This window comes from Janthinobacterium sp. SUN100 (assembly GCF_030397705.1).
Classification (GTDB): Bacteria; Pseudomonadota; Gammaproteobacteria; order Burkholderiales; family Burkholderiaceae_D; genus Janthinobacterium; species Janthinobacterium kumbetense.
On sequence record NZ_JAPUBU010000007.1, the window covers coordinates 171,978 to 258,391 of the forward strand.

Here is an 86,414-nt window from a genome sequence, read left to right on the forward strand (position 1 = left end):
GCGCTGGGCGAACAGCGCCAGCACGACGAACTGACGAGCTACCCTGTCGCCTTCGAACAATCGTGGCTGCATGAAGAGCTGCACGTGGCGCGCAACGTCAAGCCATGGCTGTCGAAAGGCCTGTACCTGGGCAGCCTGATGACGGGCATCGACCAGCTGATCTTCCGCGGCAAGGCGCCGTGGACCCTGCACCACTCGCATGGCGACCACGAATGCCTGAAACCGGCCGCCCAGTCGAAGAAGATCGTGTATCCGAAACCGGATGGCAAGTTGACCTTCGACAAGATGTCGTCCGTGTTCATTTCGAACACGAATCACGCGGAAGACCAGCCGATCCACCTGACGCTGAAGAACGCCAGCGTGCCCGTCGACGTCAACCTGGCCACGTATGCGGGTCCGGAAGCGCGTTACTGTCCCGCCGGCGTGTACGAGTTCGTGAAGAACGACGACGGCGCCGAACGCCTGCAGATCAATGCACAGAACTGCGTGCACTGTAAAACCTGCGACATCAAGGATCCGACGCAAAATATCGTGTGGGTGACACCGGAAGGCGGCGGCGGGCCAAACTATCCGAATATGTAATACCCCGGGCATGGCGACCACGTCGCCAGCTGGCAGGAAGACAGCGCCCTACCCCATGGTAGCGCGCTGTTTTTTTATTAAAAACATCATATTCTCCCATGCTTTGACCAGCCAGCAACAGCAAGTTTGCATTGCGACAGCATTCCTGGATAAATTCCACCTGGAAAGTTTCTCAGAAGCACTTCCACCAGTTACAATTCCCTTTGCTAAATATTTCAACTGCCGCCAGCCCATGAACGCAAACGCCATTCCCGCAGTGCCCCTCGACGCCGAATTACAGCAGGCAATCACCGAACACCAGGCTGGCCGTTATGCCGAGGCGGAGGAACTTTATCAGGCGATTTTGCAGGCGCAGCCGTATCACGCCATTGCCAACCACAATATGGGCTTGCTGGCGGGACAGGTCGGGCAATACCAGGCCGGCTTGCCGTATCTGCACAAGGCGCTGTCCGTCAACCCCGATGAAGGCCAGTTCTGGCTGTCGTATGCGGATGGCTTGCTCAAGGCCGGCGAACGCGAACAGGCGCTGGAGATCGTCACGGCGGCCATCGCGCGCGGCCTCGACAACGAACAATCGCAGGGCTTGCGCAGCCGCATCGAAACGGCTATCGCAAGCACGCCGACGGCGCAGGAAACGCAACACGTCATTGAGCTGTATCAAGCCGGCCGCCATGCCGAACTGGAAGTGGCCAGCCACGCCCTGACGCAGCGCTACCCGGAATCGGACTTTGCCTGGAGCGTGCTGGGCACCGCCCTGCAATTACAGGGCAAGGATGCCTTCGAAGCCCTGCACAAAACCGCGCAACTGGCGCCCAACGATGCCGAAGCGCATGGCAACCTGGGCACCGCGTGGCAGGAACGGGGCATGTACGACCAGGCGATCGACAGCTATACGCGGGCGCTGGAACTGAATCCGGACTTTGTCGAGGCGCATGGCAACCTGGCAGCGGCGCTGCAGGCGCAAGGCAAGCTGGAGCAGGCCGAACAGGCATACCGGCAAGCACTGGCGCTGCGTCCCGATTACGCCAAGGGCCATTTCAATCTCGGCAATACTTTGCAAGCGATGCAGCGCGGCGCCGAAGCCGTCGGCTGCTATCAGCGTGCGCTGGCCTTGCTGCCGGGCGACGCGGACATCTATCTGAACCTGGGCAACGCCCAGCAAGAGCTGCAGCAATGGCAAGCAGCGATCGTCAGCTACCGCGCCGTGCTGCAACTGGCACCGCACACCACGGCGGCGCATGCCAACCTGGCCGCGGCGCTGCACGGGGCCGAAGACTATGCGGGCGCCGTGGCCAGCTACCGGCGCGCCATCGCATTGCATGCCGGCGACGCCAAGCTACACAACAACCTGGGACGCGCCCTTCAGTCGCTGGACCAGGCGGAGGAAGCCATCGCTGCGTATGAACAGGCGATCGCGTTCGATGGCGATTTCACCCAGGCGCTGAGCAATCTGGGGTTGCTTCAATGCAAACAAAAAAATTATGCGGCGGCACTCGAGCACTGTGCTCGCGTACTGCAACTGCAGCCCGGCGATGCACAAGCCTGCATCCAGCTTGCCATCGTCCATGGCGCTGCCGAGGACAAGGATAATGCGCTGAAGTATTTCCAACAAGCCATCGAGTTGGCGCCCGACAGCACCGAGACACACAGGCAACTGGCGGACTACTACAGCACCATCAAGCGTTTTGATGCAGCCGTTGCCGCCTACAGCCGCGTGCTGGAACTGGATCCCGACAATAGCGAAGCGCATAACCATGTCGGCGTCGCGCTACAGGAGCTGAGGCGCTACGATGAAGCCTGTGCGGCCTATGCGCGGGCGCTCGAGCTGGACCCGGAAAACACGTCGGCGCTGTGCAACCGGGGCTCGGTGCACCAGGCTCAGCAGCAACTGGAGCAAGCCAGGCAGTCATACCTGGCAGCCCTCGACATCGACCCGCAATTCGCACGCGGTCACTTTGCATTGGGCAATTGCTATGTGCTCATGAACGATAGACTGAATGCGCTGGAATGCTATGAACGGGCGCTGGAGCTCCAGCCCGACTATCGCGACGCCTACGTCAATATCAGTGCCACCTTGAGCAATATCGGTCGCATAGACGAAGCCCTTGCGGTCTGCCGCAAGGGTCTGGCGCTCTGCCCGCTATGGGAGACCCTGTTCAGCAACTACCTGTTCCTGCTGTCGCATAGCGCCGACATCGGTGCCGAGACGCTGTTTGCCGAACACCGGCGCTTCAGCGACACGTTTGAAAAGCACATCGCCGAGACGCGCCGCGGGCATGAGAATACCCGCGATCCGCTACGCACGCTGAAAGTCGGCTTTGTCTCGGGCGACCTGCATAACCATCCGATACCGCACTTCCTCATTCCCATACTGGAAAACCTCGTTGATGGCGTCAAGCTGTCGCTGCATGCCTACCATAACAATGCGCAAAACGACGACGTTACGCAACGCCTGCGCGAACTCATTCCCCACTGGCGCCAGGTGGAGCACCTGTCCGACCCGGACCTGGCGCAACTGATCCGCGACGATCGCATCGACATCCTGATCGACCTGTCCGGCCACACGGGCAAGAACCGCCTGCTGATGTTTGCCGCCAAGCCAGCGCCGCTCCAGGCGAGCTGGATCGGCTATCCGCTTACCACGGGCCTGGAAGCGATGGATTACTATCTGAGCGATCCATTCTTTTCGCCGCCCGGCAAATTCGACAGCCAGTTCACTGAAAAACTGCTGCTGCTGCCTGCCTGCGCACCGTTCCTGCCATCGCAATATGCGCCCGGCATCGAACCCGCGCCCGCACTGAGCAATGGATACATCACCTTCGGCAGCTTCAATCGTTTGAGTAAAATCAACCGGCAGGTGATCGCGCGCTGGTCCAGGCTGCTGCGCGCACTGCCCGATTCCCGCATGCTGCTCGCCGCCATGCCCACGTCGGCGGCGCCGGCGCAGCTGAGGGACTGGTTCGACGAAGAAGGCATTGCGCCGGAGCGGCTCACCTTCGAAGGGCGCACGGGCATGACCCAATTCATGGCCATGCACCACCGCGTCGACCTGTGCCTCGACACCTTCCCGTATGGCGGCGGCACGACCACCTTCCACGCGCTGTGGATGGGCGTGCCGACGCTCACCGTGGCAGGGCCGACGTTGCCCAGCTGCGCCGGCACGTCCATCCTGCGCCAGGTCGAGCTGGAAGAGTTCATCGCCACCGATGACGACGATTTCGTGCGCAAGGGCGTGGCCATCGCGGCCAATCCCATGCTGCTGGGCGCGCACCGCCTCAGCGTGCGGCACCGCCTGGAACGTTCGACCATGGGCAAGCCGAAACTGATCGCTGAAGGATTCGAGAACGCCATGCGCATCGCCTGGCAACGCTGGTGCGATGGTTTGCCACCAGTGTCGTTCGAAGCCCCCGTGGCCGTGCCCAACCCGCCGATCGGATTATGATGAGCGATCAACAAAACAAGCCGATCTATGTGACCCAGCCCCTGCTGCCACCGCTGGAAGACTTCCTGCCGTATCTGCAGACGATCTGGGACAACAAGATCCTGACCAATGGCGGCCCCTTCCATCAGCAGCTGGAAAAAGCGCTGTGCGACTACCTGGGCGTCAAGCATATCTGCCTGTTCGCCAATGGCACGCTGGCATTGATGACGGCCTTGCAGGCGCTGCGCATCAACGGTGAAGTCATCACGACGCCGTACTCGTTTGTCGCCACCGCTCATTCGCTGCTGTGGAATAACATCAAGCCCGTGTTTGCCGACATCGAGCCGCACAGCCTGAACCTCGATCCGGGCAAAATCGAGGCGGCCATCACGCCACAGACCACCGCCATCATGCCCGTGCATTGCTATGGCCGGCCATGCGATATCGAAGCCATCGAGAAAATCGCCGACAACTACAACCTGAAGGTGATCTACGATGCGGCGCATGCGTTCGGCGTACGCCACCGGGGCGGCAGCGTGCTCAATCACGGCGACCTGTCCGTCATCAGCTTTCATGCCACCAAGATCTTCAACACCTTCGAAGGCGGCGCCATCGTCTGCCCTGACGCCAAGACCAAGCAGCGCATCGACCACCTGAAAAACTTCGGCTTCGTCGATGAAGTCACGGTCGTGGCCGCCGGCATCAATGGCAAGATGAGCGAGATCAATGCCGCCTTCGGCTTGCTGCAGCTCAAGGGCATCGACGGCGCGCGCCAGAAGCGCAAGGCCATCGATGCGCATTATCGCCAGCAGCTGGCCGGCATCGATGGCATCACCTGCCTGGAGCAAGGCGCAGGCGAGGCGGCCAACCACGCCTATTTCCCGATCTTGGTCGGCCCCGATTACCCGCTGTCGCGCGATGCCCTGTTCCAGCTGCTGCGCGACCAGGAAATCTACGCGCGCCGCTACTTTTACCCGCTGATCAGCGACTTTCCGATGTACCGCGGGATGCCGTCTGCAGCGCATGGCAACCTGCCAGTGGCGCGACTGGCAGCATCGCAAGTGATCTGCCTGCCGATCTATCCGGACCTGGAGATGGCAAGCGTGGATGCAATTATTGCCATGATCGCCGCCCCCGCACGGAAACCAGAACTGATACGGAACATCGCCTGATGAACATTTCCACCGAAACCAATTTTTCCGGTGTGACGGAAAACCATCCGTGGTCGGCCCAATTCACGGTACTGGGCTACGACGATGGCGCGATCAGCACCTTGCCCCACCAATTTTTCCGCGACTGGCTGGACCAGGAACCGACAAGCGGGCACTTCTACATCGGACGCGGCTCCGGTTTTGGCGTCGGTTCGCTGGTGAAATACGACAACGGGCGGCAAAGCCTGTGCGTGGGACGGTACGTGGCCGGTGGTTCGCGCCTGCGCTTCCTGCTCAATGGCCAGCACGAGATGCGCACGATCTCGACATACATGCTGTCGATCCTCGGCGGCGGCTTGAAAAATGCGCCACAGCCACAGTATGCCGACACGGTGATCAAGAACGATGTCTGGATCGGCGACGAAGTGATGGTGCTGGGCGGCAGCGTGATCGAAAACGGCTGCGTCATCGGCGCCCGTTCGCTGTTGCCACCGAATTTCCGCTCGGAACCCTATGGAATTTATGCAGGCTCGCCGGCGCGCCTGATACGCTACCGCTTCACGGAAAAAGTGCGCGCCGCGCTGCTGGAACTTGCCTGGTGGGAAATGCCACTGACCTGGGTACGCGACAACAATGCCATGTTCCTGGAGGATATGTGCACGGACGAGGCAAAGGCCCTGCTGATCATCGAGATCCTGAAAAACAGCCGCCAGCAATGGGAACAAGCGCACGGCCAGGCATCCGCCTGAAGATAGCCAGCTTCGCCCTTCCATCCTGACGCCACCGACACCTGACCCAAGGCCCCGCATGCAGAACCACGCCCAACTTACTGCCATCGCCTATCACCTGCCGCCGGCCACCTTGACCAACGACGCCCTGGCGCAGGAATTGGGTGAATGGTCGGCGCAAAAGATTTTCGACAAGACCGGCATCGCCGAGCGGCATATCGCCGCGGCCGATGAAACGGCCAGCGACCTGGCCTTCCATGCGGCAGAAAAGCTGTTCAGCGAACATGCCATCGAGCGCGACGGCATCGACTTCCTGATCCTGTGCACGCAGGCGCCCGACCATTTGCTGCCCAGCAGCGCCTGCGTCCTGCAGCAGCGCCTTCGCCTGCCCACCTCGTGCGGCGCGCTGGACATCAACCTCGGCTGCTCTGGCTACGTGTATGCGCTGGCGATGGCCAAGGGCCTGATCGAAGCCGGCATCCGCAAGCAGGTGCTGATCCTGACGGCCGATACGTATTCCAAGTTTATCAATCCGCGCGACCGCAGCGTGCGCACGCTATTTGGCGATGCGGCGGCGGCCAGCCTGGTGTCCGGCGGCGCAGCGCAGCAGGGATTGGGGCCTTTCGTGCTGGGCACGGACGGCAGCGGCGCGAAGAATCTGATCGTCCCGGCCGGCGCCATGCGCCTGCCGCGCAGCGCGGCCACGGCGGTGGAAAGCGAAGATGCCTCGGGCAACTGGCGCAGCCAGGATGACCTGTTCATGGACGGCGCCGAGATCGTCCAGTTCACACTGGGCGCGGTGCCGCGTACAATGCAGGAGTTGCTCGACGCCGCAGGAAAGACGCTGGACGATATCGACCACGTGATCTTCCATCAGGCAAATAAATTCATGCTCGACGCCTTGCGCCGCAAGATCCGTATTCCAGAAGCCAAATTCGTGATTGAAATCGATACCGTCGGCAACACCGTCTCCTCGACCATACCGATTGCCATCGCGCGGGCGCGCCAGTCGGGCCGCATCCGTCCTGGCGACACCGCCCTGCTGCTGGGCTTTGGCGTCGGCTATTCGTGGGCCGGCACCTTGGCGCAGCTATAGCGCTGCCAGGCCATCCATGGCTCCCCCCCCTGCTCACTGACCAGTTACTTATTCCGAAAGAAATGATTATGCAAGAATTTTTCAACGGCATGGCCGACATCCTGGAAATCGACGCCGACAAGATCGGTCCGCAGCTGAACCTGGGCGACTACGCCTGGGATTCGCTGGCCATCATTTCCACCATCGCGCTGGTCGATGACCTGTTCGACCAGATGCTCGATGGCCAGGCTCTGGCGCAGTGCGTCACCCTGGCCGACGTACTGGCATTGATCACCGTCAAGGCCTGAACATGTCCAGCCTGCGCCTCGCTTCGGGCTTGCCGTTTACCTCCGCACACCTGGCCCTGCGCGGCGTCGTCTGCGCCTTGCCGCGCACGGAAATTCATAATGCCGCGTTCGAGGAGCGCTTTGGCGCCGCCGGCGTGGCCGACGTGAGCAAGATGATCGGCGTGCAGTCGCGCCGACGCGCGCCGAAAGGACAAACCACGGCCGACCTGTGCCAGGCGGCGGCGGAAGCCCTGCTGGCAGACCTGGGCTGGGAACGCGACAGTGTCGATGCGCTGATTTTCATCTCGCAGACACCCGACTATGTGCTGCCGGCCACGGCATGCGCGCTACACGGCCGCTTGGGCCTGCACAAGGCTTGCGTGGCGTTCGACGTCAACCTGGGTTGCTCCGCCTACGCCTACGGCCTGTGGCTGGCATCGAAAATGCTCGACGGCCAGGCCATCGGGCGCGTGCTGCTGCTGGTGGGCGACACCATCAGCAAGACGGTCGACGACAGCGACCGCGCCACGGCGCTGCTGTTTGGCGACGCGGGCACGGCCAGCGCGCTGGAATTCGACCCCGCGGCGGCGGCCAGCCACTTCATCCTGGGCAGCGACGGCAGCGGCGAGCGCCACCTGATGATGGCCGCCAGCGCCTGCCGCCCCTACCTGGGCGACGATGCGCGCCTGGCGCAGCGCGATGCGGCCAAGCTGTACATGGATGGCGGCGAAATCTTCAATTTCACGCTGAAGAACATCCCGCCGCTGGTGGCCGACCTGCTGCATTTTTCCGGACGCGACGCGGAACAGATCGATGCTTTCCTGTTCCACCAGGCCAATACCTTCATGCTCAAGCACATCATCAAGAAAACCAAGCTGCCGCCCGAGCGGGCGCCCATCAACATGGACCGCTACGGCAATACCTCGAGCGCCTCGATTCCATTGCTGATCTGCACCAGCCTTGGAGAGCAGGCGCACGGCAAGAACGTGGCCATGTTCGGCTTCGGCGTCGGCTATTCCTGGTCGGCCGCCATGCTGCATCTCGGCTCGCTGCGCGTCAACCGCCTGATAGAAATCTGATCCCATGATATTTACTTCCGACATGCTCGCTGGCCAGCGCATTCTTGTCACCGGCGCCTCGTCCGGCATCGGCCGCGATACGGCACTGCTGCTGGCGCGCTGTGGCGCCCAGTTGCTGATCACGGGCCGCGATGCGCAGCGCCTGGCGCAAACCTTGCAGGCGCTGCCCGGCGACGGCCACCTGGCTGAAACGCTGACGCTCGATGGCGGCGACCACCTCGTCGACTTCATGAAACGGGTCAGTGCAGACCGGCCCTTTTCCGGCCTCTTCCACGCCGCAGGCGTGGAACTGCTGCGTCCCGTCAAGCTATCGAAATCACAACAGTTTGACGACGTCTTCGAGTCCAGCGTGAAAACCGCACTGGCATTGGGCCGCGCGGCCGCGCTGCGCGGCGTGATGCGCGATGGCGCGGCGCTGCTGTTCATGTCCTCGGTGGCAGGTCAGAGCGGCCAATCCGGCATGAGTGTCTATTCGGCGGCCAAAGCCGCTATTGACGGCCTGGTGCGCGCGCTGGCCGTGGAACTGGCGTCACGCGCGATGCGCGTCAACAGCATTGCCGCCGGCGCCGTCGCCACTGAAATGCATGCGCGCCTGACGCGCGGCCTGCCCGACGAAGCGATGCAAGCCTACCAGCAGCGCCATCCCCTGGGCTTCGGCAGCAGCGACGATATCGCGCAGACGGCGGCCTTCCTGCTGTCGCCGGCGGGACGCTGGGTCAGCGGCGCCACCTGGGCCGTCGACGGCGGCTACCTGGCACGCTGAAGCGGCACCCCACCCGCCTCATCACTTACTGGAAACCGCATGAAAAACATCATCGTCGTCGGCGCCGGCCGCTTTGCCCGTGAACTGCTGTGCTGGCTGGAAGACAGTCTCGATCCCGCCAGCGAGCGCATCGCCGGTTTGCTGGACGACACCTTGCCGGCCATGCCCGCGCTGGACGCCGACTATGCCTACCCCGTGCTCGGCAGCATCAGCGCCTATCAGCCGGCCCCCAGCGACGCGCTGCTGCTGGCGATCGGCGCGCCGCAAGCCAAGCTGCGCATCGCCGAGGAACTGGCGGCGCGCGGCGCACGCTTCCACACGCTGGTCCACCCAAGCGCCATCGTGGCGCGCACGGCCCGCCTAGGCCAGGGCGCCGTCGTCTGTCCATTCGCCCTCGTATCGGCAGGCAGCGACGTCGGCGACTTCGTCACCATCAACAGCTATTCCAGCATCGGCCATGACGCCGTGCTCGGCAAGGGCTGCACGCTCAGCTCCCACGTCGACATCACGGGCGCCGTGCGCCTAGGTGCGGCCGTGATGGTGGGTTCGGGCGCCTCCGTCCTGCCGCGCGTCGCCGTCGGCGAGCGCGCCACCGTCGGCGCAGGAGCCGTGGTGATGCGCCGCGTCGCCGATGGCGCCACCGTATATGCCCAACCGGCCAAGACCTTATGATTTCCTTGCAACAAGCACAACAACTGCGCGACGGCTTCTGGCACCTGCTGTGCCATCGCAGCGAACTGCCGTCCAGCGGCGACTATCTGAAGATGGAATGGCTGGGCGAAGAAGTGGTCGTGTATAACGACCAGGGCAATCTGCTTGCCTTCGACAATCTGTGCCCGCACCGCGGCACGCGCTTTTTCACGGAAACGCACGGCAACGCGCCGCTGGCCTGCCCCTACCACGGCTGGTCGTACCGGGCCGGCGCCATGCATATCCCGTGCCGCGAACGCTATGCGCAAGCCGACCTGGACAACGCAAAGCTGCACACGCTGCAACTGGACTGGTGCGCCGACTTCCTGTTCGCCGCGCCCGCCCCACGCATGACGCTGGACGAGCAGCTGGGCGACACCTACGCGCTGCTGGCCGATATTTCCTTCAACATCGCGGGCCGCAGCGACGTGAACGCCTATGCCTACGAGTGCGACTGGCGCATCGCGCTGGAAAACGCGCTGGAACCGCTGCACGTGCCTTTCGTCCACCCGGAATCATTGGCTGAATTGCAACTCGGCGATGGTAGCAACCACTTTACGCCGTGGACTTCCGTGTGGCAGGCGGAACTGGGCAACGCGTCCATGGCAAAAAAATTGCGCTCCATCAAGCGCCTGTTCCAGCTGGACCAGCAATACGAAGGCTATCAGAGCCTGTACCTGTTTCCATTTACCATGCTCTCGTCGACCTATTCGTATTCCTATTCGCTGCAACACTTCTTCCCGTCCGCGCAGCCGTGGCGCACGCACTTTTCCAGCCGCCTGCTCAATGGCGCCGCCAGTGCATCCAGTGCGGCCGCGCTGCAAGGCTTTTTCGATTCCAGCGCGCGCATGAACCGCCAGGTATTTGAGGAGGATCATGCCATCTGCAAACGCATCGCCAAAGATGCAGCCGACACCCCCCGCTTTGGCATACTGTCCAGCGACGAAGAGAAAATTGCCCACTTCCGCGCTTGTCTGCTTGCCGCCGGCCACTAGGCCGCAGTACAGGGGGGCATGCCCCCTTGCTGTGGCAAGGCCGGAAAACAATTCAAAATTTTTCCTCAAAGCATTTAATTAAGGTGGCGGCGCGGTCGTCTTGTACTGGTAGGAGCAGCTAAAAGTCGCTCCTCACCGCAACCACCCAATTAGGAATGACACCATGCTGAGCCTTCACACCAACGCTGCCTCCCTGTCGGCACAAAATTCGATCACCAACACCCAGTCCAAACTGTCGACTTCGATGACGCGCCTGTCCACCGGCTTCCGCATCAACTCGGCCATGGACGACGCTGCCGGCCTGCAAATCGCCACCCGCCTGAAAGCGCAAACCAGCGGCATGACCGTTGCGATGAACAACACGCAAAACAGCACCTCGTTGCTGCAAACGGCTGAAGGTGCATTCGCCGAAGTGACCAACATGCTGGTGCGCATGAAAGACTTGGCCACCCAGGCAGCCGATGCCTCGTCGACCGCCAACGACAAGACCGCCATGCAAGCTGAATACAATGCACTGGGCCAGGAACTGTACAACGTCATGACCAACACCACGTTCGGCGGCACCAAGCTGCTGGGCAACGGTGCAGCCGGCAATGGCACGCTGTCGGGTTCGATGACGTTCCAGATCGGCGCCAGCTCGACGGAAAAAATGAGCTTTGACGTCTCCGCCAATCTGAGCACGCTGAATACGGCACTGGTCGGCTTGAGCACGAACTTCTCGTCGGCAGGAACGACGACTTCCTCGGAACTGACGACTTCCGCCAACACCACCATCGGCCTGCTGGCTGATGCCATCGACAGCGTCAGCACCGTGCGTTCGGCACTGGGCGCGACGGCTAACCGCCTGGACCACGTCAACACCAACTTGTCGAACATCGCCACCAACACCAAAGCCGCTACCGGCCGCATCATGGACACCGACTTCGCCACCGAAAGCTCGAACATGACGTCGTCGCAAATGCTGCTGCAAGCTGGCACCGCGATGCTGAAACAAAGCAACAGCATGTCCTCGATGGTCATGTCCCTGCTGCAATAATATGGACCTGGCCGCCTGCGGCCATTCCATCGAAGCCAGACTCCGGTCTGGCTTTTTTTTCGTGCGCACCTGGCGCAAGCATACCGCGGCACGTGCCGAGCAGGCGGGCGAAGCAACAAATACGATTTATTTTAAGAAATTTCCTTAAAGCATTTAATTAAGGTGGCGGCACGGTCGTCTTGTACTGATAGGAGCAGATAAATCGTCGCTCCTCACCGCAACCACCCAATTAGGAATGACACCATGCTGAGCCTTCACACCAACGCTGCCTCCCTGTCGGCACAAAATTCGATCACGAATACCCAGTCCAAACTGTCGACTTCGATGACGCGCCTGTCCACCGGCTTCCGCATCAACTCGGCCATGGACGACGCTGCCGGCCTGCAAATCGCCACCCGCCTGAAAGCGCAAACCAGCGGCATGACCGTTGCGATGAACAACACGCAAAACAGCACCTCGCTGCTGCAAACGGCTGAAGGCGCATTCGCCGAAGTGACCAACATGCTGGTGCGCATGAAAGACCTGGCCACCCAGGCAGCCGATGCCTCGTCGACCGCCAACGACAAGACCGCCATGCAAGCTGAATACAATGCACTGGGCCAGGAACTGTACAACGTCATGACCAACACCACGTTCGGCGGCACCAAGCTGCTGGGCGATGGCACCGCCGGCTCGGGCGCCACCCTGTCGGCGTCGATGACGTTCCAGATCGGCGCCAGCTCGACAGAGAAAATGAGTTTCGACGTTTCCAGCAACCTGACCTCGCTGAACGCAGCCTTGACCGGCCTGAGCACAAACTTCGCCGCAGCCGCATCGACCGGCGCTAGCGAACTGACCAGCACCGCCAACGCCACCATCGGCAAGCTTGCCGCCGCCATCGACAGCGTCAGCACCGTGCGTTCGGCACTGGGCGCGACGGCTAACCGTCTGGACCACGTCAACACCAACTTGTCGAACATCGCCACCAACACCAAAGCCGCTACCGGCCGCATCATGGACACCGACTTCGCTACCGAAAGCTCGAACATGACGTCGTCGCAAATGCTGCTGCAAGCTGGCACCGCGATGCTGAAACAAAGCAACAGCATGTCCTCGATGGTCATGTCCCTGCTGCAATAATATGGACCTGGCCGCCCGCGGCCACTCCATCGAAGCCAGACTCCGGTCTGGCTTTTTTTTCGCCTGCCATACCCTGCGTTTCCAGCATGTTGAACTAAATTGCCATCGCGTTTAACGATGTTGCCGGCATAGTCGCCTATACAAGGTAGAACACCGAACAATCGTCCACTGGAGCCGCCGCGTGCTGAGCATTCATACCAATACTGCCGCACTGTCAGCCCAGCGGGCCATGGGCTGGGCACAGCAAATGCTGTCGACGTCGATGACGCGCCTCTCCACCGGCTTTCGCATCAATTCGGCCATGGATGACGCAGCCGGCTTGCAGATCGCCACCAGGCTGAGCGCCCAGACCAGCGGCATGGCAGTGGCCATGCGCAATACGCAAAACAGTACTTCCCTGCTGCAAACGGCCGAAGGCGCATTTGGCGAAGTCACCGCCATGCTGGTGCGCATGAAGGACCTGGCCACCCAGGCAGCGGACGCCTCGTCCAACCAGAAGGACCGCGACGCCATGCAGGGCGAATACGATGCGCTGGGCGCCGAGCTGTACAACGTGATGACGAACACCCGCTATGGCGGCACTTTATTGCTGGGCAACGGCAGCGCCGGCCAAGGCACCTTGTCGCAAGCGATGACGTTCCAGATCGGCGCCACCGGCAGCGAGACCATGCAATTCAACGTGGCGGGCGACATGGGCGCGCTCAATACGGCGCTGCAGACGATCTCGGCCAATTTCGCGCCAGGTGCCACGGCCGGCAGCGAATTTGCCAGCAACGGCAGCGCCAACGGCATGATCGACCTGCTGGCGGCGGCCGTCGACAAGGTCGGCAGCCTTCGCTCGGCGCTGGGCGCCACGGCGAACCGGCTCGGGCACATCTACAATAACCTGTCCAACATGGTCACCAATACCAAGGCGGCCATCGGCCGCATCATGGATGTCGACTATGCGGCGGAAAGCGCCAACATGACGTCGGCGCAAATGCTGCTGCAGGCCAGCACGGCCATGCTCAAGCAAAGCCAGAGCATGAGCAAGCTGATTCTTTCTTTACTACAATAGTTACCGGCAGGGCGCGATGGCGGATCTGATTAATATGGACCAGCAGGAAGCAGTGGCATGGCGATAGACCGCATTTCATCGGGCAACCCGGTTCCCCTGATTACCCAGCGTTTCGACGTCAGCCCCGCCACGCCGATGGTGCCGGGCGTGGTTCAGCCGCTGGTGCCCATCGGCCCCTACATGGCGCCCGCGCCCGACGCCGGCACCCTGCCCGCCCAGCTGCAACAGCAGGGACAGGACAGCGTGGCGTCCCTCATCAAGCCGAATGCCGATGGGACGGGCGGCGCCCTACCGCGCGACAGCAGCGCCATGCAAGTCAATCAACTGTTCTTCACGCGCCAGCTGGTCTGGCAGCCGCCCGACGCCGCGCAGCTGGCCGCCTCGTGGCGCGTGATGGTCAAGACGTATGGCGAGCAATATGCTGCCTTGCAGGAACAGGCGCGCGGCCAGCACGTGCCGGGCAACCTGTTCATGGCCGAGCAGCAACCAGCCCTGCTGCGCGAAGGCGCCCGCCCCCCACTGACGGTCGATAGCGAAGCGTGGCGCTTCGCCGTGTATGGCTGGGGCGGCCAGCGCCTGCTGCTGCGCGTGCTGGCCAGCGACGAGGAAGACGATGCAACGCCCAAGCGGCGCGGCAAGGTGGCGCTGCGCGTGGAACTGATCATCATCGGCATCGGCCGGGTGGTGATCCAGATGGAACCGTCCGGCGACGGCGTGCTGCTGGAGCTGGCCGCCGACGAGGAAGCCGCATTGCGCCATGTGCGCCTGGCCCTGCCCGAGATCGCCGATGCCGTGCGGCGCGCCGGCCTGCGCGTGGTGCGCTGCCGCCTGAACCGCCAGCTGCATGCGCAGCGCGTGCACGGCAATTACCCGATGCAGGCGGGCGCCGCCTCGCTGTCGCTGGCCCTGTTCCGCGCCATGGCCGAAGTGGCGCTGCTGCTGACGCAGCCGGAAGCGGAAGCGGCGGCCGATCCCGATGCGCCCGCAGCCCCCGCGGACGCGGCCGAAGAGGAAACCATCATCGTCTCGAAGGAAGTGGCGGCGCCGCTCGGTTACGACTATGGCGACGACGAAGAAACGGCGCAAGGCCGCACCGTGCTGCTGCTGGCCGACGGCCAGGAGCACGACCTGCTGCCGCCCATCGACGAGCAGGATTGACGCAACAGAATTGATACAGCATAAAAAAACGGCGCCCGCAGCGCCGTTTTTCTTTTCATGCCAGCGTTTTATCCCACCGTGCCGATGATGCTCACTTCGCGGTTTTCCGGGATTTCGTTGTACGACAGCACATGCAGGCCCGGCGCGAACAGGCGCGCATAGCGGGCCAGCAGCGGACGGATCTGCGGCAGCACCAGCAACAGCGGCGGCGTGGCCTGCTGCTTCATCTGCTCGCGCGCCACCGGCATGTTCACTTGCAGCTGCGACAGCAGGTGCGGATCGATCGGATAGTTATCCAAAGTCACCTTGCCCGCCTGGCGCGCCTGGTTCAGCGAACCGAGCAACATGTTTTCCAGTTCGCCGCCCAGGTTAAACGCCTGCATTTCCATCTTCTGGCCGAACAGGCCGCTGACGATCTGGCGCCGCAGCGCGCAGCGCACCTCGGCCGCCAGCAGGATCGGGTCCTTGGTCGTTTCCGAACTGTCGAGCAAGGTGGTAGCGATGGGCACGATATCCTTCAGTGACACATTTTCCGCCAGCAAGACGCGGAACACGCGCAGCAGCTGCGTGTGCGTGAGCGCCTTGTCCAGCGCGCCGGCGAGCTTGGGCGACAGGGCCGTCAGGCGTTCCATCATGTTCGAGACGTCTTCGTGGCGGAACAGTTCCGGCAAGTATTCGCGCACCATTTTCGACAAGTGCGTGGCGATCACGCTGGGCGCCTCGATGACCTGGTAGCCGAGACCCAGCGCATGCGCCTTCTCGCCCGGCTCGATCCACGTGACGGGCATGCCGTAGGCCGGCTCGATGCCGGGGATGCCGTCGAGCTGGCCATACACGTTCGGCGACGGGATCGCCATCAGGCGGTCGGCCTGCACTTCCGCCTGCGCCACCACGGTGCCCGACAGCACGATCGCGTATTGCGACGGCTTCAGGGCCAGGTCGTCGCGCACGCCGATATTCGGCAACAGCAAGCCCATCGCTTCGGACAGGCTCTGGCGCACGCCCTTGACGCGCTTGTTCAACGGTTCGCCTTGCGTTTTATCAACCATGCCGACCAGTTTATAGCCTAGCATCACCATCATCGGCTGCACGGCAGGCAGTTGCTGCCACTCCAGCTCGGCCGGGCGCTCCTCGCGCAAGGCTGCCTCGATGGCCGCCATGCCGGCCGCGTCGGGCCCCTTCACGCGCTTCGTCAAACGCCAGGCCACGAAGGCCAGCACGGCCGCAAACGTCATGAACATGAACCATGGCATGCCTGGAATCAGGGCCAGCGCCACCATCATGCCGGCCGCGCTGTAAATCACCGTCGGCGACGTCAGCACCTGGCCTGCCACCTGCTGTTCGAAGTCGCCCGAATCGCTGATGCGGGTGACCAGGATGGCGGCCGCGGCCGACAGCAGCAGCGCCGGAATCTGCGCCACCAGGCCATCGCCGATGGTCAGCAGTGCGTACTGGCGGAAAGCGTCGCCGAACGACAGGTCGTGCATCAGCGAGCCGATGGCCACGCCGCCCACCATGTTGATGATCAAAATCAGGATACTGGCAACGGCGTCGCCGCGCACGAACTTCGACGCGCCGTCCATGGCGCCGTAAAAATCCGCTTCGGCGGCCACGTCCTTGCGGCGGATCTGGGCTTTTTCTTGGTTGATCAGGCCGGCGTTCAGGTCGGCATCGATGGCCATCTGCTTGCCCGGCAAGGCATCGAGGGTAAAGCGCGCGGACACTTCGGAAATACGCTCGGCGCCCTTGGTGACGACGGCGAAGTTGATAATCATCAAGATCACGAAGACCACGATACCGACGACGAAGTTGCCGCCGATCACGACGTTACCAAACGCCTCGATCACCTTACCGGCCGCATCCGCGCCCGTGTGGCCGTGCAGCAGCACCACGCGCGTCGATGCCACGTTCAGTGTCAGCCTGAGCATGGTGGTGGCCAGGATCACCGTCGGGAAGACGGAGAAATCGAGCGGCCGCTTGGCCGACACGCTGACGAGGATGACGATCAGTGCCAGCACGATATTGAAAGTGAACAAGATATCGAGCAGCACCGGCGGCAGCGGCAGGATGATCATTGCCAGGATCACCAGCAGGAACAGCGGCGTGGCGAACTTGTGGCGGCGCATTTCGGCAACCAACCGGTTCAGGAAATTCATGAAGGTACTACCTCGCTCAAATGAGATGGCACGACCACCTCGGTGGGAAATGGGGGCTGGGCAGCGCGCTGCCCAGAACGGAATGCTTTCAGCTGCAGGATGTAGTTGAGCACCTGCGACACGGCCTGGTACAGCTGTACGGGAATCTGCTGCTGCACCTGGCTGGTGTTGTAGATGGCGCGCGCCAGCGGCGGCAACTCCAGCGTTTCAATATCGTGTTCCTTCGCCACTTGCCGGATATACAGCGCCATCTCGTCGACGCCCTTGGCAACGACAAACGGCGCCTCGGCGCGGTCCTGGTCATACTTCAATGCAACGGCGTAATGCTCGGGATTGACGATCACCACGTCGGCGTCGGGCACGGTCTTGCGCACGCTGCGCCGGCCGATCTGCTGCTGCAGCTGGCGGATGCGCTGGCGCACTTCAGGACGCCCTTCGCTGCTTTTATGTTCTTCCTTGACATCCTGCTTGCTCATGCGCTGGTTGCGGGCAAAGAAGAACGCCTGCGCCGGCACGTCGATGATGGCAAACAGGACAAAGACGGAAATGAGCGCCATCAAGCCGTCGAGCATCAGCGCCGAGCCGTCGAGCATGGCCTGCTGCAGGGGCCGGTGTTGCAAATCCACATATTGCGTCAGGCTGGAGCGGCTCACATGCACGAGCACCATGCCCAGCACGGCGGCCTTGGCGATGGACAGGCCGAATTCAAAAGCATGCTTGGGCGCAAACAGACGGCCCAGGTTCTTGGCCGGGCTCAGGCGCTCCATCTTCGGCATCCAGTTCTTCGTGCTGATGACCCAGCCGCCAGGGATCAAGGAGCCGAGCACAACGAACAGGGGCACGCAAAACAGCGGCACGATCATCTTGATCAGCAAGCCCACCGACGTCGTAAACGCCATCGACATGGCATTTTCCAGCGCGCCCTTGCTGTCGAGCGGCATGAAAGCCATGGCGAACAGCTCGCGAAAGCTCAGCAGATAGCTTGGCAGCAGGTAAATGAAGACCTTCATGCTGATCAGGATGCCCAGCGCCGTCGACAGGTCGCGCGAACGCACCACCTGCCCTTCCTGGCGCGATTTCTTCAGCTTTTGCTGTGACGCCTTTTCTGTCTTGTCGCCCGTGCTGCTATCCGCCATGGACCACACCTTTCCGCACGAGCCCTGCAAGCGTAGCGAGCAAGTTCAATGCCGGGTTGAGTAGCGCAGCTGTACGGAGGTACAGCGAGCAACAGATGCCCGGAAGTGAACTGCGCAGTAGCTTGTTGGCACGTGCGCTATCCATGGGCCACCCGCATCTGTTCGGCGATCATTTCCAGCACGCGATTCGTCATGGCGATGTAGTGCTCGGGGATAAAGCGCACGATCTGCCCCAGCATCAGCAGGCCGAACACGGTGATCATGGAAAAACCCAGCGAAAACAGGTTCAGCGACGGCGCCACCCGGTTCAGGAAGCCAAAGCCCAGCTGCACCACCATGGTGGAAAAGACGATGGGCAAGGCCAGCAGCATGGCGGCGGCGAAAATCCACGCCACGTTATACGCCACCGTCTGCAGCAGCAGCGGCCCGTAGCCCTGCCCCACGGGCCAGGCCGTGAAACTGGCGCCGATCACGCCCGTCAGCACGAGGTGGCCGTCGATGGCGAAAAACACGATCATGCACATGATGGTGAGCATCCCCGTGATCACGTCCGACGAGGTGCCATTGAGCGGGTCGTTCATGACGGCCATGGAAAAGCCCACCTGGCTCGACACCAGGTAACCGAGCACCGACATGACGGACATGGCGAAGTGGAAGGCCAGGCCGAGGACGAAGCCGATGATGGCCTGCTCCAGGGTGGCGACGGCGGCGTGCAGGGAAAACGGATCGATCTTCAGCAAGTCCTGCGAGATGCCCGACGCCTGCATCACGGGCAGCATCAGGATCGCCAGCACCAGCGACAGCAGCACCCGCACGGGGACGGGCACCATGGCGTCGCCGATCACGGGCGAGGCGCTGAGCATGGCCAGGATGCGGCAGAACGGCCACCACACGGCCAGCAGAAACGGCAGCACCTGATTGAAAATCTGATCCATGGCGCGCGGCGCTATCCGACCAGGGTGGCGGCGCGCTGAAAAATGGACACGCAATAATCCATCAGGTAACCGGCCATCCAGCGGCCGGCCAGGATCAGGGCCAGCAGGGTGACCAGCAGGCGCGGCAGGAAACTCATGGTCTGTTCATTGATCGAGGTGGCCGCCTGCACCAGCGCGACCAGCAAGCCCATGAGCAAACCGGGCACGACCAGGATCACCACCAGCAGCATCACAACGTGCAGCGCTTCGATGATCAGGTCGACGGCGACTTCAGGGGTAAACATGGATCAATAGCCCTGTATGCTGGTAACAAGCGTGTTGACGGTCAGGGTCCAGCCGTCGACGAGCACGAACAGCAGCAGCTTGAACGGCAGCGAAATCACCAGCGGCGAGAGCATCATCATGCCCATGGCCATCAGCACGGACGCCACCACCAGATCGATGATGAGGAACGGTATGAACAGCATGCACCCGATCTGGAACGCCGTCTTGAGTTCGGACAACACAAACGCGGCCAGCTTGACCGTGAAACTGTGGTCTTGCGGGCGCATGGTCGACGGTTCGCCGGCCAGGTGCGCGATCTGCGCCAGCGCGGCCTTGCTCGTCTGCGCCAGCATGAAGCGCGAAATCGGCACTTCGGCGATCTTCAGCGCTTCCTGCATGCCGATCTGGTCGCGGTCGTACGGCACGAACGCTTCCTTCCACACCTGGTCGCCGATGGGGCGCATGACCAGCAGGGTGAGGATCAGCGCGATGCCCGTGACGATGCGGTTGGGCAAGCCCTGCTGCAGGCCCAGGGCCTGGCGCAGCAGGGACAGCACGATGACGAAGCGGGTAAAGCTGGTCATCATCATGACCATCACGGGCAGCAGCCCGAGCAGGGTCATGACGACGAGGATCTGCATCTTCACCGACAGGTCGGTCTTCGCGCCCGGCACCACGCCGGACAGCAGGTCCTGCGCGCCAGCGGCGTTGCAGCACAGCATCAGAACGGGAACAGCCAGCGCGGCAGCCAGCGCGCCGCGGCGCCGGCTCAAGCCAGGTACCGCCAGCTTCATGCTGTCATCAGGTCGAGATTGAGGCCGTCGAGGTCGATGACTTTCAGGCCATAGTTCTCGCCGGCCACCACCACTTCGGCACGGCCGATCGGCGTGCCGTTGACCTTGATCACCAGCGGTTCGCCGGCCAGCATGTCGAGTTCGATCACGCTTTCCGGGCCGATGGCCATCAATTCTTCCAGCGAAATGCGGGCCGAACCCACTTCCAGGGTCAGGGTGACGGGAATCTTGCGCATCATCTGCGGAATGTCGCGCCGCGCGCGGCCGCTGGCCACGTCGGACACGTCGCCCTGGTCGATGATCATGTCATCGCCCAGGTCTTCCAGCAGGGTTTCGCTCTGGTTGGTATCGGTCATATTCATATTATTCGACATCTTCAAAGGAGGTTAAACAGAGCTTGCCCTTGTGTTCGGAAACAGCAGCTGTAAAGAGACGGGAGTCGTCGAGCATGACGTCGGTGCGGCTGAGGCTAACGGGAATCACGTCGCCCACGCGCAAGTCGAACAAGGCGCCCAGCTGCACCTGTTTGCTGACGAGCCGGCCTTCCAGGGTCACTTGCAGGCGCGACGCGAGCGGACGCACGCTGCCGCGCAAGGCTTTCTTCGCCTGCGCGCGCTCGGGCAGCAAGCCGCGCAGCACGTCGGCCATCAGGCGCTTGTCCAGCGAGAACCAGAACTGGCCGCTCTGCCCCGCCTCGACGTCGCTGAGCGCCACCGTGACGATCCAGCTGCCACGTGCCGGATGCACGCCCGACTGTGCGGCGACCTCGGCACTGGTGTCGATGTCGCTGCTTTTGCCCAGGGTTTGCAGGTTCTTGTGGACGCGGGAGAACAAACTGTTCACCAACTGTTGTCCAAGCACCACAGCGAGGCGCTCTTCCGTAGCCGTCACGCGCACCTGCGCCGGATCGGGCAGCGCGCCCTTGGCGCCGGCACTACCATAGCGATAGTTCAGCACGCTCAAGAGTATCTGCCGTTCGAGGGCAAAGCCCGTCTGGCTGGCCGGCGTGGAGAAACTCAGCCAGCGGTTCACGCTGTCCTCGTTTTCCACGCGCGACAAGGTCACGGCATCGATCTGGAAATTCCCCCAGTAGCGGCGACTCATCGGCTGGCGCAGGGCCACGGCCAGGTCGTCGCGCAGCTGGGCGCCGAATACATGCAGCAAATGGACAGGACGTCCAAGCAGACAGGAATCGAGGACTTGATGGCGCACAGTTTGATCTGTCTTGGTAAGGATTGTCATGTAGTGGTCATGTCGGTATTGCGGTGGCAGAACAAATTATACGGATCGCCCGAAATTAAATACAGCATCATCTTGACCTGGCGTACCGGTCTGCAAGCAAACGATTGCGCATCGTATCGCATGCAGGATGACTACGGTGCTGAACAATACATGAAAAAGCTAAATATTGCCATGTATCAATATTCCTTGAGGCAATCCTCTCTTTACTTTATAGTTGCCGCGAGGTAAGCTTATAGCGACAAAATATAGATTTGCAGTGCGCCATTCCGCTTACCTGATTCCGGTTTTCATGGCAGTTTCCAGTTCCGCTTATTGCCACCAGAAGAAACTTTTATCAGATAATTATTAGTTGTCATGGCCATGTGAATCACGTCGGCGCAGGTCTGCCGGGTTTGTTTGAATCTGCTTGAGCGGATGGTGTGGCAACTGATAAAACTGATGGGCCCTGTAAGCGGGCCGGGCAAGATGGCGCGGGATGTCATGCCTGCCGGAATGGCAACACCAGTAATTTCTGATTGATACGTCACCGCATATTGAAAGTAGAGGGCACGATGAGCAACGAACTCGCAGGTCTGATCAAGGCCGATCTGGCAGCACTGAGCAATGACGCGCACGCCCTGGGCGCCAGCATCGCGCCCGCCGCCCAGTTCGGCGCGCCGGAACAATCCGGCTTCTCCTTTGCGCAAAGCATGAAAGACGCCATCGGCAAGGTCAACGGCGATGACCGCATGGCGGCGCAGAAAATGAGCGACGTCGACAGCGGCAAGAGCGACGACATGGTCGGCGCCATGCTGGCCAGCCAGGAAGCGAGCCTGTCCTTCTCCATGTTGATGCAAGTGCGCAACAAGGTCATGGGCGCCGTCGACGAACTCATCAAACTGCCTCTGTAATCTTCACGTCCTGATCCACGCCCAGCCTCCCAGCGAAAGTTACCCCAAGTGATTACCCCCATGAAGTCCGCATTTGCGCGCTGGCGCCTTGGTGCCCAGCCCGCCATCCCGCCCGCCCTGCTGAAAAACCTGGTTCCCATCGTCGTGCTGGCCATCGGCATCACCGCCATGGTGACCATGTATGCCTGGCGCGACCAGGCCAACTACAAGCCGGTGTTTGGCGCGCGCGAAAAAGTGGCCGTGACGGACATGATGGCCACGCTGGACGCCGAACACATCCCCTACCGCCTGCATCCGGACAGCGGCCAGGTGCTGGTGCCCGACGCCATGCTGGGCAAGGTGCGCATGCTGCTCGCCTCGAAAGGCGTGACGGCGCAGCTGCCGGCCGGCCTGGAGCTGATGGACAAGAATGACCCGCTGGGCGTATCGCAATTCGTGCAGGACGTGCGCTTCCGCCGCGGCCTGGAAGGCGAACTGGCGCAAAGCATCATGACGATGGACGCGATCGCTTCGGCGCGCGTCCATCTGTCGATTGCGAAATCGACATCGTTCGTCGCCAGCGACGGCGACAAATCGTCCGCCTCGATCGTCGTGGCGCTGAAACCGGGCCGCACCCTGGCGCCGGAACAGATCGCCGCCGTCATCAACATGGTGGCCGGCAGCGTCGCCAGCCTGGCGCCCACGCGCGTGAGCCTGGTCGACCAGGGCGGCAACCTGCTGTCCTCGCACGTCGACCTGACGGACGGCTTCGACGCCTCGGCCGCCGGCAATGAAGGCGCGAAACGTTTCCAGGATGAAATCCGCCGCAACGTCACGGGCTTGCTGGGCCCCGTCATCGGCGAAGACAACTTCAAGCTCAGCGTGACGGCCGCCGTGAACAACGACCGCGTGGACGAAACGCTGGAAAAATACGGCGAAGCCCCGAAAGTAACGAGCGAAGCGATGCGCGAAGAGCAGGAACGCAACCGCACCGTGGCCGGCATTCCCGGCAGTCTGTCAAACCGTCCGCCAGCGGCTGCCGTGCCGGCACCGGCCGACGCCGCCGGCGCCGCACCCGCCGACGGCGCGCCGAAGCCGTCCGACGACGGCACGGCCCGCAAGAACGCCACCACGCGCCAGTACGCCTACGACCGCAGCATCACGCAGATCAAGCGCAGCCGTGGCCGCCTGGAAAAACTCAGCGTCGCCGTGGTCCTCAACAGCGCCGCCGCACCGAACCCGAAAACGGGCTGGACTCCTGCCGAACTGGGCAATATTGAAAAAATGCTCAACAGCGGCCTGGGCATCAACGCCCAGCGCGGCGACAGCCTGAGCCTGACGGCGCTGGCCTTCCCCGCCAAGCCGCCCGTGGCGCAGTGGTGGGAAGAGCGCGATACCGTCGTCGATTTCAGCAGCTGGCTGCTGTACGCACTGGGCGCCATCCTCGGCTACTTCCTGATCCTGCGTCCGCTGCTGCGCCTGCTGACCACGCGCCTGGCGCCGCCAGCACTGAAACAGCTCGACCCTGCCCTGGCGCTGGGTGGCAGCGCCGCCGCCGGCGCCAACGGCGCGGCCGTTGCCGGCGCGCCAGCCCTGGGCGTGAATGGCACACCGCTGGCGCTCGAAGGCGAAGCCGCCGGCGGCAGCATGCCGGTCGTGCCGCTGCTGGAAAACTATGACTTGCCGCCACCTGGCTCGGCGGTCGACGTGATGGTCGACCACCTGAAAGTGCTGGCTGAAAAAGAACCCGAGCGTGTCGCCGAAGTCGTCAAACAATGGATGCAGAAAAATGGCCGAACTCAACAACAATAATCCCTCCGACGGCGCCGAATACGAAAGCGCCAGCCTGAACCCCGTGGAACAGGCTGCCATCGTGCTGCTGAGCATAGGCGAAGAACAGGCGGCCAACGTGCTGCGCTGCCTGTCGCGCGAAGAATTGCTGGAAGTCACGCAAGTGATGTCGCGCATGAGCGGCATCAAGGTCGAGTCCGTGAAAACGGCGATGCAGACCTTCTTCGACGACTACCGCCAGCAAAGCGGCGTGCACGGCGCCTCGCGCAGCTACCTGAAGCGTTCGCTGGACATGGCGCTGGGCAGCGATATCGCAAATAGCGTGCTGAACAACATTTACGGCGATGCGATCCGCCCCAAGATGGCGCGCCTGCAGTGGGCTTCGCCAAAATGGCTGGCCGAATACATCGTCAATGAACACGTGCAGATGCAAGCCGTGTTCCTGGCCTTCCTGCCGCCCGCGCTGGCCGGCCAGATCCTCGACGCCCTGCCCGTCGAAGGCCGCGACCTGGTCTTGCTGAACCTGGCGCGCCTGGACGAGATCGACCGCGACCTGCTGGTCGAGCTCGACGAACTGGTGGGCCGCTGCCTGGGCACGCTCGACACGCAAAGCACCAGCGTGGAAGGCATCCGCCAGGCGGCCGAGATTCTCAACCGCATGCCCGGCAACCGCGCCGCGCTGGTCGAACTGCTGCGCGCGCACGACCCGGAAGTGGTGTCGGAAATCGAACTGAGCATGTACGACTTCCTGATCCTGGCCACGCAGAGCGATGTCACGCTCACGCGCATCCTGGAAGACGTGCCGATGGAACAGTGGGCCATCGCCCTCAAGGGCGCGGAACCGTCGATCCGCGACGCCGTGCTGAAAACCATGCCGCGCCGCCAGGCACAGAGCTTCGAAGACATGATGCGCCGTTCCGGCCCCGTGCCTTTGAGCCGTATCGAACAAACGCGCCAGGAAATCATGGCCACCGTCAAGGGCCTCGCCGATGCGGGCGAGATCGAAGTGCAACTGTTTGCTGAAGCGGTGATCGAATGAAACACTTCCGCTCGTATCGTTTCCCGCCCCTGTCGCAATTCATCGCCGCCGGTCAGCGTGCCTCCAACGAGGACACGGACGGCCAGTGGCAGGCGTCCGTCTCGGAAGGCTTCGAGCAGGGCCAGCGCGACGGCTACGAAGTGGGCCTGGTGCAAGGCCAGCAGGACGGCTACGACACCGGACGCAACGACGGCATGGCGCAGGGCCGCGAAGAAGGCCGCAACGAAACCCTGGTGGCGCTGGACCGCCTGGCGCGCCCCGTCGACGCCATCCTGCGCGACCTGAAAAAAGTGCGCGCCGACTACCGCGAAGCGCAGCGCAAGGAAGTGGTCGACCTGGTGGCCAAGGTGGCGCGCCAGGTGATCCGCGCGGAACTGGCGCTGCAGCCGGTGCAATTGCTGGCCCTGGTCGACGAGACCCTGGCCTCGATGCCGCCCACGCGCGAAGAAATCGACGTCTTCCTCAATCCGGAAGAACTCAAACGCATCAGCGAACTCGATCCGAAGCGCGCCAAGCGCTGGAACCTGATCGCCGACGCGCGCCTGGACGCGGGCGAATGCCGCATCAAGGCGGGCGACAATGAAGTCGACGCGGGCTGCCATCAGCGCCTGTCGGCCTGCATGGAACAAGTCAGCAGCCACCTGGCGCTGGCCGCCGAACACGCAGACCAGGGCGCGCCTGCATGATCGCCGACACGCTGCGCAGTTTCGAGATCGGCGATATCCCGGTCGCGACACCCACCGGCCGCCTGGTCGGCGCGTCCGGCCTGCTGCTGGAAAGCGCCGGCTGCCGCCTGCACACGGGCCAGCGTTGTCAAATTGAAACTGTGAGCGGCGAGTGGCTCGATGCGCAAGTCGTCGGCTTTCGCGAAAAACTGTCCTACCTGATGCCGTTCAAGAAGGCGACAGGACTGACCACCGGCGCCAGGGTTCTGCCCTTGCCCGACAAGGCCAGCCTGCAGATCGGCCCGTCGTGGCTGGGCCGCATGGTCAATGGCCTGGGCGAGCCGATCGACGACCTGGGCCGCCTCGGTGGCGAACACATCCTGGAAGTCACGCCGCCAAAAATTAATCCCCTGAAGAAACAACCGGTGGTCGAACCGCTGGACGTGGGCGTGCGGGCCATCAACAGCATGCTAACCCTGGGCAAGGGCCAGCGCGTGGGCCTGATGGCCGGTTCCGGCGTCGGCAAGAGCGTGCTGCTGGGCCTGATCACGCGCCAGACGGTGGCCGATGTCGTCGTCGTCGGCCTGATCGGCGAACGGGGCCGCGAAGTGCGCGAATTCGTCGAAAAGTCGCTCGGCGCCGAAGGCTTGAAAAAAGCCGTGCTGGTGATCGCCCCGGCCGATGAATCGCCGTTGATGCGCATCATGGCCACCGAACTGTGCCATTCGATCGCCGCCCACTACCGCGACCAGGGCAAGCACGTGCTGCTGCTGGTCGACTCGCTGACGCGCTATGCGATGGCCTTGCGCGAAGTGGCGCTGGCCCTGGGCGAGCCGCCGGCCACGCGCGGCTATCCGCCGTCCGTGTTTTCGAACTTGCCGCAACTGGTGGAAAGCGCCGGCAATGGCGCCCACCCGGACGGCAGCATGAGCGCCATCTACACGGTGCTGGCCGAAGGCGACGACCAGCAGGACCCCGTGGTCGACACGGCGCGCGCGATTCTCGACGGCCACATCGTGCTCACGCGCGAACTGGCCGAGCGGGGCCACTACCCCGCCATCGACATCGCCGCCTCGATCAGCCGCTGCATGGCGCAGGTGATCACGCCCACCCACATGCAGGCGGCGCGCGCGCTGAAAGCGTCGATGGCGCGCCATGCGCGCGTGCGCGACCTGATCCCGCTGGGCGCCTACGTGCCCGGCGCGGACCCGATCACCGACCGCGCCGTCCAGCTGCACGCGCCCATCGAAGCCTTCCTGTGCCAGGGCACCAAGGAAGAGGCGCCGATGGGGCCGTGCATCGAACAACTTGAACAGATCATGGCCTAGGAGCATACGTGAGCGACGCGCATACCATCCGCAACCTGACCACTCTGGTCGGCCTGCGCAGCACCGAAGTGGAACGCCTGCAAGGCGAAATGGCGGCGCAGACGGCCGTGCGCGAGCGCTACCAAAAAAACCTGGAGCGCTTGACGGGCCTGTACACGGATAGCGGCCCCAGCGGCGCCCTACCCCTGGCCCTGTCCGTCAACTGCGGCAACTTCAAGCAAGCCGTCATGCAGATGGCCGACCAGCACCGTACCGACCTGCATTTGCACGAAGCCAACATGGCCGTTTCGCAACGCGCGCTCAATACGGCCTGGGCCAAGCGCGAAGTGCTGGACCAGGTGCTGACGCAAAAGCAAAAGCATGTTGCAAATGAGCAACACCGAGTTGATGCCAAGCGGCAAGACGAGCTGGCGACGCAATTCTGGTTCCGCGGGCAGGTAAAATGAGGTTAGTGTAAGTTTCTTTCAGGAAAACTTCACGAAACGGGAATGGGGGTCGCCTTGTACCGGTATATCCCTTTATTCAGGAGTCTGGCATGGCAAACGTAATTACCGCACCACGATACGATCCGATCGTCACGGCAGAACAATTGGCTACCAAATCGGTGGCGGCGCAAAAGGCAGCCCTGGCGAATCAGACCACGCTGGCCAACAACACCAGCAGCGCGCTGGGCAACCTGAAATCGGCCATCTCGGCATTCCAGCTGGCGATGACGAGCATGACGTCCAGCAAATCGGTGCTGAGCCAGTCCGCCACCTTCAGCAATACCGCGTATGGCACGGGCACGGCCGGCATCAAGGCGGCGCCTGGCAGCTACGCGTTCTTTGTCGAACAACTGGCCACGGCCAGCCAGACTTCGTACGGCGGCTTGAGCAGCACCACGCCCGCCAACGGCGGCAACATGACCATCCGCCTCGGCGATCCGCTGGCCGCCGTCACCGCCGACAACGCCTTCGACATCGACCTGGCCGCCGCCAACAAGGATGGCGACGGTGTTCTGACACCGCAGGAAATCGCCGCCGCCATCAATGGCAACAGCAAGAATAATGCGCGCGTCACCGCTTCCGTCATCAATATCGGCAACCAGGCGCAACTGGTGCTGACGTCGAATCTCACCGGCGTCGCCAATGCCGTCTCGATCGATACCAACAGCGTGACGGATGCGGGCCTGAAGTCAGCGCTGCAGAGCGACATAAAAGCCATCGCAGCACCCAAGGACGCCATCGTCTGGCTGGGCGCGCAGGGTTCCGGCACCAAGATCACCCAGGCATCGAATACCTTCACCAACGTGCCTGACGTGAAAATGACGTTCACCAAGGCCATGACGGCAGGCGAGAGCCCGGTGACCGTGACCGTCGGCACCGACAGCGCCGGCACCATTGCCAATGTGCAAGCCTTCGTCGATGCCTACAACAAGCTGAAAAGCGTAATGGATGGCCTGGCCAGCCCCGGCAATCCGGAAAAAAATATCGCTGCCGGCATCTTTGCCCACGACTCCGGCCTGAACGCCCTGCGCACCAGCATGGGCGATGCCTTGCGCCTGAACGTCGATGGCGTATCGCTGGTAGCGTATGGCATTACCGCCCAGCGCGACGGCACGATCAGCCTGAATACCGCCAAGCTGACGGCCAAGCTGGCGGACAATCCTGGCGGCCTGGACAAACTGTTCGGCAATAACAGCCTGTCGGCCCCAGCCGGCGTGCTCGGCGGCCTGGACAAGGTGCTGGGACAGTGGAGCAATATCACCAAAGGCCAGATCACCCAGCGCATGGCAGCGACGGACAAGTTGCAGAAAAGCCTGGCCAAGAGCGCCGAACGCCTGACCAACCAGTACAACACTGCTTACACCCGTTTCCTGGACCAATATTCGCGCCTGCAAGTATTGCAGGAGCAAATGACCCGGAATTCGGACATGTTCGATGCCATGTTTAGTAACGATAAATCCTAAGGCGGACGTGCCTGCCGCGCCGCCACAGTTAACATAGCGAGAAGAGAATAATGTTGAACAATGAAGCTTACGGCAGCTACCATGCCGTCAACCTGGATTCCCAGACCGCCCGCGCCACACCGGTCGAACTGGTACTGGTGCTGACGGACGGCCTGCTGGAAGAACTGGCGCGCGCGCGCGGGCACATCGTGGGCAAGCGCTACGAGCAAAAGGCCATCAGCCTGGATAAATGCACGCAGATCATCAACGGTCTGTCGAGCTCGCTCGATTTCGACAATGGCGGCGAAGTGGTGGTCAACCTGGCGCGCCTGTACGACTATTGCGTGGCGCGCCTGTACACGGCCGGCATCAAGCTCGACCCGACGCTGATCGACGAAGTGACGACCTTGATGACCACCATCAAGCGTGGCTGGGTGGGCGTCCAGGCCAATAATGCCTAGGCGCGCTGCGCTGCAGCAGCTGAGCCGGCATTTGAGCGCGGCTGTCGCCCAGGCGGACTGGGAGGCGATGGAAAAACTCTCGGCCAGCCTGGCGAAAAACATTCCGCTGCTGGCCGAACGTGGCGCATGGAATGCGCTGGAACAAACAGAATTGTTGCAATTGCGCAAAATTCACGCGCAAGCGGTTAAAATTTGCTCTGCGGAAAAAGAACGCCTGGGGTTACACCTGGGTGCATTACAGGCAAATAAGGAAGGTTGGGTCGCCTACGCCGCACTCGGCGAATACGACTTGGACGGGAATCAAGCATGATCATGAACTTCAACACGGCGCCGGCCGCTCCGGCACCGGCAGCCTCCGCTGCATCCGCACCGGCGCCAGCGCCGGCACAGGCCGCTGCCTTGCCCAGCACGCCAGGCTATGGCAGCAGCGGGACAGCGCCCTCCGCCCTGCCCCTGTTTGCGCAGGTGCTCGATGTGACCGCCGTGGAAACGGCCGACGCCGGCGCACCCGCGCCTGCTCCCGCCAAGGACAGCGACAGCGACAGTCAGGCCGACAGCAGCCTGCCGGCCATGGCCGCCCCCGTCATCGGCTTGCCGGTGACGATGCTGCCGCCAACGGACGCGGCCGCAGCCGAGGCGCGCGCCGCAGCCCAGGCACAAACACTGGTGCAGGCGAATGCGGCGCAAGCCAACCCGGCACTCAACATCAGCCTGCATCCCGCTGCCGTCACCCTCACCGCGTCCGCGCCGGCAATGGCGCCAGCGCCAGGGCGCGACACGCGCGAACCGCTGGCCGCCGCCAACCCGGCGACCGCCGCCAAGGGCAGCGCGCCGGCACAGCCGTTCGAAGCGCTGCTGCAACAGGGCGCTCCCGTGACGGCCGCCGCCGCACCTGCAGCGCGCGAAGGCGAACGCGGCGCCGCGACGCCGGCCCCGGCCACGCCCAACCTGGGCTTGACGGGCGCAGTCGGCAATACGGCCACGGCGGCCCCGTCCGGCGACACCATCAAGCTCAACGGCCCTGCCCAGCAATGGCAGGAACCGCTGCGCGAAGCGCTGGGCGAACGCCTGCAGACGCAGATCGGCCGCAACAGCGAACACGCGACGATACGCCTCGACCCGCCCATGCTGGGCCGCATTGAAATTTCCATCCGCCACACGGCTGGCGCGCTGCAAGTGAACGTCACGGCGTCGAACTCGGAAGTGTTGCGCCAGTTGCAAGGCATCGGCGAAAACATGCGCAGCGACCTGGCGCAGCGCCAGTACACCGAGGTGGCCGTGAATATCAGCGCCACCCCGCGCAGCCCCGCCGCCCAGGCGTTTGCCGAAGGCGATGCGCGCGGCCAGCGTCAACCGGGCCGCCAGAGCGACGACGCGGAACCGGGACGCGCCCTGTCCGACGGCAGCCCTGCCGGTACCACTTACGCCATGCATGAGCGAGAGACTGCCTGATGAATATGAAAATGAAACTGATAGGCGGCTTTGTCGCCGTGGCCGTGCTGGCCGCCGGCGCCGCTGGCGGCGCCATGTGGTACCTGGCCAAGCCGGTTGCCGGCCATGCCGAGGTGGCCGAAGCCAAGACCCCGCCGCCGGCCACAGGCAAGAAGGCGCGCAAGTTCCTCACGCTGGACAAGGTCATCGTGATGCTGCGCCGCGGTCCCGGCGAAGGCGAAACGCATTACCTGTCGGCCGACCTGGTGATCGCCACCACCGAGGAAAAGGAAAAGCTGACCAAGGACCACTTGCCGCTGATGCGTTCGATCGCCGTCAGCACCCTGTCAAGTTTCCCGATGGACAAGGCACAGACGATGACGGTGGAGCAATTTGCCGAACAGATCAACAAGGCCTTCAATGTCAGCTATGAACGCGAACAGATGGAAAAACCGTTCACCGAAGTCATGGTCGGCAAGCTGATCATTGAATAAGCCAACACGCCAGCCGACCTAGTGGGAGATCCCTTGGCCTATGTAGAGCAATACCAGGAAGCGTATGGCGCCGGCGAATATGCCGCCGCCAGCGCTTGCGCGGCAGTGCTCAGTGTTGCCGAAGAACAACAACATCTGGTGGCGTACTCCCCTTTGGTGAAACGCATCGTGCGCCAGCTCAATTCGCAGGTGTCGGGCGCCATCGACCGCGACGACATGGAACAGATCGGCCTGATGGGCTTGCTCGAAGCCTTGCGCCGCTACGGCGTGCCGGACCAGTCGTTCGGCAGCTATGCCAGCCTGCGCATCCGCGGCGCCATCCTCGATGAATTGCGGCGCCAGGACTGGCGTCCGCGCGCCGTGCGCCAGGAAAGCCACCGCCTGCGCGACAGCGTGCGCGCCCTGACCCGGCGCCTGGGACGCGAGCCGCTGGAAGCGGAAATCATGGCGGCCCTGAAGCTGACGCCGGAAGCCTTCCAGGAGTACCAGCTGGCGGAAAACGCCGAGCTGATCGCCAGTTTTGATGAAGTGCTGCAGGAAAGCCTGGGACAAGCCGACAGCGCACCGAGCCCAGAAGAGCAATTGATGGTGCGGCGCAGCCTGGAACAGGCGCTGCGCACGCTGGACGAACGGGAACAGCGCGTGATCCAGATGTATTACGAATTCGAACTGAGCTATAAAGAAATTGCCGCCGTGCTAGACCTGAGCGACGCCCGCGTCTGCCAGTTGAACAAGACGGCGCTGGGCAAGATGAAAACCATGCTGCAAGACGCATAAGTTTCAGCACTATCCATCAAATTGACGCAGCACAATGACGCAGAAAGGCAGTTGACATGGTAATTATCGGTATCTTAATCGTGATGGGGTGTGTATTCGGAGGCTTCGCCCTGATGGGCGGCACCGTCCACGCGATCTGGCAACCGGTCGAGTTGATCATCATCATCGGCGCCGCCGTCGGCGCCCTGGTGCTGGGCAACCCCAAGCATGTACTCGGTGAAATGCTGCACCAGATGCGCAAGATCGTCACGCACAAGAAGCAAGGCTCGGAATTCCAGCGCCAGTTGTTGCTGCTGATGTATGAACTGCTGCAAACGGCCGCCGGCGGCCTGAAGGCGCTCGATGCCCACGTCGAGGCGCCGCGCGAAAGCGCCCTGTTCCAGCGCTATCCGCTGGTGCTGGAAGAGCCGAAGCTGCTGGCCTTCATCGTCGACAACTTCCGTTTGATGGCGATGGGCAAGATCAACGCGCATGAGCTGGAAGGCGTGCTGGAGCAGGAACTGGAAGCCATCCACGACGAATTGCTGCAACCGTCGAAATCCTTGCACAAGATCGCCGAAGCCATGCCCGGCTTCGGTATCCTGGCCGCCGTTCTGGGCATCGTGATGGCCATGAATTCCGTGGCCGACGGCGCCGATGCGGCGGAAATCTCGGAAAAAGTGGGCGCCGCCATGGTCGGTACCTTCATCGGCATCTTCTTCTGCTACGGCGTGCTCGATCCGATGTGCAACATGATGAAACAGCTGGTGGGCGAGGAAGGCTCGACCATGGAATGCGTGAAGGTCGTGCTGGTCACGCACGTGGCGGGCAAACCGCCCCTGCTGGCCATCGATGCGGGCCGCCGCCTGGTGCAGCTGAACATCAAGCCTAGCTTCGCCCAGCTGGAAAGCTGGATCAATGCGCTGGAAGATGGCGGCGCCGAACAAGAGCAAGGCCAAGGCCGGGGAGGCCGCCGTGCTAAAGCCGCATGAGAAACATGAACAGGCCATCATCAAGCGTGCCGGCCGCAAGCACGACGACGATGGCCATGGCGGCGCCTGGAAAGTAGCGTTCGCCGACTTTTGCCTGGCCCTGCTGTCGCTCTTCCTCGTGCTGTGGCTGATGGCCGCGCGCGAGCAGCAGGCGATGAAGGAAATCATGATGGATGCGTCGGCAGGCAGCCGCCAGGGCGAAGGCCAGGGCGTCATGCCGGAACAGAAAGGCGGCCCGCGCGGCAGCCTGATCGAGCGCTTCCCCATGCCCCGCAAGGGCACGGGCGACACGCGCACGGAAGGCAAGCAGATGCAGGACGGCAAGGCTGGCGCCGCACCGCAAAACCAGACCAAGGTCAGCTACCAGTCGCCGGAAGACCTGCTGAGCCTGTCGCGCGCGCTCGATAAGCTCAGCGATGAAGCGGGATTGAAGAGCAATTTGCAATCCGTGATCACGCCGTACGGCTTGCGCGTCATGCTGCACGACACGGACAAGCAAGGCATGTTCGTGCGCGGCAGTGCCGTGCCGACCGACCGCTTCCGCAAGCTGCTGCGCCAGATGGGCCCCGTGTTTGCGCAAATGGATAACCAGATGCTGATCGTCGGCCACACCGATTCGATGCAATACGCCAATACCGGCTATGAAGGCTTTTCGAACTGGACCCTGTCGGCCAACCGCGCCATGTCGGCGCGCGCGCAATTGTTGATCGGCAGCATGAGTCCGGACAGCGTGCTGCAAGTGGTGGGCATGGCCGACCGCGCGCCGCTGGACGTAAAAAACGCCAGCGCCGGCATCAACCGCCGCATCGAACTGTTAATATTGACGCGTGGCCAGGCTGACAGCATCGCCGCCATGTTCGGCATGGCCGGACAAAAGCCGCAGGGCGAAGAATTGCAAGTGGGCGAACCGGACTCGGGCACCTTGCAGCGCCTGCGCGAGAAACTGGGCTTGCCCGCAAAGAAGGAGCGGGATGAGCATGCAAATTAAGGGCAAGGGACAACGTATGAAAATCTCCTCCGGCAATACCGGCGCTGCCGTACGCAGCAGCGCCGTCGCGCCGGCCGAGGCGATCGCCGAGAACGCGGGCGCCGCCGGCGCCATGGGCGGCTCGTCGGCCGGGGCGGAACTGCAATCGGCCGTGCTGCAACCGGCCATGACCGCCCTGCGCGCCATGCCCGAAATCGACCATGAGCGCGTGGCCATGCTGCGCGATGCGCTGGCCAAGGGCGAATTGCCGTTCGATCCGTCGAAACTGGCAGGCTTGATCCAGCGTTTCCACGGCGGCGAATCGTGACCGCGCCGCGCAAGGGCATCACGCGCCAGGAAGCCATGCGCCGCGTGCTGCAAGGCATGGCGGATGACCGCGCCGGCTATGCCGCCCTGCAAACCGTGCTGGAAGAGCAATTCCAGGCCACCTTGCACCATCAGAGCGCGCAATTGACGGCACTGGCCGACCAGGTCATCGCCGCCGTCGAGCCTCTCGATGCGCGCCGCCGCCAGCGGGTCAGCCTCGTCACTGCCCTGCTGGGCCCGCAAGGCGATATGCCGCAATTGTTTGCGTTGTTGCAAGATGACGCGCGCGCCACCGCCGAACGCGACTGGGCCGCGCTCGAGCAGATGGTGCTCGAATGCAAGCGACTGAATGCCCGCAACAGCGATTTGTTAACAGAGCAGTACAGCATCATGCAGCGCGTGCTGCATGGCGAGGAAGATACCTATGCGCCAGGCTGATTTTTCACAGATGGGCGCCATGGCGGCGACGCCGTCGACGATGGCGACGAATGCCGTGCAAAGCAATATGCACGCCACCCCTGCCACGGCAGGCGCCGGCAGTTTCAGCAACGTGTTCCGGCAAGTACAGGGCGAAGTGGCCCGCTTCATCGAACAGGGCGGCGGCAACGCCACCAGCCTGAACCCGCAAGGCCGCGCCTACCTGGAACAGAGCCAGCCCGTCAATGTGCTGGGCAGCATCAACCAGGGCGGCGAGATCGGCGAAACACAGCAGCAATTCCTCGCCTCGATCAAGCCATGGACGCAGGAAACGGGCGCGCGCCTGGGCGTGGCGCCGGAAATCGTCGCCGCCCACGCGGCGCTGGAATCGGGCTGGGGCCAGCGTCCGCTGCGCCAGGGCACGGGCGCGGACACGAATAATCTATTCGGCATCAAGGCCGGCGGCAAATGGCAAGGCGACGTGGCCAGCAATGTCACCACCGAATACGAGGCGGGCAGCGGCACGGCCCTGAAGAAAACGGAACGTTTCCGCAGTTATCCGGACCAGGCCAGCGCCTTCCGCGACTATGCGCAAGTATTGCTCGACAATCCCCGCTACCGCGCCGCCCTGAACACGGGTAGCGACGCGGGCGCTTTCGCGCAAGGCCTGGCGCGCGGCGGCTATGCCACCGACCCCAACTATGCCGCCAAGCTGACCCAGCTGGCGACGCGTTTGCAGCGCACGGCCGCCGCAGACTGATTCTCTTAACGGCCGGGAAGTTCGGCCGGTTCCACCACGCCCGCATCGACCACCCTGGCACGTATCACCGTGCCGCTGGTGGCGTTGCGCACGCGAATCACCTCGCCCAGCGCGCCCGGATCCAGCGCTTCGCCGGACATGCTCACCTCCACCTGCTCCTTGCGGGCCACGATATTCACCGCACTGCCCCGCTTGATCAACACGGGCGACGCCAGTTGCCCTTGCCGCAGCACTTCGCCGGCACGCAAGCTGCGCCGGCTCGACAGGCCAACGGCGCCGGGCAAGGAGGAAATACTGTCCGGCACCATCGTCACGTCGCGCCGCGCCAGGGTCACGTCGCCCTCCTGCAACGGCGTATTCGCCGTCACGGGGGCGCTCGTCACCGCGACCTGGGCCGTGATGCTGCCGCGCGCCAGCATTTCATAGCGCCAACCGTTGCTTCCAGGACACACTGCCACGAAGCGCATGCGCTGCGCCGAACGGCTGTCCGCCGTTTCCAGCGCGACGGGCGCCGCGCACGCCGGCACGGGGCGCGTGCTTTTGACCACGGCCACTTGAAACTGCGGTTCCAGCAGTCCCGCCGAGGCTGCTTGCTGCACCAATTGCTCGCGCGCCAATTGTTCCACACGCGAAAATATATTGTCGGCTGGCAATTCTGCGCATCCTGCACTACTATATAGGCTGGTCAGTAAAAAGAGGCCCGGAAGCAGTATGTGACGACATTGCGCCTTGTTCCACATCACGGAATAGTTCTCAAAGTAAATCATTGCTAACCTTAATCAAAGATACTGAAGCGGCATGACCTTACCATGCGTCAACATGACCAGGCTGGGATTTTACCTCTGCACCACCTATTTTCTGGCCCGAACCTCAAAAAGCACGATCGAATTCAACACAAAGGATGACCATGGGGATTAATTTCAAGGATGCGCTGGGCGTGCACGCCGATGCACTCGCGCTGCGTGCCGACCGTACACGCGTACTGGCCGCCAACATCGCCAATGAAAACACGCCCGGCTTCCAGGCCATGGACATGGATTTCGGCAGCGCCCTGCAGCAGTTGCAGGACAATGAGGCGGGCCTGCTGTCGACCGATGACGATGCCAGCGCCCTGTACCGCGTCCCCTACCACCCCAGCCGCGACGGCAACACCGTCGAAATCGGCGTCGAGCAGGCGGCGTTCTCGCAGAATGCCACCGACTTCCAGACCAGCCTCACTTTCGTCAACATGAAACTGAAGGGTCTGTCCAAGGCCATTTCCGGACAATAAGGATCAGCATGAGCTTCCAGGACATTTCCAAGATCGCCGGTTCGGCGATGGCGGCGCAAACCGTGCGCCTCAATACCATCGCCAGCAACCTGGCCAATGCCGATTCCGTTGCCGGTTCCGAAGGCGAAACCTACCGCGCGCGCAAGCCCGTGTTTGCGGCCGTGATGGACGGCCCTGGCGCCAGCGGCGCCGGTGGAAGAGTACAGGTCCTCGACGTGGTGCAAAGCGATGAGCCGCTGCGCAAGGTCTATGAACCGGGCCACCCGATGGCCAATGCCGATGGCATGGTGTTCTATCCCAACGTCAATCAGGTTGCCGAGATGACCGACATGATGTCGGCGTCGCGCGCGTTTGAAACAAATGTCGAAGTTCTGGGCCGCATCAAGTCGATGCAGCAATCGCTCCTCAAATTAGGTGAAGCATAATCCATGGAAACCAACCTCTTTACAAATAACACCAGCGGCAGCAATAGCAACAGCAATGCCGTCAAGTCGCAAAGCAATGCCACCCAGGATATGTTCACCAAGTTGCTGGTCGCGCAGATCAAGAACCAGGATCCCCTCGCGCCGACCGATCCGAGCCAGTTCGTCAATCAATTGACGCAGCAGGCGCAGACGGAGGCGATGCAGAATCTGTCGGCGCTGACCAGCGCCAATGCCAGTGTGCTGCAATCGATGCAGGTGCTGGCCCTGGGCGCGCAAGTGGGCTCCGAAGTCATGGTCAACACCGAAACGGTGCAGCTCGACAAGAGCAAGGTCAGCGGTAGCATCGCGCTGGCCGCCAGCACCACCAAGACCACAGTGACCCTGAAAGGCCTGGACGACAAGGAATACAAGATCGAACTGGGCGCCAAGTCGGCCGGTACCGTTCCATTCACCATCGACCCCGTGGCTTTGGGCTTGCCTGCCGGCACCTATAGCATGGCGGTCACCACCAGCGGCGCTGAAAAACCAACGGTCGACATTGCAGGCAAGCTCAACAGCGTGCGCCTGTCGTCCGGCGGCAGCATGATTTTGAGCGTGTCGAACCTGGGCGAAGTCAACCCTGGCGCGATCACCGGCTTTAACGGCAAGACGGCCTGATCCGCTCGCCCCTTCGTTTCCTGCACACTAATCTCGTCCTTCACTAAAGGAAGTCAACATGAGTTTCGACATCGCCCTGTCCGGTATCCAGTCCATCAACCAACAGTTGAACAGCACCAGTAACAATATCGCCAATGCCGGCACCTACGGTTTCAAGAGCAGCCGCGCCAACTTTTCGGCCATGTACGCCGGTTCGCGCGCCACGGGTACGGAAATCGGCTCGATCACGCAAAGCATGTCGCTCAATGGCGGCGTGCTGAACACGGGCCGCGCGCTCGACGCGGCCATCGATGGCCGCGGCTATTTCGTCGCGCGCGATGCGCAGAACACCATGAGCTACAGCCGCGTCGGCATCTTCTCGGCCAGCAATGAAGGCAAGCTGATCGACTCGAACGGCCGCCTGGTGCAGGGCTACGCCGCCGTCAAGGGCAGCACCACCCTGGGCACCATGGGCGACATGAACATTCCGACGGGCCAGATTCCCGCCGTGGCGTCGACCAAGCTGGCATACGCCGCCAACATGTCGTCCGAATGGCCCATCAAGGCTGGTCCCTTCGACAAGACCAACGAACTGACCTACAACAGCGCCAAGTCGTCGATCATCTACGATTCGCTGGGTGCCAAACACGCGCTGGGCCAGTACTTCGTCAAGACGGCAGCGGGCGTGGACGTCCACTACACCCTCGACAACGTCACTGTGGGGCCGGTGACGAGCATGACCTTCGACACCTCCGGCAAGCTGAACATGACCGCGCCGGTCCCGCTGACGCTGGGCACGCCGACAGGCGCCGCGCCGCTGTCGATCGCCATCGACTACACGGGCACCACCCAGTTCGCCGGCGAAGCGAACACCTCGACCGACCGCGCCGACGGCTATGCCTCGGGCACCTACACGGGCGTGGAACTGGCCAACGACGGCTCCGTCGTGGCGAAATACACGAACGGCCAGAAGCAAAGCATCGGCGTGATCGCCCTGGCCACCTTCCCCGACGAAGGTGCGTTGACGGCCGTCAACGATACCAGCTGGGTCGCCTCGACCACGTCCGGCACCGCCATGTATGACCGTCCAGGCGTCGGCATGGCCGGCAAACTGGTGACGAGCTCGCTGGAACAGTCGAACGTCGACATCACCTCCGAACTGGTGGGCCTGATGACGTCGCAGCGTAACTACCAGGCGAACTCGAAGGTCATCTCGACCGAGAACGCCATGCTGCAATCGCTGATGCAAGCGCTGTAATCCACGATACGCAAAGGTAAAGAGCAATGGATGCGCTGATTTATACCGCCATGAGCGGGGCCGACCGTGCCCTGCGGGCACAGCAGGTACACGCCAACAACCTGGCCAACATCGAAACGGGCGGCTTTCGCGCCAACCTGGAAGTGTCCACTGCCCAGCCGTTGCAAAACGGCTATGGCTACGACGACCGCCACATGACGCAGACGCAGTCGAGCGCCATCGGCACGCGCACGGGCGCCATCAAGGAAACGGGACGCGAACTCGACGTGGCCGTCACGGGCCCCGGCTTTCTTGCGGTGCAGTGGCAAAACGGCGAAGCCTACACGCGCGCCGGCGCCATGGATCTCGATGAAACAGGCGCGCTGACCATCAATGGCCGGCCCGTGCTGGGCGAAGGCGGTCCGATCACGATTCCCGAGCACACCAGCCTGTCGATCGGCAGCGATGGCACGATTTCCATCCAAGTGCCGGGCACCGCGCAAATGCAGACGGTCGACAAGCTCAAGCTGGTCAACGCCGAAGCGGGCGAGCTGACCAAGAACGAGGCGGGCCTGATCGTGGCGCGCGGCGGCGAAGACTTGCAAGCCGATCCGACGGTACGCATCCGCGACCGCCACCTGGAAGGCAGCAACGTCTCGGCCGTCGAGGAAATGGTCGCCACCATGAGCCTGAACCGCAGTTTCGAGATGCAGATGAAAATCTTCAAGGCCAGCGATTCCATGACGGAATCGGGCAACCGCCTGCTGGGCGCCTGAGCCCCACGCCAATCTATTACTAGGAGCAACACATGAATCCAGCAATGTGGATCAGCAAGACCGGCGTGCAGGCACAAGATGCCAAACTGCAAGCCATCGCGAATAACCTGGCCAACGTCAACACCGTCGGTTTCAAGCGCGACCGCGTCGTCTTCGAAGACCTGTTTTACCAGGTCGAGCAGCAGCCGGGCACGCAGCGCGCCGACAACACCCTCTCGCCTTCGGGCGTACAGCTGGGTAACGGCACGCACATGGTCGGCACGCAAAAGGTGTTTACCACCGGCAGCCTGCAAACGACGAGCCGCGAATTCGACGTCGCCATCACCGGCAACGGCTTCCTGCAGGTGCTGCGCCCGAACGGCGAAGCGGCCTACACGCGCGCCGGCCAGCTGGGCATCAATGAAAACGGTGTGATGGTCAACGCCCAGGGCTTGCCCCTGGTGCCGCAGATCACCGTCCCGAACAACGCCACGGCCATCACCATCGGCGAAAACGGCATGGTCACGGCCACCGTGCCGGGCAATGTCAACGGCACCCAGCTGGGCCAGCTGAACCTCTCCAGCTTCGTCAACCCGACGGGCCTCTTGGCACTCGGTGAAAACCTGTTCCAGGAAACGGCATCGAGCGGCACGCCGACGGAAGGCCGTCCCGGCGAAGGCGCCCTGGGCAAGCTGAAGCAGTTCGCGCTGGAAGGCTCGAACGTGCAGGTGGTCGAGGAGATGGTCGACATGATCGCTGCCCAGCGCACCTATGAAATGAACACCAAGGTGCTGTCGGCCGCCGACAATATGCTGCAATACCTGGCGCAAGCGGCACGCTGATGACAGTCGCCATGAAAGCCACGGCAGCCATGCTGCTGGTATTGATGGCCGGCTGCGCCAGCCAGCCGGCCGCGCCGGTGGCGCCGAGCTTTTCCGATACGCCGCTGCCCGTGGCGCCGCGCAGCGCTGCGCGCGGCGGCGTGGCCGGCGGCGTGTTCAATCCCGACGCAAGCCTGGACCTGATCTCGGACAGCCGCGCCTTCCGCGTCGGCGACGTCGTCACGGTGGCGCTGCAGGAAACCACGCAGGCCAGCAAGAAGGCGGGCACCTCGTTCAACAAGGGCTCGTCCGTCGGCGTGAAGGCGGCCAATATCCTCGGCAAGACCCTCCCCAAGACGGGCGTCGACCTGTCGGCCGACCGCAACTTCGCCGGCGACTCGACCAGCACGCAGCAAAATGCGCTGTCCGGCGCCATCACCGTGATCGTGCAGGAAGTCCTGCCGAACGGCTTGCTTCGCGTACAGGGCGAAAAAACCCTGACCCTGAACCAGGGCGAGGAATTCGTGCGCCTGCGCGGCTACCTGCGCGCGGCCGACATCGATTCCAGCAACCAGGTCTCGTCCTTGCGCATTGCCAATGCACAGATCGCCTATTCCGGCCAGGGCACCCTGGCCGAAGCCAATACACCAGGCTGGCTGACGCGCTTCTTCGTCGGCCCATGGATGCCGTTTTAAGGTGACCTCATGAAATTTCGTTCCGCCCTGCCCCTGGCAGCCATGCTGGCCGCGCTCTCCGGCTTTGCCCTGCCCGCCAGCGCTGCGCAAGTGCTGCGCAACCTGGTCAGTATCGAGGGCGTGCGCGACAACCCGCTGGTCGGCTACGGCCTCGTCGTGGGCCTGAACGGCAGCGGCGACACCACCCAGGTGAAGTTTTCCAGCCAGTCCGTGGTCAACATGCTCAAGCAGTTCGGCGTGAAGATGCCGGACGGCGCCGAAGCGAAAAGCAAGAACGTCGCCACCGTCATGGTCAGCGCCGTGTTTCCACCAGGGTACCGTCGTGGCCAGGCCATCGACGTCACCGTGTCTTCCCTGGGCGATGCGAAAAGCTTGCGCGGCGGCACCCTGCTGCTGACGCAATTGCGCGCAGCCGACAATGAAACGTATGCGCTGGCGCAAGGCAACGTCGTCGTCGGCGGCCTGAACGCCACCGGCAAGAGCGGCTCGTCCGTCACCGTCAACACGCCCACTTCGGGCCGCATTCCCAACGGCGCCAACATCGAGCGCGAGATTCTCAGCGATTTCTCGACCAAGCCGACCGTCACCCTGAACTTGCGCCACCCGCATTTCGAGACGGCCATCAATATCGTCGAAGCCGTCAACCGCCGCTTTGGCGCCGTCGCCACCACGCGCGATGCCACCAGCGTGGAAGTGCTGGCGCCGGAAAACCCGACCCAGCGCGTGGCCTTCATGGCCAAGCTGGAAGCCTTGAGCGTCGACGTCGGCGTCGATACGCCGAAAGTGGTCTTCAATTCGCGCACGGGCACCGTCGTCATCGCCGAAGGCTTGCGCGTGAAGGCGGCCGCCGTCACGCACGGCTCGCTCAAGGTCGTCATTTCCGAAAGCTCGGCCGTCAGCCAGCCGGCGCCGTTCGGCCGCGGCCAGACCACCGTCACGCCGCAATCGAAGGTGTCCGTCGACCAGGGCAACGGCAATATGTTCAAATGGCCGGCCGGCGCCAAGCTGCAATCGATCATCGACGTGGTCAACAGCCTGGGCGCCTCGCCCGATGACATCATGGCAATTTTACAAGCCCTCGACCAGGCTGGCGCCATCGAAGGCGAACTGGTGGTCATATGATGAATATCAACGACAGCAGCAGCGCCCTGCCCTCGGCGCTCGACGACCGCTCCCCTGCGGCTGCCACGCCGGCCGACCCGCGCTATGCGGCCAAGGCCACCGAGGCGGCCGTCAAGTTCGAGGCGTTCTTCATCTCGCACATGCTGCGCCAGATGCGTTCGGGCACGCGCGAGATGGCGGGCGAAGACAGCGTCTTCAAGGACCCCATCAACAGCGACATGCTGGAAATGGCAGACAACCTGGTGGCCGACAAGGTGGCCGGCCAGCGCGCCTTCGGCATCGCCGACGCCATCCTGCGCCAGCTGCTGCCGGCGGCCGGCGGCCCCGTGGCCGCCAAAAGCACTGTCAATACCGACAATATTGCGGCACCGCTTAATAAATCCGTCTGAAGCGTCGCCTGTACAAGGTAACAACGATTCAATGCTTGCCCACCCGCACGCGCCACACTCTTCACGAAAGAAACTTGCCCAATGAGCATCATCAGCAATGCATTGTCAGGCAGCATCGCCGCCCAGGCCGCACTCAATGCGGCCAGCCAGAACATCGCCAACCTGCAAACGGCGGGCTACACGCGCCAGGGCGTGCTGTTGTCCTCGCTTGGCGCCGGCGTGGGCGTACGCTCGGCCGGCAATGGCGTGGAAGTGTCCGCCTTGCTGCGCTTTGCCGATGCCTATAAAAGCCAGCAAATGTGGCGCGCCGCGTCCGACCAGGGCGCCCGTTCGCAGACCCAGCCTTACCTGACCCAGCTCGAGCGCGTGATGGGCGACGATGCGTCCAGCATCAGCAACGGCATCGACGGCTTTTTCGCCGCCCTCAACGCCTCGGCCGTCGACCCAACGTCGACGCCGCTGCGCCAGCAGATCGTCACCTCGGCCGACGCCATGGCACAGCGCTTCAACAGCATCAGCACCGTCATGGCCAACCAGTTGCTGTCGGTGCAGCAGCAACGCGCAGCGATCGTGCCGCAAGCCAATACCACGCTGGCCAACATCGCCGCGCTGAACCAGCGCATCAGCACCTCCACGGCCGCGGGCACGAACGTGTCGTCGCTGATGGATGCGCGCGACCAGCTGATCGATGGCCTGGCCGCGCAAATGGGTATCGACGTGCTCGACCAGCCGGACGGCTCGCGCAATGTCGCGCTGAAGTCGGGCCAGCCGCTGGTCATCGGCAGCATTGCCGGTACCCTGACCAGCAACATGACGAACACGGGCGACCAAACCCTGACACTCGATTTCGCCAAGTCCTCGTACAACCTCGACCTGTCAGCCATCGGCGGCCAGATGGGCGGCCTGGGCGAGTTCGAAAAAAATACCTTGAAGCCGCTGCAACAGTCGCTGCAAGACCTGGCCACGCAGCTGACCAACAAGGTCAACGCACAGCTGGCCCTGGGCAAGACCATGACCGGCACATCCGGCGGCCCCCTGCTGGCCTACGCGAATGGCAAGCTGAGCATTACTCCCGGCTTCAACGCCAAGGATCTGGCCCTGTCGCTGACGGGTGCGGCTGGCGACAGCGGCAACTTGCAGAAATTGATCGAGATCAAGAATCAGCCGATCACCGTCAGCTGGGTCGGTTCCGTGCTGATGAGCGATGCGGACACGCAACTGGTCGGCAAGCTGGGCATCTACAGCCAGCAGAACCAGGCCTTGCTGAAGACGGCCAACACGGTGCGCGCACAAGCCATCGATGACTGGAAGTCCACCAGCGGCGTGAACAAGGACGAGGAAGCGATGAGCCTGGTCGAATTCCAGAATATGTATCAAGCAAACATGAAAGTCATTTCCGTGGCGAATAGCTTGTTTGACGCCACTTTGCAAATGATGGGTTAAGGAGAAGATCATGCGTGTCGCCAGTAGCCAGTACCAATCGCTGATCAATATTTCGCTTCAGCAAAACCAGGAACGCATCAATTACCTGACCCAGCAGATGTCTTCGGGTTTGCGCATCCAGCTGCCATCGGACGATCCGATCGGCAACGTGCGCATTTCGCGCCTGACGCGCGAGCAAGCCATGGTCACGCAATACCAGGACAATATCGCCACCGTGAAGGTGCGCCTGCTGAAGAATGAAAACTACCTGTCGAGCATGGTCACCGACATGGGCCAGGCGCGCGACCTGCTGGTGTGGGCCGCCGACGGCAGCAATACGCCTGGCGACCTGAATGCGATGACGCAATCGCTGACGGCCATGCGCGACAGCGTGCTGTACACGGCCAACCTGAAGGACCAGGAAGGCCGCTACATGTTTTCCGGCACCGCTACCGATCAGCCCGCGATCAAGTACGACCCGACGGCAGCCGTCGGCTCACGCTACAGCTACATCGGCAATACCGATACGCAGACTGTCGTGGTCGGCAATGGCGTGACACAGGCGGCCAACGTCGACGTGAAAAACCTGGAAGTGTGGCTCAACAAGATCGACCAGGTCGTCACTACCCTCGGCGCGCCGGGCGTCAACCCCAACGATCCGGCCGTGCGCGCCATCGTCAACGATGGCCTCGGCGGCACCGATGATGGCATGGATTTGCTCTCCGGCAAGATCGCCATCTTCGGCGGCGCGCAAAACATCCTCACCACGCTGTCCGGCAACCTGGCCAATGTGTCGCTGTCGAACAATTCGGCTCTGCTGGACTTGAAAAAGACCGACATGGGCGCGGCCGCCATTGAACTGACCGGCTACCAGACGGCCCTGCAGGCAACCTATAAAGCCTACGCCAAGGTTGGCACCATTTCCCTGTTTGATCTTCTCTGACCATCATGCAAATCGTTCAGACTTCCTCCTCGTCCGGCGTCAATGCCAAAGGCGCCGGCACAGCCCGCGTCGTCGATGACGCGTCCGCCGCGGTCAAAGGCGGCGCCAGCGCGCGCAGCGACGCGCCGGCGGCGAGGAGTTCGACGGCGAGCCTGCAGCGTGGCCTGAGCAACTGGGATCACCAGCTGCAGGGAGAAATTTCTAACGCGCAACAAACCCTTGACTACCTGGACCGCAGCAGCAGCCAGCTGCAAGCGCTGAAGAGCGAACTGGCGGCCAAGCTGGCCGCGCGCCAGGGCCGCGAAGGGCAAGTCGAGGCCAGGGTACGCCAGTTCAGCAATACCTGGCGCCAGCGCGCCAGCGCCTCGGGCGGCACGCTCGACGCACAGCTCAGCTATACCAGCCCGCAGGCGGCACAGCAAAACTTCAGCATCCGCGGCCTGACCATGGCCAGCCTGCAGGAAGGCCCACAGGAAGTGCTGGCCTTTTCCGTCGGCGGCGCGAACCAGGCCTTGCGCTCGGTCAACATCGAACCTGGCTTGAGCCAGAGCGAAATCGTTTCCCGCTTCGACCGCGCGCTGATGCCGTCCGGCATCGGCGTCAAGCTGGGCCAGAACGGCGAACTGGTGTTCAGCACCTCGGAAGCGGCCTGGGCCAACGTGCGCGACAGCCTGTCCGTGCGCGGCAGCGGTATCCGCTACCCGACCGGCCAGATGAGCCGCGTGCGCACGGATGCGGAACCGGCCGCCATCGCCCCGGAAGAATGGAATACCGGCGACACGGAAGCCCTGCGCGCCACCTTGCAGCAAGTGGTGCAGGCGCTGGCCCAGTTGCAGGCGGCGCGCAGCTCCGTCAGCCTGGCCCTGGCGCAAGCCACGGGACGGGTGGCCCGCGCGCAACCGGTGCAAGTGCATGTCAGCATGGATACCTTGGCGGAAAACTTCATGGAAAAGGCCCGCCAGCCCGGCTATGAATCGCTGCTGGCGATCAGCTCCGCGCTGGTCGGCATCAGCCGCGAACGCGTCGTCGCGCTGCTGGGCCTGGATTAAAAATGCCGGCCCGCGGCCAGCATTGCACTCAGCTGCTCCACAGGCACCGCGCCTGAAAATACATAACCCTGCGCATAATCGCAACCGGCGGCCCGCAGCAAATCACGCTGCGCGGCCGTCTCCACACCTTCCGCCACCACTTTCAGACCCAGCCCCTGCGCCAGGCTGATGATGGCCGCGCAGACGGCCAGCGCAGCGCCTCCCGCCCCCAGTTCCCGCACCAGCGAGGGGTCGAGCTTGAGTACCTCGAGATCGCCCCGCTTCAGGCAAGCCAGCGAAGTGTTACCGGCGCCAAAGTCGTCGAGCGCCAGCGCCAGGCCCATGGCGCGAAACTGGCGCAGACGGTCGGCCACCGGGGGCGCCTCGTCGAGCAGCACGGCTTCCGTTGCCTCGATGATAATGGCGCCCGGCGCCAGGCCGGCCCGCGCCAGCGCATTGCCCCAGTCCTGGTAGAGCGCGGCATCGCAGCGAAATTCCACGGCCGACTTGTTGATACAGATCTGAAACACGGCGCCATGCGCTGCTTGCCACTGCCGCGCCTGGCTTACGACCTGGCGGAAGACCCACTCGCCGATATCGATGATCAGGCCGTTGGCCTCGGCAAAGGCGATGAAATCGGCGGGCAGCAGCAAGCCGCGCAGCGGATGGCGCCAGCGCAGCAGCGCCTCGGCCCGCTCGATGCTGCCATCGCACAGGCGGATGATGGGCTGGTAATGCACTTCGAACTGATCCTGCGCCAGCGCCAGGCGCATCTCGCGCACCGTCGCGCGGCGCAGGTCGGCCGCCTGCTGCAAGGCCGGCGTGAAGTAGCTGTAGCCGTTGCGCCCCGCGCTCTTGGCCGCATACATGGCCTGGTCGGCATGCCGCAGCAAGCTGTCCGTGGACTCCGCGTCGGCCGGATACAGCGCCACGCCCACACTGGCCGACACGTGCGCCGTGTCGCCATCGAGCACGAAAGGCAGGGCCAGCGCCGTCGTCAGCTCCTGCAGCACGCGCTCGATGCCGCCCAGCTGCCGCACGCCGGCCAGGATGACGGCGAATTCGTCGCCGCCCAGGCGCGCGACCGTATCGCTGGCGCGCACGCGCTCGCTGATGCGCAGCGCCGCCTGGCGCAGCAGCATGTCGCCCTTCTCCTGGCCCAGGCGGTCATTCACCAGCTTGAAATAGTCGAGGTCGATGAACAGCAAGGCCAGGCAACCGCCTTCGCGGCCGGCGTGGCGCACCTCGTGCTGCAAGCGGTCGAGCAACAGGTGGCGGTTCGGCAAGCCCGTCAAAGGGTCGAAATTGGCTTGCCGCCAGAGGCGCTCGGACGCCGTGCGCTGCACCGTGATATCGCTGACCAGCGCCAGCGCCCCCAGGTAGGCGCCGCCGGAGTCGAAGATGGGATTGGTGGCCAGGGTGGCCCACAAGGTGCTGCCGTCACGCCGCAGGAACTTGAATTCGTGGCGCTCGACGATGCCATCCTGGCGCCGCGCAATGTTACGCTCCAGAATGGCGCGCCCCTCGTCATCCATGAAGGCGGCCAGCGGCTGGCCCAGCATATCCTCGATCTGGCAACCGAGCATCTGCGCCATCTTCGGATTGACAAAGCTGGTCAGCGCCTGCGCATCGATTTCCCAGATGCCCTCCTCGGCGCTGTGCACGATGCGCCGGAAACGCTCTTCGCTGCGTTCCAGCGCGGCCAGCTTGCCTTCGGCCTGCTCCAGCACCAGGCGTAGCGCCTGGCCGTTCGGATCGGCGCTGCCCAGCAGGCTGACGGGCAAGCCGGCCTCGCGCGCGCCGGGACGCCGCCGCACCTGCAGCTGGATACGTTCGGGCTCGCTGCTATTGAGCACGCGCTGCACGAATTGCTCGAAATCGTGGCGGAACGCCTCGTGCACATACGAACGGAAAAGCACGTGGCCAAGGCGCTCGCGCACCAGGCCGAACAATTCGGCCGCCACCAGGTTGACTTGCACGATCACGCCATCGAGACCGAGCACGAAATAGGCGACGGGCGCCAGCAGGTATAAATCGTTGAAATAGGCTTGCTCGCGCTCGGCCTTCACCCGTTCAGGGCTGAAGACGCCATCGTCAAGCAAGGGAGTGGCCGGCCACGGCACGGGGTCCTGGCCATGCAGGGAGGAATCAGGAGCTGAGACCGCATGCGGTGTATTGTCCATGGCTATCCTTTGCACCACCGCCCAGGCGATCAGGCGGATGCTGTCCCGAGACTAGCATGCGCAAGGCTCAGTGTCGAGCGATGCATGGCGGCAGCCGGTGCGGCAGCCGCCAGGACGGCTATGCGCGCGGCGACGCTGGGCGCGAGCGGCCGTGCCTGAGCGCGTGCATGCCTGTACGCAGGGCAAGCAGGCAGGCATCGCCGAATAGCGCCGCGCCGCCGTTGATGCGCCGGCGCAATATCCGGGCCGCCATCCGGTAGCGGCCGGAGCGGTACAGCTGCTTGATCAGCCCGCGCGCGGTTGGCGCATGCATTATGGCATCGTCGCACTTGCGCAGGTAATCGGTCAGCTCCGCATCGTCCAGCACTTCGCCAAAGTTGAAAAAACCATGGAAACCGAACGTGGGGCCGGCCGGCATGATGCCTTCGAAGGCAAAGCGGGAGGCCAGGCCCGCATCGGCGAAACGCACGCCGAACTCCTCGCGCAACCGGTCGCCATGCAATTCGCAGATCGCATAGTCCTCAGGATGGGGTTGCGTAATGGCCAGCTGCGGCAAGATGTCATACAGGCGCCGCGAACGCAGCGAGAAGCCGCCATTGCCGACGGCCACCGGGCGATGCGACCACGGTGCGCCGATATAATCGCAGTCGAGGAAAGCGCTCTGCCATTGACGCGCATCAACGATGAAACTGTCCCACTGCATGACGAGCGCATGCGTGCCGCTGAAATGGGCGCCCAGCTCATGCACCATGAATGCCGAATACGCTTCCACGCTCTCAATGGGGGCGATCAGCACCTGGCGTATATGCGGGGGCAAGTCATGCAGGCGGGAAGTGAACAGCAGGCATTCCTTGAAATCGGCGCCGGCCAGGCAGCGCTCGATGGCAAAGCTGGCCAGTTCGGGATAACGCGTTTCCACGCACACCAGACTGATGTCGCGGAGGTCCAGCTTGTCTTTATGCATTACAGGCTTTTCATCGAATGTAGGCGGAGGGCATGCCAGGCGCAGGCATGGCATATTTTGCAACGCCCGCATGATACAGCGCAAACGGGAGCGGGACAAGAGGCATGGAACATGGGGCATGGAGCATGGCCGCCCGGCCCCGGCGGCGCGCGAACGGATCAGCGGCCCATGCCGCGCCGGCGCAAGCCGAAATCATGCCCCACCACCAGCAAGGTGCTGGCCACCAGGCTCGATAGCCCCACGATCAGCTGGATCAACTTATCGTCAGGCAAGATCCACAGCGACCCATCCGGCGCCTCGCAGCCCGTGGCTGCGCTGATCAGGGGAGAGACCCAGGCCGCGTCCGGCGTTACGTCGAGCACGACGGCGCCGTCGGCGCTCGTCTGCATATAGATATCGCCCCCTTCGGCCAGGGTAAAGCAGATGCCCACGCCCGTTTCCGTGGCGCGGATATTGTCCTGCATGCTGCGGTTATGTTCTTCGATCCACACTTCCACGTCGTACGGCGTTTCCAGGTGCTCCCACGGACGGGGGCGGAAACGGGGACGTTCGTCCGCGCCGGCGGGGGTATCGGCGGGGGTATCGGGGATGTTGCTGTCTGCTGCGCCTTGCATGCTCGTTGACCTTTTCTGCGGTGATGCGGCGGGACCGGTTGCCTGCCAGCCGCCATTATCCACCGTTCGCGCCATGCACGGTATTCCCACAGCGAATCCATCAGAAAAACTGACAGCTATCGACTTCAAACATCAGCACACCTGACTTAAAATACGCGCCATCTCTTCTTTACAGGCTTTACATGCAAGGCATCAAACGCAAAATCGTCTACGTCACCGCCTTTGAAATCATCGGCATGGCCATTTCCACGGCCTGGTTGACCCTGCTTTCGGGCGAGTCGCCCACCAGCACGGGGCCGCTGGCGATCATGATCACCACCATCGCCGTGATCTGGAATCTGCTCTACAACACGGCCTTCGAATACTGGGAAATCCGCCAGGTGTCGCGCACGCGCACCGTCTGGCGCCGCATCCTGCACGCGATCGGCTTCCAGATCACCCTGGTCATCTACCTGATCCCGCTGATCGCCTGGTGGCTCGATATCAGCCTGTGGCAAGCGTTCGTGCTGGACTTCGCGCTGATGCTGATCATCCCGTGCTACAGCTTCATTTTCAATTACTTCTTCGACGGCCTGTTCGGCGTGCCCCTGTCGGCGCAGCAGCCAAAGGAAGAAGCCACTGACGTTCAGGCTGCTTCGCTGAGCAACTGAAGAAAGGACCGCGCCGCCATGCCCAGCGGCCGGTCCTTCATCCACACCAGGTGGATGGGCACGACCAGGCCATTGCCCGTATTCTTGAACGCCACGCAGCGCACCCGCCCCGCCGCCAGAGAATGCTGGATGGCCGAGGCGGCAAAGTTGCCCCACCCCAAGCCCGCTTCCACCATGGCCAGCGCCATCGGCAAGCTGTCCGTGCGCCAATAGGACAGCCCCACCACGGGGCGCGCATCGGCCAGGTCGAGTTCGCGGCTGGCGACGATGATCTGGCGCAAATTCACCAATTCCTCGATATACAAGGGCTGACCCGCCGCGCTGGGCGGATGCTGGGTGGAAATAATCGCCAGCAAGGCATCGCTGCCCACCAGCTGGAACTGTTCTTCGTGATTGATGCGCCCGCCAGCGAAAGCCATGCAGGCGCTGATGCGGCCCCGGTGCAGCATGTCGAGCACATCATCCTGCGGCGCCGTCAGCACTTCGATGTCGAGCAGCGGATGGCGCTGCGACAGGGCGCGCACGGCGGCCAGGAAAGGCGTATGGTCAAGCTCGGCCGCGATGCCCAGCGAAATGCGGCTTTCCAGCCCCTGCGACAATTCCTGCACGTGCAGGTGCAACTGCTTCAACTGCTCGGCGATCAGGCGCGCGTGGGGAAGCAGGGCCAGCGCGGCCGGCGTGGGCACGGCTTCGCGCGCGCCCCGGTCGAACAGGGTGATGCCCAGTTCCGCCTCGATGTTGGCCATCGCCATGCTGACGGCCGACGGCGCCCGCCGCAAGGCGCGCGCGGCGGCCGAGAACGAGCCGCCGTCGACGACGGCCAGGAACAGTTCGATGTTATGGCTGGAGAGTTTCATGGGAAGCTGGAAACGGGCGGCGCTTTTCCGCCGCTGGCGATAGAATGAAAGAAATGTCAACAGCAGGAGGAGCCATGACTCGTCCACTTCCCTACCGCCGCGGCGGCTATGTCTCGGAATTCACGCGCTTTATCGACGGCTATCTGCGCGCGCATCCCGAGGCTCAAGCCAGCCAGCGCCTGGGCTGGCGCATTTACTGGGAACGCCCCGTGAATTTCGACGCATGGCGGCGCGCCGGCAACGACAGCGTGCCGGAACCGCCGTATCACTATGACTAGCGTGACTAGCGCTCAGTGCTAACGCTTAACCCTTCCAGGTGCGCTGCAGGCCCGTATCCGCATGGATCCAGCCGCCACGGGGGCCGGAGCGGTAATAGAAGCCCACGCCGCCCTGCTTGAAGCTGCGCACGAGCGAACCGAGCACTTCCGCGTTCAAGTTCGCCACGCGGATGTCGGCGGCGCGGCCCGAGATGTGCAGCGACTGGCGCGCCGCCGGCACGCCCGCTTCGCGCAGGCGGCTGTTCGACTCGGCCGTGCGGTAGCCCGACAAGATTTCCAGCGGCTGCTCGATGCCGTAGCGGGCCACGAACGCCTGCGTGCCCCACAGGGTTTCCAGCAGTTTCGGGTCGATGGGCGCCGTCTTCTTGCCGTTCACGTCGCGCAGCAAGTGGCACAGTTCCTGGTAGGCGGAATCGATGACTTCGCCATCTTTCCAGTACAGCAGCCTGGCTTTTTCATTGCTGGCCGGGCGCACCACTTCCAGGGTGCGGGGCTTGAGCCAGAATTCCAGGTCCAGCGCCTGTGCGTCGAAGATGTCGGGAGGCGGTTCCATCTCGGTGATGGCCGCGCGCGGCTGCGAGGTGATCGAGCGGTCGATGCTGGCCAGTTGCGTCGGCTGGGGCGGCACGCCCGTGCGCGGCGCGCGCGGCTTGGCGCTGGCCGAAGCCGAGGCGGGAGCGGCCGTGCGCGAGGCGCAGCCGATGAGAGGAGTGGCAACCAGGCCCAACGCGGCCAGGCCCATACCATGGTGTAGAAAGTTTCTGCGCGATGCCATAGTCAGTCCAATATAACGATGGGAATACTATAGCGTATTGTGCTGCGAAGAAAAACCCTCATTTTCTATCGTCTCTGCCTGTTTCTCACGTATTTTCCGCTGAGCTGGCTTAAGGGGGAAACCGCTCACGCGGCGGCGCTGGCGGCCGCGTCCTGCTTTGCCTGGGCCAGCGCCGTCAATGGCTTGTCGAGCAGATAACCCTGGGCCACGATGGGCAAGCCCGTGATGGCGGCGACGCGCTGCAGCGCAGCCAGCGCGGCCGGCGTGTCGAGGCGCTTGAAGACGACGCGGATTTTCGCCGCATGGCACAGGGTGACGAAGCTGGCGACGGCCTGCTCGTCGCTGAGGTTGCCCGCGTCGAGCTTGAACGCATGCGGGTGCAGGCGCTCCAGCATGCCCGTGGCTTCATGCACGCTGGCCACGTTGATGGCCAGACGGAAACCATTGCGCCGGTAATTGTCGGCCACATAGTTGAGCAGCCAACCCTGGTTTGGCGTCACCGTCGGCAATTGCAGCACGATGCGTTCGATGGGCAAGCCCAGCGCGTCGAGGATGCGCTGGAAGGCGTGGCCGTGATTGCTGCTGACGGCGCTCAACAGGCGGTCATGCACGTTCAGGTACAGGTCGGCCTGCTCCGCTTCCGCCTGCCGGAAAAAATTAATGGCGTGCAACATGCGGCACAGCCGGTCCAGTTCCACGGATTCATCGTCGCTGGCCGCATGGTCGAGCAAACGCCACAGCGACAAGCCCTCGTCCGCCTTCGACACGCTGCGCGCCAGGCCCTCGAACGCCACCAGCTTGCCGCTTTCGAGTTCGCGCAGCGGCTGGAAGGCGCTGGTCATGGTGCAATTGAAAAAGCGCCCCAGCGCCCTGCCCTCCCCGTCGAGCCAGACGCTGGTGCCGGCCTGGGTTTGGTGCGACAGGCGGGCCAGGTAGTTTTTCAGGACGGGAAATGGCATACGTGCTCCTTCATCGGGCTGCGCCAGCTGCCCTGATGGGGAAGGCGGCGCCAAAGTGTGCAGAGTAAGGCAGCACCAACCAAAGGAGAACGAATGGTTTCGCCATTTGATATGCGCCCAGCATATATGGCCGTAACAGCGGACAGCGCATAACGATAGTCGGAAACATTCGTTCCGGCGGCCTGTCCCGGCCTTTACTGTGGGCGTGTACCGATACCATCAGGAAGGGCCGCCATGTGCCAGTTACTCGCAATGAACAGCAGCAAGCCAGCGGCGCTGGGATTTTCCTTTGCCGGCTTTGCCGAACGGGGCGGACGCACGGACGAGCACCGCGACGGCTGGGGCATCGCCTATCATTCCAGTAGCGGCTGCACCTTGCTGACGGATCACCTGGCGGCCATCGATTCGCCGCTGGCGGCCCGGGTGCAGCAGCATCCCGTGAAAGCGAAAAACATCGTCGCGCACATCCGCAAGGCCACGCAAGGCCGCATCGCGCCGGAAAACACGCACCCGTTCGCCCGCGACCTGTGGGGCAAGACCTGGTCTTTCGCCCACAATGGCGACTTGAAAACGTGGCGCGCACCCGCCAATGGGCACTACCACGCCAGCGGCGACACGGACAGCGAACAGGCGTTTTGCCACTTGCTGGCCCGCTTGCGCACGCAGTTTCCCCTGGGCGAACCCGCGCGCGCCGACTTGCGCGCCGCCATCGCCGAGGTCGCCAAGGAGATCGCCGCGCACGGTACCTTCAATTTCATCCTGTCGGACGGCGAACTGCTGTTTGCCCACTGTTCCACGCATTTGCACTATGTGATACGCGAATACCCGTTTTCCGTGGCGCAACTGATCGACTGCGAGCGCAGCATCGACTTTCGCCAGCATAATCACCTGGACGACCGCATCGCCGTCATCGCCACGCATCCATTGACGCAAAACGAGGATTGGCTGGCGTTCGCCCCCGGCGAACTGAAACTGTTTGCCGGCGGCACCTTGCTGCCGGCAAACGATAGCGCGCAACAAGGCGTGTATATCCAGATCAGTTACTGAAGGGAAATATTCAAAGGGAGGAAATGGCCCGCCGCCGGATGGGCGGGCTGAGGTGCAAGACCGGCGTCAGGCCGAATTGCAGTTGCAAAAGCGCTTGCGCTTGGGGTCGCCGCTGGCGATGCCTGCGGGGTCAATCTGTTTCCAGCAAAAAATCGTTTCCACGCCATACGGCGAGCGCACATTGCCCGCCTCGACATACCCCTGCTTGACGAAAAAGGCCTGGCTGCTGGCCGTGCTGTGCAATTGCAGGGCCTTGATGCCCCACTCGCGCGCCTGCGCTTCCAGCTGTTCCACCAGCGCCTTGCCGGCGCCGCGGCCTTGCGCCTCGGGCAGCAGGTAGCACAGGGCCAGCTTGCCGGCGCGCGTCAGCAAGCCGACGCCGACGACGGCGCCCGCTTCGACTGCGACCAGCGAAAAATTGGTGGGCGACGCGAACCAGCACGCCACCATCTGCGGTGTTTTATTACCCAGCCAGGCTTCCAGGATGGCCGGATCGTCCCGATGATCGAGGCTGCAGCATTCGACGATGGAGCGTCGTAATACGTTGCACGCCTCGAAAGCGTCGGTCGATGTTGCAATACGAATTTCAAGACTCATGTACGCTCACAAAATATTCCAGTTGCCGATGCAGGCGGTTTTACCCCTGTATCGTGCGATTCGACTATACACCAAGCGGCGCTTTCGGGTTTTTTGCCGCACGCCACGGACCGGTTTTGCCTATGGCGCCATGCGTGCAGACTAAGTGCTGATGCGCATCTTGCCCACGAATGTTTCCAGAAATCGATATATGTTTTTTAGCGCAAACGGGAATCGAATCTAAGCATATTACGAAAAATTCGTTTCTTTTCCGGCCGGAATTTTAGACTATGTCTATCTATTCTCACAACAAGAGTTCAACATGACCCATTCCAACGCCGTATCGACTGCCGCAGCTACGCTCACCCAACGCTCGCGCCGCTGGTTCCTGGCCAGCGCCCTGGCCGCTTCCGCGGCCGCCATGAGCCTGCCGATGGCCGCCAGCGCCGCCGAACCGGTGGTCTTGCTGAACGCGTCCTACGACGTGATGCGCGAACTGTTCAAGGACGTGAATCCCGCATTTATTGCAGATTGGAAAGCCAAAACGGGCGAAACCATCACCATCAAGCAATCGCACGGCGGCTCCAGCAAGCAGGCGCGCTCCGTCGCCGATGGCCTGGAAGCGTCCGTCGTGACCATGAACCAGGCCAATGACATCGACATCCTCGTCGACCGCGGCCTGGTGGTGGCCGACTGGGCCAAGAAATTCCCGAACAATGCGGCGCCGTTCTACTCGACCATGGTGTACCTGGTGCGCAAAGGCAACCCGAAACACATCAAGGATTGGGACGACCTGGCCAAGCCCGGCATCAAGGTCATCGTGCCGAATCCGAAAACCTCGGGCAATGGCCGCTACACCTACCTGGCGGCGTGGGGCTATGCCGTGAAAAAAGGCGGCAGCGAAGCGCAGGCGCGCGAGCTCGTTACCAAGCTGTTCAAGAACGTGCCCGTGCTCGACGGCGGCGGCCGCGGCGCCACCACCACATTTACCCAGCGTGAAATCGGCGACGTGCTGGTGACGTTTGAAAACGAAGTGCAACTGGTGCGCGCCGAATTCGGCGACAACTTCGAAGTCGTGTATCCAAGCATCTCCATCCTGGCAGAGTCGCCGGTGGCCGTCGTCGACAAGGTCGTCGACCGTCGCGGCATCCGCAAGGAAGCCACGGCCTACCTGCAATACCTGTACTCGGAACCGGGCCAGGAACTGGTCGCCAAGCACTATCTGCGCCCCCGCTCGGCGGCAGTGGCGAAGAAATACGCAGCCAGCTTCAAGCCGATCACCCTGTTCACCATCGATGACGTCTTTGGCGGCTGGAAACAAGCGCAAAAGAAACATTTTGACGATGGCGGCGAGTTCGACAAGATTTATCAGAAGTAAGCTTGCGCCACATCAATAAAAAACCGGGACGAGTCCCGGTTTTTTTTATTGCCGCCGCCGCGTCACTGTTTTTTCAGCAGCAGCTTGAATTGCGGCAGCCAGCGCCCGTCCACCAGCATCTCGCTGGCCGCCTCATAGGCATCGCCCGACGGCGTCCAGCGCACGCGGTAGGTCAGCGCCTTGCCGCCGGCGCCCACGTATTGCGTGGCAGGAAAATCGAGGCCGCCGTCCGCCGGCAGCATCGTGCCGCGGCTGTAGCCGCCGCTGTTTTCCACATACAGAAAGGCCACCTTGCCTTCGGCGGCGTCGTGATAATACGTGGTTTCGCCCACGTAATCGGGCTTGCCGGGACTGCGCACCGTGTGCACGTCGCGCAGCATCCGGCCGCCATACAGCCACTGGAAACAGTGCTCATCCGTCTGCTTACCACCAGGAAACTCGCCCTTCCAGCAATGCCCGGCCAGGAAAGCCATCGGCTGCAGGGCAGCGACCGGTTGCGCCAGCGCGGCAGATGTGGGCAACAGCAGGGGCAACGACAGGAACGACAGCAAGCATGGACGCATGGCAAACCTCCGCGTGGATATACGGACGAGTATAGGCGAATAATATGCTTGCGGCGGCATCCGCGCACCATTTCCGCATATCGATATGCGCATCGATTCGTGGTCAAAAGCGCGCGCGCGCCGTACTCTGGCCATGTCGCGCCGCACGGCGTATTACGGGTACAAAGGAAATATCATGGCTATCTCGGAAGTAAATGTACGCAACCAATTTCGCGGCAAGATCAAGGAAATCATCTTTGGCCCCGTGGTGTCGGAAGTGGACGTGGAAACGCCGCACGGCATCGTCACGTCGGTGATCACCTCGCGCTCGATCAAGGACCTGGACCTGAAAGTGGGCAGCGAAGTCATCGCGCTGGTGAAATCGACGGAAGTGTCGATCGCCAAGATCCAGTAAGCATCGCCTGTCCATGCGCCGCGCCCTTGCCATCTGGCAACGGCGCGTGCGTCAGGGCTTGATATACACATAGCCTTCCTGCGCCTGCAGGCGGCTCAATTCGGCCACGCCTGACGGCACGATGACGGCTTCGGGCAGCACGCGCTGGCGGTCGATATTGCGTCCTTGCAAGGTGTTATTGCAGACGCGAAAGCTCACGCCCCGCTTGACCAGCTCGCGCACCGCCACGTCGTACGGAGTGCCCTGCTTGTCGATGGCGCCGTCGAGCAGGAAGTCGATGCCTGGACCGTGGGCGACCAGCACGATGGTCGCCTGCGGGCTGGCATCGAGGTGGTTGCGGATATTCCTCAGCGCGGCCGTGGCATTGCTGGCGTCATTGACGTGATACACGACCTTTTCCTCCTTCTGCGCCCCGTGGGCGGCAGTACAGGAGAGCAAGGAAAGAAGGATGGCGGCGAACCAGCGGCGTACAATTGTCATGAGAATTCCATATGGTGGCAGATTAAAAACATTGCCATCATATCAATCCCTGAACAAATAGGTAAACGTGCGGCTGACGGGCAGCTTTTCCGCGCTGCCGCGCAGCAGCACCTGCATGCGCTCGGCGTCGATGCGCTCGGCCGCCTCGATGGCTTTCACGTTGACCATGGTGCCGCGGTGGATTTGCCAGAACTGTTCCGGATCGAGGCCGCCCAGCAAATCCTTCAGCGGCGTGCGCACCAGCGCTTCCGAGCCGGCCAGCACCACGCGCGTGTATTTGGTGTCGGCCTGGAAGAACAGCACATCGTCGATATCGATCAGGCGGATCTGCTTGCCCACGCTGGCCTTGATCCATTTCAGTTTTTCGCGCGGCGGCGCGGGCAGCGCGGCGCGCAGCGACTGCAGCAGATGGGCCATGTCGGCCGGCTGGGCGCCCAGCTTGTCGCGCAGCCGGGCCAGCGCGCGCTGCAGCCGCTCGGCCTGCACGGGTTTCAACAGATAATCGACGGCGCCCGCGTCGAAGGCGTCGACGGCATACTGGTCATACGCGGTGACAAATACCACGTGCGCCCGCGTGCCGATACGCTCGGCCACTTCCAGGCCAGACAGGCCCGGCATGCGGATGTCGAGGAAGACCACGTCCGGCTCATGCTCGAGGAAACCGTCCCAGGCATCGTTGCCGTTTTCCGCCACCAGCACGATGCGCGCCTCGGGCCAGGCCAGCGCCAGCATCGTTTGCAGGCGTTCGCGCATCAGGGGTTCGTCTTCGGCGATCAGGATGGTGGGGTTCATGCGGCGGGCTCCTTCAGATTCATCGGCAACACGATTTCGGCGAGCACGCCCGCATCCTCGCCATTTTGCACGTGCACGCTGGCAGCGGCCGCGGCCAGCTGCAGCCGGCGGCGCACATTTTCCAGGCCCAGGCCGCCTCCGGGTGCACTCGCGGCGCCCAGGCCCACGCCGCTATCCTGCACGCGCAAGCGCATCGCGCCATCCCCGTCCAGCACGGCCGAGACGACGATCTCGCCGCCCCGCAGCGATGGCTCGATGCCATGCTTGATGGCGTTTTCCACCAGGGTCAGCAAGATCATGCTGGGCACTTGTATCTGCGCCAGGCCGGGCGGCAAGTCGAGGCGGAAAGACAGGCGCGCGCCCAGGCGTACCTGCATCACTTGCAGATAGGCTTGCACCACGTCGAATTCCGTTTGCAGGGGCACCTGGTCGGCGCGCATCTCGGCCAGGCTGGCGCGCAGGAAGGCGATCAGGTTGGCCGTCAGCGCGGCCGCCTGCGCCGCCCCGTGGGCGCCCTGCTCGGCCAGCTGCTGCACGGCTCCCAGGGTATTGAACAGGAAATGCGGCTCGATCTGCGCGCGCAGCAGGCGCAGCTGCGATTCGCTCAGTTCGCGCGCCAGCCGGTCGCGTTCGGCATCCTGCTGCAATTGCAGGGCCAGCGCCTCGTACTGGCGGTTGCGCCAGAGCACGACGATAGTCATCGGCACCATATATACCAGCCCGGCCGTCAGCGCGGCCCAGCCGCCCACGCGCGCGCCCCGCTCCAGCGCCGCGCCGATGGAAGCATGGCCTTCCAGCATCGCGCGCAGCACGCCGATCGCCACACCGGCCAGGGCCGGCACCAGCAGCAGCAACAGCACCTTGAGCTTGCGCTGCGCCAGCTTGCGGTAATTGAACCAGACCCCCAGCACGCCCCAGGCCATCGCCAGGCCCAGGACATTGCTGAACACCACGGCCTTGGCCCAGCCGACCTTGTCGGGCAGCAGCAAATGCAGCACGACGCCGATGCAGCTGAACAACAGCATCAGCCTGGCCGCCGCCAGGTAAAAGCCGGCGCCCCGGTACTTGAGCATGAAGGCGTGGAATTGCTGGCGCTCGATCGGCGTCAGGGTGATGAGCCGCAACGCCACCCAGCGCCGCCAGCCAGGCGGCAACTGGGCGGCCGTGTCCGGATGCGCAAGCACCGTGAGGGTTTCATCGTCGTAACAGCGATACCATCCGGCAAATTTTTTCCACATGCTGCGTTCTCCTTGTCGTGTCAATCAGGCATGAACGCAGTCTACGGCGCCCCTGTTGCAGGGCATAGCGTGGGGCGACGAAGCACGAAGCGGCAGGCATCAACGACGAAGCGCGCGGCGCCTGCCGGACCATGGCTGCCAATATTGCTGAAATAATACGAAGTTTCCAAGACGAAATCAATAATCGTGCAACAATTTTCACTACGGCAAGATTCGCCCCATTTATTTGCCAAATTGGCCGCTACACAGCCTGTGGCGCCCTTATCCCGTAGACATCGCTTGATCTTTAATGGTATTGTTTAAGCTTGGCAAATATTGCCTCCGAGATACACGCCGCGTCCCCGCGCGGCCCGCTTCCGGATTTGCGCGCAGCGCCCACGATGGCGCCCCAAAACTGCTTTCCCACATACAATCCCATGCTCAAAAAAATGTTCGCCGCGGTGCTGATGACGCTTTCGACAGCGGCCATCGCCGTGCCCTTCGGTTCCCAGTCGATCCTGGTGGTCGAAGACGGCACAGGCAAAGTCTTGCTTGAAAAAAATTCCAACGTGGTGGTGCCCATCGCCTCGCTGACCAAACTCATGACGGCCATGGTCGTGCTCGACTCCAAGGCCAATATGCAGGAAGAGATCAGCATCGACCGCGAGGATGTCGACACCTTGAAGCACAGCACCTCGCGCGTGCCCGTGGGCGCCACCCTGAGCCGCCACGACGTGCTGCAGCTGGCGCTGATGTCGTCCGACAACCGCGCCGCCGCCTCGCTGGCGCGCACCTTCCCCGGTGGCCCGACGGCGTTTGCCGTGGCCGTCAACGCCAAGATCAAGGCCCTGGGCATGCACCAGACCGTGATCGAGGAACCGACGGGCTTGTCGCCGAACAACCAGTCGACGGCAGCGGACCTCGTCAAGATGGCCGTGGCCGCCTCGCGCTACCCGGAAATCAGCCGCATCACCACCGATTCGAAGGACGTGATCCAGATCAAGGGGCGCGATGTGGAATACCACAACACGAACCGCCTGGTGGGCGCCAAGGGCTGGGATATCGGCCTGTCGAAGACGGGCTACACGAATGAAGCGGGCCGCTGCCTGATCATGCGCATCAAGTCGGCCGGCAAGTTCGCCACCATGATTTTGCTCAACGCGCGCGCCAATTCCGTGCGCGCCATGGACGCCGTCAACATCCGCCGCATGCTGGCGGCCGAAAACGGCATCGAAGAACCGAAGGTGATGCGCGCCTCCGTCAGCCGGCACAAGAAGGCGCCGGCGAAGCCCTCCAAACGCCGCCGCGCAAAATAAGCACGGCTGAGAAAACGCCCATGGCGGCGTTGCAGTGCCTGGCCGTACTAGCGTACTGCCTGCGGCACTGCGCCTTGCCCTGAACGTTTTGCAGGCGTGCTTTCATATCGGAAAACTACTTACTTCGCTTGCCGGTTGGTCATCACCACGCCGGCAATCGTCACCGCGCCGCCCACCAGCATCGAGGCGAGCACAGGTTCGCCCAGCAGCCCCGCCGCCAGCACGATGCCGAACACGGGCACGAGGTTGTTGAACACGGCCGTGCGCGACGGTCCCAGCGCTTTCACGCCTTCGTAATACCAGACAAAGCCGATTACCGTGCCGAACACGCCCAGGTAGCCGATGGCGGCCCACACTTGCCAGCCGAAGCTGTGCCACGGCACGGTGGGAAATTCCACGGCCGCCCCCACCAGCAAAAAGGCCAGGCCCCACATCGATGCATACGTGGTGGCGGCAATCGGCGACAAGCCCTTCAGCGCGACCCGGCCGATCAGGGTGTAGGCGGCCCAGCTGGAAATGCCGCAGAACATGAATACTTCACCCATGCCGATGCCGCCGCCCGTCCCGTGCAGCACGCCGGCCAGATCGCCGCGCGTGATGACGATGGCCGTGCCGCAAAACGCCAGCATGATGCCCAACCACTTGAAGGAACCGAGCCGTTCGCGGAACAGCATGGCCGAGGCCAGCGCCGTGACGATGGGATTCAGGGCCACGAACAGGGCCGTGCGTCCCGCCGGCATGCGCGACAGGGCCGCCAGGAAGCACAGGTTATATAAAAAGATGCCCGTCAGGCCCAGGGCCGCCGTCGTTGCCAGCTGCTTGCGGTCCAGGCGCGGCAAGCCCCCTTCCAGCTTCCACGCCAGCACGAGCAGCAACAGCACGGCCACGCCGAAGCGGCCGCTGGCGGCCGTCATGGGCGGCATCTGCTGCGCCAGCACGCGCCCGGCAATAAAAGTACCGCCCCAGAACAGGGCGACGAAGATCAGTTTGATGTAGACCAGCGGCGACTGCGCAGCGAGCAGCGGAGCCTGGGGTACGGCGGAAGAAGACATGGGATATCCTGTAAAGCCGCTTGTGCGGCGGGTGGTGTACGTATATATTAATACTAATATCAACTCATGAAATAATGAGCAAATACTCATAGCTCAACAAAACCACACCATGACCTTCACGCAACTGGAAATTTTTACCCTGGTGGCCGAACTGCACGGCTTTTCCGCCGCCGCCGCGCAGCTGGGCATCAGCCAGTCCGCCGTCTCGCATGCATTGAAGGCGCTGGAAAAGGAGATGGGCGTGGACCTGATCGTGCGCCACCAGGCCTCGGCCGAGCTGACGGACGTGGGCCGCCAGCTGCTCGTGCGCGCGCGCGAAATCCTCAGCCTGTCGGAAGCCATGCGCCAGGAAGCGGCCGATGTACTGGGCCAGCGCCAGGGCACCCTGCGCATCGGCTCCTTCGGCCCGACGTCTTCCTTGAATCTGCTGCCGGCCATCACGGCGCAATTTCGCCTGCGCTATCCGGGCATCGACCTGCGCATCGACGAGGGAGCAGACCATGAAGTGGTGCAGTGGATACGCGAACGCCGGGTCGATGTCGGCTTCGTCGTGCTGCCCGACGAGCGTTTCGATACGGCGCCGCTGGTGGAAGACCAGATGATGGCGCTGGTGCCGCGCAGCCACCCATTGGCGCAACTCGACACCATCACCCTGGCGCAGCTGTGCGAAGGGCCGTTCATCATGTCGGAGGCGGGCTGCGCCTGCCTGATCGAACCGCTGTTCGCCAACGCGGGCTTGCAGCCGAACGTGCCCTACCGCATCAGCCAGGTGATCACCATCCTCGACATGGTCAGCCGCGGCGACGGCCTGTCCATCGTCGCCGAACTGGCCCTGCCGCAGCGCCTGCGCGAGCAGTATCCGGAGCTGGTCGCCCTGCCGCTCAATCCGCCCGTCAGCCGCAAGGTGGGCCTGGCTGTGCGCGACCGGCGCCAGAACACGCCCGCCACCAACGCCTTTTTCGACGTGGCGAAGCAGATGGCGCCGACCCTGGCGCCCCGGCGGGTCTAAACACGACTTAAAAAGTCTCCCACTCCTCGGACTGTTCCGTCTTGCGGGCAGCCGCCTTGGCGACAGGACGGCTGGCGATGCGCTGCACGACAGGTGGGCGCGCCACCGGTTTGACAGGCGCCGGCGCCTGCCCCTCATCGAGCTTGAACACGCCCACCACCTGCGCCAGGGTGCTGGCCTGATCCTGCAGGCTTTCCGCCGCGGCGGCCGCCTCCTCCACCAGGGCCGCGTTCTGCTGCGTCACCTGGTCCATTTGCGCGATCGCCTGGTTCACCTGCTCGATGCCCGAGCTTTGCTCGGCGCTGGCGGCCGTGATCTCGCCCATGATGTCGGTGACGCGGCGCACGCTGTCGACGATTTCCTGCATCGTCGCGCCGGCCTCGTCGACCAGGCGCGCGCCCGAATCGACCTTGCCCACGGAATCGTCGATCAGCAGCTTGATTTCCTTCGCTGCGCCGGCGGAGCGTTGCGCCAGGCTGCGCACTTCCGTCGCCACCACGGCAAAGCCCCGTCCCTGCTCGCCCGCGCGCGCCGCTTCCACGGCCGCATTGAGCGCGAGGATATTCGTCTGGAAGGCGATGCCGTCGATGACGCTGATGATGTCGACGATCTTCTTCGACGAATCGTTGATCGAGGCCATGGTATCGACCACCTGCGCCACCACTTGCCCGCCCTTGCTGGCCACGCCGGACGCCGATTGCGCCATCTGGTTGGCCTGGCGCGCATTGTCGGCATTCTGTTTCACGGTGCTGGTCAGCTCCTCCATCGAGGCGGCCGTTTCTTCCAGCGAACTGGCTTGCTGTTCCGTGCGCGACGACAGGTCCTGGTTGCCGGCGGCGATTTCCGACGATGACACTTTCACCGATTCGCTGGCCGTGCGGATTTTCACGAGCACGGCGGCGATCTTGTCGATGAAGCGGTTGAAGGCGCCGGCGATCTGCGCCAGTTCATCCACGCCGGAAGCGTCGAGGCGGCGCGTCAGGTCGCCTTCGCCCGAGGCGATATCGTCGAGCGCATCGCGCACCAGTTCCAGGCGCTTGAGCATTTTGAACACCAGCAGCGACAGCAGCAGCGCCGCCAGCCCCGTCAACAGCGCGGCCGTGACGGTGGCCGTCGTCAGCATCGTCTGCAACGCTTGCATGGCTTCCTGCTGGTCCAGCACCACGGCCAGCAGCCAGTCGGTGCCCGCCACGCGCGTGACATACAGCTTGCCGTCGCGCTCGTTCAAGCGCACAGCCTCGCTCGTGCGCGTGCTTTCCAGGCGGTTGACCTGCGCGGCCGACAGCGCCGCATCGAGTTTCGCCACCGGCTGCAGGCTCAAATCCTTGTTCGCATGGGCGATGATGGTGCCGCTCTGGTCGACGAGGAAGGCAAAGCTGTGCGGCGTCGGCTTGATCGCCACCACGTTGGCGATCACGGTATCGAGCAGCACGTCCGCGCCGGCCACGCCGCTCAGCGCCTCTTTCGGCCCGACAGGCGCCGTGAACGACACCACCAGCTTGTGGCTGGCCGCGTCCACATACGGCGGCGTGAGCATCGGCACGCCCGCCTTGACGGTGTCCGTGTACCAGGCGCGCGCCGTGGGATCGAAATCGGCCGGGCGGCCCGGATGGGTAAACACGGAGCGCTTGTCCGCGTAGCCGATGAACACTTCCGCAAAATCGCCGGCCTTTTCCGCGATCTGGAAGGCGCGCAGCGGATCGGGCGTCTCGGCGGACATGACGATGGACGCCATGACCTTTTTCTTGCCATCGACCCATTGCGCCAGCACGGCCGACTGGCTTTGCAGCAGTTGCTGCATCTGCTGGTCCGACGACGCCAGCATGCTGCTGCGCGTGGTGACGTAATTGGCGACCGACAAGGCCAGCATGGACAGCACGACGATGGCCACGCAAATGAGTACCAGCCGCGTGCGAAGGGAAGACAACATGATGGACTCCTGGTTTTGATGTTAATGGAATGACACAGCGTTTTCGCCCTGCCACCCTGCCTTTGCATTTTCACACAAAAATTGGAACGATATTATCCAATATTCGGAATAATAAACATTTATTACATCAAAGCAACACCATCCAACATTGACGTCCTATTATGATTGCCTTATAGTTAATTTTTAAAGGGAGCGTCCATGCGTTTGCACCAAGTCATCCTGGCCTGCGCCAGCTTCGCCGCCGCCGGCGCCTTCGCCTCGCCGCAAGCGCCCGTGCCGGGCGCCGATTATCTGGTGCTGGCCACGCCGCAACCGGCACAGGCGGCGCCTGGCAAGGTGGAAGTGATCGAATTTTTCATGTACCACTGCCCCGCCTGTAACGCGCTGGAGCCTAGCCTGGCCCGCTGGGTCAAGGAGAATGCCGCCAGCGTGTCTTTCCGCCGCATCCATTTGCCGCACACGCCGGCAAATGATCCGGAAGCGCATTTGTTCCTGACACTGGAAGCGCTGAAGAAGGAAGAGGCGCTGCACGCGCAAGTCATGCACACCTGGCACGTGGAACGCAAGCGCCTGGCCAGCGACAGCGACAACCTCGATTGGGCGCTGAAAAATGGCCTGGACAAGGCCGCCTTCGAAGGCGCCTACCAGTCGTTTGGCGTGCATACCAAGCTGAAAAACCTGCCCCGCCTGGCCGCCAGCTACCAGGTCGACAGCACGCCCACCCTGATCGTGGGCGGACGCTACCTGACCAATCCATCGATGGTCGCCGGCGCCAACCCGGGCTTGCCGCGCCAGGGCGTGGAGCAGGCGACCCTGCAAGTGGTCCAGGCGCTGGTGGCGAAGGCGAAGCTGGCGAAGTAAATCAGCCGATCAACCCCCTTAGGCCGCTGGCGCGCTGCGTGCGGCGCAGGATGGCGTCGAACAGCACGGCCTGCGTGGGAGAGACCAGCGTGAAAAAGTCGCGCGCGCGCGTGATGCCCGTGTAGACCAGTTCGCGCGCCAGCATGGCGCCGCCTTCCTGCGGCAACACCAGCACAGTATGACGGAATTCCGAGCCTTGCGACTTGTGCACCGTCATGGCGAACGCCGTCTCCACGTGGCGCAAGCGCGTGGCCAGCACGCTGCGCACGTTCTCGCCTTCCAGGAAATACACGCGCAGGGAGCCGGGCCGCGCAGGGTCGCGCAGGGTCAGCCCGATGTCGCCATTGAACACGCCCGTGCCGTAATCGTTGCGCGTGACCATCACGGGACGGCCCACATACCATTCGCTGCGGCGTATCAGCCCTTCCTTTTCCAGCCGCAGCTCGATAGCCGTGTTCAGGCCCGCCACGCCCCATTCGCCCTCGCGCACGGCGCACAGGATGCGGAACGCTTCAAAAGCGTGCAGCACGGCGCGCACCCAGTCGTCGTGCAGCGCATAGCCCTCCTCGCCCGCATTCACCAGTTCCAGGTAGGGCTGGTAGCCGCCCGGCGCGTCGCTCCTGCCGCGCAGGGCCAGGCGCAGCACCTCGTCCGGCTGCGCGGTCACGCTCCACGCCAGCTGGCCGCCGCTGTCGCCGGCGAAGCAGGCCTTCGCCAGGTCCGGCCTGCCGCCGTTCACGGCCAGCGCCAGTTCGCCAATCGGACCGCTGAAACGGTGGCTGTGACGCAGCATCACCGTTTGCTGCGCCAGCGCGCCCGCCGCTCCCGCAAAGGCAGGTGGAATGGCCACGCCGCTGGCCGCCTGCGCATACGCGATGGTGTCGGCCGTATAGCCGCCCGCCTGCGCGTCGTGGCACAAGTCGCCCAGCACGGCGCCCGCTTCCACGGACGCCAGTTGGTCCTTGTCGCCCAGCAGGATCAGGATCGCCGTGGGCGGCAAGGCGTCGAGCACGGACGCCATCATCTCCAGGTGCACCATCGACGCTTCATCGACGATCAGCACGTCGACCTCGAGCGGATTGCCGGCGTGGTGGGCAAAGGTGCGCGTATCGGGCCGCGCGCCCAGCAAGCTATGCAGGGTACGCGCCGCGCCCATGCGCCGCGCCAGTTCCAGCAGGGGCAAGCCTTGATCACCGCGCGCCGCCTTCGCCGCCAAGCCTTCCAGCGCCTTGTCGATCGACTGCTTCAGCCGCGCGGCCGCCTTGCCCGTAGGCGCGGCCAGCGCGATGCGCAGCTGCTCCGGCTGCGGCGAGACGGCAAACAGCAAGGTCAAAAGGCTGGCTACCGTGTACGTCTTGCCCGTGCCGGGACCGCCCGTGATGATGGCCACCTTGCCGCGCAGGGCGACGGCGCACGCCACCTTTTGCCAGTCCGGGCCACCGTCCCGGGTTGGCTGATCGAACAGGATGTCGAGCCATTGCCGCACCTGCGCCAGCAGCGGCGTGTTCAAATCCTGCGCGCGCAAGGCGATTTTTTCGCCCACCAGGGTCTCGTCGCGCCAGTAGCGGCGCAGGTACAGGCGGTCGCCATCGAGCACCAGCGGCTGGCGCACGTCGGCGGCGCCCACCAGCCACACCTGCGGCGCGCGGGCCAGCAGCGCGCGCCAGCCTGCGGCGCTGTCGGGCAGCGGGCCGGAAACGGCCAGCACGCCATGCCACAGCTCCTCGCTCCAGCCCAGCAGCTGCGACGGTTCGCCAGCCAGGTCAGCCAGCATCAAACAGCTGTGGCCCCGCCCTTCCAGCTCGGACAGCACCACGCACGCCACGGCCACGGCGGGCGCATCCGGCGCCTGCTCGTCCAGGCTGGCGATGAAGCGGGCAAAGGCGGCGCTCAGGCGGCGCAGATGGCCATCCTCGGCGACGCCGTCGACATGGGCAAACAAAGCGTTCATCTGTGCGTCATGCTGCATGGTGTTCCGTTTCTTCTAACAGTTGATCGAGGCCGTCCAGCAGTTCCAGCTGCGGCGCCAGCCAGTAGCAGCCATGCGTGTCCGCATTCGCGATACCGCGCAGGAACAGGAAAATGGCGCCGCCCAGGTGTTCGGCCGGGTCGTACGCGTCACCAAGCCGGCTTTTCAGCAGCCGGTGCAGGGCCAGCATGTAGATGGCGCCCTGGATATCGTAGCGGTGCTGCGCCATGCCCGCCGCCAGCGCGGCCGTGTGATAGGCCGCATCGTTGGCGCCCAGCGCATTCGACTTGTAGTCGAGCACCCAATAGCGGCCGTCCTGTTCGATGACCAGGTCGGCAAAGCCTTTCAGCATGCCGTGCAGCTGGCGCCGCGGCAGCACGGGACGCGGCGCGCCGTCGAGCAGCAGGCGCGTGCACAGCTGGTCGAGCGCCCCCGTGGACAAATGCTCGCTGGGGAACCAGAACTCCATCTCGGACAGGGTGCTATCGAGCTGCGACAGCGACGCATCGAGCAGCGGCAGCGGCGTGAGGGCGATTTCCCTGAGCCAGACGATGGCGTCCTCCTGGCGGTGCCCCCAGCCCGCCCGCTCGCAGCGCGCGGCCAGGCGCGTGTCGAAGTGCGCCTCGTGGACGCTGTCAAAACCTTCGCTGCCCATCCATTCGAGCTGCTCGTGCAGGAAATTGCCGGGCACGGAACCGCGCGGGAAGCGGTGCCATGGCGCGTCGCCCGTCTGCAGTGGCGAGGCCGCCGGCACGCCCGTACCATCTTCCAGCAGGGTTTCTTCCAGCGCCCGCTGCGGCACGTGCGCGGCCGCCACGGCGCCGATCTGGCGCGTCAGCGACGTGAAGCTGCCCACCGACCAGTCGCGTTCGAATTCGCCCGCGAACACGGGGGCGGGACGCAATTCAGGACGCCGCTCAACCCGGTCCAGCACCGTGCAGGCGTCGGGCTGCGCCAGGGAAGCCACGTAGATGGCGTCGCAGTCGCCCGCCACCTGCTGCCAGCGCAACGGCAATTGCTCCGCCGGCAGCTTGTCGCCGCCCGTCAGCAGGTAGCCAAGCGCCGATTCGTGCAAGGTGTTCTCGCCCGCCTTGCGCGCCGCCTGGGCGGCCACGCCCAGCCACAGGAAGTGGCGCGCGCGCGTCAGGGCCACGTACAGCAGGCGCAAATCTTCCTCGATGCGCGCTTCCTCGACCGCCGCCATGGCTTCGTCGGACAGGGACAAGTCGAGGCGGCGTTCGCCTTTGTCATCCGCATAGTCGAAGAAACTGCGGTTGCGCTTGTCCACCTTGCGCGCCGTGACGGCAAACGGCAGATACACGAGCGGGTATTCGAGGCCCTTGGATTTGTGCACGGTGATGACTTTCACCAGCTCCGCATCGCTTTCCAGGCGCAGCACGCGCTCGTCGCCACCCTCGCCTTCGCCGGCGATCTGTTCGGCCAGCCAGCGTATCAGCGCCTGTTCGCCATCGAGCTGGCGGCTGGCCGATTGCAGCAGTTCGGCCAGGTGCAGCAGATTCGTCAAACGCCGCTCGCCGCCCGTCTGCTGCAGCAGCATGGCGGGCAATTGCAGCTCGTGGATGAAGCGGCGCAGCATGGCCAGCACGCCCTGGCGCTGCCAGATCAGGTGCAGCGCCTTCAACTGCTCGACCCGGCGTTCCCATTCCAGTTCGTCGCTGGACAGGCGCGCCAGCTCGCCCAGCGACAGGCCGATGGTGCGCGTGGCAAAGGCGGCGCGCGCCAGTCCCCCGTCGAGGGGGTTGGCCAGCGCCGCCAGCCAGCGCAGCACGTCTTGCGCTTCCTCGCTGTCGACGACGGAATCCTTGTCGGACAGGTAGACGCTGGCGACCCGGCGGCGCGCCAGCGCGCGGCGGATGGCCGCCGCTTCCTTGCGGTCGCGCACGAGGATGGCGACGTCGGCCGGCTGCAGGCGCGTAAAACCGTCGGGGCCATCGAAGCCCGCCTGCGGGTCGCCCAGCATGGCGACGATGTGCTCGGCGCAGTGCTGCGCGAAATACTCGCGGTAGCTGTCGCCGCGCAGCCCTTCATCGCTGGCGCAGGCGGCCAGCAGGGCCGGCAGCGGGCCGCCGGCGTTCACCAGGTGCTCGGCGCGGCCCTTGGCGTCGACGGCCTCGAACGGCAGCGGATTTTCATTCCCTTTGCGGTAGCGGAAGGCGCCAAGCGGCACTTCGGCGCGCTCGGCATGCAGGAACAGCTGGTTGACGGCCGCCACCAGGGGCGCCGTCGAGCGGTAGTTGGTGCCCAGCTGGTAATGGCGTCCAGTCGTCGCACGCCGCGCCGCCAGGTAGCTCTGGATGTCGGCGCCGCGAAAACCGTAGATCGACTGTTTCGGGTCGCCGATCAGGAACAGGCCCAGGGCCGGGTCGTTGTCGGCGATGCGGTACAGCAGGTTGAATATCTGGTACTGGGCCGGCGCCGTATCCTGGAATTCATCGACCATCGCCAGCGGATACTGGTCGATGATGCGCTGGCGCAGGGCCGCGCCATTTTCGCCGGCCAGCGCGTCGTGCAGCCGTTGCAGCATGTCGGCAAAGCCGAACTGGCGCGACTGGCGTTTTAACTGATCCATGCGCCGCGCGATGGCCGCCGCCGCATGCAGGTGCAGCTTGTGCGCCAGCGGCGTAAGGGCGGCCAGGGCGATGCCCAGCGCCTCGGTATGTTCGAAGCACTCGGGCACCTGCGCCGTGAAACTCTTGGCAAACGCATCCTCGATGCCGAACGGCGTCAATCGTTCCCACGCCTTGGCCGTGATGGCCGGCTGCAGCAGCAGCGGGTCCTGCGCCCACTTGCGCAAGCCGTCGAACCACTTCGCCAGGTTTTCCGGCTTCATCTTGACGCCGTTAAAACACTTGGGATTGGCGGCGCGGTGGTCATTGATCCAGGCAGCCATCCGGTCCACGCGCTCGACCCAGCCCGCCTTCAGAGTGGCCAGCTGCGCGGCCAATGCCCGCTGTTCGCGCGCGATCAGCGCGGACAGCGGTTCTTCCTGCGCCATGCCCATGATGTCCGCGCGGCGCGCCAGCTCGCGCGCGCCCTTCTTCAGCGCCCCCACGTCGGACCAGCAGGCCAGCAGCACGTCGAGTGCCTGCGGCGGCAAGGGATAGACTTGCTGGCGCCAGTAATCGTGGGCCGCATCCTCGAACAGGGCTTGCTCGTCGCTGACCAGCTCTTCGTCGAACAGGCTGCCGCTGTCGAACGCGTGCTCGCGCAGCATGCGCTGACACCAGGCGTCGATGGTGAAAATGGCCGCTTCGTCCATCGTCTCGGCGGCCAGCATCAGCCGGTGCGCAGCCTTTTGCCGTTCGCTTTCCTCCGGATAGGATTCCAGCAAGGCGTCGAGAAACGGGTCGCTGCCGCCGGCTTCCATGCCAACTTCGCGGCGAAAATAGGCAGCCGCCTCGATCAGGCGCTCGCGCACGCGGTTCGACAATTCGCGCGTGGCGGCGCGGGTAAATGTCATCACGAGGATGTCGGCCGGCAGCAGGGGACGCGTGAAACGGCTGTCGTCGTCGCCATGCCCCAGCACGAGCCGCACGTACAGCGCGGCGATGGTCCAGGTCTTGCCCGTGCCGGCCGAGGCCTCGATCAGGCGCGAGCCGTGCAGGGGGAACGCCAGGGGGTTGAGCAGATGGCTCGTCATTGTTCTTCTCCCGCGCCGTCATCGGGCGCGCTGATCGGGTCGATGGTGATGTGTTCTTGCAGCCAATCGGCCAGCGGGCCATACAGCTCCCGCGTGCAGTCCTGCCACGCTTCTTCGGCGGCCAGCGCGGAAAACTCGGGCCACAGGCGCGCCAGGCACAGTTCATCGCGCTCGCCCGAGATATCGAAGCCACCATCGTAGACGGCGCGCGGATCGCCCTGCTGCACCAGCGCCAGCCCCGTCTTGCACGCCGTGGGCAGCGGATGGTTCATGCCTTCGCGCCACAGCGCCAGCAAGGTGGCCAGCGCGGCGCGCGAAGCGGCAGGGTCGAGCGGCGCCATGCTGACGATGGCGTCACGCGCCACCAGGTAGCCGGTAACGGGGAAGTCCAGCGCAGCGGCGGCCAGCTGGCGCAGCCACATCAGCATCAGCTTGTCGCCGCGCGCCTGGCCGCCCTTGTCCGTCACCTTCGAGGAAATCTGCATCAGCCAGGCCGTTTCCCGCCCGTTGCTGCACAATTTGTCGAGCCAGTCGTCGATCTGCACTTCGCCAAACGGCAGGTTGATGGCGCGCTTGTCGGCCGCGTACGGGAACGAGGCGCGCAAGGACAGCCACGCGCTGCGCACGGGCACCAGCGCCTCGACCAATTGCGCCTGCACTTGCTGGCCGATCAAGCCGATGGGCAGCACGCCTTCGCGCGCCAGCTTCGCTGCGCGCGCTTCCAGGCTGGCGCGCACGTCATCGAGCGCTTCGACGGCGCCGCCGTCATCCAGCATGGTGTCTTCCAGCAGATAGCGCTCGAGCGCATTCAGGCCAAACGGCTCTTCATCCTCGCCCAGCATGGCCGCGTCGGCAAAATACACGCTCAAGCGGCGGCGGAAAAAGTATTTGACGGGCTGGCGCAAAAAGCTGGCCAGCTCGCCCAGCTTCAGCCGCGTGCCGGGATCGAGCTCGTAAGGGCCCAGCGGCAGCACGGCAGCCTGCGCATCCGCATCGGCATGCGCGACACGCCATTCGCGCGCATACGTGAGCAAGCCATCGGCCTCGAAATAGCGGCGGCTGAACGGCTGCAGCGCATGCTCGGTGGTCAGCGATACCAGGTGCCGGTCCAGCGACCAGCCGGCGGCCAGGTAATCGCGCAGCTGCGACACCAGCACGGACGGCGGCTGCTCGGAATTGTCGCGCACATTGCGCCCCACCCAGCTCACATACAGCTTGTCGCGCGCGGCCAGCAAGGCTTCCAGCATCAGGTAACGGTCGTCGTCGCGGCGCGAACGGTCGCCCGGGCGCGCCATGCCGGGCAGCGCCAGCAAGTCGAAATCGGCCTTCTGCGCTCGGCGCGGGAAATCGCCATCGTTCATGCCCAGCAGGCAGACCACGCGGAACGGCACGGCGCGCATCGGCATCAGGGTGCAGAAAGTCACGCCGCCGGAGACGAATTGATGGTTCAGGGTCGGCTCGTCCAGCGCGCCCAGCCACGCCACGCGCAGCACGGACAGCGGCACCGGCTCGACGAAGCCCGCGTGTTCGCAGGTTTCCAGCCAGCCCTGCAAGGCGCCTTCGAGCTGCGCCAGTGTCAAACGGTCTCCCTCGTCGTCGGCGTCGAAAAAAGCGACCAGCAGCGCGCGCGCCTGCACGCCCCACTCGGCTGGCGTGCGCGCGCCAGCCAGCACCGTGCGCCAGTACAGCAGCGCCTCGACCAGTTGCGCCAGCGAGCCCGCCAGCGCCGCATCGAGGCCGCCCACTTCCGCATACGGCTCGATGCCGCCAAAGCTGGCGCCACTGCCGCTGGCATAACCGAGCAGCATGCGCCGCACGCCGAAGATCCACGCATTCTGTTCCCCGGCCGCACCCAGCCCCAGGCCGGCGCGGTGTTCCTGGTCCAGGCCCCAGCGCACGCCCGCCCCTTCGATCCAGGCGCCCAGGGTGGCCAGGTCGTCCGGCTGCAGGCCGAAGCGGGCCGCCAGCGCGGGCACGTCGAGCAAGTCGCGCACTTCGCTCTGGCGGCAGCGCTGCTGCGGCAGCTGCAGCAGCCACTCGAGCGCGACGAGCAGCGGATTGACGCTGCGGTCCTTCACGTCGCCGATCTCGAACGGGATGAAGCGCTCGTCATTGCGCCGGTACTGGCCGAAGACGGCGTGGATGGCGGCCGTGAAGGTGTCGATGTCGGGCACCATCACCACCACGTCGCGCGGGCGCAGGCCCGTTTCGGCGCTGTGCGCGAACATGGCCAGCAGCTGGTCGTGCAGCACTTCCACTTCGCGCTGCACGCTGTGCGCCACGTGAAATTCGATCGAGCGGTCGCCTGGCTCGGGCGGCACCTGCTCATGCTCGGCCAGCGGGCGCAGTTCGCGGATGGCCACCTGCACCTGCTGCAGCAGGGTCTCGCCCGTTTCCTCGCCAAACAGGTCGATGCGCAGGCTGTCGTCGCGCCCCTCGGCTTGCGCGTGTTCGTCGAATTCGTCGAGCATGCGGATGAAATCGCGCCCTTGCCTGCCCCAGCTGGCCAGCAACGGGTGGCTGTGCGCATGCAGCGCTTCGAGCGGAATCTGCGCCAGGTCGGTGCCGTTGCGCTGCCGCTGGCGCTTGTTTTGCGCGCGCAGCAAGTCGCGCCCGTCGATGATGTCGCCCCAGTAGAACTGGCACGGATTCGGCACGGCCAGCACCACCTGCGTGTGGCGCGCCAGCGCGGCCAGCGCCTGCAAGGTCTGGTACGGCAAGGCCGACACGCCAAACAGCACGACGCGGCGCGGCAGCTTGCCGGCAGGCGCATCGCCGGCGGCAATCGCCGCCAGGAAGGCGTCGTGGATGTCGGCGCGGCCCGTGTCGCGCTCGAAAGCCTCGACGTCGCTACCCACGGCGCGCCACAACTGCGCCTGCCAGCGCTGGTCTTCCTTCAAGACGATAGCTTCGCCGCGGGCCGTGCGCAGCTGGTCGCGCCCCGCCGCCCAGTCGGCCAGCCAGTCGGCGCGGTAGACCTGGTACTGGTCGAACAAGTCGGCCAGGCGTTCGGCCAGCTGCAGCCGGCGCTCGCTGTCGCCATCGGCAAGGAAGTAGCGCAGCGGCGCGAATACCGGGTCGGCCAGCAAGGACGGCAACAGGCGCATCAAACGCCAGGTCAGCGGGGATTTATCGAACGGCGACACGCGCGGCACGCGCTCGCGCCCCAGCATGCCCCGGTAGCTTTCCCACAGCAGGCGCGCCGGCAGCGCGATGCGCGTGGCGGCGCACACCCCCATCTCCTCGGCCAGGGCGATCTTCAGCCATTCGGCCACGCCGTTCGACTGCACCAGGAAGATATCCGTTTCCAGGGGCGCCAGCGGATGCTGGCGCAGCCACTGGAAGACGGTGGCGCGCAGCTGTTCCAGCTGGTTGCCATGCAGGATGAGGAGGCCGGGCGTGACGGGAGTATGCATGCTGATCCGATGGGTTGCCGCGTCTCGGGCCGGGTGGCCGGAGACGTCAAACGCGTATTATCGCCGCTGCCTGCGTCAGGGAGCGTCGCTGGCGGCAAATTCCACGGAAATTTGTTCCGCCACCTGCGCCAGCGCCGGCCCCAGGGCCGTCAGCAGGGCGCGCGCCTGCTGCAAGTCGCCGCCCAGGCGCAAGCCTTCGATCGACGCGCACAGGCCGGCAAAGGCATGGGCGCCAACGGCCAGCGCCGACGATTTGCTGCGGTGGCCCAGGTCGGCCAGGCGCCCCAGGTCTTCCAGCGCCATGGCTTGCTCCATTTCGGCGATGCCGTCGCGCGCCGTGTCGAGAAACAGCTGGGTGTATTTGCGCATCTTCACGGGATCATTGCTGAACGTGAGCGCCAGGGTGGCCAGGTCGAGGATGGCCGTATCGCGCAAGTCCGGCGAGGCGGCCGATGGCGGCGCTTTCGGCACCGCCACCAGCCTGTCGCCCGCGCGCGCATGACCGATGCCGCCAATCCCGCCACGCAGGCGAAACCATTTCGCCAGCAGGTGGAACAGCAGATTCGGGGCGATCGGCTTGGTCAAAAATTCGTCCATGCCGGCCGCCAGGCAGCGGGCGCGGTCTTCGCTGCCCGCATTGGCCGTCATGGCGATCACCAGCAGGCCGGCAAGCTGCGGGTCGGCGCGGATGCGGCGCGTCGCCTCGAAGCCATCCATCTCCGGCATCTGCACGTCCATCAGCACGCAGTCGTAGCGCCGGTGGGCCAGCAATTCCAGCGCTTCGCGGCCATTGCAGGCGACGCAGACGGTGGCGCCTGCGTCTTCCAGCAATTCGCAGCCCACCTGCTGGCTGAAGACGTTATCTTCCACCAGCAGGATGGATGCGCCGCGGATCACCCCCAGCACTTCCGGTTCCACTTCGGCGATGCGCTCGTCGCTGGCCTGCGCGCTTTTTTCCAGGCGTGCCGTGAACCAGAAGGTGCTGCCCAGGCCAGGCTGGCTGTACACGCCCACCTTGCCCCCCATGAGCTCCACCAGCTGCTTGCTGATCACCAGCCCCAGGCCGCTGCCGCCATACTTGCGCGTGGTCGACGGGTCGGCCTGGTGGAAGGAGCGGAACAGCTGCGCCATCTCTTCCTGATTCATGCCGATGCCGCGGTCCTGCACTTCGAAGCGCAGCATGCCGTGGCTGCCCCGCTCCTCGGACTGGCGCACGCGCACGAAGATGCTGCCATTGTCGGAAAACTTGATGGCGTTGCTGGTCAGGTTCAGCAAGACCTGCTCCAGGCGCAGCGGGTCGCCGCGCCAGCGCTGCGGCAGTTCCGGCGCGATATCGAACTGCAGCGCCAGGCCCTTGACGACGGCCGCGTCGCCCAGCTGGCTGGCGATGTTCGCCAGCAGGGTATCGAGACGGAAGTCCAGCACTTCCAGTTCCAGCTTGCCCGCCTCGATCTTGGAAAAGTCGAGGATATCGTTGATCAGGCCCAGCAAGTGCTGGCCCGAATGGAAGATTTTCTGCAGATAGTCGCGCTGGCGCGCGTCGGCCACGGATTTCAGCGCTAGGTGCGCCATGCCGATGATGCTGTTCATCGGCGTGCGGATTTCATGGCTCATGTTCGACAGGAAGTCGCTCTTGGCCTGGCTGGCCGCGTCGGCCTGTTCCTTCAGGCGGTGCAGTTCCGTCACGTCGGTGGACAGGCCGATCAGGCCCGTGACGGGACCGGGCAAGCCCAGCGGCACCTTCACGCTCCACAGGTGATGCACCTGGCCCTGCGCATCGACGAAGCGCTCCTCGCCGACGAACTTGGCGCCGCTGTCGAACACCTGGCGCTCCGTGCGCTGCACGGACGCCGCCGCATCGCCAAGCATCAACTCGCCATCCTGGCGGCCGATCAGCTGCTGCACCGAACGGCCCAGTATCTTCGCCGTGCGCGCATTCACGTAGCGGTAGCGCAGGTCGGCGTCCTTCATGTAGACGTAGGCGTCGACGCTGTCGAGCACCGTATCGAGCAGGGTGCGCTGCGCCACCGCGTTGCGGCGCGAACGGTACAGGGTAAAGATATAGCCATAAATGAGCAGGGTGCCGGCCACGCCGACGGCCAGCGCCAGCCACGGGAAATAGCGGTCGAAGGGGCTGTACAGCTCTGCCTTGCGCACGCGGAAATGGGCTTTCCACAGGCCGCCCTGGTACGCCACGGGCAGCACCTGGTCGAAATAGTCGGCATCGCTGCCCGGTTGCGGCGGCGTCGCCGCCAGGTCGCCGTCATCGTTGAACAGCAGGCGGTCCTGCGGCGTGATGCGCAGGGCGCCATCGGCGGGCGTCGCGTCGGCGGCGCTGTACAGGGTCAGGTGCAGCGGCTCCAGCGCGCTGCGTTCGAGCGCGCTGTGCACCAGCTGCGCCACGCCAAAGCCGATGCCGACGGAACCCTGGTAGGCGGCGCGGCGCTCGGCCACACTGCCTTGCGGCATGCCGTTGCGGTACACGGGCAGGCGCATGCCCAGGCCCACGTGCGCGGGCGGCCCCTTGATCATGATCACCTGCCCAGACGCGCTGACTTCGCCGCTGTCGCGCGCCTGCGCCAGGGACTGCGCCACCAGCGGGTTGGCGCCGATATCGACGCCCATGCGTTCGGCCAGCAGGGAATCGGGTTCCAGATAGGTGAGCACCGCGTATTCCGGCCGCTCCCCCGCAGGACGGATGGTGAAGGCGGGATAGCCGCGCGGCGCCAGGCTGGTGTCGCGGCGCACGGCCTCGATGAAGGCCGCGCGCTGCGCCGACGGCACGGCCACCGCGTAGTTGACCGATTCGATGGCCGGGAACTGGCGCGCGATATCGAGGCCGGCCACGTAATCGTGAAACTGCCGGCGCGTCAGCTGCTCGCTCGTGCGAAACAGGGCTTCGAGGCCGCGCAACAGGTCGGAATAGCTTTTTACGCGCGTGATCAAGCTATGCTGGGCGCCATGCGTGAGGTTGTCGAAACGCTGTTCGGCATCGTCGTCGACCGTGCGCGCCGCGCCCGCATACAGGGCGCCGCCCACCGCCAATGCCAGCAGCAAGCCACCCGCCCATATCCTGATGCCTGATCCCGCCCCGCGCTTGCTCAAAGTGTGCATTGTCGATCGCTTATTCCGGTTTCCTTGAATGTGCGGCGCCCCGGCCGCCCAGCAAGTACGAGGATACTATCAAAGCCCCTGTGCGACGCACCTGTACATGAAAAAAAGCGCGTTCGATGGTTGCCCTGGAAAACACCTGGCGCCTAGGCACCCCGCAACGCCCCGGCCAGGAAGTCGCAAAAGGCGCGCACCTTTTCCTGCACGTGGCGTCCGTCGGGCGTCAAGGCATACACGCCGCGCCTGGCCATGCCGTGCGACGGCAGCACGCGCACCAGGGCGCCGCTGGCCAGCAGCGGCGCGGCGACGAACGACGGCAGCGCGCCCACGCCGATGCCCGCCGCCAGCATGTCGGCCAGCAGCAGGCTGCTGTCGGCGGAAAAGCGCACGGGCAGGACGATGCTGCTGCTCCCTTCCGGGCCGTCCAGCTGCCAGACGCCGGGGCTGTCGGCCAGGCGGTAAGCCAGGCAATCGTGGCCGTGCAAGTCCTGCGCCAGCCGGGGCGTGCCGCGCCGCGCCAGATAGGCGGGAGATGCGCAAATCATTTGCTCGACATCGCCCAGGCGGCGCGCCACCAGGGACGAATCGGCCAGCGCGGCGCGGATGCGCAGCGACACGTCATAGCCCTCGCCCACCACGTCGCGCAGGCGGTCGTCCAGGGTCATCTCGATTCTCACTTCCGGATGGCGCGCCATGAACACCGGCAGCAGCGGCGACAGCACCTTCAGGCCAAACGACAGCGGCGCATTCACGCGCAAGCGCCCCGCCACCTTGCCGGTGCAGCCGCGCGTGGCCAGTTCCAGCGCGTCGATTTCATCGAGCAGGCGGCAGCACTCCAGATAATAGGCGCGCCCGCCGTCCGACAAACTCATGCGCCGCGTCGTGCGCACCAGCAGCACCGTGCCCAGATGCGCCTCCAGCTGGCGCACCTGCTTGCTGATGGCCGCCGCCGACTGGTTCAGGTCCAGCGCCGCCTTGCTGAAGCTGTCGCGCTCGACCACCTTGCGAAACACACGCATGTGCGCCAGGACATCCATGATTCTTTCCTTGCAGTTGAATATCTTATTATTTTATCGCTGATTATCATTGAAATTGAAAATAATATGATGGCGGCTTCTTCATTCATGTCACGCAAGGAGTACCCCATGTTCAAACCATCCGCCACCCTGGCCACCCTGCTGCTGGCGCTGCTGGCCGGCGCAGTGCAAGCCGCCCCGGCCACCGCCCTGCCCGACGTGGGCATCAGCCCCTGGGGCCCGCAAGATGAAATCGGCCGCCTGAACCTGATGACGCCAGCCTCGCGCGCCGCCATCCTGGCCCGCATCGACGGCGGCAAGAGCTACGACCTGGCCGTCGATTTCTATGTCGGCATGCCCAGCTGGCAGGCGGCAGGCGATCCGCCCTACCAGATGTGGATGACGCACACGCCCAAGGGCAATGTGGTGGCCGATTCCATGCACGTGGGCGACGCCATGAACCGCCACGTCAGTTACACGGGTTCGGCCGTGTCCATGTATGCGCACATGGGCACGCATATCGACGCGCTCAACCACTTCGGCCTGAACGGCAAGATCTGGAACGGCTTTACGGAAGAGCGCTACCTGGGCGACCGGGGCTGGACGGTGACGGGCGCGGAAAAGCTGCCGCCCATCGTCGCGCGCGGCGTGCTGATCGACGTGGCCGTGGCCAAGGGTTTATCGCAACTGCCCGACAACTACCGGGTCACGCGGCAGGATTTGCGCGCCGCGCTGGCGCACCAGCAGATCACCCTGGAAAAGGGCGACGTGGTGCTGATACGCACGGGCCGCATGCAGCACTATGAGCAGGCGCAGGCTTACATGGCGAATCCGCCCGGCCTGTCGCTCGATGCGGCGAAATTCCTCGTGGAAGACGGCGGCGCCATGGTGGTGGGCGCGGACAACCTCAGTTTCGAGGCGTTTCCCTCCGAAGTGGCGGGCAACTACCTGCCCGTGCACACCTACCTGCTGGCGCAGCAGGGTACGCCCATCCTGGAACTGGTCGACCTGGAAGGCTTGTCGCGTGACAAGGTCTACCAGTTCGCCTTCATCGGCGCCTCCCTGAAATTCCGCGGCGGCGACGCGGCGCCCATCCGTCCCGTGGCCCTGCCGATCCGCTAAATCACACGGTCGCGGCCAGCAAGGCGCCATGGTCGTCCCAGGCATCAGCGCAGCGCACCACCTCGCCCACGACGATGATGCTGGGGCTGCCCAGGCCGCTGGCCAGCAAGTCGGCGGGCAAGGCTTGCAAAGTGCTCAGCAACTGGCGCTGCGCCGGCAAGCTGGCCGACTGCACCACGGCCACGGGCGTGCCGGGCGCCATGCCGCCGGCCAGCAAGCCCGCCTGGATGGCCGCCACCCGGGCCACGCCCATGTAGATGACGAGGGTGAGCTTGCTCTGCGCCAGTGCTGCCCAGTTCGGTTCGGAGGCGCTGTCCTTGCCGTGCCCCGTGACGAAGATGGCGCCCTGGCTCCAGGCCCGGTGCGTGAGCGGCACGCCGATGCCAGCCGGCGCGGCCAGGCCGCTGCTGATGCCGGGTATCACCTCGACGGCCACGCCGTGGCTGCGCAGATAGGCGCGCTCCTCGCCGCCCCGTCCGAACAGATAGGGGTCGCCCCCTTTCAGCCGCACCACGTGCAGGCCGGCGCGGGCTTCGGCCAGCATCAGGCGCTCGATGAAGGCTTGCGGCGTGGAAGCACAGCCGCCCCGCTTGCCCACCTCGACCACGCGCACGCCGGGCGCCGCATGCGCGAGGATGGCCGGATTGACGAGATCGTCGATCAGCACCACGTCGGCCCGCGCGATGGCCTTCACGGCCTTGATGGTCAGCAAGTCCGGATCGCCGGGACCGGCGCCGACCAGGGTCACGCTTCCAAGTTGCGCCATGATGAACTCTCCAATCAGAAAAAATGGCCGATGGCAAACGATGCCGCGTACGCTTCCGGTGCGCTGCCGTCCCACACGACGCCGTCGCACAGGGTCGAGCTGCGCAGCGGTGACGACGGCAAGGGCGTGGCCGTCATTTCCGCCGCCTGGCGATACAGGTCGATGCGGTTGACTTGCCTAGCCACCGCCAGGTAATCGGGTTCGTCGCGCAGCAAGCCCCAGCGCCGGTGCTGGGTCATGAACCACATGCCGTCCGACAGGTAGGGGAAATTGACGGCGCCGGCGCCATAAAACTTCAAACCGTGCGCCTCGTCCCACGTCTTGCCCAGGCCATCCTGATAATGACCGAGGATGCGCGGCGCCAGCGTTTCCTGCGGCGTATTCAGATAAGCAGGCTCGGCCAGGGTGGCCGCCATGGCCAGCCGGTTGGCATCGCTGGCATCGATCCAGCGCCCCGCCTCGAGCACGGCGGCGATCAGGGCGCGGCAACTGTTCGGATGCTGGTGGGCAAACGCGGCGCTGGTGCCCAGCACCTTGCCCGGATGGTCGGGCCAGATGGCGCCGCTGGTGGTGGCCGTCACGCCCACGCCATCGACGATGGCCTTGTAACCCCATGGTTCGCCCGCGCAAAAACCATCCATCTGCCCCGCGCGCAAGGCGGCCACCATCTGCGACGGCGGCACCGTCATCACGCGCGCGTCGCGCAGCGGATCGATGCCCTGCGCGGCCAGCCAGTATTGCAACAGCATCGCGTGGTTGCCGGTCGGGAAAGTATGCGCAAACGCAAAGGGCCGCGCCGCGCCGCGCATGTGCCGCGCCAATGTGGGGCCATCGTGGGCGCCCTCGCGCGCCAGCGCCGCCGACAGGGTGACGGCCTGGCCGCTGTGATTGAGATTCATCAATACGGCCATGTCGTGCCGCTGCCCGCCAATGCCCATCTGCACGCCATACACGAGACCGTACAACACATGGGCAGCGTCGAGTTCGCCGCTATTCAATTTGTCGCGCACGCCGGCCCACGACATCTCCCGGCTCAGTTCGATCTTGATGCCATATTTTTCATCCAGGCCCAGCTTTGAAGCCATCACCAGCGAGGCGCAATCGGTCAGCGGCAGGTAGCCGATGCGTATCGTCTGTTTTTCCGGCTGCAGTGGGCGCGTCGGGTGGGCATTGGCGCCCGCTTGCTGTGTCATACCATTCCTTGCTGATAAATACTGTTTTGCCGTGCCGACATGGGCAAGGTCATGCCCATCCAGCAGCAAGGACCGTGCCTGTGCATGCCCTGTCCCAGGCAGCTGGAAGCGCACCGGAATGGTGCACTGCACCAGCATGTGTCAGGAAATGGACGATTCATCCCAGCAAGTCCTCCACGTCGAGGATGCGCTGGGCAATGTCCGCCAGCTTGAGTTTCTTGTTCATGGCCATGCTGCGCAAGCGCTGGTAAGCCTGGTCTTCCGTCAAGCCGTGATGCGTCATCAACAGGCCCTTGGCCCGTTCGATCACCTTGCGCTCAAACAACTTGTGCCGCGTGTCGAGCAATTCGGCGCGCAATTTTTCTTCCTGGCGAAAGCGCGCCAACGCCACGTTCAGCACGGGCAAGATGCGCTCGGCATGCAAGCCGGCCACGATATAGGCGGACACGCCGGCCGCCATGGCCGCGTCGATGCTGGCCGTGGCGCCGTCTTCGGTAAACAGCACGATGGGGCGGCGCTCGTCGCGCGTGGCGATGACGATGTGCTCGAGCACGTCGCGCGCATCCGATTCGGCGTCGATGATGATGAGGTCAGGCTGCAGTTGCGCGATGCGCTCGGGAAGGTAGAGGTCGGCTGGCAGGGAGGCGACGATGTCGAAACCCGATTCCAGCAAGCCGATGCGCAGGGCATTGCCGCGCTGCACCTGGGCAGCCAGGGCCGCATTCTCGTGCACGCCGTGCTCGACAATGGTGTTGACGACAACGATGCGCAAAGGCTGGGTACGGCTGGACGTCATGGGAGCGATCTGCAATGGCTAAACAATTAACCATTGCAGTAAGCAAGAAGCGAACCAGCCGGTTTTACAGCGGATTTTACTTCAAGGTCGGCATGGCAAACTCCGCCCCGGCCGCCGTCGAGGCCGGCCAGCGCTGCGTGACAGCCTTCTGTTTCGTGTAGAAACGCACGGATTCCGGGCCATGCGCGTGGTGGTCGCCGAACAGGCTGCGCTTCCAGCCGCCGAAGCTGTGGAAGGCCATCGGCACGGGGATCGGCACGTTGACGCCCACCATCCCGACTTGCACCCGGTGCGTGTACTCGCGCGCCGTATTGCCGTCGCGCGTGTAGATGGCCGTGCCGTTACCGTATTCGTGCGCGTTGACGAGGTCCAGCGCGGTCGTAAAATCGGGCACGCGCACGATGCACAGCACGGGACCGAAGATTTCCTCTTTATAGATCGTCATCTCCGGCGTGACATGGTCGAACAGGCTGCCGCCGAGGAAAAAGCCCTTTTCGTGGCCGGGCAAGACGAAGCCGCGCCCGTCACTGACCAGCTTGGCGCCTTCCTTGACGCCCGTGGCGATGTAGCCGGCGATCTTCTCCTTGTGCACTTGCGTCACCACGGGGCCCATTTCCGCTGTTAAATCCATGCCTTGCGTGATTTTCAGGGCCGCGATGCGCGGCACCAGCGCCTCGACCAGTTGATCGGCCACATTGCCGACCGCCACGACGACGGAAATGGCCATGCAGCGCTCGCCGGCCGAACCGAACGCCGCGCCCATCAGGGCGTCGACCGTCTGCGGAATGTCCGCGTCCGGCATGACGACCATGTGGTTTTTCGCGCCGCCCAAGGCTTGCACGCGCTTGCCCTGCGCGCAGCCGGTGGCATAGATATACTCGGCAATCGGCGTGGAACCGACGAAACTGACGGCGCGCACGTCCGGGTGGTGCAACAAGCCATCCACGGCTTCCTTATCTCCCTGCACCACATTGAAGACGCCGTCCGGCAAACCGGCGTCCGTCAACAGCTGCGCCAGCAGCAGGCTGGCCGACGGGTCGCGCTCCGACGGTTTCAAGACGAAGGTATTGCCGCAGGCGATCGCCATCGGGAACATCCACATCGGCACCATCACGGGGAAATTGAACGGCGTGATGCCGACGCACACGCCCAATGCCTGGCGGATCGACCAGGCGTCGATGCCACCGGCCACTTGCTCCGAATATTCTCCCTTCATCAGCTGCGGGATGCCGCAGGCAAATTCCACCACTTCGATGCCGCGCGTCACTTCCCCTTTGGCATCCGTGAACACCTTGCCGTGCTCGGCCGTGATCAGGGCCGCCAATTGATCCGCATGTTCTTCCAGCAACTCCTTGAACTTGAACATGACGCGGGCGCGGCGCAGGGGCGAGGTTTGCGACCAGGCGGGAAAGGCCGCATGGGCGGCGGCCACGGCCGCGTTCAGCTCGGAAGGCGTGGCCAGCGATACTTTCGCCGTGACGGCGCCCGTGGCGGGGTTGAAGACGTCGCTGATGCGCTCGGAGCGCGACGCCATGGAGTTGCCACCAATAAAGTGGCCGATCATCGGGGTAGTCATTGTCTTGTCCTTGTTATTTCGTCATCAGCCAGTCATGGGCCGGGTCGTTTTTAAAGTGCCACACGCGTTTCGGGCCGGCCATCACGTTCAGGTAATAGCCATCGTAGCCATACGGCACGGTGACGGGGTGGTAACCCCTGGGCACCATCACCACGTCGTGGTTTTCCACGGCCATGGCTTCGTCGATGCTGCGGTCGTCCGTGTAGACGCGTTGGTACGCAAAGCCCTGCTCGGGATTGAGGCGGTGGTAGTACGTTTCTTCCAGCGAACTTTCCAGCGGGATATTGTCGCTGTCGTGCTTGTGCGGCGGATAGCTGGACGAGTGGCCGGACGGCGTGACCACCTCGACCACCAGCAAGCCATCGGCCTCGGCTGTCTGCGGCAGGATGTCGCACACATAGCGGGTATTGGCCCCCTTGCCGCGCACGGAGCGCGTCATCGACTGCGGGTCGATCAAGCGTGCCGGGCGGTGGGTGGTGGCCGGTGCACTGCACAGCGCCACTTCCGCGTCGCCCACGGCCGTGATGCCGACCGTGGTTTCCAGCGGCACATACACGGCGTAGGGCGAGACATCTTCAAACACGCTCTGGCGATTGCCGATGGCTTCCCAGGTCTGCCCGCCCGCCTGCACCGTCACCGTGCCCGTCAGCACGACGAGGCACAGTTCGCGGCGGCCCGTCTCCAAAGTCAGCTGTTCGCCTGCCGCCAGCCGGTGCGCGGCAAAGCCCACGTGCGTCCAGCCGGCCGACTCTGGCGTCACTTCGACGATGGCGGAACCGGCCCTGGCCTTGACCAGCAGCGGGCTCATGCCGCCTCCCGCCCCAGGCGGGGAATCGCGTCGACCAGGCGTGCCAGGTAATCGTGGCCCATCTTGGCGTACTGATAGCTGGGGGCCACGGCCGGATCTTGCTCCGCCTCCACCACCAGCCAGCCTTCATAACCGTGCAGATACAGGCGCGTCAGGATGGCCGGAAAGTCGATGCTGCCGTCGCCGGGCACGCTGAAGGCGCCATTGATGACGGCCTGCAGGAAACTCCAGTGGCCATTTCTCGCCAGTTTCACCACATTGGGGCGCACATCCTTGCAATGCACGTGGCAGATGCGATCGATGTGCTTGTTCAAGACCGCCAGCGCGTCGCCGCCGGCAAAGGTGATGTGGCCCGTGTCGAACAGCAAGCCGACTTGCGGCCCCGTCAAGGCCATCAACTGGTCCACGTCGGCCGGCGTTTCCACGTAGGCGCCCATGTGGTGGTGGTAG

At 63.9% G+C, this 86,414-nt stretch carries 85 protein-coding genes (1 of these 85 only partly in view); 53 read left to right on the forward strand and 32 right to left on the reverse strand.

Annotated features, from left to right (window positions below; all coding sequences use genetic code 11):
* From O0881_RS27655 to O0881_RS27725, 15 genes are all read left to right on the forward strand, one after another.
* Positions 1 to 582: the 3' end of an electron transfer flavoprotein-ubiquinone oxidoreductase gene (locus O0881_RS27655; protein ID WP_174718100.1), read on the forward strand. It extends 1,095 nt beyond the left edge of the window; 582 of the gene's 1,677 nt are visible here — the last part of the coding sequence; the start codon falls outside the window, past its left edge; it ends in the stop codon at positions 580 to 582.
* 232 nt (positions 583 to 814) lie between these two features.
* Positions 815 to 4,024 (forward strand): tetratricopeptide repeat protein, encoded by a 3,210-nt coding sequence (locus tag O0881_RS27660; protein ID WP_289913874.1) that lies wholly within the window; start codon positions 815 to 817, stop codon positions 4,022 to 4,024.
* Positions 4,024 to 5,175, forward strand: coding sequence for a DegT/DnrJ/EryC1/StrS family aminotransferase (locus O0881_RS27665; protein ID WP_289905377.1), 1,152 nt, complete (start codon positions 4,024 to 4,026; stop codon positions 5,173 to 5,175). The genes O0881_RS27660 and O0881_RS27665 overlap by 1 nt, the downstream gene beginning before the upstream one ends.
* Positions 5,175 to 5,903 carry an acetyltransferase gene (locus tag O0881_RS27670; RefSeq protein WP_289913875.1) on the forward strand — a complete coding sequence of 243 codons (729 nt, stop codon included), beginning with the start codon at positions 5,175 to 5,177 and terminating at the stop codon, positions 5,901 to 5,903. Before O0881_RS27665 ends, O0881_RS27670 begins: the two co-directional genes overlap by 1 nt.
* Before the next feature lie 58 nt (positions 5,904 to 5,961).
* Positions 5,962 to 6,978, forward strand: coding sequence for a ketoacyl-ACP synthase III (locus O0881_RS27675; protein ID WP_289905379.1), 1,017 nt, complete (start codon positions 5,962 to 5,964; stop codon positions 6,976 to 6,978).
* Between the two features lie 68 nt (positions 6,979 to 7,046).
* Positions 7,047 to 7,265, forward strand: coding sequence for an acyl carrier protein (locus O0881_RS27680; protein WP_215409569.1), 219 nt, complete (start codon positions 7,047 to 7,049; stop codon positions 7,263 to 7,265).
* Between the two features lie 2 nt (positions 7,266 to 7,267).
* On the forward strand, positions 7,268 to 8,323 hold the full coding sequence (locus O0881_RS27685; protein WP_289913876.1) for a ketoacyl-ACP synthase III: 1,056 nt from the start codon (positions 7,268 to 7,270) through the stop codon (positions 8,321 to 8,323).
* A gap of 7 nt (positions 8,324 to 8,330) precedes the next feature.
* Positions 8,331 to 9,086, forward strand: a complete 756-nt coding sequence (locus tag O0881_RS27690) for an SDR family oxidoreductase (protein ID WP_289913947.1) — start codon at positions 8,331 to 8,333, stop codon at positions 9,084 to 9,086.
* Between the two features lie 39 nt (positions 9,087 to 9,125).
* Positions 9,126 to 9,758, forward strand: a complete 633-nt coding sequence (locus tag O0881_RS27695) for an acetyltransferase (protein ID WP_289913877.1) — start codon at positions 9,126 to 9,128, stop codon at positions 9,756 to 9,758.
* 5 nt (positions 9,759 to 9,763) lie between these two features.
* A complete protein-coding gene (locus O0881_RS27700) occupies positions 9,764 to 10,771 on the forward strand; it encodes a Rieske 2Fe-2S domain-containing protein (RefSeq protein WP_289913879.1) in 1,008 nt (335 codons plus the stop codon).
* A 163-nt stretch (positions 10,772 to 10,934) separates the two neighbouring features.
* Positions 10,935 to 11,807, forward strand: a complete 873-nt coding sequence (locus O0881_RS27705; RefSeq protein WP_289905383.1) for a flagellin — start codon at positions 10,935 to 10,937, stop codon at positions 11,805 to 11,807.
* Between the two features lies 1 nt (position 11,808).
* Positions 11,809 to 11,955 carry a hypothetical protein gene (locus O0881_RS27710; protein ID WP_289913881.1) on the forward strand — a complete coding sequence of 49 codons (147 nt, stop codon included), beginning with the start codon at positions 11,809 to 11,811 and terminating at the stop codon, positions 11,953 to 11,955.
* Between the two features lie 95 nt (positions 11,956 to 12,050).
* A complete protein-coding gene (locus tag O0881_RS27715) occupies positions 12,051 to 12,926 on the forward strand; it encodes a flagellin (protein WP_289905384.1) in 876 nt (291 codons plus the stop codon).
* Positions 12,927 to 13,107: 181 nt separating this feature from the next.
* Positions 13,108 to 13,983 (forward strand): flagellin, encoded by an 876-nt coding sequence (locus tag O0881_RS27720; protein WP_289913883.1) that lies wholly within the window; start codon positions 13,108 to 13,110, stop codon positions 13,981 to 13,983.
* Between the two features lie 57 nt (positions 13,984 to 14,040).
* A complete protein-coding gene (locus O0881_RS27725) occupies positions 14,041 to 15,141 on the forward strand; it encodes a hypothetical protein (RefSeq protein ID WP_289913887.1) in 1,101 nt (366 codons plus the stop codon).
* A 68-nt stretch (positions 15,142 to 15,209) separates the two neighbouring features.
* Here O0881_RS27725 and O0881_RS27730 read toward each other — a convergent pair whose 3' ends face one another.
* From O0881_RS27730 to O0881_RS27760, 7 genes are all read right to left on the reverse strand, one after another.
* Complete coding sequence (locus O0881_RS27730; protein ID WP_289913888.1) at positions 15,210 to 17,297, reverse strand: flagellar biosynthesis protein FlhA; 2,088 nt, start codon at positions 17,295 to 17,297, stop codon at positions 15,210 to 15,212.
* Entirely contained in the window at positions 17,294 to 18,433 is a 1,140-nt protein-coding gene (locus O0881_RS27735) for a flagellar type III secretion system protein FlhB (protein WP_077403194.1), read from the reverse strand. Before O0881_RS27735 ends, O0881_RS27730 begins: the two co-directional genes overlap by 4 nt.
* 137 nt (positions 18,434 to 18,570) lie before the next feature.
* Entirely contained in the window at positions 18,571 to 19,368 is a 798-nt protein-coding gene (locus tag O0881_RS27740; protein ID WP_077403190.1) for a flagellar biosynthetic protein FliR, read from the reverse strand.
* 11 nt (positions 19,369 to 19,379) lie between these two features.
* Entirely contained in the window at positions 19,380 to 19,652 is a 273-nt protein-coding gene (locus tag O0881_RS27745; RefSeq protein ID WP_034757874.1) for a flagellar biosynthetic protein FliQ, read from the reverse strand.
* Between the two features lie 3 nt (positions 19,653 to 19,655).
* Positions 19,656 to 20,426: a flagellar type III secretion system pore protein FliP gene (gene fliP / locus O0881_RS27750; protein ID WP_251349167.1), complete on the reverse strand. Its 771-nt coding sequence runs from the start codon at positions 20,424 to 20,426 to the stop codon at positions 19,656 to 19,658.
* Positions 20,423 to 20,788, reverse strand: a complete 366-nt coding sequence (locus O0881_RS27755) for a FliM/FliN family flagellar motor switch protein (RefSeq protein ID WP_077403184.1) — start codon at positions 20,786 to 20,788, stop codon at positions 20,423 to 20,425. Before O0881_RS27755 ends, fliP begins: the two co-directional genes overlap by 4 nt.
* A 1-nt stretch (position 20,789) precedes the next feature.
* A complete protein-coding gene (locus O0881_RS27760) occupies positions 20,790 to 21,638 on the reverse strand; it encodes a FliM/FliN family flagellar motor switch protein (RefSeq protein ID WP_354670231.1) in 849 nt (282 codons plus the stop codon).
* A 581-nt stretch (positions 21,639 to 22,219) separates the two neighbouring features.
* Between O0881_RS27760 and O0881_RS27765 the strand changes: the two genes are divergently transcribed.
* The 17 genes from O0881_RS27765 (at position 22,220) to O0881_RS27845 (ending at position 35,892) form a co-directional block, all read left to right on the forward strand.
* Positions 22,220 to 22,558 (forward strand): flagellar hook-basal body complex protein FliE, encoded by a 339-nt coding sequence (locus tag O0881_RS27765; RefSeq protein ID WP_096235044.1) that lies wholly within the window; start codon positions 22,220 to 22,222, stop codon positions 22,556 to 22,558.
* A gap of 60 nt (positions 22,559 to 22,618) precedes the next feature.
* Complete coding sequence (fliF, locus tag O0881_RS27770; RefSeq protein WP_289913893.1) at positions 22,619 to 24,349, forward strand: flagellar basal-body MS-ring/collar protein FliF; 1,731 nt, start codon at positions 22,619 to 22,621, stop codon at positions 24,347 to 24,349.
* Entirely contained in the window at positions 24,327 to 25,367 is a 1,041-nt protein-coding gene (locus O0881_RS27775; RefSeq protein WP_077403172.1) for a flagellar motor switch protein FliG, read from the forward strand. The genes fliF and O0881_RS27775 overlap by 23 nt, the downstream gene beginning before the upstream one ends.
* Positions 25,364 to 26,053 (forward strand): flagellar assembly protein FliH, encoded by a 690-nt coding sequence (gene fliH, locus O0881_RS27780; protein WP_034787861.1) that lies wholly within the window; start codon positions 25,364 to 25,366, stop codon positions 26,051 to 26,053. Before O0881_RS27775 ends, fliH begins: the two co-directional genes overlap by 4 nt.
* The gene (gene fliI / locus O0881_RS27785) at positions 26,050 to 27,360 is read left to right on the forward strand and encodes a flagellar protein export ATPase FliI (protein ID WP_289898369.1); all 1,311 of its coding nucleotides are present in this window, start codon (positions 26,050 to 26,052) and stop codon (positions 27,358 to 27,360) included. The genes fliH and fliI overlap by 4 nt, the downstream gene beginning before the upstream one ends.
* Before the next feature lie 8 nt (positions 27,361 to 27,368).
* Positions 27,369 to 27,806, forward strand: coding sequence for a flagellar export protein FliJ (locus tag O0881_RS27790; protein ID WP_046684908.1), 438 nt, complete (start codon positions 27,369 to 27,371; stop codon positions 27,804 to 27,806).
* Positions 27,807 to 27,895: 89 nt separating this feature from the next.
* Complete coding sequence (gene fliD / locus O0881_RS27795; protein WP_289913896.1) at positions 27,896 to 29,308, forward strand: flagellar filament capping protein FliD; 1,413 nt, start codon at positions 27,896 to 27,898, stop codon at positions 29,306 to 29,308.
* 50 nt (positions 29,309 to 29,358) lie between these two features.
* Positions 29,359 to 29,748 carry a flagellar export chaperone FliS gene (gene fliS, locus O0881_RS27800; RefSeq protein WP_034757830.1) on the forward strand — a complete coding sequence of 130 codons (390 nt, stop codon included), beginning with the start codon at positions 29,359 to 29,361 and terminating at the stop codon, positions 29,746 to 29,748.
* Positions 29,749 to 29,815: 67 nt separating this feature from the next.
* Positions 29,816 to 30,058, forward strand: coding sequence for a hypothetical protein (locus tag O0881_RS27805; protein WP_289913900.1), 243 nt, complete (start codon positions 29,816 to 29,818; stop codon positions 30,056 to 30,058).
* Positions 30,055 to 31,200: a flagellar hook-length control protein FliK gene (locus O0881_RS27810; protein WP_289913902.1), complete on the forward strand. Its 1,146-nt coding sequence runs from the start codon at positions 30,055 to 30,057 to the stop codon at positions 31,198 to 31,200. The genes O0881_RS27805 and O0881_RS27810 overlap by 4 nt, the downstream gene beginning before the upstream one ends.
* An 11-nt stretch (positions 31,201 to 31,211) precedes the next feature.
* Positions 31,212 to 31,673, forward strand: coding sequence for a flagellar basal body-associated FliL family protein (locus tag O0881_RS27815; protein ID WP_306558280.1), 462 nt, complete (start codon positions 31,212 to 31,214; stop codon positions 31,671 to 31,673).
* Positions 31,674 to 31,706: 33 nt separating this feature from the next.
* A complete protein-coding gene (locus O0881_RS27820; protein ID WP_077403148.1) occupies positions 31,707 to 32,450 on the forward strand; it encodes a FliA/WhiG family RNA polymerase sigma factor in 744 nt (247 codons plus the stop codon).
* Positions 32,451 to 32,506: 56 nt separating this feature from the next.
* Positions 32,507 to 33,421 (forward strand): flagellar motor stator protein MotA, encoded by a 915-nt coding sequence (gene motA / locus O0881_RS27825; protein WP_034757817.1) that lies wholly within the window; start codon positions 32,507 to 32,509, stop codon positions 33,419 to 33,421.
* On the forward strand, positions 33,348 to 34,409 hold the full coding sequence (locus O0881_RS27830; RefSeq protein ID WP_099664387.1) for a flagellar motor protein MotB: 1,062 nt from the start codon (positions 33,348 to 33,350) through the stop codon (positions 34,407 to 34,409). The genes motA and O0881_RS27830 overlap by 74 nt, the downstream gene beginning before the upstream one ends.
* Before the next feature lie 16 nt (positions 34,410 to 34,425).
* Complete coding sequence (flgM, locus tag O0881_RS27835) at positions 34,426 to 34,716, forward strand: flagellar biosynthesis anti-sigma factor FlgM (protein WP_289913905.1); 291 nt, start codon at positions 34,426 to 34,428, stop codon at positions 34,714 to 34,716.
* Positions 34,713 to 35,153: a flagellar export chaperone FlgN gene (gene flgN, locus O0881_RS27840; RefSeq protein WP_289913906.1), complete on the forward strand. Its 441-nt coding sequence runs from the start codon at positions 34,713 to 34,715 to the stop codon at positions 35,151 to 35,153. Before flgM ends, flgN begins: the two co-directional genes overlap by 4 nt.
* On the forward strand, positions 35,140 to 35,892 hold the full coding sequence (locus tag O0881_RS27845; RefSeq protein ID WP_289913907.1) for a glucosaminidase domain-containing protein: 753 nt from the start codon (positions 35,140 to 35,142) through the stop codon (positions 35,890 to 35,892). The genes flgN and O0881_RS27845 overlap by 14 nt, the downstream gene beginning before the upstream one ends.
* A 5-nt stretch (positions 35,893 to 35,897) precedes the next feature.
* Here the strand turns inward: O0881_RS27845 and flgA are convergent, their stop codons facing one another.
* Positions 35,898 to 36,545, reverse strand: coding sequence for a flagellar basal body P-ring formation chaperone FlgA (gene flgA / locus O0881_RS27850; RefSeq protein WP_289913908.1), 648 nt, complete (start codon positions 36,543 to 36,545; stop codon positions 35,898 to 35,900).
* A gap of 254 nt (positions 36,546 to 36,799) precedes the next feature.
* Between flgA and flgB the strand changes: the two genes are divergently transcribed.
* The 12 genes from flgB (at position 36,800) to O0881_RS27910 (ending at position 46,656) form a co-directional block, all read left to right on the forward strand.
* Positions 36,800 to 37,162 carry a flagellar basal body rod protein FlgB gene (flgB, locus tag O0881_RS27855; protein ID WP_034758109.1) on the forward strand — a complete coding sequence of 121 codons (363 nt, stop codon included), beginning with the start codon at positions 36,800 to 36,802 and terminating at the stop codon, positions 37,160 to 37,162.
* An 8-nt stretch (positions 37,163 to 37,170) separates the two neighbouring features.
* Entirely contained in the window at positions 37,171 to 37,587 is a 417-nt protein-coding gene (gene flgC, locus O0881_RS27860) for a flagellar basal body rod protein FlgC (protein WP_034757795.1), read from the forward strand.
* A gap of 3 nt (positions 37,588 to 37,590) precedes the next feature.
* Complete coding sequence (locus O0881_RS27865; RefSeq protein WP_289913909.1) at positions 37,591 to 38,244, forward strand: flagellar hook capping FlgD N-terminal domain-containing protein; 654 nt, start codon at positions 37,591 to 37,593, stop codon at positions 38,242 to 38,244.
* A gap of 58 nt (positions 38,245 to 38,302) precedes the next feature.
* Positions 38,303 to 39,481 (forward strand): flagellar hook-basal body complex protein, encoded by a 1,179-nt coding sequence (locus O0881_RS27870; protein WP_289905401.1) that lies wholly within the window; start codon positions 38,303 to 38,305, stop codon positions 39,479 to 39,481.
* A gap of 26 nt (positions 39,482 to 39,507) precedes the next feature.
* Complete coding sequence (locus O0881_RS27875; RefSeq protein WP_289913911.1) at positions 39,508 to 40,236, forward strand: flagellar basal body rod protein FlgF; 729 nt, start codon at positions 39,508 to 39,510, stop codon at positions 40,234 to 40,236.
* A 32-nt stretch (positions 40,237 to 40,268) separates the two neighbouring features.
* The gene (gene flgG / locus O0881_RS27880) at positions 40,269 to 41,057 is read left to right on the forward strand and encodes a flagellar basal-body rod protein FlgG (RefSeq protein ID WP_171985002.1); all 789 of its coding nucleotides are present in this window, start codon (positions 40,269 to 40,271) and stop codon (positions 41,055 to 41,057) included.
* An 11-nt stretch (positions 41,058 to 41,068) separates the two neighbouring features.
* Positions 41,069 to 41,731, forward strand: coding sequence for a flagellar basal body L-ring protein FlgH (gene flgH / locus O0881_RS27885; protein WP_180278556.1), 663 nt, complete (start codon positions 41,069 to 41,071; stop codon positions 41,729 to 41,731).
* Positions 41,732 to 41,740: 9 nt separating this feature from the next.
* Positions 41,741 to 42,853 (forward strand): flagellar basal body P-ring protein FlgI, encoded by a 1,113-nt coding sequence (locus O0881_RS27890; protein WP_070219890.1) that lies wholly within the window; start codon positions 41,741 to 41,743, stop codon positions 42,851 to 42,853.
* Positions 42,853 to 43,242 (forward strand): flagellar biosynthesis protein FlgJ, encoded by a 390-nt coding sequence (locus O0881_RS27895; protein ID WP_289913949.1) that lies wholly within the window; start codon positions 42,853 to 42,855, stop codon positions 43,240 to 43,242. The genes O0881_RS27890 and O0881_RS27895 overlap by 1 nt, the downstream gene beginning before the upstream one ends.
* A gap of 81 nt (positions 43,243 to 43,323) precedes the next feature.
* The gene (flgK, locus tag O0881_RS27900; RefSeq protein ID WP_289905403.1) at positions 43,324 to 44,685 is read left to right on the forward strand and encodes a flagellar hook-associated protein FlgK; all 1,362 of its coding nucleotides are present in this window, start codon (positions 43,324 to 43,326) and stop codon (positions 44,683 to 44,685) included.
* Positions 44,686 to 44,695: 10 nt separating this feature from the next.
* Positions 44,696 to 45,607: a flagellar hook-associated protein FlgL gene (gene flgL, locus O0881_RS27905; protein WP_289905404.1), complete on the forward strand. Its 912-nt coding sequence runs from the start codon at positions 44,696 to 44,698 to the stop codon at positions 45,605 to 45,607.
* 5 nt (positions 45,608 to 45,612) lie between these two features.
* On the forward strand, positions 45,613 to 46,656 hold the full coding sequence (locus O0881_RS27910; RefSeq protein WP_289913912.1) for a hypothetical protein: 1,044 nt from the start codon (positions 45,613 to 45,615) through the stop codon (positions 46,654 to 46,656).
* Here O0881_RS27910 and O0881_RS27915 read toward each other — a convergent pair.
* The 3 genes from O0881_RS27915 to O0881_RS27925 form a co-directional block, all read right to left on the reverse strand.
* A complete protein-coding gene (locus O0881_RS27915; RefSeq protein ID WP_289913914.1) occupies positions 46,653 to 48,818 on the reverse strand; it encodes an EAL domain-containing protein in 2,166 nt (721 codons plus the stop codon). The two genes, O0881_RS27910 and O0881_RS27915, sit on opposite strands and share 4 nt — an antisense overlap.
* Before the next feature lie 118 nt (positions 48,819 to 48,936).
* Complete coding sequence (locus tag O0881_RS27920; RefSeq protein WP_289913916.1) at positions 48,937 to 49,782, reverse strand: DUF5672 family protein; 846 nt, start codon at positions 49,780 to 49,782, stop codon at positions 48,937 to 48,939.
* 158 nt (positions 49,783 to 49,940) lie between these two features.
* Positions 49,941 to 50,396 (reverse strand): hypothetical protein, encoded by a 456-nt coding sequence (locus tag O0881_RS27925; RefSeq protein ID WP_289913917.1) that lies wholly within the window; start codon positions 50,394 to 50,396, stop codon positions 49,941 to 49,943.
* Positions 50,397 to 50,578: 182 nt separating this feature from the next.
* Here O0881_RS27925 and O0881_RS27930 point away from each other — a divergent pair, with 182 nt between their 5' ends.
* Complete coding sequence (locus O0881_RS27930; protein ID WP_099664399.1) at positions 50,579 to 51,046, forward strand: PACE efflux transporter; 468 nt, start codon at positions 50,579 to 50,581, stop codon at positions 51,044 to 51,046.
* On the opposite strand, the gene O0881_RS27935 is transcribed toward O0881_RS27930, so the two are convergent.
* Positions 51,022 to 51,903, reverse strand: a complete 882-nt coding sequence (locus tag O0881_RS27935) for a LysR family transcriptional regulator (protein ID WP_099664400.1) — start codon at positions 51,901 to 51,903, stop codon at positions 51,022 to 51,024. The two genes, O0881_RS27930 and O0881_RS27935, sit on opposite strands and share 25 nt — an antisense overlap.
* Before the next feature lie 74 nt (positions 51,904 to 51,977).
* Here O0881_RS27935 and O0881_RS27940 point away from each other — a divergent pair, with 74 nt between their 5' ends.
* Complete coding sequence (locus O0881_RS27940; RefSeq protein WP_289913918.1) at positions 51,978 to 52,181, forward strand: DUF3460 family protein; 204 nt, start codon at positions 51,978 to 51,980, stop codon at positions 52,179 to 52,181.
* Between the two features lie 25 nt (positions 52,182 to 52,206).
* Here O0881_RS27940 and O0881_RS27945 read toward each other — a convergent pair whose 3' ends face one another.
* Positions 52,207 to 52,923, reverse strand: coding sequence for a DUF882 domain-containing protein (locus tag O0881_RS27945; RefSeq protein ID WP_099664402.1), 717 nt, complete (start codon positions 52,921 to 52,923; stop codon positions 52,207 to 52,209).
* 158 nt (positions 52,924 to 53,081) lie between these two features.
* Positions 53,082 to 53,915, reverse strand: coding sequence for an EAL domain-containing protein (locus O0881_RS27950; RefSeq protein ID WP_077403090.1), 834 nt, complete (start codon positions 53,913 to 53,915; stop codon positions 53,082 to 53,084).
* A 234-nt stretch (positions 53,916 to 54,149) separates the two neighbouring features.
* On the opposite strand from O0881_RS27950, the gene O0881_RS27955 reads away from it, so the two are divergent.
* The gene (locus O0881_RS27955) at positions 54,150 to 54,962 is read left to right on the forward strand and encodes a class II glutamine amidotransferase (RefSeq protein ID WP_289913919.1); all 813 of its coding nucleotides are present in this window, start codon (positions 54,150 to 54,152) and stop codon (positions 54,960 to 54,962) included.
* A 66-nt stretch (positions 54,963 to 55,028) separates the two neighbouring features.
* Here O0881_RS27955 and O0881_RS27960 read toward each other — a convergent pair whose 3' ends face one another.
* Positions 55,029 to 55,559, reverse strand: coding sequence for a GNAT family N-acetyltransferase (locus O0881_RS27960; protein ID WP_099402317.1), 531 nt, complete (start codon positions 55,557 to 55,559; stop codon positions 55,029 to 55,031).
* A gap of 301 nt (positions 55,560 to 55,860) precedes the next feature.
* Here O0881_RS27960 and O0881_RS27965 point away from each other — a divergent pair, with 301 nt between their 5' ends.
* The gene (locus O0881_RS27965; RefSeq protein WP_099664405.1) at positions 55,861 to 56,916 is read left to right on the forward strand and encodes a sulfate ABC transporter substrate-binding protein; all 1,056 of its coding nucleotides are present in this window, start codon (positions 55,861 to 55,863) and stop codon (positions 56,914 to 56,916) included.
* Positions 56,917 to 56,978: 62 nt separating this feature from the next.
* On the opposite strand, the gene O0881_RS27970 is transcribed toward O0881_RS27965, so the two are convergent.
* On the reverse strand, positions 56,979 to 57,479 hold the full coding sequence (locus tag O0881_RS27970; RefSeq protein ID WP_289913920.1) for a hypothetical protein: 501 nt from the start codon (positions 57,477 to 57,479) through the stop codon (positions 56,979 to 56,981).
* A gap of 175 nt (positions 57,480 to 57,654) precedes the next feature.
* Between O0881_RS27970 and O0881_RS27975 the strand changes: the two genes are divergently transcribed.
* On the forward strand, positions 57,655 to 57,873 hold the full coding sequence (locus tag O0881_RS27975; RefSeq protein WP_034757699.1) for a TOBE domain-containing protein: 219 nt from the start codon (positions 57,655 to 57,657) through the stop codon (positions 57,871 to 57,873).
* 51 nt (positions 57,874 to 57,924) lie between these two features.
* Here O0881_RS27975 and O0881_RS27980 read toward each other — a convergent pair whose 3' ends face one another.
* Genes O0881_RS27980 through O0881_RS27990 form a run of 3 tightly spaced genes read right to left on the reverse strand, consistent with a single transcriptional unit; the run spans position 57,925 to position 60,383 of the window.
* Positions 57,925 to 58,353 carry a DsrE family protein gene (locus O0881_RS27980; RefSeq protein WP_289913921.1) on the reverse strand — a complete coding sequence of 143 codons (429 nt, stop codon included), beginning with the start codon at positions 58,351 to 58,353 and terminating at the stop codon, positions 57,925 to 57,927.
* Between the two features lie 42 nt (positions 58,354 to 58,395).
* Entirely contained in the window at positions 58,396 to 59,145 is a 750-nt protein-coding gene (locus tag O0881_RS27985; RefSeq protein ID WP_289913922.1) for a LytTR family DNA-binding domain-containing protein, read from the reverse strand.
* Entirely contained in the window at positions 59,142 to 60,383 is a 1,242-nt protein-coding gene (locus O0881_RS27990; RefSeq protein WP_289913924.1) for a histidine kinase, read from the reverse strand. The genes O0881_RS27985 and O0881_RS27990 overlap by 4 nt, the downstream gene beginning before the upstream one ends.
* A 416-nt stretch (positions 60,384 to 60,799) precedes the next feature.
* Between O0881_RS27990 and O0881_RS27995 the strand changes: the two genes are divergently transcribed.
* Positions 60,800 to 61,678 (forward strand): serine hydrolase, encoded by an 879-nt coding sequence (locus O0881_RS27995; RefSeq protein ID WP_152255233.1) that lies wholly within the window; start codon positions 60,800 to 60,802, stop codon positions 61,676 to 61,678.
* 119 nt (positions 61,679 to 61,797) lie between these two features.
* On the opposite strand, the gene O0881_RS28000 is transcribed toward O0881_RS27995, so the two are convergent.
* The gene (locus O0881_RS28000; protein ID WP_289913925.1) at positions 61,798 to 62,730 is read right to left on the reverse strand and encodes a DMT family transporter; all 933 of its coding nucleotides are present in this window, start codon (positions 62,728 to 62,730) and stop codon (positions 61,798 to 61,800) included.
* Positions 62,731 to 62,839: 109 nt separating this feature from the next.
* Here O0881_RS28000 and O0881_RS28005 point away from each other — a divergent pair, with 109 nt between their 5' ends.
* Entirely contained in the window at positions 62,840 to 63,739 is a 900-nt protein-coding gene (locus tag O0881_RS28005) for a LysR substrate-binding domain-containing protein (RefSeq protein ID WP_289913926.1), read from the forward strand.
* Positions 63,740 to 63,746: 7 nt separating this feature from the next.
* On the opposite strand, the gene O0881_RS28010 is transcribed toward O0881_RS28005, so the two are convergent.
* Positions 63,747 to 65,669, reverse strand: coding sequence for a methyl-accepting chemotaxis protein (locus O0881_RS28010; protein WP_289913928.1), 1,923 nt, complete (start codon positions 65,667 to 65,669; stop codon positions 63,747 to 63,749).
* A 198-nt stretch (positions 65,670 to 65,867) separates the two neighbouring features.
* Here O0881_RS28010 and O0881_RS28015 point away from each other — a divergent pair, with 198 nt between their 5' ends.
* Positions 65,868 to 66,530 carry a thiol:disulfide interchange protein DsbA/DsbL gene (locus O0881_RS28015; protein WP_289913930.1) on the forward strand — a complete coding sequence of 221 codons (663 nt, stop codon included), beginning with the start codon at positions 65,868 to 65,870 and terminating at the stop codon, positions 66,528 to 66,530.
* Position 66,531: 1 nt separating this feature from the next.
* Here the strand turns inward: O0881_RS28015 and recD are convergent, their stop codons facing one another.
* The 5 genes from recD to O0881_RS28040 form a co-directional block, all read right to left on the reverse strand.
* The gene (gene recD / locus O0881_RS28020; protein WP_289913933.1) at positions 66,532 to 68,499 is read right to left on the reverse strand and encodes an exodeoxyribonuclease V subunit alpha; all 1,968 of its coding nucleotides are present in this window, start codon (positions 68,497 to 68,499) and stop codon (positions 66,532 to 66,534) included.
* On the reverse strand, positions 68,489 to 72,160 hold the full coding sequence (gene recB, locus O0881_RS28025) for an exodeoxyribonuclease V subunit beta (RefSeq protein ID WP_289913935.1): 3,672 nt from the start codon (positions 72,158 to 72,160) through the stop codon (positions 68,489 to 68,491). The genes recD and recB overlap by 11 nt, the downstream gene beginning before the upstream one ends.
* The gene (gene recC / locus O0881_RS28030) at positions 72,157 to 75,576 is read right to left on the reverse strand and encodes an exodeoxyribonuclease V subunit gamma (protein WP_289913936.1); all 3,420 of its coding nucleotides are present in this window, start codon (positions 75,574 to 75,576) and stop codon (positions 72,157 to 72,159) included. The genes recB and recC overlap by 4 nt, the downstream gene beginning before the upstream one ends.
* 75 nt (positions 75,577 to 75,651) lie before the next feature.
* Positions 75,652 to 78,690 (reverse strand): CHASE domain-containing protein, encoded by a 3,039-nt coding sequence (locus O0881_RS28035; RefSeq protein WP_289913937.1) that lies wholly within the window; start codon positions 78,688 to 78,690, stop codon positions 75,652 to 75,654.
* Positions 78,691 to 78,833: 143 nt separating this feature from the next.
* Complete coding sequence (locus tag O0881_RS28040; RefSeq protein WP_289913939.1) at positions 78,834 to 79,724, reverse strand: LysR family transcriptional regulator; 891 nt, start codon at positions 79,722 to 79,724, stop codon at positions 78,834 to 78,836.
* Positions 79,725 to 79,832: 108 nt separating this feature from the next.
* On the opposite strand from O0881_RS28040, the gene O0881_RS28045 reads away from it, so the two are divergent.
* Positions 79,833 to 80,825, forward strand: coding sequence for a cyclase family protein (locus O0881_RS28045; protein ID WP_289913940.1), 993 nt, complete (start codon positions 79,833 to 79,835; stop codon positions 80,823 to 80,825).
* Position 80,826: 1 nt separating this feature from the next.
* Here O0881_RS28045 and cobA read toward each other — a convergent pair whose 3' ends face one another.
* The 6 genes from cobA to O0881_RS28075 all read right to left on the reverse strand — a co-directional run.
* Complete coding sequence (cobA, locus tag O0881_RS28050; protein WP_289913941.1) at positions 80,827 to 81,591, reverse strand: uroporphyrinogen-III C-methyltransferase; 765 nt, start codon at positions 81,589 to 81,591, stop codon at positions 80,827 to 80,829.
* A gap of 14 nt (positions 81,592 to 81,605) precedes the next feature.
* Entirely contained in the window at positions 81,606 to 82,784 is a 1,179-nt protein-coding gene (locus O0881_RS28055; RefSeq protein WP_289913942.1) for a CmpA/NrtA family ABC transporter substrate-binding protein, read from the reverse strand.
* 157 nt (positions 82,785 to 82,941) lie between these two features.
* Entirely contained in the window at positions 82,942 to 83,580 is a 639-nt protein-coding gene (locus O0881_RS28060; RefSeq protein WP_099664422.1) for an ANTAR domain-containing protein, read from the reverse strand.
* A gap of 76 nt (positions 83,581 to 83,656) precedes the next feature.
* A complete protein-coding gene (locus tag O0881_RS28065; protein ID WP_289913944.1) occupies positions 83,657 to 85,156 on the reverse strand; it encodes a CoA-acylating methylmalonate-semialdehyde dehydrogenase in 1,500 nt (499 codons plus the stop codon).
* Between the two features lie 13 nt (positions 85,157 to 85,169).
* A complete protein-coding gene (iolB, locus tag O0881_RS28070) occupies positions 85,170 to 85,964 on the reverse strand; it encodes a 5-deoxy-glucuronate isomerase (protein ID WP_289913945.1) in 795 nt (264 codons plus the stop codon).
* On the reverse strand, positions 85,961 to 86,414 hold a 454-nt coding region (locus tag O0881_RS28075), incomplete at its 5' end, for a TIM barrel protein (RefSeq protein WP_289913946.1). The genes iolB and O0881_RS28075, both read right to left, overlap by 4 nt.

Bases quoted from the DNA above. Each gene is read 5' to 3' on its own strand.
- O0881_RS27965 (WP_099664405.1), top strand. From the start codon at position 55,861: ATGACCCATTCCAACGCCGTATCGACTGCCGCAGCTACGCTCACCCAA.
- fliS (WP_034757830.1), top strand. From the start codon at position 29,359: ATGTTGAACAATGAAGCTTACGGCAGCTACCATGCCGTCAACCTGGAT.
- O0881_RS28055 (WP_289913942.1), bottom strand. From the start codon at position 82,784: ATGACACAGCAAGCGGGCGCCAATGCCCACCCGACGCGCCCACTGCAG.
- flgH (WP_180278556.1), top strand. From the start codon at position 41,069: ATGAAAGCCACGGCAGCCATGCTGCTGGTATTGATGGCCGGCTGCGCC.
- O0881_RS27970 (WP_289913920.1), bottom strand. From the start codon at position 57,479: ATGCGTCCATGCTTGCTGTCGTTCCTGTCGTTGCCCCTGCTGTTGCCC.
- O0881_RS27925 (WP_289913917.1), bottom strand. From the start codon at position 50,396: ATGCAAGGCGCAGCAGACAGCAACATCCCCGATACCCCCGCCGATACC.
- O0881_RS27945 (WP_099664402.1), bottom strand. From the start codon at position 52,923: ATGGGCCTGGCCGCGTTGGGCCTGGTTGCCACTCCTCTCATCGGCTGC.
- flgG (WP_171985002.1), top strand. From the start codon at position 40,269: ATGAATCCAGCAATGTGGATCAGCAAGACCGGCGTGCAGGCACAAGAT.
- O0881_RS27730 (WP_289913888.1), bottom strand. From the start codon at position 17,297: ATGAATTTCCTGAACCGGTTGGTTGCCGAAATGCGCCGCCACAAGTTC.
- O0881_RS27865 (WP_289913909.1), top strand. From the start codon at position 37,591: ATGGAAACCAACCTCTTTACAAATAACACCAGCGGCAGCAATAGCAAC.
- O0881_RS27745 (WP_034757874.1), bottom strand. From the start codon at position 19,652: ATGTTTACCCCTGAAGTCGCCGTCGACCTGATCATCGAAGCGCTGCAC.
- recB (WP_289913935.1), bottom strand. From the start codon at position 72,160: ATGACGAGCCATCTGCTCAACCCCCTGGCGTTCCCCCTGCACGGCTCG.
- O0881_RS27975 (WP_034757699.1), top strand. From the start codon at position 57,655: ATGGCTATCTCGGAAGTAAATGTACGCAACCAATTTCGCGGCAAGATC.
- O0881_RS27740 (WP_077403190.1), bottom strand. From the start codon at position 19,368: ATGGATCAGATTTTCAATCAGGTGCTGCCGTTTCTGCTGGCCGTGTGG.
- O0881_RS27920 (WP_289913916.1), bottom strand. From the start codon at position 49,782: ATGCATAAAGACAAGCTGGACCTCCGCGACATCAGTCTGGTGTGCGTG.
- O0881_RS28010 (WP_289913928.1), bottom strand. From the start codon at position 65,669: ATGTTGTCTTCCCTTCGCACGCGGCTGGTACTCATTTGCGTGGCCATC.
- O0881_RS27940 (WP_289913918.1), top strand. From the start codon at position 51,978: ATGACTCGTCCACTTCCCTACCGCCGCGGCGGCTATGTCTCGGAATTC.
- O0881_RS27955 (WP_289913919.1), top strand. From the start codon at position 54,150: ATGTGCCAGTTACTCGCAATGAACAGCAGCAAGCCAGCGGCGCTGGGA.
- O0881_RS27660 (WP_289913874.1), top strand. From the start codon at position 815: ATGAACGCAAACGCCATTCCCGCAGTGCCCCTCGACGCCGAATTACAG.
- fliI (WP_289898369.1), top strand. From the start codon at position 26,050: ATGATCGCCGACACGCTGCGCAGTTTCGAGATCGGCGATATCCCGGTC.
- O0881_RS28005 (WP_289913926.1), top strand. From the start codon at position 62,840: ATGACCTTCACGCAACTGGAAATTTTTACCCTGGTGGCCGAACTGCAC.
- O0881_RS28035 (WP_289913937.1), bottom strand. From the start codon at position 78,690: ATGCACACTTTGAGCAAGCGCGGGGCGGGATCAGGCATCAGGATATGG.
- O0881_RS27930 (WP_099664399.1), top strand. From the start codon at position 50,579: ATGCAAGGCATCAAACGCAAAATCGTCTACGTCACCGCCTTTGAAATC.
- O0881_RS27875 (WP_289913911.1), top strand. From the start codon at position 39,508: ATGGATGCGCTGATTTATACCGCCATGAGCGGGGCCGACCGTGCCCTG.
- recD (WP_289913933.1), bottom strand. From the start codon at position 68,499: ATGCAGCATGACGCACAGATGAACGCTTTGTTTGCCCATGTCGACGGC.
- recC (WP_289913936.1), bottom strand. From the start codon at position 75,576: ATGCATACTCCCGTCACGCCCGGCCTCCTCATCCTGCATGGCAACCAG.
- flgL (WP_289905404.1), top strand. From the start codon at position 44,696: ATGCGTGTCGCCAGTAGCCAGTACCAATCGCTGATCAATATTTCGCTT.
- O0881_RS28015 (WP_289913930.1), top strand. From the start codon at position 65,868: ATGCGTTTGCACCAAGTCATCCTGGCCTGCGCCAGCTTCGCCGCCGCC.
- O0881_RS28040 (WP_289913939.1), bottom strand. From the start codon at position 79,724: ATGGATGTCCTGGCGCACATGCGTGTGTTTCGCAAGGTGGTCGAGCGC.
- O0881_RS27675 (WP_289905379.1), top strand. From the start codon at position 5,962: ATGCAGAACCACGCCCAACTTACTGCCATCGCCTATCACCTGCCGCCG.
- O0881_RS28000 (WP_289913925.1), bottom strand. From the start codon at position 62,730: ATGTCTTCTTCCGCCGTACCCCAGGCTCCGCTGCTCGCTGCGCAGTCG.
- O0881_RS27810 (WP_289913902.1), top strand. From the start codon at position 30,055: ATGATCATGAACTTCAACACGGCGCCGGCCGCTCCGGCACCGGCAGCC.
- O0881_RS27725 (WP_289913887.1), top strand. From the start codon at position 14,041: ATGGCGATAGACCGCATTTCATCGGGCAACCCGGTTCCCCTGATTACC.
- flgC (WP_034757795.1), top strand. From the start codon at position 37,171: ATGAGCTTCCAGGACATTTCCAAGATCGCCGGTTCGGCGATGGCGGCG.
- O0881_RS27710 (WP_289913881.1), top strand. From the start codon at position 11,809: ATGGACCTGGCCGCCTGCGGCCATTCCATCGAAGCCAGACTCCGGTCT.
- flgK (WP_289905403.1), top strand. From the start codon at position 43,324: ATGAGCATCATCAGCAATGCATTGTCAGGCAGCATCGCCGCCCAGGCC.
- O0881_RS27765 (WP_096235044.1), top strand. From the start codon at position 22,220: ATGAGCAACGAACTCGCAGGTCTGATCAAGGCCGATCTGGCAGCACTG.
- O0881_RS27915 (WP_289913914.1), bottom strand. From the start codon at position 48,818: ATGGACAATACACCGCATGCGGTCTCAGCTCCTGATTCCTCCCTGCAT.
- O0881_RS27715 (WP_289905384.1), top strand. From the start codon at position 12,051: ATGCTGAGCCTTCACACCAACGCTGCCTCCCTGTCGGCACAAAATTCG.
- O0881_RS28065 (WP_289913944.1), bottom strand. From the start codon at position 85,156: ATGACTACCCCGATGATCGGCCACTTTATTGGTGGCAACTCCATGGCG.
- O0881_RS27960 (WP_099402317.1), bottom strand. From the start codon at position 55,559: ATGAGTCTTGAAATTCGTATTGCAACATCGACCGACGCTTTCGAGGCG.
- fliF (WP_289913893.1), top strand. From the start codon at position 22,619: ATGAAGTCCGCATTTGCGCGCTGGCGCCTTGGTGCCCAGCCCGCCATC.
- O0881_RS27755 (WP_077403184.1), bottom strand. From the start codon at position 20,788: ATGAATATGACCGATACCAACCAGAGCGAAACCCTGCTGGAAGACCTG.
- O0881_RS27995 (WP_152255233.1), top strand. From the start codon at position 60,800: ATGCTCAAAAAAATGTTCGCCGCGGTGCTGATGACGCTTTCGACAGCG.
- O0881_RS27890 (WP_070219890.1), top strand. From the start codon at position 41,741: ATGAAATTTCGTTCCGCCCTGCCCCTGGCAGCCATGCTGGCCGCGCTC.
- O0881_RS27990 (WP_289913924.1), bottom strand. From the start codon at position 60,383: ATGTGGAAAAAATTTGCCGGATGGTATCGCTGTTACGACGATGAAACC.
- O0881_RS27735 (WP_077403194.1), bottom strand. From the start codon at position 18,433: ATGGCGGATAGCAGCACGGGCGACAAGACAGAAAAGGCGTCACAGCAA.
- motA (WP_034757817.1), top strand. From the start codon at position 32,507: ATGGTAATTATCGGTATCTTAATCGTGATGGGGTGTGTATTCGGAGGC.
- O0881_RS27895 (WP_289913949.1), top strand. From the start codon at position 42,853: ATGAATATCAACGACAGCAGCAGCGCCCTGCCCTCGGCGCTCGACGAC.
- fliP (WP_251349167.1), bottom strand. From the start codon at position 20,426: ATGAAGCTGGCGGTACCTGGCTTGAGCCGGCGCCGCGGCGCGCTGGCT.
- fliH (WP_034787861.1), top strand. From the start codon at position 25,364: ATGAAACACTTCCGCTCGTATCGTTTCCCGCCCCTGTCGCAATTCATC.
- flgB (WP_034758109.1), top strand. From the start codon at position 36,800: ATGGGGATTAATTTCAAGGATGCGCTGGGCGTGCACGCCGATGCACTC.
- O0881_RS27980 (WP_289913921.1), bottom strand. From the start codon at position 58,353: ATGACAATTGTACGCCGCTGGTTCGCCGCCATCCTTCTTTCCTTGCTC.
- O0881_RS27870 (WP_289905401.1), top strand. From the start codon at position 38,303: ATGAGTTTCGACATCGCCCTGTCCGGTATCCAGTCCATCAACCAACAG.
- cobA (WP_289913941.1), bottom strand. From the start codon at position 81,591: ATGGCGCAACTTGGAAGCGTGACCCTGGTCGGCGCCGGTCCCGGCGAT.
- O0881_RS28045 (WP_289913940.1), top strand. From the start codon at position 79,833: ATGTTCAAACCATCCGCCACCCTGGCCACCCTGCTGCTGGCGCTGCTG.
- O0881_RS27950 (WP_077403090.1), bottom strand. From the start codon at position 53,915: ATGCCATTTCCCGTCCTGAAAAACTACCTGGCCCGCCTGTCGCACCAA.
- O0881_RS27815 (WP_306558280.1), top strand. From the start codon at position 31,212: ATGAAACTGATAGGCGGCTTTGTCGCCGTGGCCGTGCTGGCCGCCGGC.
- O0881_RS27910 (WP_289913912.1), top strand. From the start codon at position 45,613: ATGCAAATCGTTCAGACTTCCTCCTCGTCCGGCGTCAATGCCAAAGGC.
- O0881_RS27985 (WP_289913922.1), bottom strand. From the start codon at position 59,145: ATGAACCCCACCATCCTGATCGCCGAAGACGAACCCCTGATGCGCGAA.
- O0881_RS27805 (WP_289913900.1), top strand. From the start codon at position 29,816: ATGGAAAAACTCTCGGCCAGCCTGGCGAAAAACATTCCGCTGCTGGCC.
- iolB (WP_289913945.1), bottom strand. From the start codon at position 85,964: ATGAGCCCGCTGCTGGTCAAGGCCAGGGCCGGTTCCGCCATCGTCGAA.
- O0881_RS27830 (WP_099664387.1), top strand. From the start codon at position 33,348: ATGCGCTGGAAGATGGCGGCGCCGAACAAGAGCAAGGCCAAGGCCGGG.
- flgM (WP_289913905.1), top strand. From the start codon at position 34,426: ATGAAAATCTCCTCCGGCAATACCGGCGCTGCCGTACGCAGCAGCGCC.
- O0881_RS27695 (WP_289913877.1), top strand. From the start codon at position 9,126: ATGAAAAACATCATCGTCGTCGGCGCCGGCCGCTTTGCCCGTGAACTG.
- O0881_RS27845 (WP_289913907.1), top strand. From the start codon at position 35,140: ATGCGCCAGGCTGATTTTTCACAGATGGGCGCCATGGCGGCGACGCCG.
- O0881_RS27775 (WP_077403172.1), top strand. From the start codon at position 24,327: ATGGCCGAACTCAACAACAATAATCCCTCCGACGGCGCCGAATACGAA.
- O0881_RS27665 (WP_289905377.1), top strand. From the start codon at position 4,024: ATGAGCGATCAACAAAACAAGCCGATCTATGTGACCCAGCCCCTGCTG.
- O0881_RS27680 (WP_215409569.1), top strand. From the start codon at position 7,047: ATGCAAGAATTTTTCAACGGCATGGCCGACATCCTGGAAATCGACGCC.
- O0881_RS27685 (WP_289913876.1), top strand. From the start codon at position 7,268: ATGTCCAGCCTGCGCCTCGCTTCGGGCTTGCCGTTTACCTCCGCACAC.
- fliD (WP_289913896.1), top strand. From the start codon at position 27,896: ATGGCAAACGTAATTACCGCACCACGATACGATCCGATCGTCACGGCA.
- O0881_RS27935 (WP_099664400.1), bottom strand. From the start codon at position 51,903: ATGAAACTCTCCAGCCATAACATCGAACTGTTCCTGGCCGTCGTCGAC.
- O0881_RS27670 (WP_289913875.1), top strand. From the start codon at position 5,175: ATGAACATTTCCACCGAAACCAATTTTTCCGGTGTGACGGAAAACCAT.
- O0881_RS28060 (WP_099664422.1), bottom strand. From the start codon at position 83,580: ATGACGTCCAGCCGTACCCAGCCTTTGCGCATCGTTGTCGTCAACACC.
- O0881_RS27705 (WP_289905383.1), top strand. From the start codon at position 10,935: ATGCTGAGCCTTCACACCAACGCTGCCTCCCTGTCGGCACAAAATTCG.